The organism is Shimia sediminis, from assembly GCF_003990645.1.
GTDB classification, from domain to species: Bacteria; Pseudomonadota; Alphaproteobacteria; order Rhodobacterales; family Rhodobacteraceae; genus Shimia; species Shimia sediminis.
Map to the genome: position 1 here is coordinate 1 of NZ_RYZK01000009.1, position 112,905 is coordinate 112,905.

112 protein-coding genes (1 of these 112 only partly in view) are annotated in these 112,905 nt (G+C 59.0%); 50 read left to right on the plus strand and 62 right to left on the minus strand.

The features are described 5' to 3' along the window. Positions 1–103: 103 nt before the first annotated feature. Entirely contained in the window at positions 104–1,099 is a 996-nt protein-coding gene (locus tag EK369_RS16405; RefSeq protein ID WP_127115355.1) for an HpcH/HpaI aldolase/citrate lyase family protein, read from the plus strand. Positions 1,100–1,162: 63 nt separating this feature from the next. Here the strand turns inward: EK369_RS16405 and EK369_RS16410 are convergent, their stop codons facing one another. The 8 genes from EK369_RS16410 to EK369_RS16445 all read right to left on the minus strand — a co-directional run bounded on the left by EK369_RS16410 (position 1,163) and on the right by EK369_RS16445 (position 8,999). Continuing rightward, on the minus strand, positions 1,163–2,572 hold the full coding sequence (locus EK369_RS16410) for a Do family serine endopeptidase (protein WP_127115493.1): 1,410 nt from the start codon (positions 2,570–2,572) through the stop codon (positions 1,163–1,165). Positions 2,573–2,773: 201 nt separating this feature from the next. Then, entirely contained in the window at positions 2,774–3,526 is a 753-nt protein-coding gene (locus EK369_RS16415) for a sulfotransferase-like domain-containing protein (protein WP_127115356.1), read from the minus strand. Positions 3,527–3,570: 44 nt separating this feature from the next. Continuing rightward, positions 3,571–3,768, minus strand: coding sequence for a DUF2065 domain-containing protein (locus EK369_RS16420; protein WP_206198106.1), 198 nt, complete (start codon positions 3,766–3,768; stop codon positions 3,571–3,573). Next, complete coding sequence (hflC, locus tag EK369_RS16425) at positions 3,765–4,637, minus strand: protease modulator HflC (protein ID WP_127115357.1); 873 nt, start codon at positions 4,635–4,637, stop codon at positions 3,765–3,767. Before hflC ends, EK369_RS16420 begins: the two co-directional genes overlap by 4 nt. Then, entirely contained in the window at positions 4,634–5,788 is a 1,155-nt protein-coding gene (gene hflK / locus EK369_RS16430; RefSeq protein WP_127115358.1) for an FtsH protease activity modulator HflK, read from the minus strand. Before hflK ends, hflC begins: the two co-directional genes overlap by 4 nt. Before the next feature lie 67 nt (positions 5,789–5,855). Next, positions 5,856–7,211, minus strand: a complete 1,356-nt coding sequence (gor, locus tag EK369_RS16435) for a glutathione-disulfide reductase (protein WP_127115359.1) — start codon at positions 7,209–7,211, stop codon at positions 5,856–5,858. 9 nt (positions 7,212–7,220) lie between these two features. Then, complete coding sequence (rpiA, locus tag EK369_RS16440) at positions 7,221–8,009, minus strand: ribose-5-phosphate isomerase RpiA (protein WP_127115360.1); 789 nt, start codon at positions 8,007–8,009, stop codon at positions 7,221–7,223. A gap of 429 nt (positions 8,010–8,438) precedes the next feature. Beyond that, the gene (locus tag EK369_RS16445) at positions 8,439–8,999 is read right to left on the minus strand and encodes a hypothetical protein (protein WP_127115361.1); all 561 of its coding nucleotides are present in this window, start codon (positions 8,997–8,999) and stop codon (positions 8,439–8,441) included. Positions 9,000–9,132: 133 nt separating this feature from the next. Here EK369_RS16445 and EK369_RS16450 point away from each other — a divergent pair, with 133 nt between their 5' ends. Both EK369_RS16450 and EK369_RS16455 read left to right on the plus strand, forming a co-directional pair. Further along, a complete protein-coding gene (locus EK369_RS16450; RefSeq protein WP_127115362.1) occupies positions 9,133–9,837 on the plus strand; it encodes a glutathione S-transferase family protein in 705 nt (234 codons plus the stop codon). Between the two features lie 2 nt (positions 9,838–9,839). Beyond that, on the plus strand, positions 9,840–11,213 hold the full coding sequence (locus EK369_RS16455; RefSeq protein WP_127115363.1) for an L-serine ammonia-lyase: 1,374 nt from the start codon (positions 9,840–9,842) through the stop codon (positions 11,211–11,213). A gap of 15 nt (positions 11,214–11,228) precedes the next feature. On the opposite strand, the gene EK369_RS16460 is transcribed toward EK369_RS16455, so the two are convergent. After that, complete coding sequence (locus EK369_RS16460; protein WP_235871455.1) at positions 11,229–12,035, minus strand: lytic transglycosylase domain-containing protein; 807 nt, start codon at positions 12,033–12,035, stop codon at positions 11,229–11,231. 338 nt (positions 12,036–12,373) lie between these two features. Here EK369_RS16460 and EK369_RS16465 point away from each other — a divergent pair, with 338 nt between their 5' ends. The 16 genes from EK369_RS16465 (at position 12,374) to EK369_RS16540 (ending at position 26,805) form a co-directional block, all read left to right on the plus strand. Continuing rightward, positions 12,374–12,565 carry a hypothetical protein gene (locus EK369_RS16465; protein ID WP_127115364.1) on the plus strand — a complete coding sequence of 64 codons (192 nt, stop codon included), beginning with the start codon at positions 12,374–12,376 and terminating at the stop codon, positions 12,563–12,565. A gap of 274 nt (positions 12,566–12,839) precedes the next feature. Then, positions 12,840–13,031 (plus strand): hypothetical protein, encoded by a 192-nt coding sequence (locus tag EK369_RS16470; RefSeq protein WP_127115364.1) that lies wholly within the window; start codon positions 12,840–12,842, stop codon positions 13,029–13,031. Between the two features lie 139 nt (positions 13,032–13,170). Next, positions 13,171–13,365, plus strand: coding sequence for a pilus assembly protein (locus EK369_RS16475; protein WP_235871456.1), 195 nt, complete (start codon positions 13,171–13,173; stop codon positions 13,363–13,365). A gap of 188 nt (positions 13,366–13,553) precedes the next feature. Next, positions 13,554–14,420: a Flp pilus assembly protein CpaB gene (gene cpaB / locus EK369_RS16480; protein ID WP_127115365.1), complete on the plus strand. Its 867-nt coding sequence runs from the start codon at positions 13,554–13,556 to the stop codon at positions 14,418–14,420. Between the two features lie 193 nt (positions 14,421–14,613). Further along, the gene (locus tag EK369_RS16485; RefSeq protein ID WP_127115366.1) at positions 14,614–16,020 is read left to right on the plus strand and encodes a type II and III secretion system protein family protein; all 1,407 of its coding nucleotides are present in this window, start codon (positions 14,614–14,616) and stop codon (positions 16,018–16,020) included. Positions 16,021–16,035: 15 nt separating this feature from the next. Continuing rightward, positions 16,036–16,674, plus strand: a complete 639-nt coding sequence (locus tag EK369_RS16490) for an OmpA family protein (protein ID WP_127115367.1) — start codon at positions 16,036–16,038, stop codon at positions 16,672–16,674. Between the two features lie 344 nt (positions 16,675–17,018). Further along, a complete protein-coding gene (locus EK369_RS16495; RefSeq protein ID WP_127115368.1) occupies positions 17,019–18,296 on the plus strand; it encodes a CpaE/TadZ family protein in 1,278 nt (425 codons plus the stop codon). A 16-nt stretch (positions 18,297–18,312) separates the two neighbouring features. After that, positions 18,313–19,764, plus strand: coding sequence for a TadA family conjugal transfer-associated ATPase (locus tag EK369_RS16500; RefSeq protein WP_127115369.1), 1,452 nt, complete (start codon positions 18,313–18,315; stop codon positions 19,762–19,764). A 5-nt stretch (positions 19,765–19,769) separates the two neighbouring features. Further along, positions 19,770–20,738, plus strand: coding sequence for a type II secretion system F family protein (locus EK369_RS16505; protein ID WP_127115370.1), 969 nt, complete (start codon positions 19,770–19,772; stop codon positions 20,736–20,738). 19 nt (positions 20,739–20,757) lie between these two features. Continuing rightward, on the plus strand, positions 20,758–21,711 hold the full coding sequence (locus tag EK369_RS16510; RefSeq protein ID WP_127115371.1) for a type II secretion system F family protein: 954 nt from the start codon (positions 20,758–20,760) through the stop codon (positions 21,709–21,711). A 10-nt stretch (positions 21,712–21,721) separates the two neighbouring features. Then, a complete protein-coding gene (locus tag EK369_RS16515) occupies positions 21,722–22,285 on the plus strand; it encodes a tetratricopeptide repeat protein (protein WP_235871457.1) in 564 nt (187 codons plus the stop codon). Between the two features lie 31 nt (positions 22,286–22,316). Then, positions 22,317–23,165: a tetratricopeptide repeat protein gene (locus EK369_RS16520; protein ID WP_127115372.1), complete on the plus strand. Its 849-nt coding sequence runs from the start codon at positions 22,317–22,319 to the stop codon at positions 23,163–23,165. Between the two features lie 11 nt (positions 23,166–23,176). Next, positions 23,177–23,710, plus strand: a complete 534-nt coding sequence (locus EK369_RS16525) for an A24 family peptidase (protein WP_127115373.1) — start codon at positions 23,177–23,179, stop codon at positions 23,708–23,710. A 103-nt stretch (positions 23,711–23,813) separates the two neighbouring features. Then, on the plus strand, positions 23,814–25,121 hold the full coding sequence (locus tag EK369_RS16530) for a DUF8689 domain-containing protein (RefSeq protein WP_127115374.1): 1,308 nt from the start codon (positions 23,814–23,816) through the stop codon (positions 25,119–25,121). A 96-nt stretch (positions 25,122–25,217) separates the two neighbouring features. Beyond that, positions 25,218–26,033, plus strand: a complete 816-nt coding sequence (locus EK369_RS16535) for an NAD(P)-dependent oxidoreductase (protein WP_127115375.1) — start codon at positions 25,218–25,220, stop codon at positions 26,031–26,033. Positions 26,034–26,109: 76 nt separating this feature from the next. Continuing rightward, positions 26,110–26,805, plus strand: coding sequence for a CDP-alcohol phosphatidyltransferase family protein (locus EK369_RS16540; RefSeq protein WP_127115376.1), 696 nt, complete (start codon positions 26,110–26,112; stop codon positions 26,803–26,805). A gap of 51 nt (positions 26,806–26,856) precedes the next feature. Here EK369_RS16540 and EK369_RS16545 read toward each other — a convergent pair whose 3' ends face one another. Both EK369_RS16545 and ileS read right to left on the minus strand, forming a co-directional pair. Next, entirely contained in the window at positions 26,857–27,309 is a 453-nt protein-coding gene (locus EK369_RS16545) for a methylated-DNA--[protein]-cysteine S-methyltransferase (protein WP_127115377.1), read from the minus strand. A gap of 119 nt (positions 27,310–27,428) precedes the next feature. Then, positions 27,429–30,362 carry an isoleucine--tRNA ligase gene (ileS, locus tag EK369_RS16550; RefSeq protein ID WP_127115378.1) on the minus strand — a complete coding sequence of 978 codons (2,934 nt, stop codon included), beginning with the start codon at positions 30,360–30,362 and terminating at the stop codon, positions 27,429–27,431. Between the two features lie 296 nt (positions 30,363–30,658). Here ileS and EK369_RS16555 point away from each other — a divergent pair, with 296 nt between their 5' ends. Continuing rightward, the gene (locus EK369_RS16555) at positions 30,659–31,066 is read left to right on the plus strand and encodes a group III truncated hemoglobin (protein WP_127115379.1); all 408 of its coding nucleotides are present in this window, start codon (positions 30,659–30,661) and stop codon (positions 31,064–31,066) included. A gap of 38 nt (positions 31,067–31,104) precedes the next feature. Here EK369_RS16555 and EK369_RS16560 read toward each other — a convergent pair whose 3' ends face one another. The 3 genes from EK369_RS16560 to EK369_RS16570 are packed head-to-tail and all read right to left on the minus strand — an operon-like array spanning position 31,105 to position 33,961. Then, positions 31,105–32,097 carry a YcjF family protein gene (locus tag EK369_RS16560; protein WP_127115380.1) on the minus strand — a complete coding sequence of 331 codons (993 nt, stop codon included), beginning with the start codon at positions 32,095–32,097 and terminating at the stop codon, positions 31,105–31,107. Continuing rightward, positions 32,094–32,549, minus strand: a complete 456-nt coding sequence (locus tag EK369_RS16565; protein ID WP_127115381.1) for a GNAT family N-acetyltransferase — start codon at positions 32,547–32,549, stop codon at positions 32,094–32,096. The genes EK369_RS16560 and EK369_RS16565 overlap by 4 nt, the downstream gene beginning before the upstream one ends. After that, positions 32,546–33,961, minus strand: coding sequence for a YcjX family GTP-binding protein (locus tag EK369_RS16570; protein WP_127115382.1), 1,416 nt, complete (start codon positions 33,959–33,961; stop codon positions 32,546–32,548). The genes EK369_RS16565 and EK369_RS16570 overlap by 4 nt, the downstream gene beginning before the upstream one ends. A 112-nt stretch (positions 33,962–34,073) precedes the next feature. On the opposite strand from EK369_RS16570, the gene truA reads away from it, so the two are divergent. Together truA and EK369_RS16580 are read left to right on the plus strand one after the other, a co-directional pair. Next, positions 34,074–34,841, plus strand: coding sequence for a tRNA pseudouridine(38-40) synthase TruA (gene truA, locus EK369_RS16575; RefSeq protein ID WP_127115383.1), 768 nt, complete (start codon positions 34,074–34,076; stop codon positions 34,839–34,841). Positions 34,842–35,021: 180 nt separating this feature from the next. Continuing rightward, entirely contained in the window at positions 35,022–36,143 is a 1,122-nt protein-coding gene (locus tag EK369_RS16580) for a beta-ketoacyl-ACP synthase III (RefSeq protein ID WP_127115384.1), read from the plus strand. Between the two features lie 407 nt (positions 36,144–36,550). On the opposite strand, the gene EK369_RS16585 is transcribed toward EK369_RS16580, so the two are convergent. After that, on the minus strand, positions 36,551–37,444 hold the full coding sequence (locus EK369_RS16585; protein ID WP_127115385.1) for a helix-turn-helix transcriptional regulator: 894 nt from the start codon (positions 37,442–37,444) through the stop codon (positions 36,551–36,553). Between the two features lie 2 nt (positions 37,445–37,446). Further along, positions 37,447–37,908: a hypothetical protein gene (locus EK369_RS16590; protein WP_127115498.1), complete on the minus strand. Its 462-nt coding sequence runs from the start codon at positions 37,906–37,908 to the stop codon at positions 37,447–37,449. A gap of 372 nt (positions 37,909–38,280) precedes the next feature. On the opposite strand from EK369_RS16590, the gene EK369_RS16595 reads away from it, so the two are divergent. After that, on the plus strand, positions 38,281–38,862 hold the full coding sequence (locus tag EK369_RS16595; protein ID WP_127115386.1) for a thymidine kinase: 582 nt from the start codon (positions 38,281–38,283) through the stop codon (positions 38,860–38,862). Here the strand turns inward: EK369_RS16595 and EK369_RS16600 are convergent. The 8 genes from EK369_RS16600 to EK369_RS16635 all read right to left on the minus strand — a co-directional run bounded on the left by EK369_RS16600 (position 38,859) and on the right by EK369_RS16635 (position 46,433). Continuing rightward, the gene (locus EK369_RS16600; RefSeq protein WP_127115387.1) at positions 38,859–39,815 is read right to left on the minus strand and encodes a 2-hydroxyacid dehydrogenase; all 957 of its coding nucleotides are present in this window, start codon (positions 39,813–39,815) and stop codon (positions 38,859–38,861) included. The genes EK369_RS16595 and EK369_RS16600 overlap by 4 nt on opposite strands. Further along, positions 39,812–40,153 carry a tRNA-binding protein gene (locus tag EK369_RS16605; RefSeq protein WP_127115388.1) on the minus strand — a complete coding sequence of 114 codons (342 nt, stop codon included), beginning with the start codon at positions 40,151–40,153 and terminating at the stop codon, positions 39,812–39,814. Before EK369_RS16605 ends, EK369_RS16600 begins: the two co-directional genes overlap by 4 nt. Next, on the minus strand, positions 40,146–40,958 hold the full coding sequence (proC, locus tag EK369_RS16610) for a pyrroline-5-carboxylate reductase (protein ID WP_127115389.1): 813 nt from the start codon (positions 40,956–40,958) through the stop codon (positions 40,146–40,148). The genes EK369_RS16605 and proC overlap by 8 nt, the downstream gene beginning before the upstream one ends. Before the next feature lie 32 nt (positions 40,959–40,990). Further along, positions 40,991–41,491, minus strand: coding sequence for a type III secretion system chaperone family protein (locus tag EK369_RS16615; protein ID WP_127115390.1), 501 nt, complete (start codon positions 41,489–41,491; stop codon positions 40,991–40,993). Positions 41,492–41,737: 246 nt separating this feature from the next. Further along, a complete protein-coding gene (locus EK369_RS16620; protein WP_127115391.1) occupies positions 41,738–42,961 on the minus strand; it encodes an efflux RND transporter periplasmic adaptor subunit in 1,224 nt (407 codons plus the stop codon). A 5-nt stretch (positions 42,962–42,966) separates the two neighbouring features. After that, positions 42,967–45,330: an ABC transporter permease gene (locus tag EK369_RS16625; RefSeq protein ID WP_127115392.1), complete on the minus strand. Its 2,364-nt coding sequence runs from the start codon at positions 45,328–45,330 to the stop codon at positions 42,967–42,969. Positions 45,331–45,334: 4 nt separating this feature from the next. Beyond that, positions 45,335–46,051, minus strand: a complete 717-nt coding sequence (locus tag EK369_RS16630; RefSeq protein WP_127115393.1) for an ABC transporter ATP-binding protein — start codon at positions 46,049–46,051, stop codon at positions 45,335–45,337. A 142-nt stretch (positions 46,052–46,193) separates the two neighbouring features. After that, complete coding sequence (locus EK369_RS16635) at positions 46,194–46,433, minus strand: accessory factor UbiK family protein (RefSeq protein WP_127115394.1); 240 nt, start codon at positions 46,431–46,433, stop codon at positions 46,194–46,196. Positions 46,434–46,528: 95 nt separating this feature from the next. Here EK369_RS16635 and lgt point away from each other — a divergent pair, with 95 nt between their 5' ends. From lgt to EK369_RS21840, 4 genes are all read left to right on the plus strand, one after another. After that, positions 46,529–47,413, plus strand: a complete 885-nt coding sequence (gene lgt / locus EK369_RS16640; protein ID WP_127115499.1) for a prolipoprotein diacylglyceryl transferase — start codon at positions 46,529–46,531, stop codon at positions 47,411–47,413. Beyond that, entirely contained in the window at positions 47,406–48,467 is a 1,062-nt protein-coding gene (locus tag EK369_RS16645; protein ID WP_235871458.1) for a class I SAM-dependent methyltransferase, read from the plus strand. The genes lgt and EK369_RS16645 overlap by 8 nt, the downstream gene beginning before the upstream one ends. Beyond that, a complete protein-coding gene (pgeF, locus tag EK369_RS16650) occupies positions 48,464–49,222 on the plus strand; it encodes a peptidoglycan editing factor PgeF (RefSeq protein ID WP_127115395.1) in 759 nt (252 codons plus the stop codon). The genes EK369_RS16645 and pgeF overlap by 4 nt, the downstream gene beginning before the upstream one ends. Before the next feature lie 146 nt (positions 49,223–49,368). Then, complete coding sequence (locus tag EK369_RS21840) at positions 49,369–49,509, plus strand: hypothetical protein (RefSeq protein ID WP_164727025.1); 141 nt, start codon at positions 49,369–49,371, stop codon at positions 49,507–49,509. Positions 49,510–49,591: 82 nt separating this feature from the next. Here EK369_RS21840 and EK369_RS16655 read toward each other — a convergent pair whose 3' ends face one another. Continuing rightward, a complete protein-coding gene (locus EK369_RS16655; protein ID WP_127115396.1) occupies positions 49,592–50,092 on the minus strand; it encodes an Lrp/AsnC family transcriptional regulator in 501 nt (166 codons plus the stop codon). 326 nt (positions 50,093–50,418) lie between these two features. Between EK369_RS16655 and trxB the strand changes: the two genes are divergently transcribed. The 3 genes from trxB to EK369_RS16670 all read left to right on the plus strand — a co-directional run bounded on the left by trxB (position 50,419) and on the right by EK369_RS16670 (position 55,367). Further along, positions 50,419–51,360, plus strand: a complete 942-nt coding sequence (gene trxB / locus EK369_RS16660; protein WP_127115397.1) for a thioredoxin-disulfide reductase — start codon at positions 50,419–50,421, stop codon at positions 51,358–51,360. 133 nt (positions 51,361–51,493) lie between these two features. Beyond that, a complete protein-coding gene (locus tag EK369_RS16665; RefSeq protein ID WP_127115398.1) occupies positions 51,494–53,167 on the plus strand; it encodes an adenylate/guanylate cyclase domain-containing protein in 1,674 nt (557 codons plus the stop codon). Between the two features lie 124 nt (positions 53,168–53,291). Further along, a complete protein-coding gene (locus EK369_RS16670; protein ID WP_127115399.1) occupies positions 53,292–55,367 on the plus strand; it encodes a bifunctional sulfate adenylyltransferase/adenylylsulfate kinase in 2,076 nt (691 codons plus the stop codon). A gap of 82 nt (positions 55,368–55,449) precedes the next feature. Here EK369_RS16670 and EK369_RS16675 read toward each other — a convergent pair whose 3' ends face one another. After that, the gene (locus EK369_RS16675) at positions 55,450–55,677 is read right to left on the minus strand and encodes a DUF1150 family protein (protein ID WP_127115400.1); all 228 of its coding nucleotides are present in this window, start codon (positions 55,675–55,677) and stop codon (positions 55,450–55,452) included. Between the two features lie 3 nt (positions 55,678–55,680). Next, positions 55,681–56,094 (minus strand): Hsp20 family protein, encoded by a 414-nt coding sequence (locus EK369_RS16680; protein ID WP_127115401.1) that lies wholly within the window; start codon positions 56,092–56,094, stop codon positions 55,681–55,683. A 158-nt stretch (positions 56,095–56,252) separates the two neighbouring features. On the opposite strand from EK369_RS16680, the gene EK369_RS16685 reads away from it, so the two are divergent. From EK369_RS16685 to EK369_RS16695, 3 genes are all read left to right on the plus strand, one after another. Next, positions 56,253–56,477, plus strand: coding sequence for a YdcH family protein (locus tag EK369_RS16685; RefSeq protein WP_127115501.1), 225 nt, complete (start codon positions 56,253–56,255; stop codon positions 56,475–56,477). Positions 56,478–56,574: 97 nt separating this feature from the next. Then, positions 56,575–57,063, plus strand: a complete 489-nt coding sequence (gene purE, locus EK369_RS16690) for a 5-(carboxyamino)imidazole ribonucleotide mutase (protein ID WP_127115402.1) — start codon at positions 56,575–56,577, stop codon at positions 57,061–57,063. Continuing rightward, complete coding sequence (locus EK369_RS16695) at positions 57,056–58,132, plus strand: 5-(carboxyamino)imidazole ribonucleotide synthase (RefSeq protein ID WP_127115403.1); 1,077 nt, start codon at positions 57,056–57,058, stop codon at positions 58,130–58,132. The genes purE and EK369_RS16695 overlap by 8 nt, the downstream gene beginning before the upstream one ends. Before the next feature lie 246 nt (positions 58,133–58,378). Here the strand turns inward: EK369_RS16695 and EK369_RS16700 are convergent, their stop codons facing one another. The 8 genes from EK369_RS16700 to EK369_RS16735 all read right to left on the minus strand — a co-directional run bounded on the left by EK369_RS16700 (position 58,379) and on the right by EK369_RS16735 (position 65,311). Continuing rightward, the gene (locus EK369_RS16700) at positions 58,379–59,515 is read right to left on the minus strand and encodes an alpha-D-ribose 1-methylphosphonate 5-triphosphate diphosphatase (RefSeq protein WP_127115404.1); all 1,137 of its coding nucleotides are present in this window, start codon (positions 59,513–59,515) and stop codon (positions 58,379–58,381) included. After that, the gene (locus EK369_RS16705; protein WP_127115405.1) at positions 59,512–60,231 is read right to left on the minus strand and encodes an esterase/lipase family protein; all 720 of its coding nucleotides are present in this window, start codon (positions 60,229–60,231) and stop codon (positions 59,512–59,514) included. Before EK369_RS16705 ends, EK369_RS16700 begins: the two co-directional genes overlap by 4 nt. Positions 60,232–60,293: 62 nt before the next feature. Further along, on the minus strand, positions 60,294–60,659 hold the full coding sequence (locus EK369_RS16710) for a hypothetical protein (RefSeq protein ID WP_127115406.1): 366 nt from the start codon (positions 60,657–60,659) through the stop codon (positions 60,294–60,296). Between the two features lie 107 nt (positions 60,660–60,766). Next, complete coding sequence (locus EK369_RS16715; RefSeq protein ID WP_127115407.1) at positions 60,767–61,597, minus strand: DMT family transporter; 831 nt, start codon at positions 61,595–61,597, stop codon at positions 60,767–60,769. Between the two features lie 112 nt (positions 61,598–61,709). Continuing rightward, entirely contained in the window at positions 61,710–63,350 is a 1,641-nt protein-coding gene (gene groL, locus EK369_RS16720; protein ID WP_127115408.1) for a chaperonin GroEL, read from the minus strand. Between the two features lie 75 nt (positions 63,351–63,425). Further along, positions 63,426–63,713 (minus strand): co-chaperone GroES, encoded by a 288-nt coding sequence (locus EK369_RS16725; protein WP_127115409.1) that lies wholly within the window; start codon positions 63,711–63,713, stop codon positions 63,426–63,428. A 148-nt stretch (positions 63,714–63,861) separates the two neighbouring features. Beyond that, positions 63,862–64,635: a potassium channel family protein gene (locus EK369_RS16730; protein WP_127115410.1), complete on the minus strand. Its 774-nt coding sequence runs from the start codon at positions 64,633–64,635 to the stop codon at positions 63,862–63,864. A 13-nt stretch (positions 64,636–64,648) separates the two neighbouring features. Beyond that, positions 64,649–65,311, minus strand: a complete 663-nt coding sequence (locus EK369_RS16735) for a DUF2161 domain-containing phosphodiesterase (protein WP_127115411.1) — start codon at positions 65,309–65,311, stop codon at positions 64,649–64,651. A gap of 129 nt (positions 65,312–65,440) precedes the next feature. On the opposite strand from EK369_RS16735, the gene EK369_RS16740 reads away from it, so the two are divergent. Then, positions 65,441–66,415 (plus strand): TraB/GumN family protein, encoded by a 975-nt coding sequence (locus EK369_RS16740; RefSeq protein ID WP_164727026.1) that lies wholly within the window; start codon positions 65,441–65,443, stop codon positions 66,413–66,415. Positions 66,416–66,561: 146 nt separating this feature from the next. Beyond that, entirely contained in the window at positions 66,562–67,482 is a 921-nt protein-coding gene (locus tag EK369_RS16745) for a manganese-dependent inorganic pyrophosphatase (protein ID WP_127115413.1), read from the plus strand. A 75-nt stretch (positions 67,483–67,557) separates the two neighbouring features. On the opposite strand, the gene EK369_RS22320 is transcribed toward EK369_RS16745, so the two are convergent. From EK369_RS22320 to EK369_RS16765, 4 genes are all read right to left on the minus strand, one after another. Then, complete coding sequence (locus EK369_RS22320; RefSeq protein ID WP_127115414.1) at positions 67,558–68,358, minus strand: calcium-binding protein; 801 nt, start codon at positions 68,356–68,358, stop codon at positions 67,558–67,560. A gap of 130 nt (positions 68,359–68,488) precedes the next feature. Then, positions 68,489–69,121, minus strand: a complete 633-nt coding sequence (locus EK369_RS16755) for a helix-turn-helix domain-containing protein (protein WP_127115415.1) — start codon at positions 69,119–69,121, stop codon at positions 68,489–68,491. Between the two features lie 125 nt (positions 69,122–69,246). Beyond that, positions 69,247–70,146 carry an alpha/beta hydrolase family protein gene (locus EK369_RS16760; protein WP_127115416.1) on the minus strand — a complete coding sequence of 300 codons (900 nt, stop codon included), beginning with the start codon at positions 70,144–70,146 and terminating at the stop codon, positions 69,247–69,249. After that, on the minus strand, positions 70,143–70,589 hold the full coding sequence (locus EK369_RS16765) for a MarR family winged helix-turn-helix transcriptional regulator (RefSeq protein WP_127115417.1): 447 nt from the start codon (positions 70,587–70,589) through the stop codon (positions 70,143–70,145). Before EK369_RS16765 ends, EK369_RS16760 begins: the two co-directional genes overlap by 4 nt. 252 nt (positions 70,590–70,841) lie before the next feature. Between EK369_RS16765 and EK369_RS16770 the strand changes: the two genes are divergently transcribed. From EK369_RS16770 to EK369_RS16790, 5 genes are all read left to right on the plus strand, one after another. Further along, positions 70,842–71,717, plus strand: coding sequence for a TIGR01459 family HAD-type hydrolase (locus EK369_RS16770; RefSeq protein WP_127115418.1), 876 nt, complete (start codon positions 70,842–70,844; stop codon positions 71,715–71,717). Positions 71,718–71,819: 102 nt separating this feature from the next. Beyond that, the gene (locus EK369_RS16775) at positions 71,820–72,263 is read left to right on the plus strand and encodes a MaoC family dehydratase (protein WP_127115419.1); all 444 of its coding nucleotides are present in this window, start codon (positions 71,820–71,822) and stop codon (positions 72,261–72,263) included. Between the two features lie 324 nt (positions 72,264–72,587). Next, positions 72,588–73,520 carry a bifunctional riboflavin kinase/FAD synthetase gene (locus tag EK369_RS16780; protein WP_127115420.1) on the plus strand — a complete coding sequence of 311 codons (933 nt, stop codon included), beginning with the start codon at positions 72,588–72,590 and terminating at the stop codon, positions 73,518–73,520. Beyond that, positions 73,517–73,993 carry a YcgN family cysteine cluster protein gene (locus tag EK369_RS16785; protein WP_127115421.1) on the plus strand — a complete coding sequence of 159 codons (477 nt, stop codon included), beginning with the start codon at positions 73,517–73,519 and terminating at the stop codon, positions 73,991–73,993. The genes EK369_RS16780 and EK369_RS16785 overlap by 4 nt, the downstream gene beginning before the upstream one ends. Next, positions 73,993–75,039, plus strand: coding sequence for a threonine aldolase family protein (locus EK369_RS16790; protein ID WP_127115422.1), 1,047 nt, complete (start codon positions 73,993–73,995; stop codon positions 75,037–75,039). The genes EK369_RS16785 and EK369_RS16790 overlap by 1 nt, the downstream gene beginning before the upstream one ends. A 73-nt stretch (positions 75,040–75,112) precedes the next feature. Here the strand turns inward: EK369_RS16790 and EK369_RS16795 are convergent, their stop codons facing one another. Further along, a complete protein-coding gene (locus EK369_RS16795) occupies positions 75,113–75,892 on the minus strand; it encodes an alpha/beta fold hydrolase (protein WP_164727027.1) in 780 nt (259 codons plus the stop codon). A gap of 19 nt (positions 75,893–75,911) precedes the next feature. After that, positions 75,912–76,511 (minus strand): 2-hydroxychromene-2-carboxylate isomerase, encoded by a 600-nt coding sequence (locus EK369_RS16800; RefSeq protein WP_127115424.1) that lies wholly within the window; start codon positions 76,509–76,511, stop codon positions 75,912–75,914. Positions 76,512–76,626: 115 nt separating this feature from the next. Between EK369_RS16800 and EK369_RS16805 the strand changes: the two genes are divergently transcribed. Then, on the plus strand, positions 76,627–77,646 hold the full coding sequence (locus EK369_RS16805) for a ribose-phosphate pyrophosphokinase (RefSeq protein ID WP_127115425.1): 1,020 nt from the start codon (positions 76,627–76,629) through the stop codon (positions 77,644–77,646). A 53-nt stretch (positions 77,647–77,699) separates the two neighbouring features. Here EK369_RS16805 and EK369_RS16810 read toward each other — a convergent pair whose 3' ends face one another. The 7 genes from EK369_RS16810 to EK369_RS16840 all read right to left on the minus strand — a co-directional run bounded on the left by EK369_RS16810 (position 77,700) and on the right by EK369_RS16840 (position 84,135). Further along, positions 77,700–78,050 carry an H-type lectin domain-containing protein gene (locus tag EK369_RS16810; RefSeq protein ID WP_127115426.1) on the minus strand — a complete coding sequence of 117 codons (351 nt, stop codon included), beginning with the start codon at positions 78,048–78,050 and terminating at the stop codon, positions 77,700–77,702. A 161-nt stretch (positions 78,051–78,211) separates the two neighbouring features. After that, a complete protein-coding gene (locus EK369_RS16815) occupies positions 78,212–78,610 on the minus strand; it encodes a F0F1 ATP synthase subunit epsilon (protein WP_127115427.1) in 399 nt (132 codons plus the stop codon). A gap of 11 nt (positions 78,611–78,621) precedes the next feature. Then, entirely contained in the window at positions 78,622–80,046 is a 1,425-nt protein-coding gene (gene atpD, locus EK369_RS16820) for a F0F1 ATP synthase subunit beta (protein WP_127115428.1), read from the minus strand. Between the two features lie 16 nt (positions 80,047–80,062). Then, positions 80,063–80,938 (minus strand): F0F1 ATP synthase subunit gamma, encoded by an 876-nt coding sequence (locus EK369_RS16825; protein ID WP_127115429.1) that lies wholly within the window; start codon positions 80,936–80,938, stop codon positions 80,063–80,065. Positions 80,939–80,950: 12 nt separating this feature from the next. Next, positions 80,951–82,489, minus strand: a complete 1,539-nt coding sequence (gene atpA / locus EK369_RS16830) for a F0F1 ATP synthase subunit alpha (RefSeq protein ID WP_127115430.1) — start codon at positions 82,487–82,489, stop codon at positions 80,951–80,953. Further along, positions 82,489–83,049: a F0F1 ATP synthase subunit delta gene (locus EK369_RS16835; protein ID WP_127115431.1), complete on the minus strand. Its 561-nt coding sequence runs from the start codon at positions 83,047–83,049 to the stop codon at positions 82,489–82,491. Before EK369_RS16835 ends, atpA begins: the two co-directional genes overlap by 1 nt. A 345-nt stretch (positions 83,050–83,394) precedes the next feature. Beyond that, positions 83,395–84,135, minus strand: a complete 741-nt coding sequence (locus EK369_RS16840) for a class I SAM-dependent methyltransferase (protein ID WP_127115432.1) — start codon at positions 84,133–84,135, stop codon at positions 83,395–83,397. A 61-nt stretch (positions 84,136–84,196) separates the two neighbouring features. Between EK369_RS16840 and gloB the strand changes: the two genes are divergently transcribed. From gloB to EK369_RS16860, 4 genes are all read left to right on the plus strand, one after another. Beyond that, complete coding sequence (gene gloB / locus EK369_RS16845; RefSeq protein WP_127115433.1) at positions 84,197–84,964, plus strand: hydroxyacylglutathione hydrolase; 768 nt, start codon at positions 84,197–84,199, stop codon at positions 84,962–84,964. 166 nt (positions 84,965–85,130) lie between these two features. Then, on the plus strand, positions 85,131–87,452 hold the full coding sequence (clpA, locus tag EK369_RS16850; RefSeq protein ID WP_127115434.1) for an ATP-dependent Clp protease ATP-binding subunit ClpA: 2,322 nt from the start codon (positions 85,131–85,133) through the stop codon (positions 87,450–87,452). Beyond that, a complete protein-coding gene (locus EK369_RS16855; protein ID WP_127115435.1) occupies positions 87,452–88,423 on the plus strand; it encodes a M23 family metallopeptidase in 972 nt (323 codons plus the stop codon). The genes clpA and EK369_RS16855 overlap by 1 nt, the downstream gene beginning before the upstream one ends. A gap of 58 nt (positions 88,424–88,481) precedes the next feature. Further along, a complete protein-coding gene (locus EK369_RS16860) occupies positions 88,482–89,885 on the plus strand; it encodes an FAD-binding oxidoreductase (protein WP_235871459.1) in 1,404 nt (467 codons plus the stop codon). Here the strand turns inward: EK369_RS16860 and EK369_RS16865 are convergent. The 3 genes from EK369_RS16865 to EK369_RS16875 all read right to left on the minus strand — a co-directional run bounded on the left by EK369_RS16865 (position 89,882) and on the right by EK369_RS16875 (position 94,066). Next, positions 89,882–92,131 carry a peptidoglycan -binding protein gene (locus tag EK369_RS16865; RefSeq protein WP_127115436.1) on the minus strand — a complete coding sequence of 750 codons (2,250 nt, stop codon included), beginning with the start codon at positions 92,129–92,131 and terminating at the stop codon, positions 89,882–89,884. The two genes, EK369_RS16860 and EK369_RS16865, sit on opposite strands and share 4 nt — an antisense overlap. Before the next feature lie 3 nt (positions 92,132–92,134). Continuing rightward, positions 92,135–93,343, minus strand: a complete 1,209-nt coding sequence (locus tag EK369_RS16870; protein WP_127115437.1) for a biopolymer transporter ExbB — start codon at positions 93,341–93,343, stop codon at positions 92,135–92,137. A gap of 192 nt (positions 93,344–93,535) precedes the next feature. Then, positions 93,536–94,066: a gamma-glutamylcyclotransferase gene (locus tag EK369_RS16875; protein WP_127115438.1), complete on the minus strand. Its 531-nt coding sequence runs from the start codon at positions 94,064–94,066 to the stop codon at positions 93,536–93,538. Between the two features lie 66 nt (positions 94,067–94,132). Between EK369_RS16875 and EK369_RS16880 the strand changes: the two genes are divergently transcribed. After that, on the plus strand, positions 94,133–95,125 hold the full coding sequence (locus EK369_RS16880; protein ID WP_164727028.1) for a DUF2125 domain-containing protein: 993 nt from the start codon (positions 94,133–94,135) through the stop codon (positions 95,123–95,125). Here the strand turns inward: EK369_RS16880 and EK369_RS16885 are convergent. From EK369_RS16885 to hisC, 3 genes are read right to left on the minus strand one after another with little or no spacing between them, the layout of a single operon-like run. Continuing rightward, complete coding sequence (locus tag EK369_RS16885) at positions 95,122–95,937, minus strand: extensin-like domain-containing protein (RefSeq protein WP_127115440.1); 816 nt, start codon at positions 95,935–95,937, stop codon at positions 95,122–95,124. The genes EK369_RS16880 and EK369_RS16885 overlap by 4 nt on opposite strands. Positions 95,938–95,975: 38 nt before the next feature. Beyond that, positions 95,976–96,902: a prephenate/arogenate dehydrogenase family protein gene (locus EK369_RS16890; RefSeq protein ID WP_127115441.1), complete on the minus strand. Its 927-nt coding sequence runs from the start codon at positions 96,900–96,902 to the stop codon at positions 95,976–95,978. Continuing rightward, a complete protein-coding gene (gene hisC / locus EK369_RS16895; RefSeq protein WP_127115442.1) occupies positions 96,899–97,984 on the minus strand; it encodes a histidinol-phosphate transaminase in 1,086 nt (361 codons plus the stop codon). Before hisC ends, EK369_RS16890 begins: the two co-directional genes overlap by 4 nt. A gap of 218 nt (positions 97,985–98,202) precedes the next feature. Between hisC and EK369_RS16900 the strand changes: the two genes are divergently transcribed. After that, positions 98,203–98,958 (plus strand): L,D-transpeptidase, encoded by a 756-nt coding sequence (locus EK369_RS16900; protein WP_127115443.1) that lies wholly within the window; start codon positions 98,203–98,205, stop codon positions 98,956–98,958. A gap of 63 nt (positions 98,959–99,021) precedes the next feature. Here EK369_RS16900 and rpsD read toward each other — a convergent pair whose 3' ends face one another. Next, entirely contained in the window at positions 99,022–99,642 is a 621-nt protein-coding gene (rpsD, locus tag EK369_RS16905; protein WP_127115444.1) for a 30S ribosomal protein S4, read from the minus strand. Between the two features lie 246 nt (positions 99,643–99,888). On the opposite strand from rpsD, the gene EK369_RS16910 reads away from it, so the two are divergent. Next, a complete protein-coding gene (locus EK369_RS16910; protein ID WP_127115445.1) occupies positions 99,889–101,391 on the plus strand; it encodes a hypothetical protein in 1,503 nt (500 codons plus the stop codon). A 170-nt stretch (positions 101,392–101,561) separates the two neighbouring features. Here EK369_RS16910 and EK369_RS16915 read toward each other — a convergent pair whose 3' ends face one another. Together EK369_RS16915 and EK369_RS16920 are read right to left on the minus strand one after the other, a co-directional pair. Beyond that, the gene (locus EK369_RS16915) at positions 101,562–102,623 is read right to left on the minus strand and encodes a Hint domain-containing protein (RefSeq protein WP_127115446.1); all 1,062 of its coding nucleotides are present in this window, start codon (positions 102,621–102,623) and stop codon (positions 101,562–101,564) included. A gap of 179 nt (positions 102,624–102,802) precedes the next feature. Further along, positions 102,803–103,750 (minus strand): ABC transporter transmembrane domain-containing protein, encoded by a 948-nt coding sequence (locus EK369_RS16920; protein ID WP_127115447.1) that lies wholly within the window; start codon positions 103,748–103,750, stop codon positions 102,803–102,805. 157 nt (positions 103,751–103,907) lie between these two features. Here EK369_RS16920 and EK369_RS16925 point away from each other — a divergent pair, with 157 nt between their 5' ends. Continuing rightward, on the plus strand, positions 103,908–104,738 hold the full coding sequence (locus tag EK369_RS16925; protein ID WP_127115448.1) for a universal stress protein: 831 nt from the start codon (positions 103,908–103,910) through the stop codon (positions 104,736–104,738). 44 nt (positions 104,739–104,782) lie between these two features. Here EK369_RS16925 and tsaA read toward each other — a convergent pair whose 3' ends face one another. Continuing rightward, the gene (gene tsaA / locus EK369_RS16930; protein ID WP_127115449.1) at positions 104,783–105,283 is read right to left on the minus strand and encodes a tRNA (N6-threonylcarbamoyladenosine(37)-N6)-methyltransferase TrmO; all 501 of its coding nucleotides are present in this window, start codon (positions 105,281–105,283) and stop codon (positions 104,783–104,785) included. A gap of 249 nt (positions 105,284–105,532) precedes the next feature. On the opposite strand from tsaA, the gene EK369_RS16935 reads away from it, so the two are divergent. Then, the gene (locus EK369_RS16935) at positions 105,533–107,449 is read left to right on the plus strand and encodes a multiheme c-type cytochrome (RefSeq protein ID WP_164727029.1); all 1,917 of its coding nucleotides are present in this window, start codon (positions 105,533–105,535) and stop codon (positions 107,447–107,449) included. 3 nt (positions 107,450–107,452) lie between these two features. On the opposite strand, the gene EK369_RS16940 is transcribed toward EK369_RS16935, so the two are convergent. The 4 genes from EK369_RS16940 to EK369_RS16955 all read right to left on the minus strand — a co-directional run. Further along, on the minus strand, positions 107,453–108,325 hold the full coding sequence (locus tag EK369_RS16940) for a dimethyl sulfoxide reductase anchor subunit family protein (RefSeq protein ID WP_127115451.1): 873 nt from the start codon (positions 108,323–108,325) through the stop codon (positions 107,453–107,455). Next, the gene (locus EK369_RS16945; protein WP_127115452.1) at positions 108,325–109,059 is read right to left on the minus strand and encodes a 4Fe-4S dicluster domain-containing protein; all 735 of its coding nucleotides are present in this window, start codon (positions 109,057–109,059) and stop codon (positions 108,325–108,327) included. The genes EK369_RS16940 and EK369_RS16945 overlap by 1 nt, the downstream gene beginning before the upstream one ends. After that, complete coding sequence (locus tag EK369_RS16950) at positions 109,059–111,932, minus strand: molybdopterin oxidoreductase family protein (RefSeq protein WP_127115453.1); 2,874 nt, start codon at positions 111,930–111,932, stop codon at positions 109,059–109,061. Before EK369_RS16950 ends, EK369_RS16945 begins: the two co-directional genes overlap by 1 nt. Positions 111,933–112,258: 326 nt before the next feature. Then, positions 112,259–112,905, minus strand: the 3' portion of a protein-coding gene (locus tag EK369_RS16955; RefSeq protein ID WP_127115454.1) for an IclR family transcriptional regulator. It continues 160 nt past the right edge of the window; 647 of the gene's 807 nt are visible here — the last part of the coding sequence; its start codon lies beyond the right edge, outside the window; its stop codon occupies positions 112,259–112,261.

Below are 112,905 nucleotides of genomic sequence, written 5' to 3' on the forward strand. Positions count from 1 at the left end.
GACGGCAACGCAGAGGTCGAAGCCGCCGTCCGCACCAAAGTCGCAGCCCTCTGCGCCAAATTCCCAATGTACCCAAACCTGTAAATCCAAGAGGAAAACCCCCATGAGCTTTCATGCCATTGAACAGGCGCCCGCGCGCCTGAACCGTAGCGAATTGGCTGTTCCTGGCAGCCAGCCCGGAATGTTCGAAAAGGCCGCGCAATCCGATGTAGACGTGATCTTCCTTGATCTCGAAGACGCGGTCGCGCCGGACGAAAAGGAACAGGCCCGCAAGAACATCATCGAGGCCCTGAACGACATCGACTGGGGCACCAAGACAATGTCGGTGCGTATCAACGGTCTCGACACCCACTACATGTATCGCGACGTGGTGGACGTGGTGGAACAGGCGGGCCAACGGCTCGACCTGATTATGATCCCAAAGGTGGGCACCGCGGCGGATGTTTATGCCATCGACATGATGGTCACCCAGATCGAGGACGCCAAAGGTTTGAAAAAGCGGATTGGCTTTGAGCACATCATTGAAACCGCGCTCGGTATGCAGAACGTCTCGGACATCGCCGCCGCCTCGAAACGCAACGAAAGCCTGCACTTTGGTGTCGCAGACTACGCTGCTTCAACCCGCGCACGTACGACAATCATCGGCGGTGTGAACCCCGACTACTCGGTGCTGACGGATCCTGATGGTGAGAACAATCGGCAGACCCATTGGGGCGACATGTGGCACTATGCACTGGCCCGTATGGTCGTTGCGGCCCGCGCCAACGGCCTGCGCCCAATCGACGGCCCGTTCGGCGATTTCCAAGACGCCGACGGCTACCGCGCGGCGGCAAAACGCGCGGCTGTTCTGGGCTGCGAGGGCAAATGGGCCATCCACCCAAGCCAGGTTGCTCTGGCCAACGAGGTCATGTCACCCAGTGATGCAGAAGTGACCAAGGCTCAGCGCATCCTTGCCGCAATGGCCGAAGCCGAAGCCGCAGGCAAAGGTGCGGTATCACTCGACGGCCGTCTGATCGACTATGCCTCGATCCGTCAAGCCGAGGTGCTGGTTGAAAAAGCACGCCAGATTGCGGGCGAAAGACCAGCGCTGGTCGCGTAACCCCTCCCAAAAAAAGAAGGGCGCCACAGGGCGCCCTTTTCGTGTGCGAGATGTGTTCCAAAATCACTCTTCGATGTTAAGCGCAACAAAGCGTGGCTCTCCGCCGCTGCGAACCAAAAGCAACAACGACTTGCGGCCCGCCTCGCGAGAGTCTGCAATGCGCTCTTCCAGGTCCGCCACTGACGACAGCTTTTTCTGGCCTGCTTCGGTCAGAATATCCCCAGCCCGCAAACCTTTTTCATAGGCCTTGGACGCCTCATCAACACCGACCACCACAAGTCCCATGGTTCCTTCGTCGACGCCCAACTCACTGCGCATGTCATCTGTCAGCGGCGTCAGGGTCAGACCCATGATATCTTTTTCTTCTGGCTCATCCGGTTGACCGGCAACCGCCGGGATAGGTGTGTTTTCAGCGGTTTCACGACGGCCCAGGGTGACTTTCAGCGTCTGTGTCTTGCCATCTCGCAGGACCACAACGCGAACGGCCTTGCCGACCGGAGCATTGCCCACCTGTTTCACCAACCCACGAACATCCGCGACATCCTTGCCATCGAAGGTGATGATCACATCTCCTGCCAGCATACCTGCTTCTTTTGCAGGCCCCTCAGGGACATCAGTGATCATGGCCCCGGCTGCCACGTCCAATCCATCAATCGCCTCGACCATATCTTCCGAGACATTCTGGATGCGCACACCCAACCAGCCGCGCCGGGTTTCGCCGAACTCCTTCAATTGGTCAACTACCTTGGTCACAACATTTGACGCCATCGAGAACCCAATGCCAATCGACCCACCATTGGGGGACAGTATGGCAGTGTTCACGCCGACCACTTCGCCATCAAGGTTAAAGAGCGGTCCGCCCGAGTTGCCGCGGTTGATGGCCGCATCGGTCTGGATGTAATCGTCATACGAACCCGAAAGTGCCCGGCCGCGCGCTGACACGATGCCCGCCGACACAGAAAATCCCTGGCCTAATGGGTTACCCATGGCAATGACCCAGTCGCCCACGCGGGCAGTGTCACTATCACCAAAGGTGACAAACGTCAGCGGTTCATCAGTCTCGACCTTTAGAAGGGCAATGTCAGTGTTCGGGTCTTTGCCAACAACCGTTGCACGCAGTTCTTCGCCTGAGTAAAACTCGATCAGGATTTCGTCCGCGCCGTCAATGACGTGGTTGTTTGTGACGACATAGCCGTCTTCCGAAATCACGAAACCTGAGCCAAGCGCAGAGGTGCGGCGGGGAGCATTGTCATTCCCATCTCGGTCCTGAAATTCGCGGAAGAAGTCTTCAAATGGCGAGCCTTCGGGAACGATACCTTGGGGCCCGGTGCGACCTGCGACCGTGGTCGACGTGGTGATGTTGACCACCGCAGGGCTGATCTGCTCGGCCAGATCGGCAAAGCTTTCGGGTCGCGCTTGGGCGGCGATGGACTGCGCCAGGATCAACGCAGCACCAAGCGCTGTGATCCACATCAGTTTGAACTGCGCCAAGCTCGGGCGCGGGAGTGCGACTGTCTGAGTTTCCACTCTTAAATCTCCTGTTTTTTGCTACCTGCCGGCCAGCCTCACGCGCATTGGCGGCCAGCTTGGCGTCAAAATGGATGTAGGTCCCATCATGTGCAACTCACCGCCCATCGCAAGGGCACAATTTGATGTGAGGGGATCGTGAGAACTTTAACAAAGCGCAAATGCGGCGAGCTGGTCATAAAAACTCTGATGATGTTCCAACTCATCCCTCATGCGAGGATTGGCAGATGCGGCTTCGTCAAACTTTAGCTTTTGCCGTTCCAGATCGGCGCTTGTGATCGGTCTGATGCCTTGTGACTCAACGACTTGGCCATGCCAACCGCCCACCTGTTCCCAGTCTTTGGGCATCTCGGTGCTCCAATCAAAAGCCTCGTCTCGATATGGCAGGCCAACGGCCTTCCAAAATGTGGACATCGTGCCTTTGGGGTCGCGACGCACCTCTTCAGATCGGATCACAACTGGGTGATGCCCTGCCTCGCGCAGCCCTTTGAAATGCAGCCATTGTGCCTCAATGCCAATCTCGTCGCGCGTTACGTTCGGGTCCAGCTTGAAGTAACTGAGAATCGCCGCCTGTGGATCTCGGATCAGGAAGGCATGAATCAGACGGTCACTGAATGACGTATCTTCGAGAACATGCGGCATAACATAGTAGCTCATGTCCTTGAAAAAGACCGGAGCCTTATCCGCACGTCTCAGCAGCATATCCCGTATGCCTGCGTAGTCCTGCGGATGGGTCGGGTCGACGTCAAAGTGCGGCATCTCGCGCACCTTTCGATGTACATAGTAATCATACATGAAGGGTTCATGGGCGCAGTCGAGATCACCGCGCTCGCGCATGACACGTTCCATCGCAGTCGACATTGAGCGTGGATGAGACCACAGAGCGATAATTTTGTTCATGCGGCCAGCTAAATTCCGGCGCACTCATGCGTCAAGTACGAAGATCACGCGCCCAGAGATTTTCCCAGCCAGACCAGAACCAGGCCAAGCGCCAGTGCCGCCAACCCCAGCGACCGGCGTTGCCCCTCGGGCAACTCTTTGAGAACCACAAGCAGTTGCTCCACAAGCGAAGGGGCCAGTGCATAGACCAGCCCCTCAATCACCAGCACAAGGCCGATCGCCAGCAGCGCAACCCCGATCATTGATCGGGATTGGCTGATTTCAGGTAGTTAAAGAATTCGCTGTCCGGCGACATGACCATCGACGAATTACCCTCGAGCAGAGCTTTGCGATAGGCCTCAAGCGAGCGGTAGAACTCAAAGAACTCCTGATCCGCGCCATAGGCGGCCGCAAAGATGCCGTTACGTTTCGCATCCGCTTCACCGCGAATGATCTCAGACTGACGGTTGGCGTCTGAAACCAGTTCAACCACGGTCCGATCCGCCTGAGCCTGAATACGCAGCGCAGCTTCCTTACCACGTGCGATCTCGTCCGCGGCTTCCCGCTCACGTTCCGCCCGCATCCGGGCAAAGGTCGCTTCGAGGTTGGCTTGTGGCAGGTCGGTACGTTTCAAACGCACGTCAATAACCTCGAGACCCAGTGACCGGGCTTCGGTGATTGCAGCGTTGCGAATGCGCAGCATCAATGTAGCACGATCCGAGGACAGGATGTCATTAGAAGACACCTTACCCAGCACTTCCCGCGTCTGAGACCGCAGGATGTTGTCAAGACGCTGTTCGGCCAGTTGAATGCCGCCAGCACCAACCGCTTGGCGGAACTGAACCACGTCCGTGATCCGATAGCGTGCAAAGGCGTCAACGATCAGGCGACGGTCATCCGATGGCGTGATCTCAAGCGGGCCAACCTCGCGGCTGAGAATCCGGTCATCATAGGTGACAACCTCTTGGATCATAGGCACCTTGAAATAAAGGCCCGGCTCTTCCTTGACCGAAACTACTTTACCAAATTGCAGAACCAGCGCTTTTTCACGCTCATCCACAATAAACAGCGACGACAGCGCCCCGATCACGACGAGAACAAGGACGGGCAACAAATATGTGGTCTTCCTCATTGATCCGCTCCTTTCTTCTTACCGAGTTCATTGAGCGGCAGGTACGGCACGACACCGCTGCCCCCTTGTTGTTCGTCAATAATAACCTTGTCGACACGGCCCAGAACCTCTTCCATGGTTTCCAGGTAGAGACGTTTGCGGGTCACATCAGGGGCCTTGCTGTATTCTTCCAGAACAGCCGTGAAACGGCTGGCTTCACCTTCCGCCTCGTTCACAACCTGAGCACGGTAGGCTTCGGCCTGTTCGAGAACTTGCGCCGAGTCACCACGCGCACCGGCGAGAACCCTGTTGGCATAAGCGTCAGCCTGTTTCTGCAGTCGATCACGCTCTTGCGATGCGGATTGCACTTCGCGGAAGCTGTCTTTTACAGGCTCGGGCGGATCGGCACCGTCAAAGTTCACCCGGATGACATTCACACCAGCATCATAGCTGTCGAGCGTCGACTGAATCAGTTCAAGCAGACGATCAGCGATCACGTCACGATCCCGGTTAAGGATCGGTGCCAGTTCCGACTGAGCAATAATCTCGCGCATGGCCGATTCCGACACGGCACGGATGGTTTCCTGAGGATCACGCAAGTTGAACAAATACTGCGCCGGATCATTGATGTTCCAGACTACTTGGAAATCAATGTCGACGATATTTTCGTCTCCGGTCAGCATCAGGCCATCACCGGACCGACCTGACGACGGAATCTCTTCGGTCTGTTCGCGGGTCACCGGTATGATCTCGGCAGTGACCAGCGGCCACGGCGCAAAGTTCAGACCCGGCTCGCCTGTTGCCATGTACTCACCAAGGAACAACTCAACTGACAATTCTTCGGGCTTGACCGAATAGAAACTCTGGAGCGCCCAGAACCCAGCAGCCGCAAGCACGCCAATGGCAACCGTGCCCTTGCCGATGCCGCCGCCTGAAGGACGACGACCGCCTCCCTGGTTGCCACCGCCGGAACCACCACGACCGCCCATAAGGACGCGCAGCTGATCCTGACCTTTCTTCATCAACTCATCGATATCGGGAATCTGTGGGCCGTCATTGCCGGGTCCACGGCCACCGCCATTGTTGCCGCCGCCTCCGCCGTTGTTGCCACGGTTTCCACCGCCGCCCTGATTTCCGCCGCCGCCCCAGGGGCCGCCACTATTACCTGCCATTAAAGGTCCATCCCTTTTTCATCTCGTCTTGGGCCTGTATCTTAAACTGTGCGGGCACAGAAGAAAATCAAGCTGTTCGTGTTGGTGTTTTCATCGTCACGATCTCTTCGGACATGGTCGGGTGCACCGCCACGGTCCTGTCAAAATCTTCTTTGGTTGCGCCCATCTTGACCGCAATACCGGCCAGCTGGATCATCTCGCCTGCGCCCGGGGCCACGATATGGCAACCCAGAACCTTACGGGTTTTTTGGCTGACCACGAGTTTCATCAAAACCCGCTCAGAGCGCCCTGCAAAGGATTGCTGCATCGGCTTGAAGCTAGTTGCATAAATCTCGATGGGTTCCTGCTCGCGCGCGTCTTCTTCTGAAAGCCCCACGGTGCCCATTTCTGGCTGTGTGAAAATGGCGGTTGGGATCAACTCGTGATCCGGCTTGGTCGGGTTGCCATTGAACACGGTTTCAACAAACGCCATGCCTTCACGGATCGCCACAGGCGTCAGGTTCACGCGGTCGGTCACATCGCCCACGGCATAAACCGACGGCACTGCTGTCTGGCTATAGTCATCCACGATGACCTCGCCTTTGCGGCCAATCTCAACGCCGATTTCTTCCAGACCCATGTTCTCGGTGTTTGGTGCCCGCCCGGTGGCAAACATCACGTGATCAAAGACACGCTCATCGCCATTGGTTGCCTTGACCCAAATCTTGTCACCCTCTTTGCGCATCTCAAGGACATTGGTCCCAAGGTGCAGGTCAATACCCCTCTGACACATTTCCTCGCTGACTAGCCCCCGTGCTTCGTCGTCAAAGCCACGCAGGATCTGCGCGCCGCGATAGTACTGAGTCACCTTGACGCCAAGGCCATTCAGAATGCCCGCGAACTCGGAGGCTATGTATCCGCCGCCTACAATCAGGATCGACTCGGGCAGTTTTTCCAAATGGAAGATGTCGTTCGAGGTGATGCCGTGTTCGTCTCCGGGGATGCCGGGCATGACAGGACGACCGCCCATGGCCAGCAAAATGTGCTTCGCCGTCATACGCGTACCATCAGCCAGTTCCACAGTATGGGCATCGGCCAGCTTGGCGCGCTGGTCAAAGGTCTCAACGCCATTGTTCTTCAGAATGCCACGATAGACATTCTCAAGCCGGTCCAGCTCGGCATCTAGCTTGCCGCGGAAGGCGCCCCAGTCAAAGGCACTGGGCTGAATGTCCCAGCCATAAGCCTGTGCATCCTCGACCATGCCAGAGTATTCGCTGGCAAAAACCATCAGCTTTTTCGGCACACAGCCGCGGATCACACAAGTGCCGCCGTAACGGTCCTCTTCTGCCAGTGCCACCTTGGCCCCGCCCTGCGCTGCGACCCGCGCAGCCCTGACGCCACCGGAGCCACCACCGATGACAAACAAATCATAGTCGAACGTCATGTTTCGCCCTTAATCCACCAAATCCGCAAAGAGATTGTCCGACTCTGCAAAGTCAAGAAGGCTCTCTTCGATGGTGCCAGCATTGATGTCGCGCACTTCCACCCGCCCGTCACCGTAACCAACAATCACCGCGTCACAGATATCGATGAATAGTCCGTTTTCAACCACCCCTGGCATCTGATTGAGCACCATTGCCATTTGGCGTGCGTCTCCAATTCGATTGAGATGCAAATCTAGGATGTGGTTGCCCTCATCCGTCATGTAGGGGCTCTCGCCATTCATTCGCAGGGTAGAGGTGCGGCCCAACACATCCATGCTGACCAGTGTCTCTTCGATGAGGGCTTGGGTCGTCTGCCATCCAAAAGGGATGACCTCGACAGGCAAGGGAAATGTTCCAAGCGTTTCCACTTCTTTTCCCACATCCGCGATAACCACCATCTGATCGCTTGCGGTGGCCACGATCTTTTCCTGTAGTAGCGCACCGCCACCGCCTTTGATGAGGTTCAGTTCTCCATCAAATTCGTCGGCACCGTCTATGGTCACGTCCAGCCACCGCGCCTGATCCAGGCTGATGACTTCAATACCTACTTCACTGGCAAGTTGCGCAGTACGGGTTGAGGTCGGTACGCCCTTGATGCGCAAACCCTCCTCGCGCACCATTTCGCCGAGGCATCGCACCAGCCACGCCGCAGTCGAACCAGTTCCCAGACCAACCCGCATTCCGTCTTCGACATAATCGGTGGCCTTCTTGGCGGCGACAAATTTGGCCTTGTCGATGGGCGACAATTCTCCGGTCATGCGGCGACTCCCTTGCTTTGTTGTCAAAGGTTATAGGCAAGTTGCGGGCGCGCGACCACGGGGAAATCGCGAAAAGTGGGCCTAGAAGGCTCCCTTGGGTGCGCTCTTACATTTGAAAGCCCTTGCCATGGGATCAATACGGCCCTGCCATTTTACTTTGGTCCTTGTCACGGATGGCAGGCAGGGACCAGCAATCTCGCACCTGCGCACCGGTTCGCCGAAACCTCTTATGCGACGATCTCGACAATTCGCCGTTCCCGTTTGAAACGACATTGCCCCTTCTCGACAGCACCCAACGCGCCTAAAACCCAACTGCAAAGAACGATACTTTGCATGGATCCAACAGGGATTGCTCTGCCGATGTTCACGCCAACGGTGCTCCGGCTCAATCCGGAGCACCGTATGTGCCTGCGGTCTTGCCCCTGACCCTCAGGCCCCCTCGCGAAACTCCTCGATTAACTCATGCGCCTCATCCAAAGTGACCCAGCCATCGTTATTCGCATCCAGCAACATCAACCGCCGTAGGTCAGCAGCTTTGTCTTCACTCAGCTTTGTCAATGCGTAGGCATCGGACAGGGCGCGTTGTTCGGCCACCGTCACGATCCCGTTTCCGTCCAGATCCGATTCGCGATGGATCAAAACCAGCCGCGCCCGCATTGAAGATGAATAGGTGGGCAGCAGGGTGCCAATCTCGGCTCTACTGACCTCTCCGTCATTGTTGAGGTCCGCCACCAATAACCTCCGTCCCGCCGTAGCCCGATACTTGGCGCGCTGGATGGCGATCATTGTTTCGATCCCCTTTTCATCGATCGCCCCATCACGCCCATATCCAAGGATCACCGTAGCAGTTTGCTCCAGATAGCTTTCCGGTTTGTCCCGCAACGCATCAAAAAACGCGTCGACAAGCGCTTCTTCTATGGTTTGCGACTTGGCCACCGAGACCCAAAGCGCAACTACGACCAACACCATTCCACGCGCTGCAAAAGACATCTTACTCTCCTGACTTTGCGGACAACCTAGCCATACATGCCTAATGAGAGGTTAAGCGCCCACGGGCGCGTTTCCGATAGGAAACGTCGCTTTGGAACAGACATTAGGCACATTCTCCGCATATCTTTTCCCAATGAACAAAACACTGCGCCTGCACTATGCTCCGGACAATGCCTCGCTGATCGTGCGACTGGCATTGGAAGAGTTGCGCTTGCCTTACGAAACTGTTCTGGTCGATCGATCAAGTAACGCACAAAACAGTGCTGAATACTTGGCGATCAACCCCGCAGGATTGATCCCGGCACTTGAGACACCATCGGGACCATTGTTTGAGACTGCGGCAATTCTTCTATGGCTCAGCGAAACCTATGGTGGGCTGGCCCCTGCCCCGGGCACTTCGGCGCGCGGAGACTTCCTGAAGTGGTTGTTTTACCTCTCCAACACGGCCCACATGAACCTGCGCCTGAATTTTTATCCCGAAAAATACGTTGGGGATGATCCGGAGAAACAAGCCACACTGCGCAGTCATGCCCGTGCCAACTTGAACCGCAGCTATGATCTTTTGAACGATCTGGCCATCAACGAACCCGGTTGGTTTAACGGCGCGCAAGTCTCGGTCATTGACCTCTATGTATGCGCCATGCTGCGCTGGTCAGCGCTATATCCCGCGAATGATACCAACTGGTTTGATCTGTCCAACTGGCCCGCTTTGCAAAGCCTGACCAAACGGATCGAGTCCAGACCCAGCGTCGGAACCCTGTGTAGCGCTGAAGGCATGGCTCCGCACCCGTTTTCGAACCCTGATTACCCCAACCCCCCCGAAGGAGTGGCCCTCTAACAATGTTCCTCTCGGTTTTCGATATGTTCAAAGTGGGCGTCGGCCCGTCTTCGTCCCATACAATGGGCCCCATGGTGGCAGCCGCACGGTTCTTGGAACTGATGCGAGCTTCGCCTTTTGAGTTCCATGGCCTACGGGCATCCCTGCACGGCTCACTTGCCTTTACCGGTGTGGGACATGCCACCGACAGGGCAACGATTCTGGGTCTCGCCGGTTTTCTTCCGGACACCTATGATGCGGAAAAGGCAGAAGCCGCGCTGGCCGAAATCCGAACGACCGGCACAGTACACCCCGAAGGCTTGCCAGTCCTGTCTTTTGAACCTCGCGAAGACCTGCGCTTTGATTTTGGCCCCAACCTGCCGGGCCACTCGAATGGCATGGTCCTGATGGCCACCGATGCCCAAGGCGACGTGATCCTGCAAGAAACCTACTATTCGATCGGTGGCGGCTTTGTCATGACCGAGGCCGAATTGGCAGAGGGCAAGGACACAAATGGCGGCGCGCCCGTTCCTTACCCGTTCCACACAGCGGCAGAGATGCTACAAATGGCCGAGACTTCGGGCAAATCCATCGCCGAGATGAAAAAGGCCAATGAAATTGCACGAGGATGCCCCGAAAGCTTTGCCAAGGGAGCGGCGCGGCTGTGGGAAGTGATGAATGACTGCATCGAACGCGGATTGACCACGGAAGGCATCCTGCCCGGGGGTCTAGGCGTCAAGCGCCGCGCAAAAGGTATCCGCGACTCACTCTTGGCAGAGCGCGGCATGAACCTGACTGCGCCACATACAATCAACGATTGGATGAGCGCTTACGCCATGGCGGTGAACGAGGAAAACGCTGCTGGAGGACAGGTTGTGACTGCCCCGACCAACGGGGCCGCAGGCGTGATGCCCGCTGTGATACGTTATTGGCTGGATCACGTTCCCGGCGCAACTTCGGCGCGCATTGATGAGTTCTTGCTGACCGCCGCCGCAGTTGGTGGATTGATAAAGTACAACGCTTCGATCTCAGGTGCCGAAGCTGGGTGCCAAGCCGAAGTAGGCAGCGCCAGTGCTATGGCGGCCGCAGGCCTGTGCGCCGTGATGGGGGGGACCCCTGCGCAGGTTGAAAACGCCGCCGAGATCGCTCTGGAACACCATCTCGGCATGACCTGTGACCCCGTCAAAGGGCTGGTGCAGATACCATGCATTGAACGCAATGGGCTTGGCGCGATCAAAGCCGTCAGCGCCGCGTCTCTTGCATTGCGCGGGGACGGACAGCATTTCGTGCCTTTGGACTCGGTGATTGAGACCATGCGCCAGACCGGACAAGACATGCACGAGAAGTATAAAGAGACATCGCTCGGAGGTCTCGCCGTGAACATCCCAAACTGCTAAGTTGGTGCTATTCCGTTAGTTAAGTGCAAAAACACAACCATCCGAGATCAGCTCGGGAGGTGTACGACAGAGTGCGCGCGCCACAGAATATGCAGACAGCACCTTGGGCACGTAATCTCGCGTCTCACGAAACTCAGGTACGCCACCAGCTTTGCGCACCGCATTCTCGCCCGCATTGTAGCTGGCCAGAACAAGGATGGGGTCCTGCGCAAAGCTCTGCATCAACAGGTTCAAGAACTCGACACCGCCCAGAATGTTTTGTGCGCTGTCGAATGGATCCTCGACGCCAAAGCGTTCCGCAGTCACCGGCATCAGCTGCATTAGCCCCTGCGCACCGGCCGGGCTCGTGACATCCGCCTGCCCACCCGATTCGACGGCGATCATCGCCAGCACCAGGGCGGGTGAGACGTCTTTGCCCACGGTTGCCATCAGGATCTCGGCATTGTGCGTGTTGGCAATGCGCATGAGGTCGTCAAGTCTGGGTTGTTTCACACCCTTCCCTTCTGGTGGTGTAGAAAGGTGCAGCAATGCCTGCTGCAGACGCCCGGGACCAGTTTCTGCCATTTCCGGCGATATCCTGTCCCAGAACCAATCATAGGTTCCAACATCCGCACCCGGTTGGGTTGCACTCGGCCTTGCACTGGGTTCAACGGGCGTGTCCTGGCGGGTGATCTGGACGTCGATCTTGGGGCGCTGACCTTTTGGAGGTGCCTTGACGCGCTTGGCGCTGAACTCGGGGAAAGGCGCTGGAGAGTCGGCTGCAGTTATCGACGCACCGAGCAAACTCAGCCCGAAAATCGCCATTCCCAACAGGTTTCTCATACTGCGCCTCATTTGTTTTGCGCAAATCCTCTCAGAAAACCGATGTTTTAACCAGCTTTGGTTAACAAATCCGGCCCTTTCTGTGGCAAAGACCTAGTAGGCGGCTCTTGGTTAACCAAACTGGAAGGTTTTTAGTCAATATTTTCAGCGCCTTAAAAAGAACCCCTTAGCAATCTTTAATCGCTGCAAAATGGGACCAATCGCGCCCCAATCCTGCCCGAATCCCCGGCGATATTACCTCCATACCAAGTCGGACACGGGCATTGAGAGAGACAGCCCACTATATGCCCGGCCGGGTTGAGACTGAAATCAAACTGATCCTTTGGAGGGACAAAACCATGATCAAGTTCATCAAAAACTTCCGCAAAGACGAAGCTGGCGCCGTAACCGTTGACTGGGTCGTTCTGACCGCAGCCGTTGTTGGTCTGGCCGTTGCTGCTTACACAGCAATCGAAACCAACACCAACGCACTGGCTTCGGGTATCGCAACCCAGATCTCGGGTGAAACCACATCGCTGGCCACCAAGTAATAGCGCAAGCTTTTACCTAAAGAGACCGCGTCGCTTGTCGGCGCGGTCTTTTTCTTTGTGCTGATCACATCCAGGCGCGGTCAGCTGAAAGAATTCTCCCCGCAAAAGCCTGCAAAATTCACTCAAATTGATCGAATTGCGCCCCAATCCTGCCCGAATCCCCGGCGATATTACCCTCATACCAAGTCGGACACGGGCATTGAGAGAGACAGCCCACTATATGCCCGGCCGGGTTGAGACTGAAATCAAACTGATCCTTTGGAGGGACAAAACCATGATCAAGTTCATCAAAAACTTCCGCAAAGACGAAGCTGGCGCCGTAACCGTTGACTGGGTCGTTCTGACCGCAGCCGTTGTTGGTCTGGCCGTTGCTGCTTACACAGCAATCGAAACCAACACCAACGCACTGGCTTCGGGTATCGCAACCCAGATCTCGGGTGAAACCACATCGCTGGCCACCAAGTAATAGCGCTCGCGCTTAAGACATTGAGGGTCGCGCCGGCACGCGGCGTGACCCTTGCTCAGTCAGATTTCCTTAATGGTTGATGCGTAACTTGGTTCACGGGGGCCCCGGCAATAAAGCCATGAAATGGGGTAGAGGTGTCATGATGCAAGAAAACAAGATCAATACCTTCCTGGATAGGTTTCGCAACAATGATCGCGGCGCCGTCACTGTAGATTGGGTTGTCATCACGGCGGGTGTGCTTGCCCTGCTGCTCTCGATTATGGCCTTGGTCGGTTCCGAAGCCGAAACACTTGCAACCGAGACCGGTACATTCATCCGGGAACGCGGCGAATAACCATCGTAACATCTGATCGAACACCCGCCTCCGAGCGGGTTTTCCTTTTTTTGGAACCCAGTTGAAACGCCCCTAAAGCTTCGCCGGGGTTCCCTGATTTTGCCACAATCCCATGGCAATCTGACGTTAGAAAAAAAGCGCCGACGACCGCCAATGGGGCTGTCGTGGACTATCGAGAGGTAACCGCCATGCGTGTAATTTTTGCTTTGGTGCTCCTGGTCGGGCTGGGCTTGGCAGGCGTGGCCGTCTACATGGCACAGAACTATATTCAAGGGTATCAGAACGCGCTGGCCCAAGAACGTGCAAGCCGTGCTCCGGAGATTGAAACTGTTGAGGTGTTCATTACCACCCGCGCTCTTGCTTATGGGGAAGAACTCTCCAAAGAAGACGTGGTTTTGGTGAAGTACCCTGCAGAAGCTCTTCCCGAAGGCGTGTTTCAAAAAACCGAAGACCTTTTCCCTGAACACGAAGATCGCCCGCGCCACGTATTGCGCGCCATGGAGGCCAAAGAGGCCTTGATGGTGGTTAAGGTCACGAAACCCGGTGAAGAGGCTGGGCTGACCACTCGTTTGAAACGTGGCATGCGTGCCTATGCCATCAAGGTCGATGTTGCCTCGGGCGTGTCGGGCTTCCTGCGCCCAGGGGATCGCGTCGACATCTACTGGACAGGCCGCGTCAAAGGCCAGGGTGCCGAGCTTGGCAATGACGATGTCACCAAGCTGATCGAGGCGGGTGTGGACCTGATCGCCATCGACCAGACCGCCAATCAGGACGTGGAAGAAGGACAGGTGGCGCGAACCGTGACCGTCGCAGCAACACCTCAACAAGTCGCTGCATTGGCCCAGGCTCAATCGACCGGCACCCTGTCGCTCTCGCTTGTCGGGGCCACGGATGACACTGTGGCCAGCGCTATCGAGGTGGATCAGCGCAGTCTGCTGGGCATTGAACGCGAAGATGTGGCTGTGGAAATTGAGGAAGAGCAAGAAGAAGTTTGCACCATTCGCACCCGCAAAGGCGCCGATGTGGTCCTCATTCCAATCCCCTGTACAAACTGACACCGTTTTTTTGGATTTGCAGGGCGCCGCAACTGCCGGCGCCCTTTGCCGCATGTAGGGCTGTTGCCCGGACCCCACATCAGAGTCACCCCAGAAGTCATTGATTCTTGCAATGAAAGCCGTTTTCGCGCACAGTGCAAAAAAGAATGGGCGAAAGATCCATATCTGAGGCGTGATCAAAAAGGCAGGTCACATGACATATCGTAAGTTTCTAGGCGCGGCCCTTCTGGGTCTGTCCCTTGGTGTATTTCCGGCAATTTCGTCTGTTTCGCAGGCGGAAACCCTTCGCGTCGTGCGCAGCGGGGCGTCCTCTGTTCTCGGGGTTCCAATGAACCGCGCGGTGGTGGTCGAAAGCGACGTGCCCTTTGCGGAATTGTCTATCGCCAACCCCACCATTGCTGACATCTCATCGCTTTCTGATCGCACCATTTACGTTCTAGGCAAGGCTCCGGGCGCGACAACGCTGACGCTACTAGATGCGGCTGGCCGCCTGATCACCAATGTCGAAGTGCGCGTGGCACCCGACATCAGCGAGTTCAAAGAACGCTTGCGCCAAATCCTGCCGAACGAAAAGATCGAAGTGCGCACTGCCAACGACGGCATTGTACTGTCCGGCACTGTTTCGGGTGCGCAACAATTGCAGCGCGCCCTGGATCTCGCCGAGCGCTACGCGCCGGAACGTGTTTCAAACCTGATGACTGTCGGCGGAATCCAACAGGTCATGCTGAAAGTGCGCTTTGCCGAAATGCAGCGCTCGGTCTCCAAAGCATTGAGTTCCTCGTTTGCAGCGACGGCCAGCAACGGTTTCGGTGAGACGAACACGCTAATCGGTTCACTTGCAACGATCGCCAATGGGGACACTGTTCCCTATCGCGAAGGAACATTGGGAGCCCTAGGGTTCACTTTTGACATCGGGTCTCTCGAAGTCAGCATGCTCTTGGAAGCCCTTGAACAAAAGGGCGTTGTCCGCACGCTTGCGGAACCCAACCTGACTGCGTTGTCCGGCCAAGAGGCCAAGTTCCTTGCCGGTGGCGAATACCCGATCCCGGTCAGCCAGGACAACGGCGCGGTCACCATCGAATTCAAACCATTCGGTGTGCAGTTGAACTTTATTCCCAGGGTCGTGGCTGATGACATCATCAATCTAGAGATTGAAGCCGCAGTCTCGGCCATCGACAATACAAACGCCTATGAAGATGGCACATTCACGATTGCCGCCTTCACAAAGCGCGAAACGCAGACCACCGTCGAGCTGCGTGATGGGGAAAGCTTCGCAGTCGCGGGTCTTCTGCAAGACGACTTTCAGGACCAGGTTGGCCAAATTCCGTGGCTGGGCGACGTTCCGGTGCTAGGCGCCTTGTTCCGCAGCTCGGAATACCAGCGTGACCAATCCGAACTGGTCATTATCGTAACCGCCCACCTTGTGACACCAACACGTGGCGAGGCATTGGCCCTGCCCACAGACCGGGTAAAGCCACCTAGTGAAAAAGACCTGTTCCTTTACGGCCAGATCGCCAAAGACAAACGCACCCCCACCGGTGCTGTCGGCGAAGTGGCCAAGCAGGACTTTGGTGGCTCTTACGGCTACGTGATGGACTAAGCGATGCGAGGAACCATGAAAAAGATTATCGCAACCGCCTCGCTGATCGCCCTATCAGGGTGCAATTGGGACAACTATCCAGAAGCTGGCGGCACGCTTGACCGTGGCAACTTTGGGTATGCAACAATCAACAACCAGCAAATTCAATCGGGCGAGAAAGACTATGTTGTCGGCCTCGCCAATCGATTTGCAACTGAAGTAAACTCAACGATCAATTTCGCTTTTGACAGCGCGCAACTGGACGATCAGGCCCGCGCGATTTTGCGTCAGCAAGCCGACTGGATTCGCCAGTTTCCGGAAGTGCGTTTCAAGGTTTATGGCCACACAGACTCTGTTGGCTCGGCCAACTACAACCACAGCCTCGGCAAACGCCGAGCAAATGCGGTTGTGCGCTATTTGACGTCGCAAGGCATAAGCCGCAACCGGCTTGAGGCCGTCGTTTCTCTGGGTAAAACCCAGCCTTTGGTTGTCACGCAAGGTCGCGAACGCAAGAACCGCCGTACTGTGACAGAGGTAACAGGCTTTGTGCAACGTCACCCGACCATTCTGGACGGGAAGTATGCGCAAGTCATCTACCGCGACTATATTGCCAGCGCACAGGCCCCAACCGTCCTTTCGGGCCTGAGCGGGCAAGAATTTGGTTCGGCACAATAAGGAATTCGCAGAGTAACAAACTGCTAATCTCAAACAGCCGGGCCTATCCAGGGCACGGCTGTTTTTGTTTGCATTCAGGTCGCTTGCAAGTAGACCCACAACCCTAAGATGCAACGCGCCAAATTCACGCGCCTCCTCTGCCATGATCGTCGCAGAATTCCGCACAATTTCGGCTTTTTGGCCCAAATGTTGCCCTAGTTCCCGGCGAAATTCAGTCCAAAGGCACAAGTGCGTCTGATTTGAGTCGGGCGCGGGTTCTTTGGATACCGATAAGGTTCGCGAGTATGTGCGACCCGCGTTGGGACAGGATCCAAGGAACCATACAATAAGGACCTGAGGCTGAAATGACGAGTGACGCACCCTTTGAAGATGACCAAAGCCCGATCCTGGCATGCACTGTATGCCGGGACGTTCAGAACTTTGAACTTCTGATCGTCGACATGGAAGAAGCCCTGGGTGAACAATGGGGGGACCTCGGTTTCTCCGATGCGTTGATGTTTTTCGAACAGCCCGATGCCAAGAGCCTAGAATTTGTTGCTCTTGCCATTGACGATTATGATGAAGACAACCTTGCGCAATTGATGGAAGTGATTGAGGCTGCCAAGTCGCGCGGCATCCGCACCATCCTCATTGCCGAAGATGTCACGCCCGCATCACTTCACAAACTCCTGCGCCATGGCGCGGATGAATTCATTCCTTACCCACTTCCCAAAGGCGAGTTGCACGGTGTTATCGAACGCCTGCGCCGCCCTCCCGTGGTCGAAGCCCCTGCCCCTGCACCAGCGTCCGTCGCTGAAGAACAACCCGCGTCTCAGTCCGTTTCCCTGAAGAGCGGTGGCAGCTCTCGCGAAGGCGTCGTTCTGGCCGTGCATGGACTGGCTGGAGGCACTGGCGCAACCACTCTGGCCGTAAACCTCGGTTGGGAACTGGCCAACGTGCGCAAAGACAACCCACCAACTGTATGCCTGTTGGATTTGGATCTGCAGTTTGGCTCTGTCTCGACCTTTCTGGATTTGCAGCGCCGCGAGGCCGTATTTGAGCTTTTGTCAGACACGGAAGGTATGGACAGCGAAAGCTTTGGGCAGGCGCTGATGCAATTTGAAGACAAGATGTGTGTTTTGACTGCGCCGCCCGACATGATCCCCCTGGACCTGATCCAGCCAGAAGACATCGAACGCATTTTGGAAACCGCGCGTCGCCACTATGACTATGTGATCGTCGATATGCCCAAGACATTGGTGCAGTGGTCCGAAACAGTGCTGAACGCAGCGCACGTCTATTTCGCGACGCTGGAAATCGACATGCGCTCGGCCCAGAACGCGATGCGCCTCAAACGCGCGCTTCAGGCCGAAGATTTGCCGTTTGAAAAAATCCGCTATGTGCTGAATCGCGCACCAAAATTCACTGATCTTGCCGGCAAAAGCCGGGTCAAGCGCTTGGGAGAAAGCCTGGGCATCTCCATCGACGTGCTACTGCCGGACGGTGGCCGCCAGGTCATGCAAGGGTCTGACCATGGTCAACCACTGGCCAGCTCGGCACCCAAGAATCCGCTGCGTAAAGAAATCGTGAAACTGGCCGAGAGCCTGAATGATCTGGATCAATCCGATCCACAAGCCGCGTAAAAACAAGGGGTAGAAGATGTTTTCACGCTACAAAAAACCAACGGACGCAAAACCGGTTGCAGCTCAGAACGCCGCAGCGGAGCTCGCCCCAGAAAAAACACCTGCGGCCAAGGCCCCTGCCCCGCAGCCAAAAGTTGCACGTCGCCCAATGCAAAATGCGTCGGCCAAAGCGAATCCGGTGGACAAGGAACGCAAACGCAAAGAACGCCTTGGCGAGATCAAACTGGAACTACACCGCGAGTTGCTGGACAACCTGAACCTCGCAGCACTGGAATCGGCTTCTGAGAACGATCTGCGTAACGAAATCAGCGCCATTGCCGCCGAGGTTTTGCAGGACCGGGCCATCGTTCTGAACCGGGAAGAACGCTCGACTCTGAACCAGGAACTTTATGATGAGGTTACCGGGCTTGGCCCGCTGGAACCCTTGCTCAAGGATGAAACCGTCAGTGATATCCTGATTAACGGTCCGCAGCAGATCTTTATCGAACGCAACGGTAAGCTGACTCTCTCGGACATCACGTTCAAGGATGAAAAGCACCTGATGCGGATCATCGACAAGATTGTCTCGGCCGTAGGACGTCGCGTTGATGAATCTAACCCCTACGTCGACGCCCGTCTTCAGGATGGTTCGCGTTTCAACGCCATGGTGCCACCGATCGCGGTAGACGGTTCTCTGGTGTCGATCCGGAAATTCAAAAAGGACAAACTCGGCATCGACGAGTTGGTCAACTTCGGGGCTTTCTCGGAACAGATGGCTGCCTATCTGCAAGCTGCCGTCGCGACACGTCTGAACGTGATCGTGTCAGGTGGTACAGGGTCCGGTAAAACCACAACCCTTAACGCGCTCTCGTCCTTTATCGACAATGCGGAACGTATCCTGACAATCGAGGACACCGCCGAACTCCAGCTGCAACAGACACACGTCGGCCGCATGGAATCGCGCCCTCCTAACGTCGAAGGCAAAGGCGAGGTTTCCCCCCGCGACTGTCTGAAAAACGCCCTGCGGATGCGCCCCGACCGCATCATCGTGGGCGAAACACGCGGTGAAGAGGTGATCGACATGCTGCAGGCGATGAACACCGGCCACGACGGCTCGATGACCACGATCCACGCCAACAACGCGCGCGATGGCATTGCACGTCTGGAAAACATGATCGCAATGGCCGGAATCGAAATGCCGCTTAAGGCCGTGCGTTCCCAGATCTCCTCGGCTGTGAACCTGATTGTGCAGGCTTCACGCCTTCAGGACGGCTCGCGCCGGATGACTTCGATCACCGAGATCACAGGCATGGAGGGCGACGTGATCTCGATGCAGGAAATCTTCCGCTTTCAGCGCACCGGGCTCACGCCCGACAATAAAATCATCGGCCACTTCACGGCCTCAGGTGTACGCAGCCATTTTTCCGAGCGTTTTCGCCTCTGGGGATATGACTTGCCAGCCGAAATCTATGAACCAACCGCGGGGTAACGACAATGCCATTTAGCCCGGAACTCTTGATCTACGGTATGATCTTCATCGGCGTCGTTGTGCTGGTTGAAGGCGTTTACCTTACGGTCTTTGGCCGCTCGATCAGCCTTAACAACCGCGTCAATCGCCGCCTTGAAATGCTCGACAAGGGCGCCCGACGTGACGAGGTGCTGGAACAGCTCCGCAAGGAAATGCAGCAGCACGCCAAGGTGCGTTCGATCCCCCTTTACTCGTTGCTGTCTGCAAAAGCCCAAAAAGCCGCAATTGCCTTTACGCCCAAACAGCTGATGATGCTGATGGTTGCGGTTTCTGTTGTAGCCTTTATCGCCCTGACCATCGGGACTTCAACCGGTCCCGCGATGAACGCAGCCATCTCAGTTATTGCCGGTATTGGCGGTGTTTACTTCTGGGTCAGCTCCAAGGCGGGCAAACGCATGTCCCAGATCGAAGAGCAACTGCCTGACGCCATTGAGCTCATGGTGCGCTCTTTGCGTGTAGGCCACCCTTTCACTTCGGCGATCCAAATCGTCGCCAAGGAAATCGACGACCCGCTCGCGACCGAGTTCGGCGTGATCGCCGACGAAAGCGCGTATGGCCGCGATGTCGGAGAAGCGCTGAAAGAAATGGCTGAACGGCTGGATATGCAGGACCTGCGCTTCCTGGCCGTGGCCGTGACCATCCAGCAACAATCCGGTGGCAACCTGGCTGAGATTCTCGCGGGTTTGTCCAAAGTGATCCGCGCCCGTTTTCGCCTGTTCCGCCGGGTAAAAGCCATCACGGCCGAGGCCAAATGGTCGGGCAAGTTTTTGTCGGGTTTCCCAGTGGCCTGTCTGATCTTCATCAACCTCAGCGACCCACACTACTATGACGAAGCGATGAAGCACCACTTGTTCATCCCCGCTTGCATCGCTGTGGGTCTATTCCTGGCAGCCAACCTGTTCGTCATGCGCATGCTGACCGACATCAAAGTGTAACGCGAAAGGAGTCCGACCCATGGAGTTTCTGACTAACACCCTCGGCCCCTTTGGCCCCATCATCATTGTTGGCGCGCTTGGCGTGCTGATGATCCTTGCAATCATCCCGCTCATGCTAAAGCAACGCGACGACCCGCTGGAAAAGCTGAAACGCAACGAAGCCGGTGATGGCAGTAAGAAGCAGGATCGCAAGGAAAAGCTGCGACGCGCTTCTGCCAATGAAAAACTAGCCAAGTACAAAACCTTCCTTGAACCGCAGAACGAAGAAGAACTCGCCGGCATCAAACTAAAACTGATGCAAGCTGGTTATCAGTCACGCGATGCTGTGCGGGCCTTTCACCTGGCACAGATGCTTCTGGGTGTTGTCGGCCTGATTGGCGGTGTCAGCTACTTCATGTTGACCAAAGCGGGTACAGGAGCTTCGACGCAAGACACACTGATGAGCATCCTTGGCCCCGGTGCCGTGGGATACTTCTTGCCAAAGTACTGGATCACCCGCCGTGTCGAAAGCCGGAAAGAAGAAATTACCCAAGGCTTCCCCGACTCGCTCGACATGCTCTTGGTTTGTGTCGAAGCAGGTCAGTCATTGGATCAATCCATCGTCAGGGTGGCCCGCGAACTGCGCGCATCGTTTCCTTCGCTGGCCGATGAATTCGAGATCGTTTCTTATGAAATGAAGGCCGGGAAAGACAAAGCCGCCGTTCTGGGCGACATGGGCGAACGGTGCGGCGTACAGGACGTGGCCTCATTCGTGACAGTTCTGATCCAGTCGACCACTTTTGGGACGTCGATTGCAGAAGCCTTGCGGGTCTACGCCGGAGAAATGCGGGACAAACGCGTGATGCGCGCGGAAGAGGCTGCAAACAAGTTGCCAACCAAGATGACGCTTGCCACTATGATGCTGACCGTTCCGCCGCTCCTCATCATCCTTGTGGGGCCGTCGGTCATCAACATTACGCAGCTCGGGCAGTAAGAGACACAACATGCGATCTGCCAAGACCCTGGCATTAATGGGTCTGACCCTAACAACCTTGGCCGCCTGTGACACGGGCGGCTTTGGTGCGTCCAAAGACAGCCCCTATGCCCCCACCGGAACCTCCAAGAACGAGGCTGTAGATGGACTCGAGGTTGGCGACCGCCTCATGGCCGCAGGGCAGTATGAACTTGCACTCGACGCCTATACCCGCGCTGCTGTTGAACAAGGATTGACAGCTGACGTTCTGACTTCGGTTGGCTGGGCCAACATCGCGCTTGGGCGCCTTGGCCAGGCAGAAAAGCATCTCCAAGCCTCCCTCGAGCTTGATGAAAACCGGGCGGATACTTGGAACAACCTTGGCGTTTTGCTCATGGAGCGAAATGAATTCTCCCAAGCAGTGCAGTATTTTCAAAAGGCCTATGCACTGGATAATGGCGAAAGTGACTCAATTCGCGATAATTTGCGCTTAGCGCTCGCAAAAATGGAAAATCCGTCTTATGATGACGAACAATCAGAATACAAATTGGTGCGGCGAGGTGGCGGAGACTACCTGATCCGAACAACACCATAAGAAGGCAAGAGCAGTAAAAGGACGCACGAATATGCGCCACCCCCTTCTTGTAACCCTGTTAGTAACAGGTGTGACCGTTCTCGCGGGATGTGAGAATACGGACGGAGAATCCGTTGAGCGCGCGTTGCAGGACGTGAATGCGATCGACGAAACCAACCTGTCAGACGTGATGTTGACTGTCGCCGACCCCAACGAAGCGGTGTCCTACTTTCAGCGTACACTCAAAGACAACCCTGACCGCATTGACATTCAACGTGGGCTAGCGGTTTCTCTGGTGCGTGCCCGGCGCTACACCGAGGGTGTGCCCGCCTGGAAAAAGGTCACCAAACACAAAGAGTCCACCTCGGTGGACCGAGTCGATTTAGCTGACGCCCAGATCCGCGCGGGTCAATGGGAAGAGGCCGAAGCCACTCTCGATTCCATCCCGCCCACGCATGAGACCTTCAAGCGCTACCGGCTCGAGGCGATGATTGCCGATTCCAACAAAGAGTGGAACAAGGCCGATAGCTACTACGAGACGGCCATCGGCCTGACTACCCGGCCGGCTGGCGTCATGAACAACTGGGGTTACTCCAAACTGACCCGCGGCGATTATGCCGAGGCCGAACGTCTGTTTGGCGAAGCCATTCGTCACGACTCATCGCTTTTCACCGCAAAGAACAACATGGTTCTCGCCCGCGGCGCCCAGCGCAAATACACGCTTCCTGTCCTGCCGATGGACCAGACCGAGCGCGCGCAGCTTTTGCACACGCTGGCCCTTTCGGCGATCAAACAGGGCGACACCGAAACCGGTAAAACCCTGCTGCGCGAAGCGATTGAAACCCACCCCCAACATTTCGAAGCTGCGGTGCGCTCGCTCCGCGCGTTGGAAAACGGCTGAGTTCGCAACAGATGCACATCCCAGCAACGACGGCACTGTGGTTCCTGATCCCGGTTCTGCCAATCTGCCTTTATGTCTTTTTCGCCGACATGAAGTTCAAAAAGATCAGCAACAAGACCGTTTGGGTGCTGTTCATTTCGTTCATCCTATTCGGCCTCGCGCTGTTGCCGTTTGAAACCTTCCTCTGGCGATTTGCCAACTACGCCGTGGTCTTTGCCGTCGGTTTTGCCATGTGGATGCTGCGTCAGGTTGGGGGCGGAGACGTCAAACTGGCCGCAGTCATGGCACTCTTTGTGGATGCCCGGGACAGCGCAACGATACTCTGGATACTCTTTGCCGCCATTCTGGCTGCAACCGCCTCGACACTTATCGCACGCCATACGCCAATCCGCCGCATGGCGCCGGACTGGGCCGCCTGGCGCATGAAGAACCCCGATGATCCGAATTCCGTTGGCGGCGGCACCCAGATGACCCTGCCCATGGGTACGGGTCTTGGGCTGGCGCTTTGCGGCTATCTGATCCTCGGAATCCTTACCGGGGCCTGAATATTGCCACTTTTCTGGTGTTGATTTGGGGCAAATGCCCCAGGAGACCTATGTCCTTCGTAATCGGGGATTCTTGAAGCGAGAAAAGCCCGAGGTCGCGCCGATGAATATGCAAACCAGTAACGTGATGGCCCCCCCGGCCCCCAAACGCCTGGAAGACATGCAACTGCCCGTCGTGATGATGCGCGACATTCTGTTGAAAACAATGTTCCGCAAGAATGTCGACATGGTCTCGGACGTAGCCAAGGCCGTCTGCCTGCCCACCGCAGTAACACAACAGCTGATCGACATGTCACGCGAACAGCGCTTTCTCGAGGCGACCGGAACGCTTAACGCCAACAGTGGTAACGAAATGGGCTATCAGCTGACAGATGCTGGCAAGGCGCGTGCACTGGACGCACTGGCGCAATCCGAGTACTTCGGCCCCATGCCCGTGCCGCTGGATGTCTACCGCGAGCAGATCAAACGCCAGTCGATCCGCAACATCCAGATCACACGTCAGCAACTGACCGCGGCCATGGGTCACCTGATCCTGCCGGACAGCCTGCTGGATCACCTCGGCCCTGCAGTCGGATCAGGCCGCTCAATCCTGATGTACGGCCCTCCGGGCAATGGTAAATCCTCGATCTCCAATGGCATTCGTGACGCCATGGGGGACAAGATCTATGTCCCTCGCGCCATCGAATACGCCGGACAGGTCATCACCGTCTATGACCCCATCGTGCACTCCAAAGCTGAAGGAGACGAACAGGATCCCAACGCACTGCGCCGCGTTGCCCGCTTTGACACGCGCTATGTGAAATGCGACCGGCCCACCGTGATCACCGGGGGGGAATTGTCGCTCAACATGTTGGACCTGGTCTACAATCCTACCGCACGCACCTATCAGGCGCCGCTGCAACTCAAGTCCACCGGCGGCATCTTTATCGTCGATGACCTTGGCCGCCAGGAAGAACCGCCGCAGGCCCTCGTCAACCGCTGGATTGTACCGCTGGAAGAAAACAAAGATATCCTCGCCCTACAGTCGGGAGAGAAATTCGAGGTCCCCTTTGACACGCTGGTGATTTTCTCGACCAACTTCCACCCGAACGAGATCTTTGACCAGGCCGCCCTGCGCCGGATCTTCTACAAGATCAAGATTGACGGGCCGAGCCAGGAAAACTTCCTAAAAATCTTTGCGCTGGTCGCCAAGAAAAAGAAGATGCCACTGGATGAAGCTGCTCTGATCCATCTTTTGAAAAAGAAGTATCCGACCATCGACAATGTCTACGCCAACTACCAGCCGGTGTTCTTGATTGATCAGATGATCTCAATCTGCGAGTTCGAAGGCATCCCCTACCAGATGTCCCCCGAACTCATCGACCGCGCCTGGGCCAACATGTTCGTGAAAGACGAACACATTGTGAAATGAGTACGTAGGTCGGACAAACTTGTCCGACCTACCACCAGCCCTTTCAACTTCATGCAGCCAGCTCTAGACTTTGCCACAAGCAAATGGAGCACGCGCATGGAACTGACCGGAATCGGCGTCGCAGGCTGTGGCCGAATGGGTGAACCCATGCTCGCAGCATTGCTTCGCGCCGGTTTTTTAGCCTTTGGGTTTGACGTGCGTCCTTATAAGGAATTCGAGCTTGTTAAAGGCAACATGCTTGGTCCTCAGGAGTTTTCGCAAAACCTACGCACTCTGATCTCAGTCGTTCGCGACATTCCACAAACCGAAGACGTTTTGTTTGGTGCACAGGGCTTTATTTACTCCCCCAACCTGCAAACCGTAATCCTCTCCTCCACCCTCTCGCCGCGCTACGTGCGCGACCTTCGCAATCGCGTCCCGGACCACATCACTCTGATCGACGCCCCTATGTCCGGTGCCGCCATCGCCGCGGAAGAGGCCCGCCTCTCTTTCATGCTGGGAGGCACCGACGACATCCTGAATACTCATCAACCCCTCTTCGACGCCATGGGCACACATTTTCATCGCATGGGCGGCTATGGCGCGGGGATGCAGGCCAAAGTGCTTAACAACCTCCTTGCCGCGTCGCACACGGCAATGACAAGGCTGGTGCTGGATTGGGCAGATCAGGCCGGGTTGGACGAGGGCAAGCTCCTTGATCTCATCCACACGTCCTCAGGGCAGAACTGGCTCGCGTCCGGCTTTGACGAGATTGAGTTTTCCCGCGACGGCTGGGAGGAGGACAACACCATTGGCATCCTGACCAAGGACGTCGCAAGTGCACTGGACGCGGCCCCCGCCAGAGCGGACACAACCCTGCCCGTAACAGTTCAGGCTGCAATTCGCGCGCTGACCACTCGGCAGCGAAAGTAAAAAAAGTTTCGACCTAGAACAGACCTGCATTTTGAGCCCCGTTGCACCCCGCGTCATTTTCCGGCATGACACCAACATGACATCACAAACCCGCGCGCTTGCTGTTCACCTCTTTACCGCCACCGGTGCGGTCTTTGCCATGCTGTCGATGTTGGCGGCCGTTGAAGGTAAGTGGAGCCTGATGTTCCTCTGGCTTGTGGTCGCGTTTTTTGTCGACGGGCTGGATGGTCCGATGGCACGGAAGTATCACGTCAAGAAATACGCGCCCGAGTTTGACGGTGTGCTTCTGGACCTCATCATCGACTACCTGACTTATGTCTTCATTCCGGCCTTTGCCCTGTTCAAATCCGGATTGATGGATGGATGGACCGGATGGTTCGCGATCATTGTCATCACCTTTGCAAGCTCCATGTATTTTGCAGATACCCGAATGAAAACAAAGGATAATTCTTTTTCGGGATTTCCTGGATGCTGGAACATGGTGGTTCTGGTCATCTTCGCGCTTGAGCCGAATTTCTGGGTCAACTTCGTGATCGTTGCAGCCTTGGCCGTGGCGATGTTCCTGCCCCTGAAGTTTATCCACCCGGTCCGCACCGAGCGGTGGCGCTGGCTGTCGCTGCCCATGGCGCTGGCCTGGACTTTTTTTGCAGGTTGGGCCGCCTGGGTAGACTTTCACCCTGAAAGCTGGGCGCATTGGGGGCTGGTCGTGACCTCCGTTTACCTGTTGTTCGCAGGCGTACTGCAGCAGATGATTCCGGCGAAAAACGCCTAAAAACCCACGTCAGTATCGCGTCGGTGTAACGTCGGTATTACGTCGGTGCTGTCACAGTAAGAACCCGCCGGCTCCTTCCAGACGGAGTAAAGCCACCTTGGTCTCCACCCCGCCTGCCCCGGAAAACCCGGTGAGTCCCTTGGCCCCCATGACCCGGTGGCATGGGATGATAATCGGGATCGGATTGCCCCCACAGGCCCCGCCAACGGCCTGAGCCGGCACCCCAAGATCCTTGGCAATCTCGCCATAGGTACGGGTATAGCCAAAGGGAATGGCAGACATCGCGTCACACACAGCCTGTTGAAATTCAGAACCGTCAACGCGCAGGGGCAAATCAAACGCCTTGCGTTCACCAGCAAAGTAGTCTTGCAACTGCCTGACGGCGTCCTGCAACAGCGGCGTGTCATCCATGCGCCCCTGCCCCCAGTTCACAGCCGTGATTGCGCCGTCAACTTCGGTGACACGCAACTTACCTACCGGGCTATCCATCGTTCGTTCAAACATGTCCCCACCCTGCGCCACAATAAAACGCCCCGCAAGCGGGACGCTGTCTTTTGCGCAACATTCGGATCGCGGGGCCGGTTTGCCGCGCCTCCCCGCGGGGGGCGGCAAACCGATTTCCCTTAGGCCAAGGCCTCGTCACACCGGCCGCAAACCGCCTCGTGTGTGTGGCGGCCCACGTCGGGCAGGATCTTCCAGCAGCGCTGGCACTTTTCACCTTCGGCCTTTTCAAACACCACGCCCACACCTTCGGTCTCCGGCAGGCGGAAAGCCTCGGCTGGCATCGGGTCATTTGACAGCACGATGTCCGAAGTGATGCAGACGTCCTCGAACGCCACCGACCGCAGCGCAGCCAGCGTGTCCTCGTCCCGCACATGCACCACAGGGGCCGCCTCAAGCGAGGCACCGATCACCTTGTCCGTCCGCTGGATTTCCAACGCAGCGGTGACCACCCGGCGGGCTTCGCGCACCTTGGCCCATTTCGCGGCCAGCGGTTCGTCCAGCCAATCGGCAGGTGTATCCGGAATGTCGGTCAGGTGGATCGAGCTGTCATCGCCCGGGAACCGTTCCAGCCAGACCTCTTCCATGGTGAACACCAGCACCGGTGCCAGCCACGTGGTCAGACGGTGGTACAGGATGTCCAGCACGGTGCGTGCGGCACGGCGGCGCGGCGTGTCCCCGTCGCAATAGAGCGCGTCCTTGCGGATATCAAAGTAGAAGGCCGAGAGGTCCACGGTGGCGAAATTGAACACCGCCGAGAACACGCCCGAGAAGTCATAGGCCGCATAGCCTGTGCGCACCTTGTGATCCAGCTCGGCCAGGCGATGCAGAACCCAGCGTTCCAACTCGGGCATCTCCGCAGGATCAACGCGATCTGCCTCGGAGAACCCATCGAGCGAGCCCAGCATGAACCGCATGGTGTTGCGCAGACGGCGATAGCTGTCCGCCACCCCTTTCAGGATCTCCGGGCCGATCCGCTGGTCGTTGGTATAGTCGGTCTGGGCCACCCAGAGACGCAGAATGTCTGCGCCATATTGTTGAACAACCTTCTCGGGCACGATGGTGTTGCCAAGCGATTTGGACATCTTGTTGCCCTTCTCGTCCAGCGTGAACCCGTGTGTCAAAACCCCATGATACGGTGCGCGCCCCTTGGTGCCGCAGGCCTGCAACATCGACGAATGGAACCACCCACGGTGCTGGTCGGTGCCTTCAAGGTAAAGGTCGGCCAGACCATCGTCCGAGCCATCCTCGCGGTCGCGCAGCACAAAGGCGTGAGTCGAGCCAGAGTCAAACCAGACATCAAGGATGTCAAAGACTTGCTCGTAGTCGTCCGCGTTGTAGTCATTACCAAGGAAGCGTTCCTTGGCCCCTTCTGCATACCAGACATCCGCGCCTTCGGCCTCAAAAGCTTCGGCAATCCGTGCGTTCACGGCCTCGTCGCGCAGCAAGAAATCTTCGTCTGTCGGCAGCGCATCTTTCTTGGTGAAACAGGTGAGCGGCACACCCCATGCGCGCTGGCGCGACAGAACCCAGTCGGGGCGCGCCTCGATCATGGAATACAGGCGATTGCGCCCGGTCTTTGGCGTCCATTCCACCAGCTTGTCGATCGAGGTCAGGGCGCGTTCACGGATCGTGGTTCCGTATTCGTCCTGACCGTCCTCGACGTCCTTGTCAACGGCGGCAAACCACTGCGGCGTGTTGCGGAAGATCACCGGCGCTTTGGAGCGCCAGGAGTGCGGATAGCTGTGCGTGACCCGCCCCCGCGCGATCAGGGCGCCGACCCCGGCCAGCGTGTTGATCACGGCAGTGTTGGCACCACCTTCTTTGCCTTTGGGCGTGATGATGACCTCACCGCCAAACAGCGGCAGCGACGCACGGAACGAGCCGTCCTCGATCACGTTATGGGTCATTTGCAACCCGTGTTTCACGCCAAGGATAAAGTCGTCGGCACCATGGCTTGGCGCGGTGTGCACAAAGCCGGTCCCGGCCTCATCCGTCACGTGATCACCCGGCAGCATGGGCACGTCATAGTCCCATTCGCCCGCGCCACCTTCGACGCCGCGCAGCGGGTGGCCACAGATTACCAGGTCCAGCTGTTCGGCACTCACGTCGCGCTTGCGGACAAACTCTTCGACCTTGGCCGATTTCATCACGTCTTCGGCCAGATTGTCGGCCAGAAGGTAATGATCGCCCTTTTGCGCCCAATTGCCCTCAGGTGCCGCTGTTACCTTGTAAAGACCATAGGACAGCTCCGGATTGAACGCGATGGCGCGGTTCGACGGGATCGTCCACGGCGTGGTCGTCCAGATCACCACGTTCACACCCATCAGGCCCGAGCGTGCGCCAGTTGGCTCCACAGCACGCACAACCGGGAATTTTACCCAGATCGTATGGCTCTTGTGGTCGTGATACTCGATCTCGGCCTCGGCCAGCGCGGTCTTTTCAACCGGCGACCACATCACGGGTTTCGAACCCTGATAGAGCGTGCCGTTCATCAGGAATTTCATGAATTCTTCGGCAATCACGCGCTCGGCGTGGAAGTTCATCGTCAGGTAGGGGTTCGACCATTTGCCAGTCACCCCAAGACGTTTGAACTCGTCACGCTGGATATCGATCCAACCCTCGGCGAACTTGCGGCACTCCTGACGGAAGTCGATGACCGGAACCTCGTCCTTGTCCTTGCCCTTGGCGCGGTACTGTTCCTCGATCTTCCATTCAATCGGCAGACCGTGACAGTCCCAGCCGGGGATGTAGCGCGCATCCTTGCCCATCATCTGCTGGCTGCGCACAACCATGTCCTTGAGGATTTTGTTCAGCGCGTGACCGATGTGCAAATGCCCGTTGGCATAAGGGGGGCCATCATGCAGCGTAAAGCTCTCGCGGGCCGTGCCCGAGGCCTTGGCATCCTCGGCCTTCTGGCGCAGCGTGTCATAGATGCTGATGTTCGACCAACGCTCCAGCCATTGTGGTTCGCGTTTGGGAAGACCTGCGCGCATGGGAAAATCGGTTTTCGGCAGGTTCAGCGTGGATTTGTAGTCAGGGGTTTCGGCGCACATCTCTTGGCGTCCTCGTCATAGATCGGATCAAGTTCTGGGTGGGTCGGCGCGGTGTTCCATACGCCTTGTCCCGGCGGCTCGAAATTGTCAGAGCGCCGGGCTGATAATTCGAATAATGATCGCGAATATCCGTGTCATATGACGCCTTATAGGCCTGCAAGCATGGGCCGTAAAGCGGTGAATGAGCCGTATAAACAGGGGTGCACTTTTGTCACCCCTTCACCTGCGGTGTTGCCCTTGCAGACAGATCACCGCCGTGCTTCCTTGCGCGCACTGCCATCAAACTGGATGCACCCATGACCGCCCTGCCCCCCCGCTTTGACATCGCCCGTGACGACATCGCCCGCGTGGTCGCCGCCTTTTATGAACAAATCCGCCAGCACCCCGGTCTCGGTCCGGTCTTTGCCATCCACGTCACCGATTGGCCCGCGCATGAGGAGAAGATCACCCGCTTTTGGGCCAATGCCATTCTTTTCGAGCGCGCCTACGACGGCAATCCGGCACAAATCCACAAACAGTCACAAAGTGTCCGCCCCGGCATGTTCGAACCCTGGCTGGCCCTGTTCGACATGACCCTGAAACGGGAACTCCGCCCAGATCAGGCCGCCGCGTGGTCAGCGCTGGCCCACACCATCGGGCGCAGCCTGCGGGCCTCGGTGGTTGAGCGCAATCAGGGCCCCGGAGGGGTGCCGATCCTGCGGTAAACCGTAGCAAGCCCAAAGCTGCCCCCGCCGTCGCGCTATCACCCTTTGCTGAACAGCCCCGTCAACGCCCGCTTGACGAGCCCAGAGACCGAGGGACGTTTGACGGCGTTGAACGGCAATGGGCGGCAAACCTCAATCGCGGCAACGCCGACCCGCGCAGTCAGGGCGCCATTGACCAGCCCTTCGCCAAACCGGCGGCTGATCTTGGCCAAGGCACCGCCCCCTGCCAAGGTACCGATCAGGTCGTCCCCTGCAGCAACCGCACCCGTTGCAACCAAATGCGTCATCACGGCGCGCGTCAAACGCCAGCTGCCCAGGGTGCCAGAGCGCCCGCCGTATACTTCGGCCACACGGCGGATCATTCGGATATTTGCCGTCAGCGCCGTCACCACATCGGCCAGCGCAAGCGGCACCAGCGCGGTCACGGCTGCGACCTGCCGCGCGGCGGCTTCTACTTCGCGGGTCGCGGCGGCATCCAGTGGAACCAGCACTTCCCGTTCGGCCAGTCCTAACAGGGCATCAGCATCCATCATCTCGCCCTGCCGCTCTTTCAGGCGCTCGCGCCCCCAGGCGGTGTCTGCACGTCCGCCATAAAGCCGTTGCAACTGATCCAGAACCCGACGTGCTTCGTTCAGATCACCCGACGCCAGCGCCGCATCCGCACCGGCGCGCAGGGCATCAACCCGACGCAGCCGCGCAAATCCGGCCAGTTCCCGCAGGATCATCACCAGCGAAACCAACAGGAAAACCGCCACCAAAGCCGTTACCGCTGCTCCCAACAGGGGCGACCGCGCCACCAACCCGGTCACAAAGTCCCAGGCTGCAATCGAGATCACTGTCGTCAGGATCAGCCCCAAGAGCCCCCAGAACCACCGCGCCAGACGCGACGAGGGCCGCGCGGCAAGTTGCGCCGCCATCTGCATCGCCTGCCCTTCGGGCAAGGCCTCGGGCAGGTCAGGCACTGGCGGAGCTTGGGCCACATCCGGGGCGTCCTGCGTCTCAAGGTCAATCAGAACAGGGCCATTGCTCATGTTATGTCCTCTTGTGGCCGGGTTCGACGAAACAGGATGTCCGCCAATCCCTCTGCATTGTCTTCGCCATTTGTGGTTTTTATGGTGGTAAACCCTTCACGTTCATAAAAGCGCTGCCCGCCTCGGTTCATCTGAAAGCACCATAAGTCAAGGGTTTCCCCTGACCTTTGTGCCGCGTTCAACAGGGTTGCCCCCACTCCGCGGCCTCGGGCATCGGCTTGCAGATAAAGCGCCACGATGGTCTGCCCTCCCTGCGCAAGAAAACCGATTACTTTGCCCTGTTCCTCAGCCACAATCATGGCCTCACCTGCGATCAGACCAGCGCAAAAAGCCATGGTTTCCCCACGTGTATGCAGAACCGGCATCCACGGTGTCGCCTCGATCCAGTCCTGCAGAATCGTGCCCGTGGCCCCGATGTCACTTGCCACAGCTAACCGCACCTCACACGTCATAACTTGTCTCCGATCAGGAACTCAGCTGCCTTGTCCATCCGGATATGCGGCGGGCCTTCACCGGGTTTCAGGGTCAGGTGAGCCGGCGCAAAGCGCATCACCTGGTAATCCCCATCCAGCCACTTGTCGCTGCCCTCACGCGCCGGAGTCAGCAGGTGGTTTGGATCCTCTGGCAAATCCCCGGGATAGAACGCCGCCTGTTTGCCCGTGTCGAGCAACTGACCGCGCACACAGTCCAGTGGCTTGCCCTCGTGCGACAGTGTGGCTTCTGTGGTGGCTCTGACCGAGGCCAGCGCCAAGGACTGCGTTCCCGCCCCTGCAAAACGCGCCCGGTCAGCCGCATCGCGGGTCAGGGCCTGCATGATCGCACTCAGCCGTGGATGCTGTGTATGGTGCAGGTGATCTGCCTTGGTGGCCGCAAACAAAACCTTTTCAACCCGCTTACCGCGCAGAAGCTGCGACAGGAACCCGTTGGACCCAGGGCGAAAGGCCGTCAGCGTATCCGCCATGGCCAGCCGCAGGTCTTCGACCGCCTGTGGTCCGGTGTGGATCGCATCCAGCGCGTCAACCAGAACCACCTGCCGGTCAATGCGCGAAAAATGATCACGAAAAAACGGCTTTACGACCTTTGATTTATAGGCCTCGAACCGGCGCTCCATCTCGCGGTGCAGGCTGCCCCTTTTGGACGGCTCCGCCCATGGGATTGGAGCAAAAGTCAGCACAGGCGACCCTTCAAGTTCACCCGGCAGCAAAAAACGGCCCGGCGTGCAGCGGTAATACCCTTCTGAACGCGCAACAGTGAGGTAACGCGCAAAGCATTTTGCAAGATCCTGCGCCAGCGCTTCGTCATGTTTGGCCGTGGGATCCACAGCGCGAAGGCGCTCCATGACCCCTTGGGCGCTGGCGCGGCTATTGAGCCAACTCAACGTGCCATCAGACCACTCGTTGAAACTCTTGTTCAACAGGCCGAGGTCCAACAGCCATTCACCGGGATAGTCCACGATATCCAGATGCACGGTGCGCGGCCCCTGCAGCCCCGACAAGAGGCCCGCCGGGCGCACCTTGAGCGACAGGCGCAACTCGCTCACAGCGCGCGTGCTGTCAGGCCAGGATGGGGTCCGGGACGTCAGTGCCGCGAGGTGGGTTTCATAGTCGAACCGGGGTACTGTGTCGTCCGGTTGCGGTTGTAGATAGGCTGCGGCGATGCGCCCTTCGGCCTGCGCCGTCAGCCCCGACATCCGCCCCCGATCCAGAAGGTTTGCGACCAAAGAGGTGATGAACACCGTCTTGCCGGACCGCGCCAACCCGGTGACACCCAGCCGGATCACCGGCTCGAACAGGGCTTCCGAGACCGAGTCACTCATGGATTCGACGCCGCGCGTCACGCTGTCTGCCAATGTGGAAAGGACCAATCCGGACTCCTGTTGCTGCCCTGCTCCAACCTAGGCAGCACTAAGGCGCATTGCTAGGGGGGAGCTTACCCCAAGGCTTCCCCTCGCTGCGCGAATCCGCTACCCAGCGCCCATGCCCAGAATTGCGCTGAAAGTCGAATACCACGGGAAACCCTTTGCCGGGTGGCAAAGGCAGGCGGATCAGCCGTCTGTTCAGGGTGCCATCGAAGATGCGCTGGCGAAACTTGAGCCGCGCCAACACACGATTGCCGCCGCCGGACGCACAGACGCAGGTGTACATGGGCTGGCGCAGGTGGCCCACTGCGATATGGACAAAGACTGGGCGCCGTTCCGCCTCTCAGAAGCGCTGAACCACCATCTGAAGCCGCTGCCCGTGGCCATTGTCGATGCGGCGCGGGTCGATGACGACTGGCACGCGCGCTTTTCTGCGGTTGAACGACGCTACCTCTTCCGCATCCTGATGCGCCGCGCCCCGGCCACCCATCTCGACGGCCTTGTCTGGCGGGTGAACCAGCCGCTGGATGCCCAAGCTATGCAGGCGGGCGCAGATCACCTGATCGGCCATCACGACTTCACCACGTTTCGCAGCTCGATCTGCCAGTCGGCCAGCCCGGTCAAAACCCTGGACGAGCTGCGTGTGGAAGAGGTCGACACATTCTGGGGTCCGGAAATCCATTTCCACGTGCGCGCGCGCTCCTTCCTGCACAATCAGGTGCGCAGCTTTGTCGGCACATTGGAACGTGTCGGCGCCGGCGCATGGTCCCCCGAGGATGTCAGAACCGCGCTCGAAGCCAAGTCCCGCGCCGCCTGCGGACCAGTCTGTCCCCCCCAGGGCCTCTACCTCGCCGGGGTCGGTTACCCGGATAATCCTTTCACCTGATCCTATCTCTTCTTTTGGCCAAAAGTATCCCGGGGTGAATTGGCCGCAGGCCAAGAGGGGCTGGCCCCTTTCCAGGGTTAGCTTTGCTGCGCCACGCCACCCCGCATTCCCTTAGGGCAACTCTTGACCCCTTAACGTGAAATGGTGCTTTCTATGACGCACCCAAACACGAGGTCCGCCATGTTCAAGCCCGTCATCACCGGCACCGGAGTCTTTACCCCCGATCAGGTCATCACCAACGAAGAACTGGTCACGGCCTTCAACGCCTATGCGGACCAGGAGAACGCCAAACATGCCGAGGCAATTGCCGCAGGCGAGATGGCCGCACTTGAACATTCCTCAACCGATTTCATCTACAAGGCCTCAGGCATCGAACAGCGATATGTGATCGACAAGTCCGGGGTTTTGGATCCCGAGGTCATGCATCCGCTCTTCCCAGAGCGTGACGACGAAGCGCCTTCGTTGATGGCGGAAATGGCCGTGGACGCCTGCACCAAGGCGCTGGCCCAGGCTGGCGTGACAGCGGATGAGATCGACCTCGTGATCTGCGCTGCCTCGAACCTCGAGCGGGCCTATCCGGCCGTGGCCATCGAAATTCAACAGGCGCTTGGCGCGGGCGGCTTTGCCTTTGACATGAATGTGGCCTGCTCCTCGGCCACCTTTGGCATTCAGGCCGCGGCCGACATGGTGCGCTCTGGCTCGGTGCAAAAAGCCATCGTCGTGAACCCCGAGATCTGCTCGGCGCATCTGGAATGGCGCGACCGCGATTGCCACTTCATCTTTGGTGACGTTGCCACCGCCACCGTGATCGAACGCGAAGAAGACGCCAAAGGCGACCACTTCGAAATCCTCTCGACCCGTTGCGCCACGCAATTTTCCAACAATATCCGCAACAACAATGGTTTCCTGCGCCGCTCACGGCCCTATGGCATGGAAGACCGGCGCGACATGCAGTTCATGCAAAACGGGCGCAAGGTCTTCAAAGAGGTGCTGCCGATGGTGTCGAGCCACATCCTGGGGCACATGGCTGACAACGGTGTTACCAGCACGGATCTAAAGCGTATCTGGCTGCATCAGGCAAATAAGACCATGAATGATTTCATCGGCAAGAAAGTACTGGGCCGCACACCGGAAGCCGGAGAACAACCCAATATTCTCCAGGACTATGCCAACACGTCATCCGCAGGCTCGATCATTGCCTTTTCTCAGAATTCACAGGATCTCCAGCCCGGCGATCATGGGCTGATCTGTAGCTTTGGGGCCGGGTATTCGGTGGGCTCGATCCTTGTTCGAAAACACTGACGCCAAATTCCGGGGCGTGGACTGATTCCAAGACATAGGCCATATTCTTCACAAATTAACTGACATAAATAACAGTCAAACCAATCTTTCCTGCAAGAATTAACAGTATAAAAACCAGCCGACCTGTGGATTTCCTTACCTTACAGACGCCGGGCTTTGCGGTACCCTGATTTTGGGAGTTTGGTGCAATTCCAGCCGTTTCCCCAGATGGCTGCACCGATGAATTGACGGCAATTGGCGTTCTGTTCGCTTCTGCATCGTGCCTTGGTACGGTGACCGGGTGTGAGTGGCCCGGATTTCCGTGAGACTTTTCATGACCAAGGGTGCCCCTTTGTGGGCACCCTATTTCTTTGGTGACCCATGGTGTTCCACACCAAATGCCGTTTCAGGCACGTCGCAACAATGCTTTAGCTTCTTGTGCGCACCCGAATGCCGCCCTTACCGCTTGCCCCTTTTTGAGGAAGCCCCATTTCGACACGCACCGTGTGGCTTTCGCCCGTTGTGCCTTCCAGAGGATCAGGCAAAATACCCATGCTCATCGCCAGCGCAGCAAGCTCGGCGCGATTGGACAGGCCGGTCTTTTTCAGAATGTTGTTCATGCGCTGGCGTACGGCAGAAACGGTGATCCCCAACTCTTCGGCAATTACCTTGTCCTGCATGCCGCCGCCAATCATCTGCAGAAGCTCGCGTTGCTTGTCGGTGATGCGGTTGCGTTCCGAGAACTCCGCAGCAAAGTGTGTCATGTAACGCTGATGACCGGACAACGCCGCCACATTCAGGGTCCAGCCGTGCATGCGGATGATGTGCTCCATCTCGCGGCGCGAATGGTCGCCGGAAAAGGTGATGAGCGCAGCCTGTGGCGGGGCGTGCAACCGCAAGGGCACGGAAAATCCGGCCCGTATGCCGCGACGGCCCGCCTCGCGCAGGACTTCGTAACGGGCCTGGGGGATGTGGCGATATTCCTCAACGAACTCGACCCCAACCGCGATGGGCGTCAGGTGATGCATGGCGTGGCTGCGGAAATAGGACCAGCGCGCGAGGTCCGGATCGCGGTTTACAGCATTGAGCCAGCTTGAGTCGTATGAGGTCAGAACGAACTGGGTTTTCTTCCAGTTGGCGTAATTGCTCGACGCAATCATGTCGACATATGGCAGGTTCAGCTGCCGACCAAGCTCGACGATCAACCGCCACACATCCGAAGAGTGGCCGGTGTTTTCCAAGTCCAACAGAAAGTCGCGCAGAGTGTCGGGGGTGTGGTTCTCGGCCTCGACCGGCGGGCGACGATCTGCGGGCGCCCCCATACTTAGGTGGTTTCCTCTTCGAGATGCAGCTTCATCTCGATCAACACATGCTGAAGAGCGGCCGTTTCTTTCAACATGCGCTTGGCTTCGTTCACGGTGATGACGCCATCCTCGATGGATTGGTTGTATTCGGCCATCAGCATCGCAAAACGCTGGCTCAGCGCGATCATTTCTTTGTTGACGCCACCTTCGCGATTGGACTGATTGCGGCGGCTCTCATTATAAGACAGGCTAATGCCTTTCAACTCGGCCAGAGCCGACGTCACATGTGGATAGGACGAAGCTTCTTCCAGCGCGGCGACGGCGTCGATGGGCATGAAACGGTCGGCATGTTCTTCGTTGTGGGAATAGTATCGCCCCAGCGTTGCCTTGGACTTGCCGGTCAATTCGCAAGCCGCCTCAATCCCTACATCTTTGACCAAGGCCTCAGAATGCTTTTTCAGATAAGAACCTACGCTGGCCACACTCATGTCCCCCAAAACACAGAATCCCCTGGAAGAGGGGAAATCACACAGTCGTTTCCCCTTAAAGGGTTAGGAGGTTTTTGTCATTTGTAAAGTGTTCGCGAAATGTCGCGGACGATCGGATGTCCGCTCTCTCGGACTAGGGCATTCGCATGGGGTCGCCTACCAACGTGGCATTTTTCGGTCATGGGGCGCGCTGCCGGTTTTGTGAGTGTTTTGCTTTCCACCATCCCCATGAGGCACTGTCTCGGGAAAGCAGGGTGTGAGTTACGGCAGGTCCGGGGAAGTCGTGTTCTGGATTTCCCCGGCCCCGTGCCCGAGGCATGCGAAACCGGCTTGCATCCATGGTCTGAGCCGTCTTATCACCCGGCCATGGCCAAGCTTTACTTTCACTACTCCACCATGAATGCCGGCAAGTCGACCGTGCTGTTGCAGGCGTCGCACAACTACCGTGAACGCGGCATGGACACCTATCTGCTGACCGCGCGTTTCGACAATCGCGCAGGCGAAGGTCGGATTGCCTCACGGATCGGGATTGGCGAACACGCGGATACGTTTGACGACTGCGACGACCTCTTTCAAAAAATCGAAGCCCGGCAGGCCCGGGGCGATTTTGCCTGCGTCTTCATCGACGAAGCACAGTTCCTGAGCGAAGAGCAGGTCTGGCAACTGGCACGCGCCGTGGACGATCTGCGGGTGCCGGTGATGTGCTACGGCCTGCGCGTCGATTTTCAGGGCAAACTGTTTCCCGGCTCAGCCGCACTTCTGGCGCTGGCAGACGAAATGCGCGAGGTGCGCACCATTTGTCATTGCGGAAAAAAGGCCACCATGGTTGTCCGGCAGGGCCAAGACGGTCACGCCCTGCGTGAGGGCGCGCAGGTGCATATCGGCGGCAACGAGACCTATGTATCCCTCTGCCGCCGCCATTGGCGCGAGGCCATGGGAGGCCCCTAGTTCACCCGATTGGGCAGGTCGTGGCCTGCGCGATGCGCCTTAAGGTTTTCAACCGCCATCAGCCCCATGTTCACCCGTACTTCCAGCGCTGCGGTGCCGAGATGCGGCAACAGCGTCACGTTGTCGAGGGCGCGCAAAGCTTTGGGCACGTCCGGTTCGAACTCGTAGACATCCAGCCCCGCACCGCCAATCTCGCCACTTTGCAATGCCGCGATCAGGGCGGTTTCATCTACCACATCCCCGCGTGAGATATTGATGAAATGAGCATGAGACTGCATTGAACGGAAAACCTCCGCATTGATGAGGTGCCGTGTTGCACCGCCCCCCGGAACGGCGGCAACAAGAACATCAACCCGGCTGGCCAACTCCCCAAGCGTTTCAGCGCGTGTTGCATTGAAGCCCAACGTCTTGGCCGAGCGATTGAAATAGACAACCGACATACCAAAACCAAAGTGGCAGCGACGGGCGATGGCTTCGCCGATACGCCCCATGCCGACGATGCCAACTGTCTTGCCAGAAAGATGCATGCCCAGCATCTGTGTCGGATGCCAGCCGTCCCATTGACCGGCCCGCACCAGCCGTTCGCCCTCACCGGCGCGGCGCGCGCTCATCAGCATCAGCGTCATGGCAGTATCTGCCGTTGCATCCGTGACTGCGCCGGGCGTGTTGCTGACAACGATCCCGACCTCAGCCGCCGCCTCTGCATCGATATGATTGTAACCCACGCCAAAATTCGCCAGCACCTTGCAGCGCGGGTTCGGCACGGCCTCAAAGACCTCGCGGCTGAAGTTATCCCTCAGGGTCGGCAATACCGCATCATAGTCGCTGAGCGCGGCGTGCAGTTCGCTCTCATCCAAAGGAGCAGTCGAAGACCGCACCGTGACATCATAAAGACCGGTCAGTTCGGACACGACCTCCTCGGGCAGAGGCCGCGTAATCAGCAGTGTTTTCAATGCATACGCCCCCCGGCTGGTACTTTCATGTCAGGGCCGATCAGAACGATCTCTCCATTCTCATCGGGCAGCCCCAGAACCAGAATCTCGGACATGAACTTGCCGATCTGGCGGGCGGGAAAGTTGACCACCGCCATGACCTGTTTGCCAATCAGCTGCTCGGGGTCGTAATGCCTTGTGATCTGGGCCGAGCTTTTGCGCTCTCCCAGCTCGTCACCAAAGTCGACCCACAGCTTGATCGCGGGTTTGCGGGCTTCGGGATAAGGTTCTGCCCGCGTGACGATGCCGACACGGATGTCAACCTTGAGGAAATCATCAAAGGAAATCTCGTCAGCCATTGGCCAGCTCCCGTGAGCGGTCCGCCGCCGCAGCAACGGTTTTCCGCATCAGGTCGGGCAGCCCCGTGACCTCGTCCATCAGAACCTCAAGCCCCGCCTGCGTGGTGCCATTCGGGCTGGTGACATTGATGCGCAACTGCGACGGGGTGTCATCCGCCTCTTCCGCCAGGGCCCCTGCCCCGGCCACCGTGGCCTTGGCCAGAGCCATGGCAAGCTCCGGGGCCAGGCCCTGCGCCTCACCCGCCGCTGCCAGGGTTTCGATCATGTGGAACACATAGGCTGGCCCGGACCCGGACACGCCAGTTACCGCGTCCATTTGATCTTCGCTTTCCAGACGCACGACTTGCCCGACTACGGACAGCAGCGCCTCGGCCAGATCAAGATGCGCCGCGCCCTTGGAGTTACCGATGATCGCGGTGATGCCCTTGCCCACGGCGGCCGGTGTGTTTGGCATGGCGCGAATAACCGGAGTGTCGCCGCCCAGAACCGCTTCGTAATGCGAGATGCCGATGCCCGCGGCGACTGACAGGAAAATCGTATCGCCATTGCCCATCGGTTGAAGCACCGGCAATGCCTCGGCCATGATCTGAGGTTTCACGGCGACCAGCACGATGGCCGGACTCTCTGGCAGCTCCGCATTCACGTGTACGCCTGAACCTTTGACCCAGTCACTCGGAAACGGGTCCTGCACCCAGACCGAAGTGGCTGGCAGACCCTGCGCCAGCCAGCCCTGCAACATGGCAGAGCCCATTTTCCCGCAGCCCAGCAAAACCAGCCCGCGCGCGGCAATAACATCCATCGACATGAAGTCCCCCTGATTGTCCTCGGGGGAAAGGTTTACGCCCGACCGTAGGCCTCTGCAATGGCGACCTGCATGGCGCCGTCAACGCTGCGGTCTCCCCAGACAGCCAGCTGGAACGCCGGATAGAACCTCTCGGCGCTCATCACCGCCGCCTGGATCATGGTGTCGATCTGGTCGGGGCTCGCGACCTGGCCCCCCGCCAGAACCAGACCATAGCGGTAGATCATCAGCTTTTGCGGTTTCCAGAAGGTGAAGGCGCCCGCCCAGCATTGGTCGTTAACGGCGTTCAGCACCTCGTGCAGCTGAGGCAGCTTCTCTTCCGGTGGCTCCATTTCGAACGAACACACCAGCCGAAGGGTTTCGTCATACGCCGACCAGGCCAGCGTGATCGAATAGGTGCGCCACTGACCTTCGACCGCCATGGCGATCTGGTCATCTGCAATACGGTCAAAGCTCCAATCGTGGTATTCGGCAATATGCTCGACGATGTCGATCGGATGCGCGTCTTCTTCCAGATATGTCTCTGACAGTGCCATGGCCCCACCTCTTTTCTGCTCTTGCGCCGGGGAAATGGCAGCGCCCCTAGCGCTTGGTGCCTGCTCTAGGGAAAGCGTACTTTTGCGCCTTCCTTACCAGATATGGTGGTATGTAAGCGGCGGTCTGTAAAGCAAAATATTTGTGGATAACGCAATAAGTTGTGGATAGTTCTGAGCGACGCACAAGAGTTTGTCACATTCCTGTGTCGTGAAATCCCGAGAATTCTTGCGCTGCGAGCCTTACGTCTACTGCCCCGTACGCGGCGCAACCTTGGCCCCAGCCATCAACCCCGCCGACGGATAGAGCACGACGGTTTCCCCAGACTCGAGGCCGGTCAGAACCTGCGCGTCGATACCATTGTTCTCACCTATCTCAACAACCCGAAGTGCCGTCACATCATCTTGAACGACAAAGACGGCCCAATTGCCATTGTCCCGAAACAGGGCGCTCGATGGGGCGATCACGGTTTCGGCGACCTCCCAAACGACAATACGGGTTTCCACACGAAATCCATGACCCAGCGACGCGCGGCTCTCGGGCGGGTCCGTGAACTGAATCACCGCATTGACGCGCTGCTCTTCCACGCCCAGCGCCGAGTATTTCGTGAACCCCCATGGGTCAATACGTTCGACTTCACCGTTCAAATCTCCGCTGCCACCCCAGTTGGTGATCAGTACCCGGTCTCCGGTGTTCACCTTGACAGCATCCGTCGAGAGAAGCTCCACAACCACCTCCAGGTCTGTATCGGTATCTCCCACCTCCAGCACCGGAGCACCGGCGGGCAGAATGGTTTCACTTTGCTGGATCACCTGCAAAACCACGCCGGTAATCGGTGACGGCAGGTCAATGGCTTCGGTCGCGACAGCGGCGCGGTTCTGGCCCGCGGTGTCAAAGCTGATCAGGTTCGCTCGGGCATTGTTCAGGTCCGCAATGCGCATTGAGATCGCCGCCCGGGCGGTATCTACAACGGCGTCTGAGGCCCGCATCTTGCTGACAGCGCGGTCCAATGTCGCCTGAGAGACGTTCTCTTGCTGAAAAAGCGTACGCGCCCGGTTGAGATCGGTGCGCGCAAGATCACGGTCGGCCATGGCCTTGTTCAGGTCAGCCTCGGCCACACGCAAAGCCGCCTCGGACGCCGCAATCGCCGCCTTGGCCTGTTCGCGGGTCCGGATATCCAGCGCTGCCGGGTTGGTTGGCAACATGCGGGCCACGATTGTCTCGCCCTTGGTCACCTGATCTCCCGGTTGCAGGTCAACCCGCAGCAAATGCCCGGCGATGGGCGTGGAGACCACGTAAGGATCACGCACCCGCGTGCGCGCCTCTTCATCCACGGTCTGCATCATGGTCCCGCGTCGCACTTCGCCCATGTCCACAAGCACCGGCTGCGGCCAAAAGGCGGCAGCAAGCCCTGCAGCAACTAGCGCGGCGGCCCCTAGGGTCAGGATTCTGCGAGACTGTTTCTTGGCCATGACCTTTACTCTCTTGTCTTCAGGGTCGCCACGAGGTCGACCTTGTCAATATCACGTTTCACCAGCCAGCCGGAAAGAACCGAGGCCGCAATGACGGCAGCTCCGGCCATGCCATAAGCCTCGGGCCGAAAGGTGGTGGGAATTTGGTAGATGTCGGTGCTGAAGCCAGCGGCAATCAGGAAAAACAGATAGTATCCAATCAGCACGCCCAGCGGGATGGCCAGCAAAACCACAATTGCCAACTCACCCAGCAACACGAACGCTGTTTCCCCCCTGGTGAACCCAATCACCCGAAGGCTGGCGAGATCACGCGATTGCTCGCCAAATGCGATGCGGGCCGCGTTGTAGACAATCCCAAAGGTGATAATCGCGGCAATCGCCACCATGACATAGCGCATCGAGCCCGCGCCGCTGTCCATCAGTGTCTCAATGGCCGCACGCGCATCCTCGCGGCGGGTGACGCCCGCCACCGAAGGCATCTCTTTGAGCGCGGCATAGAGGGCGGGAAGTTGATCGCTGTCGACCCTGAGATAGGCGGCAGAGACACGGCCCCACTCAGCCATATCGCGATTGAGGCTGTCCATGCGCATGAAAGCCGGCGAGCCCAGCAGCGTTTCCGCAATCGACGCCACGGGCACTTCCAGCACAGGGCGCTTGCCTTCAAGCACCTCCACCACCAGCGTATCGCCGGGCGCAATTTGCAGGATATCTGCCAGTGGCTTGGCCAGAACGACACCGTTCTCCGGCAGCACGATATCGGACATGTCCTTGTTCACAGCGCGGTTGAGCTGCGCCTGATCAACCAGCCCCGTAACGGCGCCGCGATAAGTATGCAGACCATTTCGCAAAACCGCGCTGACGCCCCGCGTGGGTTCGACCTCGATCACACCGGGCAAATGCGCAAGATCAAAGGCCGTCTTGGCTGGCATTGGTTCAAAAAAGCTCACCGATACATCCGAGCGGTCGATGACGCCAAATGTCAGATCCAGAGTTTCGTCAAACCCCGACAAGACCGACATCTGCGCAGACGACAACCCCATGCCGACAGCGATCCCGATAACGGACCCAAAAATGCGCCCCGGATTGCGGAAAATCCGTCGCAGGACCATGCGGCTGGGTTGGTCGAGCCAGTTTTTCAGGCGCTCATTGATGGCCCCTGAGCGTGAGAAATCCATCGGCGCTGGCGGCCGCATGGCGACTGCAGGCGTCAGCCGGAACACCCGGCTCAGCACAACAAGGCTACCGGCCGAAGCCGCCAGAACCGAAACACTGACCCCCATCATCAAGCTGGATGCGTCCACACGAAACACGAGAAACGGAAAATGATAGAACTTTTGATAGACAAGCGCCATGTAGCGCCCTGCCCAGATCCCCAACACACTGCCCAACAATGCGCCAAGGATCGCGATCACCAGAACCATCTTGAAATAGTGCCAGGAAACCTCCCAGTCGGTGTAGCCAAACGCCTTGATCAGACCAATCTGTTCGCGTTCAGACTGCACCAGACGGGTGATGACGATGTAGAGCAGAAAGGCCGCAACAGCCATGAAGATCGGCGGCACCACCACCGCAGTCGCGCGCAGACCTTCGATTTCCTCTGAAATAAAGCGGTCCGACATGTGGTCCGCGCGTTCATAAGACCCGAGTGACCCATAACGGTCTAAAAGCGCATCCACAGCCGCCATCACGGGCTCGACCCGCGCGCCACGCTCCAGCGCAATCAGCGCCTCGTTAAAGGCCCCTTCCACGTCATAAGCCGCGGCCAGCGCCTCTTCGTTCATCCACAACACTGCAAATCGTGCACTGTCAGGCACGAATTCACCGGGGGCCGTGGTGAACAGGTACTCGGGCGCCATGGCAAAGCCGACAATACGAAACGACCGGCGCGCGCCGTACATCGTGGCGGTCAACTCATCGCCTAACCGCAGCCCGTGCGCGTCGGCAAAGCTCTGCAACACGATCACCTCTTCGGTGCGGGTCGGCGACAGCATGCGCCCTTCTGACAAGTAGATGGCATTCAACTTTGGCACGCGGTGCGCAGGCAATGAGACGGCGCTGGCCCGCACCGGCAAAGCCTGACCCGCCATGTCGATCAACGCGCCCCCCTGGACCCGGCCCTCGACTGCTGCCACGCCGGGGATCTCCGCAATCCTGTCGAGCATGCTCAGAGGCGCACGCGTTACCGGCGCGAAGACGTCGGCCAGCCGATACCGCTCGTAATAAGCGGCGCGCGTTTCAACCAGAGATGACAGCATCCCCGCCATCATCACCAGCAGCATCACGCCCACGGCCACCACAAGCGCGATCGCCCCGGCCTGACCCTTGATCCGCCAAAGGTCGCGCAGCAGCTTGTGGTTCAACGCGCTCATGTTCTCACCATTCAATCTCGTCGGGGCTGAGGCGCGTCTCGTTGGTCTCGACGCTGCGGATCGCTCCGTCCGCAAAGTGAATCACCCGGTGGGCCATGGCGGCGGTCGCGGCAGCGTGGGTGACAATCATCACCGTGGCGCCCAGCTTGGCGTTGACGTCGTTCAGCACATGCAGCACCGCGCGGCCTGTCTTGGAATCCAACGCCCCCGTGGGTTCATCGCAAAACAGAACTGTCGGATTCTTGGCAATGGCGCGGGCAATCGCAACCCGCTGCTGCTCGCCCCCGGACATCTGCGCGGGAAAGTGATCCATGCGCTCGCCAAGACCCACAAGCCGCAGCGCCTCGTCCACATCCATGGGATCGTCGGCGATCTCGGTTACCAGCTCGACATTTTCGCGCGCCGTCAGCGAGGGCATGAGGTTGTAGAACTGAAACACAAACCCCACGTGGTCGCGCCGATACCGGGTGAGGTCGCGGTCCGACATGGTGCTGAGGCTCTGTTCTTCAAACAGTGCCTCGCCGTCTGTAGCCCGATCCAACCCTCCGATGATGTTCAAAAGCGTGGATTTGCCCGACCCGGAAGGGCCCAAAAGCACGACAATCTCACCTTTAGGGATATCCAGATCCACGCCGCGCAGGGCATGCACTGCCGCCTCGCCCTCGCCATAGACCTTGGTCAGCCCATGTACGGAAAAAATGTTGGAAATGTCCTTGGCCACAAATTAGTCCGCCTGCCCCTGAAACCCGGGAAGCTCGCACGCCGATCAGACGGTTGAGAGGCTCCTGCCCCTCGCGCCATCAGGCGCTCACCCCGGGAAATATCCGGAATTTGGGAAAGGGCGCATCCGGCGCCCCATCCGCCTATTTGTTTTCTAGCGCCTCTATTCGGGCCTTGAGTGCTTCGTTCTCTTCGCGTGCCTTTTGCGCCATCGCGCGCACCGCGTCGAATTCTTCGCGTGTCACGAAATCGCGGTCCGCCAGCCAGCGGTCCATCATCGATTTCAGGGCATTGTCGGCTTCATCCTTCGCACCCTGCGCCACGCCCATGGCGTTGGTCATCAGTTGCGAAATGTCATCCATGATCTTGTTGCGGGTCTGCATGTTCCGTCTCCGGCCTCTGTTTGCCCTCTATATGGGGTGCAATTGGCACCGGCACAATGGTTGACTTCGCCGCGCCTCCATGGCCAACAGAGGCCATGCTTGCGATGATCCCCTTCCCCGAGATTTCACCCGAGATTTTCTCGATCTCCCTCTTTGGTTTCGACTTTGCCCTGCGCTGGTACGCGCTGGCCTATATCGTCGGTATCGTGATCGGCTGGCGGATCGTGGTCGCCGCCCTGAAACAGCCGCGCCTCTGGGCCGCCCCCGGCGCACCGATGAATGCCAAACAGGCCGAAGACCTGCTGACCTGGCTGATTGTGGGTGTGATTCTCGGCGGGCGTCTGGGCTATGTGCTGTTTTACCAATTCAGCGACTACCTCGCGCGCCCCGCAGACATTCTGAAAATCTGGCAGGGCGGCATGTCCTTTCACGGCGGCATGCTGGGCTTCATCTTTGCAGCCTGGATTTTCACAGGCCGCCAGACCATCCCCCGCCTCACCACCTCGGACGTTCTTGTCCTCGGCGTCTGGCCCGGCCTCCTCTTGGGCCGCATCGCCAACTTCATCAACGCCGAGCTTTGGGGCCGTCCCACCGACCTGCCCTGGGGCGTCGCCTTTCCCGGCTACGGCGCACAAGACTGCGGCCAGGCCGTCGCCGAGATTTGCGCCCGCCACCCCTCGCAGCTCTACGAAGCCCTGCTCGAAGGCGTTGTTCTTGGGACGGTGCTCATCTGGGCCGCATGGAAACACGGCGCTCTGAAACGCCCCGGCCTGACCTCTGGCATCTTCTTTGCCGGCTATGGCCTTGCGCGTTTCCTTGTCGAGTTTGCCCGCCAGCCCGACGCGCAATTCATCAGCGAGGGAAACCCACTGGGTCTCGCCCTGCATGTGGGCGGCTATGGGCTGACCATGGGCCAACTCCTGTCGCTGCCCATGATCCTACTCGGCGCCTGGCTGATCGCGAGGGCGCGGCGTGTCTGACCTCAAGACGCAACTGATCGAGCGCATCACAACCCAAGGCCCGCTGACCCTGGCCGACTACATGGCCGAGTGCCTGTTGCACCCCGAGTTCGGTTATTACGCCACCCGTGATCCTCTCGGCGCTTCGGGGGACTTTACCACCGCGCCGGAAATCTCGCAGATGTTCGGCGAAATGCTGGGCCTCTCGCTGGCACAAAGCTGGCTGGATCAGGGCGCGCCGACAGCGTTTGTCCTGGCCGAGGCCGGACCGGGGCGCGGTACACTCATGGCGGACATTCTGCGCGTGACCCGTGCTGTGCCCGGGTTTGCTGAGGCGGCACAGATCCATCTGATCGAGGCCTCGCCTACCTTGCGCGACAAGCAACGGGCCCTTCTGGGGACCGATGCCACATGGCACGACGAGGTCGACAGCCTGCCCAAGGACCTGCCACTGTTCTTCGTAGCGAATGAATTCTTTGATGCCCTGCCGATCCGCCAGCTGCAGCGTGATGGCACCGGCTGGCGCGAACGCCTTGTCGGACTGAGCAACGGTCAGCTGGCACCGGGTTTGGGGGACATGCTGGATGGATCAGCACTGGCACACCGTCTGGATGACACCAAGGATGGCGATCTTGTCGAAATCTGCCCTGCGGTAGAGGCCATTGCCACAGCCATAGGTCAGCGAATCGAACAGAATGGCGGCGCAGCCCTGATCGTCGATTACGGCGACTGGCGCTCACTGGGAGACACGCTTCAGGCTCTGAAGGCGCATAAATTCGTCGACCCCTTCGAGGCCCCCGGCACCGCCGATCTGACCGCACATGTGGATTTCGAAGCCATCGCCAAGGTCTCTCCCTGTGGTCATAGCCGCCTGACGCCACAGGGGGTTTTCCTCGAACGGCTCGGCATCACTGCCCGCGCCCAAGGGTTGGCCCAGCGGATGGAAGGCGACAAGCTCGACGCACACATCGCCGCGCATCGCCGCTTGACGCACCCGGATGAAATGGGAAACCTGTTCAAAGTGATGGCGCTTTTCCCCACCCACGGCGCCCCCCCACCCGGATGTGAAACATGACGCTCGAAATCCTGACATCGGACTCGCTCTCGCCATTTCGCCACGGCTTTTTCACCCGCAAGGGCGGCGCATCGTCGGGTGTGTTCCGTGGCCTGAACTGCGGCACCGGCTCGTCTGACCAGAGCGAGATTGTCGAGATCAACCGCCGTCGCGTAGCCGAGGCAATGGACGCGCCGGTCGAGCAACTGGTGACCGTCTATCAGGTGCACTCACCGGATGTGTTGGTGGTTGAGGAACCGATGACGGGCGACAAACCCAAGGCCGATGCAATGGTGACCAATACGCCCGGTCTCGTGCTTGGTATCCTGACCGCTGATTGTCAGCCGGTTCTGTTTGCCGACCCCCGCGCGGGTGTCGTCGGCGCAGCCCATGCAGGATGGCGCGGTGCGTTGGACGGTGTGCTTGAGGCGACCCTTGAAGCGATGGAAGGCCTGGGCGCAAAACGATCCAACATTTCCGCCGTCATCGGGCCTTCGATCAGCCAGAAGGCCTATGAAGTCGGCCCCGAATTCTATGACACGTTCCTGAGCGAAGACATGGGCAACAGCCAGTTTTTTGCGGGCGGAGACGCGGATCGCATGATGTTCGACCTGCCGTCCTATGGGCTATATCGCCTGCGCAATGCGGGCGTCGGCGATGCCGAGTGGATTCGCCACTGCACCTACTCCGACCCGGACAGGTTTTATTCCTACCGGCGCACCACCCACGCAAGAGAGGCCGACTACGGCCGCCTGATCTCGACCATTCGACTTTGATGGGAATTGCCCCAAAATCATCCGCGTATTTTCCTGAAATCTGACCTTTCCTGCCGTATCTCCGCCCCAATTCGGGACGACATTGGTTTCAAGGCAAGAAAACAGAGTGTTCCGCAATCAGGGACACGCAGTCAGGAGAACCCGAAATGTCGAGCAACAAGCGTTTCATTCAATCGATTACCAAAACCGCCGCGGCAGACGCCCCTGCGATGCCCTGGGCCCGTGGCAAGCGCCGCGCCGCCTTTATCGCCAAGCGCAATGCCGGCGAGCAAGACAAAGCTGCCTGAAGTCAGGCTTTCACCTGTAAAACAACAGGGCCGCGCGGGATGTCCCGGCGCGGCCCTGTTGTTTTTTGCGGATAGGAACCGCTCAGGCCTCGCGGCTCAGGCGTTCCTCGAGAATATCAAACGGCACACCCGGCTCGTCCTTGGCACCGCGAATGACCAGAGAGGTCTTCACGCTGGCCACATTGTCCGCTTTGGTCAGCTCTTCGGTCAGAAAAGTCTGGAAGGTCGACAGATCGGGGGCGACACATTTGAGGATAAAGTCCACTTCACCGTTCAGCATGTGACACTCGCGCACCAGCGACCAGTTGCGGCACCGTTCTTCAAAGACCGACAGATCCGCTTCGGCCTGGCTGACCAGCCCCACCATGGCAAACACCTGCACCTCAAAGCCCAGCTCGCGGGCGTCAACGTCGGCGTGATAGCCACGAATGAACCCGGCTTCTTCCAATGTCCGCACCCGGCGCAGGCAGGGCGGTGCGGAAATCCCGACCCTCTTGGCCAACTCAACATTGGTCATGCGGCCATCGGCCTGAAGTTCTGCGAGAATCTTGCGATCGATCGGGTCAAGCCGCGTACCGGGCATGGGGACTCTTTCCTAAAGCGTTTCTACTCATTGTTTCGACACGACAATCAGGCGAAACGCGTGGAACCCATTGATGTCGTGCGCGTTTTGAAGTCAACTTGTACCCCAAGCTTTTCGAAACGCCTTACTGGAATTTGCGGTTCTTATAACACCACCCGTCGCGCGCGCAATAATATTTCGTGTTAGCGCAAGATCATTTTGCGACAATTACACCTCTTGTCCAAAATGCAACCCTGCGATGTTGTGAGCGACGCGGGGTTTTCCCCACGGCGCGGGATGGCTATATCCCCTAGCTGACACACTCATGCAAGACGAAAGGCGCCGACATGGCCGACACCAAACACACCAAGGTTCTGATCATCGGCTCAGGCCCTGCAGGCTACACCGCAGGCGTCTATGCCAGCCGCGCCATGCTGGAACCGATCCTGGTGCAGGGCATTGAACCGGGCGGCCAGCTGACCACCACCACCGAGGTTGAAAACTACCCCGGCTTCACCGAAGTACAGGGCCCTGACCTGATGGTGAAAATGCAGGAACACGCCGCTGCCATGGGCTGCGAAATCATCGGCGACATCATCACCAACCTCGACATGTCCGAACGCCCCTTTAAGGCCACCGGCGACAGCGGCACGATCTATACCGCCGATGCCGTGATCCTCGCCACCGGCGCCCGCGCCAAATGGCTGGGGCTGGAGAGTGAAGAGAAATTCAAGGGCTTCGGCGTTTCCGCCTGTGCCACCTGCGACGGCTTCTTCTATCGCGGACAGGAAATCGTGGTCATCGGTGGCGGCAACACCGCTGTAGAAGAGGCCCTGTTCCTGACGAATTTTGCCTCCAAGGTCACACTGATCCACCGCCGCGACGAGCTGCGCGCCGAAAAGATCCTTCAGGACCGCCTGATGAAGAACGAAAAGATCGAGCCCCTCTGGTTCCACACGCTGGAAGAAGTTGTCGGCGACGACAACCCGCTGGGTGTGACCGGGGTCAAGGTCCGGAACGTCAAGACCGATGAAGTCAGCGAAATCCCCTGCGCTGGCGTCTTTGTCGCCATCGGCCACTCGCCCGCAAACGAATTGGTCAAGGACACGCTGGAAATGCACAACGGCGGTTATGTTCAGGTCAAACCCGGCAGCACCGAAACCTCGGTCCCCGGCGTCTTTGCGGCAGGCGACCTGACCGACCACGTCTATCGCCAGGCAGTGACCTCGGCAGGCATGGGGTGCATGGCCGCACTCGACGCCGAACGCTTCCTGGCCGGGCAGGACTAAGTCCTCGGCCTGAGGTGGCAAGGCCCTTGCAAGGGCCTTGGCCGCTCTTCTGTGTCAGGTTGCACATATCCTGCGCCTTGACCCCAACGCGCCAGTTGCGCACTCTGCCCAAAAGGTATGGGAAGCGGTAAAGATGGCGAACAGGCTCTGGCAAGGCAACTGGCGAACCAAGGCACGGATCGTCTCGGGTTTGATGCTGTTCGCTTATGTGTTTTTCCACCTGCTCAGCGTGGGAATGGGTCTGTTTTCTCTCGAGCTGATGGAGGCCTCCCAAGATCTGTTCGGGGCCATTCCCAGCAGCCGCCCCGGTGGCATAGTACTCTATGCGGCCCTGCTGACGCATCTGGGTCTGGCGCTCTATCGTCTGGCGCGCCGCCGCACTTTGCGAATGCCTTGGAACGAAGGGCTTCAGATTTTGCTGGGCCTGAGCATTCCTTTCCTTTTGATGGTGCATTTTGTGCACACCAACGTCGCCCGTATGCAGTTCGGCGTCGAAACCGAGATGGGCTATCTTACCGGGTTGATCTGGAACACCAAAAGCGCCTGGCAACAAGCGGTCTTGCTGTTGGTGGTCTGGATACACGGGTGCATCGGCCTGCATTTCTGGCTGCGCGTCAGTCCCCGGTGGCAAAGTCTCTTGCCCGTAGCACTGCCGGTCGCGACCTTGTTGCCAGCCTTTGCTCTGGCGGGGTTCATGGTGCAAGGACGGGCGCAGTCCGAAAGGCTACTGCGGTCCGAGGAAAGCGCCAGCCTCATGGCGCAGTACAACTTCCCGTCCGCTGAAACCTTTGCCGCCCTCAGAGAGGTGACCGATACTGGCCTGATGATCGCCGCCGGAGTGCTCTTGCTGACCCTGTCGGTTTTTTGGGGCCGCAAACTGTCCAGCAACCGCCACTCTTTGCGTATCCGCTACGTGGATGGACCGGAAATTCACGGGCAGCGCGGCATGACCCTGCTCGAAATGTCGCGCGCATCCGGTGTGCCGCATATGGCGCTATGCGGCGGTCGGGGACGCTGCACCACCTGCCGCGTTGTGGTCGAGGAAGGCGCCGACCTGCTGCATCCCCCCAGCACCGAGGAAGAGGCCAGCCTGCGCGCCGCCAACGCCCCGCCCAATGCGCGCCTCGCCTGTCAGATCCGCCCGACGGACCCGGCCACCGTACTGCGCGTGTTCCGCCCCGACGGGCAGCGTGCGCGGGCGCATGAGAGCCTTGGTCAGGAACGGCGACTGGCCATCCTGTTTCTCGACATGCGCAGCTTTACTGCGCGCACCACCGGGCAACTGCCCTATGACGTGGTCTTCCTTCTGAACCGTTTCTTCGACGCCATCGTGCCTTCGATCACCGGGGCGGGCGGTACCGTTGACAAATACCTTGGCGATGGGCTTCTGGCGTTGTTCGAACTCGACAATGAAGAACTGTCTGCCCGCGCCGCACTGCGGGCTGCAGCGGGTATCAGCTCGGCTCTCGAGACCTTTAACAAGACGCTTGCAATGGAAAAGGCCGAACCGGTCCGCATCGGCATGGGTCTGCACCTCGGAGAGCTGGTGCTGGGCGAAATTGGCGCTGCCGAAAACGCACCCCGCACCATCATTGGCGACACGGTCAACGCCGCAAGCCGTCTTGAGGGCGAAACCAAGGGGCTTGGCGTCGAGCTTTTGGCCTCAGAGGCCCTGCTTAAGGCCGCAGGTATCGACGTAGACACCCTGGAGCTTGTCACACTCACCCTTCGCGGTGTGGCCCATCCTGTCCGTGCGCTGGCGATGGAACGAGCCAGCCGTGTTCCGGAGCTGATGCAGCCGTCGTGATGAAACCCTGCGTTGCAACCATGCAACGCGTGCAAAAACCTGCCAGTTGCAGAAATTAGGGCTTCCAAAAACCGCTCGGCTGTGAAATGTGTTCACGCGTGAACATACTTTGAGTCTTTTCCCAATGTCGCACCCCGTGACAAAATCTGATCCCCAAGAGGAAGACCTGCTCTTTCGCCTCCTGCGCCAGCTCGATACGGCGCCGGGTGCGTCCCAGCGCGCCACGGCCTCGGCTTTGGGGATTTCGCTGGGGCGTCTGAACGCGCTCTTGCGCACGACGGCGGACATCGGGCTGATCTCGATCAGCGAACGTGACGGCCCTGACAAGCGCCAGCGCTTTGCCTATACGCTGACCGCTCGCGGCGCGGCGGAAAAGTCCCGGCTCACAGATCAATTTCTCGCTCGCAAGCTCGCGGAATACAACGCGTTGCATGCGGAACTTACTGGAACTGCAAGCGGGCTTGCCCCCGTCAAACACAGGACCCACCCAATGCAAAACAACCTTGCTCCCATCCCCGAGCTGTATGTCTCTTACGAGAGCGCCCAGAAGCTCAAAGTCGAAGCCGCAGACCTTGTCAGCCATGACCTGACACCGCGTCAGATCTGTGACCTGGAACTATTGATGAACGGCGGCTTCAACCCGCTCAAAGGCTTTCTGACCGAAGAAGACTATGATGGCGTTGTGGAAAACATGCGCCTCGCCGACGGCTCGCTCTGGCCGATGCCGATCACGCTGGACGTGGGTGAAGACTTTGCCGCCTCGCTCGAACTGGGTCAGGACATTGCGCTCCGCGACCAAGAGGGCGTGATCCTCGCCACCATGACCGTCACCGACCGCTGGGAGCCCAACAAGGCGCGCGAAGCCGAAAAGGTTTTTGGCGCGGACGACGACGCCCACCCCGCCGTCAACTACCTGCACAACCACGCGGGCAAAATCTATCTGGGTGGCCCTGTTGTCGGCATCCAACAGCCCGTGCACTACGATTTCCGCGCACGTCGCGACACCCCGAACGAGTTGCGCGCCTATTTCCGCAAGCTGGGCTGGCGCAAGGTTGTGGCCTTCCAGACCCGCAACCCGCTGCACCGCGCACACCAGGAACTGACCTTCCGCGCCGCGAAAGAAGCCCAAGCCAACCTGCTGATCCACCCGGTTGTCGGCATGACCAAACCGGGCGACGTCGATCACTTTACCCGCGTGCGCTGCTACGAGGCGGTTCTGGACAAATACCCGGCGTCGACCACGTCGATGTCGCTCCTGAACCTCGCCATGCGCATGGCTGGCCCACGCGAAGCGGTCTGGCACGGCCTGATCCGCAAAAACCACGGCTGCACCCACTTTATCGTTGGCCGCGACCACGCCGGCCCCGGCAAGAACTCGGCCGGTGAAGACTTCTACGGCCCCTACGACGCGCAGGACCTGTTCCGCGAGCATCAGGACGAAATCGGCATCGAAATGGTCGACTTCAAACACATGGTCTGGGTTCAGGAACGCGCCCAATACGAGCCGATGGACGAGATCAAGGACAAGGATGACGTCACCATCCTGAACATCTCGGGCACCGAACTGCGCCGCCGTCTGGCCGAAGGTCTGGAAATTCCCGAGTGGTTCTCGTTCCCCGAGGTGGTGACAGAACTGCGCAAAACCAAACCGCCGCGTTCGAAACAGGGCTTTACCGTGTTTTTCACCGGTTTCTCGGGCTCGGGCAAATCTACCATCGCCAACGCACTGATGGTCAAGCTGATGGAAATGGGCGGTCGCCCTGTGACCCTTCTGGACGGCGACATTGTGCGGAAAAACCTGTCGAGCGAGCTGGGCTTTTCGAAAGAGCACCGCGACCTTAACATCCGCCGCATCGGTTATGTGGCCTCCGAGATCACCAAGAACGGCGGGATCGCCATCTGTGCGCCCATCGCGCCTTATGCCACCACCCGCCGCGCCGTGCGCGAAGACATCGAACAATTCGGTGCCTTTATCGAAGTGCACGTTGCCACTTCGATCGAGGAATGCGAGCGCCGCGACCGCAAAGGTCTCTACAAACTGGCGCGCGAAGGCAAGATCAAGGAATTCACCGGCATCTCGGACCCCTATGATGTGCCTGCCGATCCTGAACTCAGCGTTGAGACAGAAAACGTCGACGTCGACAACTGCGCCCATCAGGTCATCCTCAAGCTGGAAAGCATGGGCCTGATCGCAGGGTAATCCAGCGACACCTTGATAGAACTGACAAAGGCCGCCTTTCCGGGCGGCCTTTTCTCATTCCAACATCCAACCGGCACTCTGTTCAGTGCACGGGCACCGGCGCATAATCATGTTCCCGCGCCAGTGAAAAGGCCAGTTTCCGCTCTTTCACAAGCGCCAGCCGCTCGCCATCCGCAGTATGAACCGCATAGAGCACATCCGTGTCTGCCACCTGCTCCTGCACATCCTGCGGCAGGTCGGCCACAGCCACTTGGCGCACGTAAACGATGCGGTTTTCGGTCGTCTCGGCAAAATCATATGTCTCGTGCATGGCTTACCCTTTCTTGATCTGGATGGTTTGCACCACGGTTTCGGGACGTGACCGGGTCAGGTCGACATGCAGCAGGCCGTTCTCCATGGCCGCCTCGCCCACCTCGACCCCGTCGGCCAGCACGAAAGAGCGCTGGAACTGCCGCGCGGCAATACCCCGATGCAGAAACACGCGATCCGCGCTGTCATCCTGCTGACGCCCCCGGATCACCAGTTGGCGGTCCTCGACGGTGATCGACAGATCTTCCTCGCGGAAACCGGCCACGGCCAGCGTGATCCGATAAGACAAATCCGACGTCTGTTCGATATTGAAAGGCGGATAGCCCTCGTTGCCCGTTTTCGCGGTGCGTTCCAAAAGGCGTTCCAACTGCTCAAAGCCGAGCATATGCGGGTATGACCCCAAAGTGTGTTTTGTCATCGACACGTCCTTGACTTAAGCGACAGTCCATTTCTCAGGCCCCGTTCTGGCGACCCTTCCCTAGGAATATGGGTGCCAATTTGACCAAGCGCAAGGGCTTTGCAGACACTCTGAGTCAGGCTATTCTTGACCAACGAGTCGACAAGGAAAACAAACTCATGAATGCCCCACACGACCTGTCGATGAAGACGGATGACGTCTTGCGGGTAGAACTCGAAGTTTTCAAACAGGAACACCGCGATCTCGACGATGCGATCACCGCTCTGGTCGAACGCGGCACCGGCGATCAGCTGACCATCCAGCGCCTGAAAAAGCAAAAGCTCCGGCTCAAGGATCTGATCGCCCTGATCGAAGACCGCCTGACCCCGGATATCATCGCCTGAGAACCGGGCCATCCCCTTGCAAATTAGGCCACAGCGCCGCATTGCGGAAAATGCGCAATGCTCTATAAACCGGGCTTCATATCTGGCAGAGGCGAATATGACGGACATCAAGGTTGGCATCATCATGGGCAGTCAGTCTGACTGGCCCACCATGAAACTGGCAGCGGATATTCTGGACGAGCTGGGCATTGCCTACGAATCCAAGATCGTTTCGGCCCACCGTACGCCCGACCGCCTTTGGACCTATGGCAAAGAGGCCGCTGGCCGAGGTCTGCAGGTCATCATCGCGGGCGCTGGCGGCGCGGCGCACCTGCCCGGCATGATGGCCTCAAAAACCCGCGTGCCGGTGATCGGCGTGCCGGTCCAGACCCGCGCGCTCTCGGGTGTGGACAGCCTCTATTCCATCGTACAGATGCCCAAAGGCTTCCCCGTCGCCACCATGGCCATCGGCGCCGCGGGGGCCTCGAATGCAGGCCTGATGGCCGCAGGCATTCTGGCTCTGCAGGACACAGCCCTTGCCGACAAACTGGACGCCTGGCGCGACGCGCTCTCGGCCTCGATCCCGGATGAGCCCCAAGATGACTGATCCCCTCCTGCCCGGCGCCACAATCGGCATTCTCGGCGGCGGCCAGCTTGGTCGCATGCTCTCGGTCGCGGCGTCCCGCCTCGGCTACCAGACCCACATCTTCGAGCCCGGCGCCAACCCGCCCGCAGGTCAGGTTGCCCACAAGGTCACCACCGCCCCTTACGAGGATGAAGCCGCGCTCAAAGCTTTTGCCGCCGAAGTCGATGTCATCACCTACGAGTTCGAGAATATCCCGACCTCGGCCCTCGACGTCCTCGAAGCCCACCGCCCGATCCGCCCGGGTCGCGAGGCGCTGCGCGTCAGCCAGGACCGTCTGGTCGAGAAAGAATTCCTGCAACGGCTCGGCCTCAAAACCGCCCCCTTCGCTGACATCACCTCGCGCGATGACCTGGCAACGGCCCTTGAAGCCTTTGGCACCGCCGCGATCCTGAAAACCCGCCGCTTCGGCTATGACGGCAAGGGCCAGGCCCGCCTGAAATCCGCTGACGACATCGACTCCGCCCTCTCCGACATGGCCGATGCCCCGGCGATCCTCGAAGGCTTCGTCGATTTCACCCACGAGGTCTCGGTCATTGCCGCGCGCGGGTTGACCGGCGAGGTCGCCTGTTTCGATCCCGGCGAGAATGTGCATCGCGATGGCATCCTGCGCACCACCACCGTGCCCGCCACGCTGACGGCAGGCCAGCGTATGGACGCCGTCCTGCTCGCGGCGCGCATCCTGAACGAACTCGATTACGTTGGCGTCATGGGCGTCGAACTCTTCGTCACCCGTCAGGGCCTGATCGTGAACGAGATCGCCCCGCGCGTGCACAACTCGGGCCACTGGACCCAAAATGGCTGTGCCGTCGACCAGTTCGAACAACACATCCGCGCCGTCGCGGGCCTGCCTCTGGGGGATGGCCAGCGCCACAATGATGTTGTGATGGAGAACCTGATCGGCGACGACGTGAACCAGATCCCGCAGATCCTGCGCGAAGGCAACAACGCCCTGCACATGTACGGCAAGACCGAGGTCAAAGAAGGCCGCAAGATGGGCCACGTGAACCGCATCCAGCCCAAAGCCAGCTGAGAATCCTCGCCGCGGATTTTATCGCGGCAAACGCTTGCCCCGTAGGTCGGACAATCTTGTCCGACCTACCGCACGCCTCATTTACGTGCCCCGCGTCGGTCCCAAACACCGACGCAATACCGACGTTATACCGACGCAATACAGACCCGCGTTTTGGCCATTAACCACAGGCAAGACAGGCCGATTCGCCGGGATATCCTGCTGAAACGCAGTCCGCCTTCTTCAGATGTCGTTAAGACCCTCTGGTCACGCCGCCAGAAACCGCGCCGCGACCTCGCCCGCCATGAAACTGACGCGGCCCTCAACGATCGTCGCCCCCACGCGGCCCGTGTTCGGGTCCAGCACCACTAGGTCCGCGCGGCGCCCCGGTGCGATCATCCCGCGATCCTCCAACCCCAGCACCGCCGCTGGCCCTGAGGACACCAGCGCCCAGCCCTCTTCCAGGGTCACAATCCCCTCAGCCACCAGCCGCCAGACGGCCTGTATCAACGCCGGATAGTGATAGTCCGAGGCCAGCGCATCACACAGCCCTTCGGCCACCAGATCCCGCGCGCTGACATTGCCCTTGTGCGAGTTGCCCCGCACCACATTCGGCGCGCCCAGAACGATCAAATCGCCCCCCTTGCGCGCCGCTTCTGCGGCCGCGCGGGTCTCGGGAAACTCACACACCCGCGCACCTCTTGCGCGCCATTCAGCCCGATCCTCGGGCGTATTGTCGTCATGGCTGCCCAGCAAAACACCGTTTTCCATCAATCGCTTAGCCAATCCTGCAACCGCCTCGGGAACCTCGTCCCCGCGCGCGTGCATCGCCTGCAGCATCGCCAGATGCGCTTCGGGGCTACGCCCGCTTTTCAACGCCTGGCCCGTCAGGCGTGGAGGACGCTTGCCCTTGGCCAAGGCGTCATGCGGCAAGTGGTCGTTGAACACCACGAACTGCGCCCCGCTCCTTGCCACCAAGGCCTCGAACCGTGCAAAATCATCCAGCAGATGCGTCTCCAGGCGCAGCTGCAGCCGCATATCGGTCAACAGATCGCTCCGGGCGTCGGCCAAAGCGGTACAAAAGCGCTCGGCAAAGGCACGCCCGCGCATGCCACCTTCCCAGCTGAAGAACTGCGCCAGCATCGCGGTCGAGATCCCATTCGCCGCCAGCTCTGCATCCACCGAGGCCAGTCCAACGCCAAGATCACGCATCGCCCCCCGACGCGGCGCGATGTGACGCTCAAACCCGTCACCGTGCAGGTCGATCATGCCCGGCAGCACCAAAAACCCCGCGAGGTTCACCTCACGCCTCTCGATGCCCTCGACAATCTTGCCGACTGCAATCGACAGCTCGCTTTCAGTCAGGCCAGTCGGCGTCAGCACCTCGGCCCCCACCAACCTCATCTTGTGTCTTCTCCCAGCGGTACAATGTCGGAAAAACTCATGTCCCCGTGGAACTTACCGTTTTTCAGAAAGTACATCGCCTCGGCGATCAAATGCAGATTGTTCATCATGAACGTATGGGTCACCGGCAGAACCAGGTGATCCGCCATGCCCTCGACCTTGGTCGACTCGACTGACACCTTGCCATCATCCGCCCCGTCGATCAGGGCCGAATAAAACGGATTGAGCGAGCGGTTTCCGGCGATCACCCCCAGCTCAAAATCGACCTTGGGCAAATGCGCCGGCAATCCATCCGTGCCAAGTTGCGCCCCCGCCGGCCCATTGACCCATTCAAAGGCCTCGATTTCGCTGAGCACATCAACCAGCTCACTGCCTTTGTTGGGAGGCCCCAACATCACCACGCGCCCCATATTCTCTGGGCGGTCAGTCCCGAGCCAAAGGCGCAATAGGATGCCGCCCATGGAATGGGTGATGAAATGCACTGTCCGGTCGCCGCAGGCTTCAACCGCCTCGGGCAGAGTCGGGGTGATCAGGTTTTCTACAGATTTCTTGGTCGAGTCATATCCCGGCCGAATGACCAGATATCCTTCGCGCTCAAGCGCTGTTTCCATGACAACAAACGAGTTTTCCGTGCGCGCCAACCCGTGCAGCAACACAACACAGTCTGCCATCGCAGTTGCAGGCAGAAACACCAGAAGAAAAGCCAAATACCGCATGGGTGGCACATAGGCGGAACGGGCACCGATTGAAAGAGGTCACCGCGCCGCGTCACACATCCCTAGTCGTTCAGCACGATCACGCCGGTTTCACCACCATTACATATGTAACAACAATCGCTGCAAGAGTGGTTTCTGTCCGGCCCGACGCCCCAATAGCTTTTTCGTGTGCCCTTTGGCCAGGCGCCGTAGCAGATTTTTTCGCCATAGTTGCAACTCAGTGAATAGTCATGGACACGGCTGTCATCAAGCACATAGGCCTGATCGCTGCCTGGCCATTCCCAACTGCGGTCATCGCTGTAAAACACAAGATGCACGATGTACGGGTACTCACTTTGGACCGAGAACAGCAGCGATTCCGCCCTTACCTGCGGTATCGGCAACAATGTCAAAACGGCGACAATCCCCAGAATCCTTTTCAAAATCATGACCCCTCCCAAGCGTTCTGATTGTTTCCTTTCATCAGCTTAGCCGCGAATCGCAGATTCTCAAAATTGTCGGAGCGGGGCGATGCTGACAAGATTGTAGCGGCGCGTCAGGCCTGCCGTAATGACAGGATAACACCCAGAATGACCAAAGCCGCAGCCAGGGCAAAGCGCAAGGTCAGAACCTCTCCCAGCAACACCATACCGCCGCCCAGCGCAATGAGTGGCACGGTCAGTTGCGCCACCGCCGCGCGGCTGGCCCCCAGTTCGGGCAGGATGCGATACCACAGCGCATAGCCCAACCCAGAAGTGACAGTGCCAGAGATCACGGCCCAGACCACTCCCATGGGCATTACCGAGACCGTACCGGCAGCCACCCAGATCACCAAGGCCACCGGCGCGGCCAAGACAAAGTTCATCGCCGTCGCCTGCAAAGGGTCCCGCGCGCCGCGCCCAAGGAGTGAATAGATGCCCCACCCCACACCTGCCGCAATCATTGACAATGTCGGAAGGGCAGCAAAGTTTTGCGTACCTCCCGGTGCCAGCAACCATCCCAGCCCCGCCAGGGCCAAGGCCGCACCGATCCAACGCATCGGAGGAAGAGTATCCCGCGAGACCAAGGCCCCTGCGAACATGGTAACCTGCACCACGGCAAAGAGGATCAGCGCGCCAAAACCAGGATCGAGCGTGTCATAGGCCAGTGAAAACCCGAAAATATAGGCGAGCAGTGCCGACACACCCCAAAGGCGGCCACGTCCTTCCAGGGCAAAACCACGCCCCTGCACAATCACCAGCCCCGCCAGCATCAACGCCCCGCTTGCCAATCGGATGGCGCCAAACAGCATGACATCCATTTCGCCCGTCTCCAATGCGAGCCGGTTCAGCACAGAATTAGCGGCAAAGGCGATCATGGTGAGGGTGGTCAGGAGAAAAAGGCGCATGAACCTTCTTACCCCTCAGAGCCACGATTGCGCGACTCACAAAATTGGCATCCCTTAAAGAAAAAGGGCCGCCCAAAGGCGACCCTTAAATCATCCGGTTTGGATGGCGTGATTACATCATGCCGCCCATGCCGCCCATGTCGGGCATGCCGCCACCTGCTGCGCCGCCTTCCGACGGTTTGTCAGCAACCATGGCTTCGGTGGTGATCAAGAGACCTGCAACCGAGGCTGCGTCTTCCAGAGCGGTGCGAACCACTTTGGCTGGATCGATCACACCAAACGAGAACATGTCGCCATACTCTTCGGTCTGAGCGTTGAAGCCAAAGCTTGCATCGTCGCTTTCGCGAACCTTGCCGGCCACAACTGCACCGTCAACACCGGCGTTCTCAGCGATCTGACGCAGAGGCGCTTCGATGGCTTTGCGCACGATGACGATACCCGCGGTCTGGTCAGAGTTTGCACCCTCCAGGCCTTCCAGGGCTTTACCGGCCTGTACCAGAGCAACACCACCACCAACGATGACGCCTTCCTGAACAGCAGCGCGGGTCGCGTTCAGAGCATCGTCAACACGGTCTTTGCGCTCTTTCACTTCGACTTCGGTCATGCCGCCGACGCGGATCACAGCAACACCGCCTGCCAGTTTGGCAACGCGCTCTTGCAGCTTTTCACGGTCGTAGTCGCTGGTGGTTTCTTCGATCTGGGTGCGGATCTGGGCAACGCGTGCTTCGATCTCGGCTTTTTCGCCTGCACCGTCAACGATGGTGGTTTCGTCTTTGGTGATCTCGATCTTCTTGGCGGTGCCCAGCATGTCCATGGTGACATTCTCGAGCTTCATGCCCAGATCTTCCGAGATAACCTGACCGCCGGTCAGGATCGCGATGTCCTGCAGCATGGCTTTGCGGCGATCGCCGAAACCAGGTGCTTTGACAGCTGCGATTTTCAGGCCGCCGCGCAGTTTGTTGACAACCAGAGTTGCCAGCGCTTCGCCTTCAACGTCTTCTGCAATGATCAAGAGCGGCTTTTGCGACTGGATCACCTGCTCGAGCAGCGGAACCATCGGCTGAAGCGACGACAGTTTCTTTTCGTGCAGCAGGATCAGGCAGTCGTCGAGGTCTGCAATCATCTTGTCAGCGTTGGTCACGAAGTAAGGCGACAGGTAGCCGCGGTCGAACTGCATGCCTTCAACAACATCGGTCTCGGTTTCCAGACCTTTGTTTTCTTCAACGGTGATGACGCCTTCGTTGCCAACTTTTTGCATCGCGTCTGCGATCTGCTGGCCGATTTCGGCTTCGCCGTTGGCCGAGATGGTGCCGACTTGTGCAACTTCGTCGCTGTCTTTGACTTCGCGTGCCGAAGCAACGATGCCTTCAACCACTTTCGAGGTCGCCAGGTCGATGCCGCGCTTGAGGTCCATCGGGTTCAGGCCAGCAGCAACCTGCTTCAGACCTTCGCGAACGATGGCTTGCGCCAGAACGGTTGCGGTGGTGGTGCCGTCGCCGGCTTCGTCATTGGTGCGCGATGCAACTTCTTTGACCATCTGCGCGCCCATGTTTTCGAACTTGTCTTCCAGTTCGATCTCTTTGGCAACCGATACACCGTCTTTGGTGATGCGGGGGGCGCCAAACGACTTGTCCAGGACCACGTTGCGGCCTTTGGGGCCCAGGGTCACTTTGACGGCGTCAGCCAGAATGTTTACGCCACGCAGCATTGCATTGCGGGCATCGGTGTCGAACTTTACGTCCTTAGCAGCCATTGTGCTTTACCTCTTTAGGATATGTTTTGAAATCATGTGGTGGGCGGGTGCCCCGCCCTCGGTCAGCCCGGTGGCTTAGCCGATGATGCCCATGATGTCGGATTCTTTCATGATCAGCAGCTCTTCACCGTCGATGGTGATTTCGGTGCCCGACCATTTGCCAAACAGGACCTTGTCGCCTGCTTTGACGTCCAGCGCGATGCGGTCGCCATCGTCGTCACGCAGACCTGCGCCAACCGAGACGATCTCGCCTTCGGCAGGTTTTTCTTTTGCGCTATCGGGGATGATCAGGCCGCCTGCGGTTTTTTCGTCGCTTTCGGTACGACGAACCACAACGCGGTCATGCAGAGGTGTAAATGCCATTGTCTAGGTTTCCCTAACTTTCAAGTTGTCTCCCTGACTCCTCAGCGGAGTCGTTAGCACTCCCAATCGGCGAGTGCTAACAGCGCATAGCTAGGGGGTGCAATTCCCCGAGTCAACCTGATCGCAGGAAAAAATCGCAAGAGGCGGGTCAGCTTGCGCCTTCGGTCTTGATATGCACCACGGCACCGCAGTGTTTGCAGTGCACTGCGTCGCTGTCATGGCGGGTCAGACCGCAATGGTTGCAGGTTTGGTTCACCTTGCTCGGCATGACAATCACCCGCGCCAGATGCAGGAACAGCGACACGCCGATCACCATGATCCCTATCGCCATCAACTTGCCGCCCACCGTGGTCGGAGTGATGTCTCCGTACCCCGTCGTGGTAAAGGTCGTGACTGTAAAATACAGCGCATCCACATAGGCCGAGACACCGTGCCGGTCCGTGACAAAAAACGTGAACACAGCCGAGGCCGTGGTGAACACAAAGACCACCAGGTTCAGACCAGCAACGACGGCATCCTCACGCAGGCGAAAGAACCGGCTGGACCCGCGCAGGTCCTGCAACAGGTAGAAGGAATGCGCCAGACGCATGCCCCTCAAAATACGCAGGAACGCCAGATCCACCGTCAGCAACGGGTTCAGCACCAAAGTGGCCAGCACGATGATGTCGGCCCAGACATAAACACGGGACAAATGCTCCTTCTTGCTGGGGGCAATCCACAGTCGCGCAACAAAATCAAAAAAGATGATGATGGCCAGAATGCCGTTGATGATCTGCCTCAGCTCAGTCTTGGGAAAAGGCGTCACGGCAATGAAATAGATCATCGTCGCAAGATCAAAGGCGAACATGAAATAGCGGAACAGCACGGAACTGCGATCCGGCCCGGTGTAAAGCCTGTCGATGGATGTTTTGAACGTCGACATCTGCTCTTCCTCCTCAGGCCTCACCTTGCCCGGCGGCCATGCGCCCAGCATCACTCAACCCATAGACCCCGGTCGAAACCTTCTGAAACCACCCCAGATGATCCACGCGCATCATGCGTGTCGCCTGCTCAACCTCGGTTGCCTTAGCCACCTCTGCCCCCTTGCAGGGGCCGTTCTCGAGCAGGAACACCGCACAGCGCAGCATTTCCTGCTTATAGGCTGTGGTCACCGCCCCTCGCGTTCCGCCAAGGTTCGGGTCGCCGTCGCGGCGGTCAAACTCTTTCAGCAATGCGCCCTTGCGCGGACGAGATTTGCGCGGGCGAAATTCGACCGGATCGCAATGGGCCTGCACGTGCCCGTCTTCCAGCCGCACTGACAAGACCCCCACGCCCAGCCGCTTGCACAGCCCGATGTTGCCCTTGAACGTGCGCCACCCTGTCCGCCCCGACCAGCGCGGCACCGCGACATAGACCCAGTCGGTCACGCTCTGCCGCGCCACTGCCTGCTGTAAGAGGGTCAGCGAAAACCCGGTCTTCAACTCGACAATCACCGGATCTTCATCGTCGCGGCGCGCCATCACATCTGCCGCGCCGACCTCGGCCTTGACGTCAAAGCCCCTGGCCTCGAGCCAGTCCTTGACCGGCGGATAGAGATCAGTTTCACGTAGTTTGCCCATGTCCCTGCATACCCCGTCCCGCACGCCCTGTGAATCCCCGCTTGCACCCGAACGGCCCGCATGCCACCCAAGACCCTAACAAAAGGGAGCAACACTATGTGGCGCAGTCTGTTTTTTTGCCTTGGTCTGATGTGTGCAACGACCCCGCAAGCCGAATGCTCCGGCCCCTCAGACTTTGATGCGCTATCGCCCGAAATCCAGACCCAGCTGCGTGCCCAAAGCGAGCAAGCACCAAATGCCTCAGGCTTGTTGTGGCAGGTCGAAAAGAATGGCCACCGTTCGTACATCATCGGCACCCTGCACCTGCCGGTGCCCCGTCTGGACGCAATCACCGCGCGGGTCGCGACGCTGATGCAGGACACGGATCAGTTGCTGCTGGAACTCACCCTTGCGGACGAAGCCGCCTTTCAGACCGCCCTCACCTCGGACCCGTCGTTGTTTCTGATTACCGAAGGCCCCAGCCTGATCGACCGTCTGGGTGAAGAGGCGTGGAACGACGTCGCCACCATCCTGAAATCCAGAGGCATACCAAGCTTCACCGCCGCGCGTTATCAACCATGGTTTCTCGGCCTCACGCTTGCCATCCCGCCCTGCGTCACTCAGGCCTTGCAGAACGGTGAACTTGGTCTGGATCGTCAACTCGAACAGATTGCCATGTCCGAACAATTGCCAACGGCTTCCTTGGACACCGTTGATGGCCTTCTTGCGCTGTTCTCATCCGATCCCCTCGAAACCCAAGTCACCCAGATGAAAGACGCGATCAGCGCGGGCATTCTTGGGGAGAGTTCCGGACCCGCCACCATCATTGATCTCTATTTCAAGGAAGAGACCCAACTGATCTGGACGTACGAGGAATGGAAGGCATTGCAAACAGCCGAAGAGAACGGCGGGGGCGCCGAGGTAATCGCCAGCCAACTCAGAGACGTTGAACAGGGGTTGGTGATCGACCGCAATACAGCGTGGATGCAGACCCTCGTCGAATCTTTATCCAATGGCCCAACCACTGTCGCTGTCGGAGCTTTGCACCTGCCCGGCAAAGAGGGGCTTTTGGCGCAACTCAAAGCTCGGGGTTTCAGCGTGATGCGCGTATCGCTCGACCCGTAAGCGTGCAAAAATGCTGCATTGCAGCAACACAGTCACCTGAACGGGATGACTCGGGGTCGCAGCCCCCTGGGCGGGGCGTGACAAGCCCCCACCTTGCGCCTATAAGGCGCGCAAATCCGCGACATTCGACCAAGGAAACCTGATTCATGACAACCCTCGTTTTTGGCCACAAATCCCCCGACACAGACTCGACCGGCTCGCCGCTGATCTGGGCCTGGTACCTCAATGAAATCAAAGGCGTTGACGCCAAGCCTGTTCTGCTGGGCCAGCCCAACACCGAAGCGGCCTTCATGCTGAACCGCTGGGGCTTTGAAATGCTCGACATCATCGAGGACGTGGCTGACGATCAGGCTTGCGTTGTTGTCGACACCAACAACCCGGCTGAGCTGCCCGCGAACATCAACGGTGCAGACGTTCAGGCCATCATCGACCACCACAAGCTGGTTGGCGGCCTGGAAACCAAAGGCCCGATCGACATCACCATTCGCCCGCTCGCCTGCACCGCCACCATCATGTATGACCTGATGGGTGATGACGCCGCCAAGATGCCGGAAAACATCAAGGGCGCGGCCCTGACCTGTATCCTGTCCGATACCCTGGAATTCCGCTCGCCGACCACCACCGACCGCGACCGCGAAGTGGTTGCCGCACTGGCCGCCGATCTGGGCGTCAATGTCACCGAATACGCTGCGGAAATGTTCGCCGCCAAATCGGACGTGTCCGAGTTTTCGGACGCCGAACTGATCCGCATGGATTCGAAAGAATACGAAGTTGACGGCACCAAGTTCCGGGTTTCGGTTCTGGAGACCACCGCACCGGAGATCCCGCTGAACCGCAAGGACAGCCTGATGGAGACCTTCAAGACTGTCGCCGCCGAGGATGGCGTGGACGAAGTCCTGCTGTTCGTGGTCGACATCCTGAAAGAAGAGGCCACTCTGCTGGTCCCCAACGATCTGGTCAAAGGCGTGGCCGAGAAAAGCTTTGGCGCCACGGTTTCGGGCGACGCAGTTGTCCTGCCCGGCATCATGTCGCGCAAGAAACAGATCATCCCGAACCTCAAGGTCTGATCGACCTTTCCACGCGGTAACTTCAAAGGGCGCCCCGAAATCGAGGCGCCCTTTTTCGACTCCCGTGAGTGGTGGTTATCCCAGAGCCGAGTAGGGGTCTTCAACGCCGTAAAAGACGCCGGCATCGACGGTGATGTCATCGGCCGTGAGCTGGTGGTTGTGAACAATGACCTGCCCAACGTCATCACCGTCATGCGCGCCGCCATTGCCGCCTTGGTTGCTGACGAAATTCAGGATTGTGTCAATGTCGCCATCCCGATCCACATCGGCATATTCGATCGAGCCCAGCTGCACCGTGTGACCCGCGAACACCAGTGTATCCTCATCAGGATTGTAATCGGTCACATGCTTCCTGCCGATCGATTCAACCCAATGATCGTGCACATTGTCATTCTCACCAGCAACACCGTTCATTGAGTAATCAACGTCCCCATTGGCATCGCGGTGCTTGTCGAGGATTTCGTCCTTGGCGTCGATCAGCCAGCGGAATTCGAAAGTGTCCGCGCCGGATCCACCGCTGAGATAGTCGGTGTCTGCCACGGGCTCTCCCGCATTTACTGATCCGTTTGCGTCCTGTGCGGGAACGGGCTCACCCGCCCATGAGAACGCCAGCAACAGGTCATCCCCTGCGCCGCCATACAGCATGTCCTTGCCTGCGCCGCCTTCCAGAACGTCATTGCCAGAACCACCGAACAACCGGTCGTTGCCCTCACCACCATAAAGGTGATCATTGCCGCTGCCGCCAACCAGCTTGTCCCGGCCAGCGCCACCGCTCAGCAGGTCATCCCCACCCTGCCCTTTCAGTACGTCATCGCCTGCGCCCCCAAAGAAGCTGTCAGCGTTGATGGTTCCGTTCCTGAATATACCTGCGACCATGATTTCGATCCTCTTGTGATTGCTTGAAATCAAAGTCGTAGCGGCAAAGCCCGCCCCGTCGAAGGCCGCACGATATGCCGAATTATGCCAGAGCTTGCCGCGTGCTTGCCCTATCGCCGCGCTGATCCGCTCAGGACATACTAAGCGAGTCTTGTGGCTCCTGAGACATCATAAACACCTTCGCCTCCGCCGGAGACGGGTTCATGACGTCGTGCTCATAGGCGCTGAATATGCCGATTTCGCCCGAGGCAAGTTCCTTGGGCAACAGGGTTGCGGTGACCGTACCGCCCAAGGACACGCGCCCCGCATTCACTGCCGGAGCATGTACCAAAGTGGCAAAGGGCACTTTACCTTCAAAGAAACCACTTTCTTCAAGGCTTTTCAGCGTGATCGCCATCAGGCCCTTGTTCTCGACGATCTCGTCCGCGTGAAGCCCGATGAGATCATCATGCTTCGAGGATTTGGCCAACTCTTCATGAAACCGCGGTGACGATGCGCGCAGGTATCCCTCGCGATCCCACAGGGCGACCACGGACTTGCCCTGATCCAGGGCCAGCCGCATCAGCGCATCCGTGCTGTTTGCATTCTTTAGACCGACTTCTTCAAGGATGCGTTGGCGGGCATGCGGACCCGGCACACGGCGCCCTGCCTCCCAACGGCTCACTGTGGATTGCGTGACGCAGAAATCCTGTGCCATTGCCTCTTGTTTAAGACCAAGACGCTCGCGGTAAAGTTTGCAAAGATGTGCCCAATCCAATTTCATATCGTGTCTCCCTAAGTCGTGGCGAGCCACCGTGAAATCAGCCCTTTGTGCAGCGACTGAAATCCGTTGCTTTCCAATAAATATATGGGGATTGCAGGGTGCGAAATTAAGTCATTCGCCTCCGATTACGCCATTTTACGCGGCGTTATTTCAACGCGATCTTGCGGCATGCGGTCTTCCGCCAACCACGCCCAAATTTCCTGCCAAATGGCCTCTCGTCCCCGCAAGAACGCAGCAGAGTGTCCGATACTGCGCAGGCCATAGTCCGACGGGCGCCGATACACGATACTGGCGGGGGCAGAGGGCAGCCAGCTCAGCACATCGCGCGAGGCACGATCGGTCGCCACATTGTCATCGCTGAACACCCACGAACAGACCGGAGTTGTCACCTTGTCAAATTGGTGCGGCCAGCGCCCTTCTTCCAACTCGGGCAATAGATAGCTGCGCCGCGAGCTCCACCGCCGCCAGGCGCGAAAGACCTTAGGCGGCAATGGTTCCCATTTCAGCCCCAGCGGTTTGAAGTATCCCCAGCGTTTCAACGAGAAACTGCCCATGATCCACCAGAAATACAGTTCCAGCGGCCAGTATCTCGGTTTGTGCAACCCCCAATATCCGCTGCCAACACAGACAAAGGCATTGCGGGCAATTTGATCGTGATTGGGCATGAACCCGACGAACTGCCCGCCAACACTATGTCCGATATGCGTGAGTGGCAGCCCCGGTGCAGCATCAGCCAGAACGTTCAACGCTGCGGCCATGTCATACCGGCCCCAATCGGGGTACTCGATACCCGAGGCCCCGAGATTGTCCGAGCCTGAGTCTCCGATCCCACGGTAGTCATAGGTCAGGACGATGGCCCCCTGCTCGGCCAACCACGCTGCGATATGTCGATAGAACCGCCTTGGAAAGCCGGTCCCGGCCGAGATCAGAATCGCCACCCTGGGGGCCTGACCACGATAAAGATCACCGGTGAGCGTCCATCCATCTGCAGCTTCGAACGTGATCTGTTCCACTGTGCTGGTCATGTCGCGCCCTCCTCGACGATTTCTTCGGCATACTCGGCCACATGGGTCAGAAACCGGGCAATGACCTTTTGTTCCGCCGCATCAAACGGCGCTAGCAGGGTTGCGTTCCATCCGCTGACCATAGGCCGACTTTTGGCCACCAAGGCACGCGCGTCTCCCGCCAGAAAGAGCCGCACAATGCGCCCGTCGCCCTCGCCAGAGCCACGCCTCACCAGACCGCGCTCCTCCATCCGGTCGATCAACCCACTGAGCGAGGATTTCCCAAGCGACAGCGCATCGGCCACTTCACCAAGAGTCAGCCCCTCTTGGCGCTCTAACAGGAACAACACGCCCTGCTGGGTCATCGACAGGCCCGCATCCCGTCGAGATCGTCGATCCACGGCCCGGATCAGCGCCGTATGCGCCTTGTGAACGAGAAAGAAGACCTTGGGAGGGCGTGTCATGATATTTCGTATCCGAACTTGTTCATCTATTTCGTATACGAACAAACTCACGCCGATCAATGCATTGCCGAGATGACGTTGCTGCCCCCATTCTCGGACGCCTCGCGGCCCCAGGCCCGCCTGCCGCGTGTTGCACCGACGTAATACCGACGTGATACCGACGCGATGCAGATCACCGTTTTCGCTGGATTAGCCGGCCTGCCTTTGCCATACCTCGCAGGGCAGCGCCCCCGGCCTACAGGACACCTGACCATGACCCAGATCATCACTGCCCTCTCCGAGATTTCAGACCGCTATGACGCTTTGTTTGTTGACCTTTGGGGATGCGTACACAACGGGGTAAATGCCTTTCCCGAAGCCGTCGCGGCCCTCAAGGCCTACCGCCAGCGCGGCGGTATCGTGGTCCTTGTCACCAACTCGCCCAAACCCCGCGCCGGGGTCGCCGTGCAACTGGAAACCTTCGGCGTCCCCCAAGACGCCTACGACACTATCGCCACCTCGGGCGACTCGGCCCGCGCTGCGATGTACACCGGCGCCGTGGGTGAAAACGTATATTTCATGGGGGAATGGCGTCGCGACGAAGGGTTCTTTGAGCCGCTCGAAGTGATCGACACCCCCGTCACAATCACACGCGTCCCCTTGCAAGAGGCTGAGGGCATCGTCTGCTGTGGCCCCTTTGATCCGATGGCCAACCCTGACGTGAACCGCGCTGATTTCCTATATGCCAAGACAAAAGGCATGAAGCTCTTGTGCGCCAATCCCGACATCGTCGTCGACCGTGGCGAAACCCGCGAGTGGTGCGCTGGCGCGCTGGCCAAGCTCTATACCGAAATGGGCGGCGAGAGCCTCTATTTTGGCAAGCCCCATCCTCCGATTTACGATCTGGCGCGTCGCCGGCTGGCGGCTCTGGGCACCGATATCCCCGACAGCGCGATTCTCGCCATCGGCGACGGCGTGCTGACCGACATCGCAGGCGCCATGGGAGAGGATATTGATTCCCTCTTCATTTCCGGCGGTCTGGCCGCATCAGAAACAAAAACTGGCCACAGCCCAGACCCTGACGCGCTAAATATTTATCTTTCAAAAGAAAATTCCGCCCCAACCTTTACGATTGGCCAGTTGCGCTGACAAATTAGGGCTTGATTTTCTGCAGCTGCAAAGTAATAAAGTTGCCGATTGCCCAGCCAGGGTATCGTAAAATTACTCACGCACTGCACGCCGGAGGGTGGAATGTTGGATAATATGCCGCGCGGAACGATCTGCATCGAAGACATCGAGATGGGCATGTCGCGCTATCTGCGCAAGGTCGTGACCGATGACGATATCCGCATGTTCGCTGAGGTCTCGACCGACCATAACCCGGTGCACATGGACGACGATTACGCCAATGACACCATTTTTCAGGGCCGTATCGCCCACGGAATGCTGACCGCTGGATTGATCTCGGCGGTGATCGGCGAGCAGCTGCCCGGCCACGGCACAGTCTACATGGGTCAGACGCTAAAGTTCCTCGCCCCGGTACGCCCCGGCGACATGGTTTATGCCGAGGTCAAGGTGGTGGACATCGACCACGCCAAGCGCCGCGTGAAACTCGACTGTCACTGCGCCGTGGACGGCAAAAAGGTCCTGATTGGCGAAGCCACCGTGTTGGCGCCTTCGCGCAAATTCGACTGATCCAGTACACAGGATGAGGAAATTTGTCAGCCCGGATTTTCCGGGGCTGTTCATTCGCCTGCGAAAGTTTGGGTGGTCTGACGCGCACCGCTACGACCTGGTGTTATCTGACAAGGGAATTCCAGCCGCCAGTTTAGAATTTGCGATATCCCCGCCAAGAGAGTGGTTTGCACCGCTCACCAGGTCGGTCCTTTCGAAACATGGCGCGGGATCAATAGCATTTCCTCGCTTACATCAAATGAAAACCCGCAAGCTTACCGCCGGGTGTACATTGGGGCAAGCCAGTGCTTGATCCTACCGCTTGGGAAGGCTAACCCTTCGTGCATGCGGATCATTCGAGATTATCAGTTCGTGAACAAAAAGGACCGGGGCGCTACAGCGGCGATCGGCAATTTCGATGGCGTGCACCTGGGCCACCAGTCCGTTATCGACCTCGCCCGCGAAGGCGGCAACGGTGCCCCTTTGGGCATTGTCACCTTTGAACCGCATCCCCGCGAGTTCTTTGCCCCCGACGCCCCGCCCTTTCGTCTCACCAGTTCCGAGACCCGTGCCCACCGATTGGAAAAACTGGGTGTCGAGCGGCTATATGAACTGCCTTTCAATGCCACGCTGTCTTCTCTGACGCCCGAGGAATTTGCCCGCGATGTCATCCACGAGGGTCTCGGCTTGTCCCATGTCGTCGTTGGCGCGGACTTTTGTTTCGGCAAAGGTCGCTCCGGCAACGCCGAAGATCTCAAACGTTTTGGGGAAAAGATGGGCTTTGCCGTCACCATCGCCCCGCTCATCAAAGGCGGCGAGATTCAGGTGTCGTCCACAGCCATACGCAATGCACTGACCGATGGCCAACCGCGTGATGCAGCTGCAATGCTTGGCCATTGGCACCGCATCGATGGCCCTGTGATCGGGGGCGATCAACGTGGCCGCGATCTGGGGTTTCCCACTGCAAACATGTCCATCGACGGGCTGCATCCCCCCAAATTCGGTGTTTACGCAGTGCTGGTCGACGTGCTCGAAGGCCCGTATCAGGGCAGCTACAAGGGGGCGGCCTCGGTCGGGGTGCGCCCGATGTTTGGCGTGAACAAGGCCAACATCGAAACCTTCCTCTTTGACTTTTCCGGCGACCTCTATGGCACACGCCTCTCTATCGCATTGGTGGAATTTCTGCGCCCAGAATGGAAGTTCGACGGCCTCGAGGCGCTGATCGCTCAGATCGACGCCGACTGCGCCCAGTGCCGCGAGATCCTGGACGGCCTATGAGCAGGCGCGATCCCATTGAGCGCGAGGGGTTCGCGCGCCAATTCTGGGAAAAGAAGCCCCTGACCAAGCTGAACCCACGCGAGTGGGAGGCACTGTGTGACGGGTGCGGCAAATGTTGCCTCAACAAGCTCGAGGATGCCGATACCGGTGAAGTTGCCCTGACCCGTGTCGCCTGCCGCCTTCTGGACGATGACACCTGCCGCTGCACGCAATACGACATCCGTCACCAGTTCGTGCCGGAGTGTATCGTGCTGAAGCCGTCAAACATCGACGACCACGCCTATTGGATGCCGCAAACCTGCGCCTACCGGCTGCTATGGGAAGGCAAGCCGCTGTTTGACTGGCACCCTCTGATCTCCGGCACCCCGGACAGCGTGCACGCCGCCGGCGTCTCGGTGCAGGACATGACCGTGTCTGAATTTGAAACCCCCGAAGACGAGTGGGAAGACCACATAATTGAGGAGCCTATCTGATGTTCTTTGCTTCCGACAATTCCGGACCGGCCCACCCCGCTATTCTTGAGGCGCTGGCCAAGGCCAACACTGGCTATGCCATGCCCTACGGCGCCGATTCGATCATGGACGAGGTCCGCGCCCAGATCCGCGAAGTCTTTGAAGCACCCGAGGCTGCTGTCTACCTCGTCGCCACCGGCACTGCCGCCAATTCTCTGGCGCTCGCCACTTATTGCCAACCTTTCGAAACGGTCTTCTGCTCGCCCGTCGCGCATATCCACGAAGACGAGTGCAACGCGCCCGAGTTTTTCTCGGGCGGTGCCAAGCTGACCCTTGTCGGCGACAGTGACAAGATGATCCCTGAGGCCTTGCGCGCCTCCATCGAAGCCGAGGAAACCCGCGGTGTGCACGGCCCCCAACGCGGGCCAGTGTCGATCACGCAGGTCACCGAACGCGGCTCGGTCTATACCCTGGACGAGTTGAAAGCGCTGACCGCTGTGGCCAAAGACCACGACCTGCCCGTGCATCTCGACGGCGCACGTTTTGCCAATGCCCTGATGGCGCTTGGCTGCACCCCGGCCGAGATGACATGGAAAGCGGGCGTTGATGTGGTCAGCTTTGGTGGCACCAAAAACGGCTGTGTTGGCGTCGAGGCCGTGATCCTTTTCGACCCCCAAAAAGCTTGGGAATTCGAACTGCGCCGCAAACGCGGCGCGCATCTGTTTTCCAAGCACCGCTATCTCTCGGTCCAAATGCAGGCTTATCTGACCGACGATCTCTGGCGCCAAAGTGCAGCGCGCGCGAATGCCAACTGCACCCGCCTCGCAGATGGATTGCGCGCCATCGACGACGCGTCATTCATGTTTGAACCCCAGGCCAACATCATTTTCTGCAGCTTCCCGCGCGCCGCGCACCAACGCCTGCACGACGCAGGCGCGCTTTACTACATCTGGTCCGGCGATCTTGAAGGCGACGACCCGAACGAGCAGCTACAAGCGCGACTTGTCTGCGACTGGAACATCAGCGACCCAGAGATCGACAAATTCCTCGCCCTCGTGCGCGGATAGCCCCAGGCTTTATCTTTTTGAACATTTCGGGGGATGCGTTGCCCCGCCGGGCAACGACGGGGGGGCAGCGCCCCTACCCTGCCTCAGCCAGCGTGGCCGCGATTTCACGTGCCACCTGTGGCGCATGGGTGATCGGCCCCATATGCGCCTGCCCCGCAAAGGTCACCCGCCGCGCACCCGGAATGCGCGCCGCAATACCGTCCTGCACCACCTTCATCAGCGGCGGCGAGTCCGCGCCATCCATCAGAACAACCGGCACCTTGATCTGACCCAGCCGGGGAATAATCCCACTGATGTCGTCCTCGATCCCCGGGGCGCTGGCGGTGATAAACCCAATCCGCCGCATCGACCCCTCGCGTAAATCCTGCGGCAGGTCGGCCCATTTGCGCCCGTCACCCCAGACCCGCATAAAGGTCCGCGCCGCGCTTTCAGGATCACCGTTCTGAACCAGCGTCATCACTTCTGACATCAGCGCCCGGTTCCACGCCGCGTGCTCCGGGCCGTCCTCTCGGGCAATCGCCATCAGAACCGGTTCGAACAGTGACAGGCTCCGCACCATTTCAGGACGCTCCAATGCCAGCCGCAGGCAAACTACACCGCCGAAACTATGGCCGATCAGGTCCACTGGCTCGGTCAGATGCGGCAGCATCGCCTCAACGGTTGCGTCCAACAGGTCGCCTGCACCGCTCCAATCCGGGCTGTCTCCGTGGCTGGGCAGATCAAAAGCGCGAATCTTGAGGTCGTCGCGCAGACAGGTAGCCACCGGCCTCCAGGCGCCGGAATGGGCCAACGAACAATGCAGGGCAATCGCCTTGCGCTGTCCAAGCCCAAGGTCCCGGTAAAAAAGGCTCAAAGACGCTTGATCCTCCATCTCAGAGCTTGCCCCCCAGAACCATGTCGAGGTCTTCCAGCTTGTCCTGTCCCCAGAACCGCTGGCCGTCATCAGTGATGTAGAAAGGTGAACCAAAAACCCCGGCAGACACGGCATCCTCCAGGTTTCCGGCATAGGTCTCAGCCCCACTCAACAACCCGCTATCAGCCAGTGACGGATCGAACCCAGCTTCCTCAAGGCAAGCCTTGATGACATCATCCTGCGCGATGTCCCTTTCCTCGACAAAAACTGCGCGCAGCAGGCCAAAGACCAATGCGCCCACGTCGCCTCCACCGGCATTCTGGGCGGCGATCACGGCGTATGAGGCTGGCGCCTGATTGGTCGGCCAATGGGCGGGCTGAAGGTTAAACTCCAACCCTAGCTTGCGGGCCTGACGCGGCAGATCCATGGTGCGGTACTCTTGCCGCGAGATGTGGCGTTCTTTCGGTGACACTCCACCAGTCCGGGCAAACAGTGCCAGAATATCCAGCGGCTTATAGGTGATTGTCGCGCCGTGTTTTCTGGCGATCTCTTCCAGACGCGTTCCTGCGAGATAGGCGAAGGGTGAAATCACCGTAAAATAGTAGTTAATATGTGCCATTTAGTCTCTCCTCGCGCTGGCATCACTTTGCCAGACCGTAGGGGCATGTTAAGCGGTGTGCAACGTCACGAATCTGTCATCTGCCACTCATCGACAGCACCCTGGGGACCAGACCATGCCGACCATCCAAGAACCCAAACTGATCACGGGCACCGCCAACAAGCCGCTTGCCAAAGCCATCGCTCGCCGCATGTCCATGCACCGCGGCGCAGCGCTTGGCCTCGTCGAGGCGCGGGTCGAACGCTTCAACGATCAGGAAATTTTTGTCGAGGTCTACGAAAACGTCCGCGGCGAGGATATGTATATCATCCAGCCCACGTCGAACCCGGCAAACGATAATCTGATGGAGTTGTTGGTGATGGCCGATGCGCTGCGTCGCTCCTCGGCTTCGCGCGTCACCGCAGTGATCCCGTACTTCGGCTACGCGCGCCAGGACAGACGCACCAAGGCCCGCACGCCGATTACCGCCAAATTGGTTGCCAATATGCTGGTTGGCGCAGGCATTGAAAGGGTCCTGACCATGGACCTCCACGCAGCTCAGATTCAGGGGTTCTTCGACATTCCCGTCGACAACCTCTATGCCTCTCCGATCTTCGCCCTGGACATCCTGCACCACTTTAAGGGCGATGATCTGAAAGACGTTATGGTGGTCTCTCCGGACGTTGGCGGCGTGGCCCGCGCGCGCGAACTGGCCAAGCGGATCAACGCTCCTCTCTCAATCGTGGACAAACGCCGCGAAAAGCCGGGCGAGATTGCTGAAATGACCGTCATCGGCAACGTCGAAGGCAAAAAATGTATCATTGTTGACGACATCTGCGACACGGCAGGCACCCTTTGCAAAGCCGCCGAGGTCCTGATGGAGCACGGCGCGACCGAAGTGCATTCCTACATCACCCACGGCGTACTGTCTGGCCCCGCTGTCGGGCGCATCACAAATTCGGTCATGAAGTCGCTGGTCATCACCGACTCGATTGAACCGACCGAGGCCGTTCTGGCCGCCGACAACATCCGCATCGTGCCCACCGCACCGATGTTTGCTCAGGCTATCCAGAACATCTGGAACGGTACTTCGGTGTCGTCCTTGTTTGAAACGGAAACCCTCGAGCCGGCCTACGAGGGTCAGTTTAACGTCTGAGTTGACCCAGCCCCGAAAAGCACAAAGGCGCCCTCAGCGGCGCCTTTTTTGTCTCAATCGATCAACCAGTCGTCTTCGTAGAGCAACTCGCCAATGGCCAACCAGGCCACTCTGACGCGCGCAACGCGCGTATCCCCCCAGGTGCGAAAGACAACATCACACCCCTTTCGCCCGATCTCTTCAGCTGTGACTTCGGCCCGGTGATGCGGACCGCTGTCCATATCGGACAGTGCCATGCTGACATGCACCGTTGGAGGTGCCTTGAATTCTTGCGAAAACTGTACTTTCTTGCGGCGTTCCCGTGGGCCTGTCCCGGTCCACATTTCGCCACCATCCTCAAAATCCGAGAACAGGGGCACATCGCCCTGATCCACGCCAATGAGATGATTTCGTAGTCGTTTCATTCGGTCTTCCAGTCGTGGTTCCGAAATAGCGAAACCCTACTATTGGTTGCAATCGAAAACTGCTGGAAGAACGTGATTCAGCCAAAATGAGACGGCTTTTTTGTAAATGGGGCCCCGCCAATTCCTCGGCGAGGCCCAAATTCATGCGTATCAGACCAGACTTAGACGTTCAACGCAGCGCGCAGAGCTTCCAAATCCGCCAGTGTCTTGTCAGCGGCGTCCTTGGCTTCCGGTGTCGCGTTCGACGCGGCATCCGACGCCTGAGCAATCAGCGCATCCATGTCGGCGGCTGTGACTTCAGCCACAGGCATTGCCTTTTCCGCCAGAACCGAAGTGCCCTCAGCCGAAATCTCAGCGAAGCCACCGGTTACGGCGTATTGCGACGACCCGTCAGGGCCATCAACCGTCAGGACACCGGGGCGCAGAGTGGTGATGGTCGGAGCATGATCCGGCATTGCGGTCATGTCGCCATCGGCGCCTGGGATCTGCACCGATGTCGCCGCGAACGAAGCCAGGCTTCGTTCGGGGCTGACAAGGTCAAATTGCATCGTGTTTGCCATATCGGGCCTCCTTAGGCCGCTTCAGCGGCCATCTTTTCGGCTTTGGCGATCACTTCGTCGATGCCGCCAACCATGTAGAAGGCTGCCTCGGGCAGGTGATCGTATTCGCCAGCCACAACGGCTTTGAACGACGCGATGGTATCTTCCAGCGGAACCTGAACACCGTCCGAGCCGGTGAACACTTTCGCAACGTCGAACGGCTGCGACAGGAAACGCTCGATCTTACGCGCACGGGCCACGGCCAGTTTGTCTTCTTCCGACAGTTCGTCCATGCCGAGAATGGCGATGATGTCTTGCAGCGACTTGTAGCGTTGCAGGATTTGCTGAACGTCAGACGCCACTTTGTAGTGCTCTTCGCCGATGATCAGCGGATCCAGCAGACGCGAGGTCGAGCCCAGCGGGTCCACAGCAGGGTAGATACCCTTTTCCGAGATCGCACGGTCCAGAACGGTGGTTGCGTCAAGGTGAGCAAACGACGTTGCAGGTGCCGGGTCGGTAAGGTCATCCGCGGGAACGTAAACGGCTTGCACCGAGGTAATCGAACCGGATTTGGTCGATGTAATACGTTCCTGCATTGCACCCATGTCGGTTGCCAGTGTTGGCTGGTAACCCACGGCCGAAGGAATACGACCCAGAAGCGCCGAAACTTCCGAACCCGCTTGGGTAAAGCGGAAGATGTTGTCGACAAAGAACAGAACGTCAGCACCGGTTTCGTCACGGAACTGTTCCGCCAGGGTCAGACCCGACAGAGCAACCCGCATACGGGCACCGGGAGGCTCGTTCATCTGGCCGTAAACCAGCGCAATTTTCGATTCGGTCAGGTTCTCAGGAACGATAACGCCGGATTCGATCATCTCGTGGTAAAGGTCGTTACCTTCACGGGTCCGTTCGCCTACACCCGCGAACACGGACACACCCGAGTGCACTTTTGCGATGTTGTTGATGAGTTCCATGATGAGAACGGTTTTGCCAACGCCCGCACCGCCGAACAGACCAATTTTACCACCCTTGGTGTAGGGGGCCAGAAGGTCGATCACCTTGATGCCGGTGGTCAGAATTTCCGTTGCGGTCGACTGCTCTTCAAAAGCAGGTGCATCGCCGTGGATTGGGCGGCTGCCGGTCGCATCAACCGGGCCTTTTTCGTCAACCGGGTCGCCGGTGACGTTCAGGATGCGGCCCAGGGTGCCTGTGCCAACGGGAACCGCGATGGGTTCGCCGGTGTCTTCGACGCTCTGGCCACGAACCAGACCTTCGGTCGCGTCCATCGCGATGGTACGAACAGTGTTTTCGCCAAGGTGCTGGGCAACTTCCAGAACCAGTTTCTTGCCGTTGTTGTCAGTGGTCAGCGCGTTGAGGATTTCCGGAAGGGCGTCCTCGAACTGCACGTCCACAACGGCGCCAATGACCGCGGTCACTTTGCCTTTTGCGTTTGCCATGTTTTGTCTCCGGTTCTTAGAGCGCTTCCGCGCCCGAGATAATTTCAATAAGCTCGTTGGTGATCACAGCCTGACGCGAGCGGTTGAACTGAATAGTCAGTTTGTCGATCATTTCGCCAGCATTGCGGGTTGCGTTGTCCATAGCGGACATCCGCGAGCCCTGCTCCGAGGCGCCATTTTCCAGCAGCGCTGCAAAGATCTGTGTGGCCACACCGCGCGGCAGAAGGTCAGCCAGGATGGCCTCTTCGCTGGGCTCGTAGTCATACAGAGTGCTTTCGCCTTCACCTTCGGTCTCTTCAAACGAGGCCGGGATGATTTGCTGAGCTGTGGGAACCTGCGTCACGACGTTGACGAACTTCGAGTAGAAGATCGTGCAAACGTCGAACTCTTCACCGTCGAACCGCGCCAGCAGATCGCGCGCAATATCTTGCGCGTTTTCGTAACCAACCCGTTTCACTTCGGTCAGGTCCACGTGGCCAATGAAGTGATCACCAAGCTCACGCTTGATGCTGTCGCGGCCTTTTTTGCCAACGGTAATGATTTTCACCGTTTTGCCTTTTGCAATCAGTTCCTGCGCCCGCGCACGGCCAAGCTTGGCAATGTTCGAGTTGAAACCGCCACACAGACCGCGTTCCGCCGTCATGATGACCAACAGATGAACGTCATCCTTGCCCGTGCCGCTCAGCAGCTTGGGCGCAGAGGCCGACCCACCAACAGAAGCAGCCAGCCCACCCATCACGGCATTGAACCGCTCAGTGTAGGGACGTGACTGCTCTGCAGCTTCCTGCGCGCGGCGAAGTTTCGCCGCGGCAACCATTTGCATGGCTTTAGTGATCTTCCGAGTGTTCTTCACACTCTCGATCCTGTTTTTTAGGTCCTTGAGATTTGGCATCTGTCAGGCCCCTTACGCGAAATCAGCGGCGTATTCGTCGAGTGCTGCTTTCACTTTATCTGCGGCGTCGCCTTTGATCTTGGGATCTTCGTCGGTGATCCACTGCAGAAGGTCAGCATGCTTGCCGCGCAGGTGCTGCAGCAGGCCTTGCTCGAAACGACCCACATCAGATACTTCGATCTTGTCGAGGTAGCCGTTCACACCTGCGAAGATGACGCAGACGATTTCCGAGTTGGTCAGCGGCGAGTACTGCGCCTGCTTCATCAGTTCGGTTAGACGTGCACCACGGTTCAGCAGCTGCTGGGTTGCAGCGTCGAGGTCGGAGCCAAACTGAGCGAAGGCGGCCATCTCACGATACTGAGCCAGCGACAGTTTCACCGGACCAGCAACCGACGACATGGCCGAAGTTTGCGCCGACGAACCAACGCGCGACACCGACAGACCGGTGTTCACAGCAGGGCGGATACCTTGGTAGAACAGTTCGGTTTCCAGGAAGATCTGGCCGTCGGTGATCGAAATCACGTTGGTCGGAATAAACGCCGAAACGTCACCACCTTGGGTTTCAATCACGGGCAGCGCGGTCAGCGAGCCTGCACCAAAGTCTTCGTTCAGCTTGGCCGAACGCTCCAGAAGGCGCGAGTGAAGATAGAAAACGTCACCAGGATAGGCTTCACGTCCGGGCGGACGACGCAGCAGCAGCGACATCTGACGATAGGACACAGCCTGCTTGGAAAGGTCATCATAGATGATCAGAGCGTGGCGGCCGTTGTCGCGGAAGAACTCGGCCATCGCGGTCGCGGCATAGGGTGCCAGGAACTGCATCGGCGCGGGGTCCGAAGCGGTTGCAGCAACAACGATCGAGTATTCAATCGCGCCGGACTCTTCCAGTTTCTTAACCAGCTGAGCAACAGTCGAACGCTTTTGACCGATCGCAACGTACACACAGTACAGTTTCTTGCTTTCGTCGTCGCCAGCGGCTTCGTTATAGGATTTCTGGTTCAGGATCGCGTCCAGAGCAACGGCGGTCTTGCCGGTCTGACGGTCACCAATGATCAGCTCGCGCTGGCCACGGCCAATCGGGATCATCGCGTCAACCGATTTCAGGCCGGTTGCCATCGGCTCGTGAACCGACTTACGCGGGATAATGCCCGGCGCTTTCACGTCTGCAATGCCACGCTCGGTCGAGTCGATCGGACCTTTTCCGTCGATCGGGTTACCCAGACCGTCGACAACGCGACCCAACAGGCCATTGCCGACCGGAACGTCCACGATCGAGTTGGTACGCTTGACGATATCGCCTTCTTTGATGTCACGGTCCGACCCGAAGATAACAACACCAACGTTGTCATTCTCAAGGTTCAGCGCCATGCCCTGAATCCCACCTGGGAATTCAACCATCTCACCGGCTTGAACATTGTCCAGGCCGTAGACACGCGCAATGCCGTCACCGACGGAAAGCACACGACCGACTTCGGCCACCTCGGCCTCCTGGCCAAAGTTTTTGATCTGGTCCTTAAGGATCGCAGAGATTTCGGCTGCTTGGATACCCATTATCCGACCTCTTTCATTGCATTCTGGAGGGAAGAGAGCTTGGAAGCGATCGAGGTGTCGATCATCTTCGAGCCCACTTTAACGACAAGACCGCCAATGAGGGATTCATCGACGGCCGCATTGATTTTGACATCTTTACCGACACGCGCGGCCAGAGTCTTGGAGAGCTTTTCGCTTTGCGTCTTGGTCAGGGCTTTTGCGGAAACCACCTCGGCGGTGACCTCACCCTTTTCTTCGGCAAGCATTGCACGCAGCTGTTCCACCAGCTGCGGCAGCACGAACAGACGACGTTTCTCGGCCATCAGGCCCAGAACATTCTTCAGCATCTGCTGAAGACCCATCTTGTCTGCAATTTGCGCAATGGCCTTGCCCTGATCTTCCCGGCTGATCACCGGCGAAGAAATCAGGTCGCGCAGTTCTGCGCTTTCAGCCAAAGCGGTGCTGAGGTCGTCCAGACCACTTTCCAAATCGGCAAGTGTCTTGGACTCTTTCGCGATCTGAAAGACCGCAGTGGCATAGCGTTGCGCAATGCCAGAGGAGATCGAAGCTGGTTCGGACACGTCCACCCTTCCGCTTTCTGGCCCCAGTCACAGCATACAATTGTATGCAATACCCAGGGACGTTTCATCGCCCCGTTGGTTCGGGGCAGTAAAATCCGTCGCGGGTGTAGCAGAGGCTTGGCTACCTAGCAACATGGTTTGAAATATTCTGTGAGAGGCGAAAACCCCTTATTTCTAATGCTTTGGCGCAGGTGCGACCGTTTGCCTGCGACAGGACGTGAAAAAAGTGCCTCTAGAATCCCGCTTTTTCGCGATTCCCGGACTAAAACCACGTCACTCCGTTAGCGGAAACGTAGATTTTCACATCGCCGCGCGCCGCACCACGATGACCAATTTCACGAAAATCTAGACTGGCGCCGCGTCAGGCTTCGGCGCCAAAACCCCTAACGGCTTTTTCACCGCTTCCCGCAGCCCCGGCCCACTCGGCGCGTGTACGCGTTTACTGGCCTCAACAATCAACACACTGCCCGCCAACACTGGCGATACCGTTTTGCCCAGGCTTTCCCACATGGTGCCGGTCTTGCGCCAGAAACGTTTCTGCGAGGGGGGTTGATAGAGTGTCGTACGGTGGCGTTCCGGCATGAAACCATGCTGGCGCAACTGGGCCTCTAACTGTCCGGTTGTATAGGGGCGGCCATAGCCGAACGGTGTCTTGTCGCTGCGGGTCCACATACCCGCTCGATGCGGTACGATGAACAACGCACGCCCCCCGGGCCCGAGGGCGCGATAAGCCTCGTTCAACAGGTCCGACGGCCGCTCGCAGGTTTCAAGCCCATGCATCATCACCAGCCGGTCCAGCCTGCCCGTTTCGATCGGCCAGAGCGTCTCTTCACACAGCACCGAAACATTTGCCATACCAGCAGGCCAGGGCATCACACCCTGCGGTGCTGGCATCAACCCGAAAACGCGGCGCGCATCTGCCAGATAGGGCCGCAAAAGCGGCACGGCAAAGCCAAAGCCTGCCACCGTCAGCCCCTTGGCTTCGGGCCACAGCTCCAGCACTTCTTCGCGCACGGCCTTTTGCGCCGCACGCCCCAGCGTGCTGCGATAGTAGAAATTCCGCAGATCCTGCACATCAAGATGCATTGCAACCGCCCGTCTGATCGGCAAAGCTGAACCCAACATAACAATCACAAAGCGAAAATCCATGCCCCTCGACATCGTCACCCTGCCCTGTCTGTCCGATAACTACGCCTTCCTGATCCATGATACTGCCAGCGGCGAGACCGCAGTTGTCGATGTGCCCGAGTCCGGAGTGATCTCCGAGGCGCTGCGCACGCGCGGCTGGACCCTCAGCCACGTGTTCCTGACACACCACCATTGGGATCACGTGGACGGGCTCGCCGCCCTTTTGCAAGCACACCCGGCCAAGGTCATTGGCGCCGCAGCGGATGCCCATCGCCTGCCATCCCTCGATCTGGCTGTGACCGAGGGTGACAGCTTCCAACTTGGGGGGGAGGCTGTACAGGTCTTGGACGTTTCCGGCCACACAGTGGGGCACATCGCGTTTTACCTGCCCGAGACTGGCGCCGTCTTTACCGCGGACAGCCTGATGGCGATGGGGTGTGGCCGCCTGTTCGAGGGCGACCCGGACATGATGTGGGTGTCACTCTCGAAGCTCGCAGCCTTGCCGCCCGATACCATCGTCTACTCCGGCCATGAGTATACCGCCGCCAACGCCCGCTTTGCCGTAACCGTTGATCCTGCCAATCCAGCCCTGACCGCCAGGATCGAGGCCATCACAGAAGCCCGCGCCAAAGGCCAGCCCACCGTACCCTCGACCCTGGCAGAGGAATTGGCCACCAACCCATTCCTACGCGCCACCGCGCCCGAAGTTCAGCGCCATCTGGGCATGGAGGGCGCCGACCCGGCACGCGTTTTTGCAGAGATTCGCCACCGCAAAGACAATTTCTGAGCGAGTTCTGGGGCGTGAAATCCGGGCAATTCCTGTTTTTGTGAAGGGAAATATGCAGAAAGTCCTTGAAGACCGGGCCAGATAGACCAAACTTTAAACCTATGAGGCCATGGTTGTTTGGGGTCTCGCATCCCTGCAACCCAGAACCAAGAGGAGCACCAGAGCAGTGCCTTCATTCTCGACGACGCTTGAACAGGCAATCCACGCGGCGCTGGCGCAGGCCAACGAACGCCGTCATGAGTTTGCAACCCTAGAACATCTTCTTCTCGCCCTTTTGGACGAACCCGACGCCGTGCGCGTCATGCAGGCCTGCAGCGTCGACCTCGACGAATTGCGCAGCACGCTCTTGGAATTCATCAACGATGATCTTTCCAACCTCGTGACGGATATCGAAGGTTCAGAAGCCGTGCCAACGGCCGCCTTTCAACGGGTGATCCAGCGGGCAGCCATTCATGTGCAGTCCTCGGGACGGACCGAAGTGACTGGCGCAAACGTGTTGGTCGCCATCTTTGCCGAGCGCGAATCCAACGCTGCCTATTTCCTGCAAGAACAGGACATGACCCGTTATGACGCCGTGAACTTCATCGCCCATGGCGTTGCCAAGGACCCGGCCTTTGGTGAAAGCCGCCCTGTCTCGGGTGCTGAGGGAGATGAAGATCACACCATCGACTCGCCCGAGGCTGAGAACAAGGAAAGCGCGCTTGCCAAGTATTGCGTTGATCTGAACGCCAAGGCCGCCAAGGGCGACATCGATCCGCTGATCGGCCGCGATTCCGAAGTTGAACGCTGCATTCAGGTGCTGTGCCGCCGTCGCAAGAACAACCCCCTGCTAGTGGGTGATCCCGGTGTCGGCAAAACCGCCATCGCCGAGGGGCTCGCGCACCAGATCGTCAAGGGTCAAACACCCGAGGTTTTGGCCAACACCACGATCTTTTCGCTCGACATGGGCGCACTGCTTGCGGGCACCCGCTATCGCGGCGACTTTGAGGAACGGCTGAAGGCCGTCGTAACCGAGCTGGAAGAACACCCCGATGGGGTGCTGTTCATCGACGAAATCCACACGGTAATCGGTGCCGGCGCCACCTCGGGTGGGGCCATGGATGCCTCCAACCTTCTGAAGCCCGCGCTTCAGGGCGGCAAATTGCGCACCATGGGCTCGACCACTTATAAAGAGTTCCGTCAGCACTTTGAAAAAGATCGCGCGCTCTCGCGGCGCTTTCAAAAGATCGACGTCAACGAACCGTCGGTCGAAGACACCATCAAAATCCTGCGCGGTCTCAAGCCTTACTTTGAAGAGCATCACAGCGTGAAATTCACCGCCGATGCGATCAAGACCGCCGTGGAACTTTCCGCGCGCTACATGAATGACCGCAAACTGCCCGACAAGGCGATCGATGTGATCGACGAGGCAGGTGCGGCGCAGCATCTCGTGGCGGCCTCTAAGCGCCGCAAGACCATCGGCGTGAAAGAGATCGAGGCCGTTGTGGCCAAGATCGCCCGCATCCCGCCCAAGAACGTGTCGAAAAACGATGCCGAGGTCCTGAAAGACCTCGAACGGTCTCTGAAACGCGTGGTCTTCGGACAGGACAACGCCATCGAAGCGCTCTCGTCGGCCATCAAACTGGCCCGCGCGGGCCTGCGCGAACCTGAAAAGCCCATCGGCAACTACCTCTTCGCCGGTCCAACCGGTGTGGGTAAGACCGAGGTCGCCAAACAACTGGCGGATACGCTGGGCGTGGAACTCCTGCGCTTTGACATGTCGGAGTATATGGAGAAGCACGCGGTCTCGCGTCTGATCGGCGCGCCTCCGGGTTATGTCGGATTTGATCAGGGTGGCCAGCTGACCGACGGCGTTGACCAGCACCCGCACTGCGTCCTTCTGCTCGATGAGATGGAAAAGGCGCACCCGGATGTCTACAACATCCTTCTACAGGTGATGGACCACGGCACGTTGACCGATCACAACGGGCGCACGGTCGATTTCCGCAACGTGATCCTGATCATGACCTCGAACGCGGGTGCGACCGAACAAGCCAAGGCCGCCATCGGCTTTGGGAGGGATCGGCGCGAGGGCGAAGACACCGCCGCCATCGAACGCACCTTTACGCCGGAATTCCGCAACCGTCTGGATGCTGTGATCTCTTTTGCACCACTGCCCAAAGACGTCATCATGCGCGTGGTGGAAAAATTCGTTCTGCAACTCGAAGCGCAGCTCATGGACCGCAACGTAACCATCGAACTGACGCCCAAAGCGGCGGAATGGCTTGGTAACAAAGGCTACGACGACAAGATGGGCGCGCGCCCTCTGGCCCGCGTGATTCAGGAGCATATCAAAAAGCCGCTCGCCGAAGAGCTGTTGTTCGGTACGCTTGCCAAAGGTGGCGTCGTGAAGGTCGCGGTCAAGAACGGCGAACTAAAGCTGGAGCTCAGTGGACCTGACAAACCACGGATTGAAGGCAATAAACCACCGCTACTGACCGCAGAGTAATGCTGGCCCGCGCGGCTCTGACAGTTTTAGCGCTCGCGGCCTCTCCGGTCGCGGGCGCACCTGTTTTGGAACAGCCCATCGACTGCGTTCTGGGCGAAACCTGTTACGTCCAGAACTATGTTGATGCTGACCCCTCATCGGGGTGGAGCGACTTTGCCTGTGGGCGGCTGTCCTACGATGGGCACAAGGGCACTGATTTCGCCCTGCCCACCACAGCCGCCATGCAGGATGGCGTCGATGTACTGGCCGCTGCAGCAGGCCGTGTCGTGGGCACACGTGATGGCATGCAGGATGCGCTTGTTACCAAGGACCGGCTGGCCGCAGTCAAGGGCAAGGAATGCGGTAATGGCGTCGCCATTGATCATGGCGCGGGGTGGGTCACTCAGTATTGCCACATGAAGCGCGGCAGTATTTCGGTGGTCAAAGGCGAAATCGTTGATGCTGGCACGCCCTTGGGCCAGGTCGGCCTGAGCGGCAAGACCGAGTTTCCCCACCTCCACATGTCACTGCGCCACAAGGGCAAGGTGGTCGATCCCTTTGCTCCCGGCGACCCGGACGCCACTTGCGCCTCACTGCGCGAAGATGCGCTATGGGCGACAAACCCCGGCTACGTGCCGGGCGGGATTGTGCGCCTGGGCTATGACATAGGGGTGCCAGACTACGCTGACATCAAATCAGGCGTTGCCGGAACGGACACCCTGCCCCCTGACGCGCCCGCCATAGTGCTCTTTTCGCTGGGGTTCGGCAGCCGCACAGGGGATCAACTGGAGATCACCATCACCGGCCCCAACGGCTTTTCCTTCACCAATCAGGTGACGCTCAAGAAACCTCAGGCGCTTTACTTCCGGGCTGCGGGCAAGAAGCGCCCTGCCGCGGGCTGGCCAACCGGCAACTATCTGGGCACCGTGACCCTGACCCGCAATGGACAGGTCTACGCCCGGGACAAGTTGACCCTCACGATCCGCGAATAGCTTGACGCCTTACGCGCGCTTGGAGAAGGTCAACTGACCGCAAATCAGGAGGCCGCAGTTGGACGCCTTTATCACCGCATTAACCGCCGTCGTCGGTCCACGTTACATCCTGTCCGGCGACGCACCGCGCGATAGTTACGACCACGGCTGGTTGCCGCAGTACCACGGGCGGTCCCATGCGGTCGTCCGCCCCGGCTCCACTGATGAGGTCGCCGGCGTCCTCGCGCTTGCCAATGACCACACTGTTCCGATCATCCCCATGGGTGGCAACACCGGCCTGACCGGGGCAACTTTCCCAGACCCGCAAACCCCTGCGGTGATCCTGTCACTGGACCGCATGGACAAGATCCTTGAAATCAAGCCCGAGGCCCAGGTGATGCGGGTTCAGGCCGGGGCCATCCTCGACACCGTCCGCGCCGCTGCGGACGAACATAACCTGACCTTTCCTTTGGTTTTTGGCGCCCGTGGCAGCTGCCGCATCGGCGGCAACCTCGCCACCAATGCCGGTGGCTCGAACGTCCTGCGATATGGCAACGCGCGCGATCTTTGCCTTGGTTTGACCGTGGTTCTCGCCGATGGGCGCGTCATGGATCTGAACAGCGAATTGCGCAAGGACAACACAGGCTACGACCTGAAACACCTGTTCATCGGCTCAGAAGGGACGCTTGGGGTCATTACTGAGGCCATCCTGCGCCTTGCGCCCAAACCGCGAGACTTTGCCACGGCCATGATCGCGATGGATGACATCGATGCCGCATTGTCGCTTCTCAATCGCCTCAACCGTGCCAGCGGAGGCGCGGTCGAAGCCTTTGAACTGATGCCGCAGAATTACTGTGCCCTCCTGCCACGCGCCCTGCCTGCGCTTCGACCGGTCTTTACCCCGGTGCCCGCGTTCACCATTCTGGTCGAACTGGCCATGACCCGCGAAAATGACGACCTCCTGTCACTCCTCGAAGAGGAACTGGCGCAGGCCATCGAACAGGAACAGGTCAGCGACGCAGTGATCGCCCAGAATGAATCCCAACGCGCCGAGATGTGGCAACGCCGCGAGTCGACCTTTGAGGTCGCCGACCTGCGCGGTGCGACCTTGGACACGGACATTGCTCTGCCTCTCGACAAAGTTGCCGAGTTTCTGCAGCGCGCCGAGCACGACACCCGACACATCTCTCCCCAGGTTGAACCGATCTATGTTGCACACCTTGGCGACGGCAACGTGCACTACTCTCTCTGGAACCCGCCAGAAATGTCGAAGGACCGCGAGGCGCTTGTCGAAGCCATCGAGGACCTGGTGGCAGACCTTGGAGGCAGTTTCAGCGCCGAGCATGGCATCGGACTGATGAAACGCAGCACCATGGCCCGCCGCAAAGACCCGATCGCACTCGAAGTCATGCATGGGCTCAAGCGCCAACTCGACCCCAAGGGCATCATGAATCCGGGCAAGCTCCTGCCCGATGCACCCTAACGCTCTGTCAGCTTGATCTCGATACGTCGATTCTTGGCCCGCGCTTCGGGTGTGTCGGCGGGATCCAGCGGTTGAAACTCGCCAAATCCGTTGGCCGATAGCCGCTTTGACGGAATACCCAGATCATCCGCCATAAAGCGCACCACAGACAGCGCCCTGCCCTGGCTCAACTCCCAGTTATCACCGTACTTTCCAGCGCTGAAAAATGGCTGGTTGTCCGTGTGTCCGTCAACCCGGATGATCCAGTCAATGCCATCCGGGATGTCACTGGAAACGCGTGAAAGGATTGCGGCCACCTTGGCGATTTCGCCCTTGCCTTCTTCCGACAAATCCGCGCTGCCGATGTCAAACAACACCTCGGATGAAAACACAAATCGGTCGCCCACGACACGCACGCCTTCCTGTCCAGCCAGCACGTCGCGCAACCTGCCAAAGAACTCTGAGCGGAACTTCTGCAGGTCCTTGGCCTCAGCCTCCAACCGTTTGCGTTCTGCCTCTTCCAGCTCTCGCCGCTTACGCTCTTCGGCCGCCGCACGGGCCAGCGCCGTGTTCAGATCCGACCCCAGCGACTGCAACTGAACCTGTGATGCCGCGTCTCGCTGCTTGGCATCATCCAGCAGCGCCTGCAGCCCGGACAACTGCGACCGCAAAGCGGCCACTTGCTGATTGAGCAGCGCAATCTCACGCTGGCTCTCGGCCGAGCGCGTCTCTTCTGCGGCCAATGCCTGATTGGCAGCGGCGAGCAACGCCTCGCGCTCTTCGGCAGCGGTCAGAGTCTCTGCTGCAGACTGCTCCGCCGCCAGTTTCGCCGCCAGTGCTTCCGCCAGCCGCTTTTGAATATCGTCCTCATTGCCAATCTGCGCCTCAGCCGCAATCCGGGCCGCAATGGCTGCCGCCAATTGCTGTTCAGCTGTTTTCAGATCGACCTGCAGCTGACCTGCATCGGCGGCGTCCTCTTGCGCGCGCTCCAGGGCAATCTGCAACGCCCGCAACTCGGCCAGCTTTTGCGCCAGTTCATCGCGTTTGCGGTTCAACTCATCTTCTTTCAGCGCAAGATCGCCCTCGATCCCCTGCAACCGAACCTGCGCCGCATCCAGTTCGTTCTGTGTGACCGAAAGCGCAAAGCGCGCATCTTCCAGCTCAGTCGTGGCACCCTCTGACGACGCTCTTGCCGCCGCTTCTGCCGCGCGCGAGTCCTGCAGCGCACCTTCTGTCGTGGCGAGCGCCGCGCGAACGTCTTCAAGTTCCGCCTCTGCCGCCGCCAGCGCGGTTTGAGTCGCCACCTGATCCTGGGCCAGCGCCGTGCTTTTCGTCCGCTGCGCCTCGAGCGCCAGCAGTGTCTGCGCCAGATCCGTTTGCGCCGCCTCGCCAGCCAAAAGGGCCGCGGCGAGTTTCTCGGTCAGGTCCTTCCGCGCCGCGTCGGCCGCGGCCAGCATGGTCAACGTTTCCTCTGCCTTGCGTCGTTGTTCTTCCAACGCCAGCGACATCGCAGTCAACTCGGCGTCGGCAGTCTGCAACCGTTCACGCAGAGCTTCTGCCGCCGCCGCCTCAGCCAGCCGGGCTTTTTCTTCCTCACTCAGGCTCGCCTCCAGATCGGCCACACGAGTACTCAAGGCGCTATTGGCGGCTGCGCGCTCGGCCTGTTCACGGTTGAGGTCGGCGATCATCGCTTCAAGTGCCTCGCGCCGCGCCGCTGCCAACCGCGCGGCCTCGGTCTTTGCGTCTATCTCAGATCGTGCCGTGGCCAAGGCCAGGTTCAAGGCGTCCTGCTCGCCTAGCAACTGGTCCCGCAGCCCCTCCAGATCGGCGATTGTCCCCAGTGCCGTGTCCTTCTCGGCCAGCAAGGCCGCCACCTGCGCTTCGAAACTGGTGATCCGCGTTTGCGCGTCGGCCAACTCGCTCTCGCGCGTGGTTAGGTTCGCCGTCAGCGTCGCAATCAACTGTGATTGCCGCTCGGCCTCGGCGCGTTCATCGGCCAGGGTCGCGCGCAAGCCCCCCACCTGTGTCTCAAGGTTTGTCGTACGGTCCCGCTCCAGCCCCAGCGCCTGCGCCAGCGCCGCCACTTCCAGTGACAGCGCGTCCAGTTCCGTTTCCTGTCCCGTGATGGTCTCGCGCAAGACAAACTGTACCACCATGAAAATGGTCAGCACGAACATCAGCACCAGGAGCAGACCGGTCATCGCATCGACAAACCCGGGCCAGATCGAGGCTTGGAACCGTTGTCCTGTGCGCCGGGAAAGGGCCATGGATCAGCCCTCGCCTCCGCTGTCCTGCGCTTTACCGCCCGCTTTGCGCGGGTTGCGGGTTGCTTGTTTCAGCGCCCGGGCCAAGGCCGAAAGGTCGGTACGGATCTCGGCCATGCTCTCCTGACGTCCGGCGGAAATCTCTTCCAGAATGCGTAGCATCTGCACGTCGATCGACCGCAACCGCATTCGGCTCTCGGCATCAATGCCGTGTTCACCTTCACCGCGCAACTCCAGCGCGTGGATCAAACGTTCCTGACCTTCTGCAACTCGCAACAAAGCCTGCGTCGCCGGTGCCTGTGCCTCCATGCGATCGGTCATCGCCTCAAGCGCATCCGCCAGTCGGCTCAGTTTGGTATCCAGCTCCGAGCTGCGCGCATCACCTTGGGTGAACATCGACTGCAGGCCTTCCATCTGCTGGGTCATATGATCCAGCACATTGGCAATCGCAGAATGTTCGATGCCACCCTCACCTTCGCCAGTCGAGAAGCTGACGCGTGTGATGGTGCTCAGCCACTCTTCCAACTCGCGGTAAAACCGGTTCTGGCCGTGGCCCGCAAAAAGCTCCAGCAGCCCAACGATCAGTGATCCGGCCAGCCCCAACAACGACGAGGCAAAGGCAACGCCCATGCCACCCAGCTGGCTTTCCAACCCGCTCATCAGTCGCGAGAACACCTCTACGCCACCTTCGCCCTCTTGAGGGGCAAGGCTGCGGATGGTGTCGACCACCGCTGGCACGGTTGTGGCCAGCCCGTAGAATGTTCCTAAAAGGCCCAGGAAAATCAACATGTTGACGAGGTATCGGGTGATCTCCCGGGTTTCCTCGATCCGGGTCGCCACCGAGTCCAGAATGGACTGGGTTGAGGATGTACCGATCTGCGTTCGTGCACCCCGTTTGCGCAACAAGGCTGCCAAAGGCGCCAACAGTGACGGCGCATTGGCCGTTTCGCCACCTTCGCGCTCAGCTGCAAAGTTCTCGATCCAGCGCACCGAGTTGATCAGCGAAAACACCTGCCCGAAACAGGCCAGAACACCGATCACAAAGACCATGCCGATAAAGCCGTTCAGATAGGGGTTCGCCTCAAAAACCGGCATGACGCGCGGCAGGGCAACGTAGCCCAATAGACCGGTCAGCGCCAAAACGATCAACATCAAGATGATCTGGCGGACGGGATGAGAGAAATGCGGCTCGACTTCTCGGTCCGGCTGCTCCATCGGGACAGCTCCTGACACATTGTTTTTATCTGGCGTTACCCTAATGGCTCCGCTGCCACGTGCCAAGAACTTATCCCAAGGAACTCTCGGCCAGAACCGACACAAACCCCGATCTGGACACCGCAACAGAAATTTCTAGAAATTTCTGCACAACGGAAAATCTTCTAGAAGATTTTCCGGCACCTGTTGCCGCTATTTTGCCGTCAGTTCGCGCACTCGTACCGACAGCCAGTCCAGATCAGAATCCTCGATGCCCAGCTCAAAAAGATGGCTGGCCGTATTGTGCAGATAATCCGTGTTCGGCCCTCTACCGCCAACCGCGGTCGAAATGATCTGCGCCTGTTCTTCCAGGTCCAGGTGGCAATACTGCACGTGATGCGGATCGATCACATAGGTCACGGCTTCCACCTGCCGACCATCGCGCAGATCGACATGCAACATGCGCTCCAGATATGCGGAAGAGATCAACTCGCGCGCGCGCAACTCTTCCAGCGTCTTGGCTTCATGGCCTTCCTCAACCAACAGCGCCAATCCCTGACAATGCGCGCCATTATCCGCATCCAGCGCCAGCACCAGCCCCGGTTTCTCTTCGGTGCCGCGATGGTGGATCGAGCGCATGCAGAAACTGCGATGCCAGCCCGGCAACGTGGCAATCACCTTTTCGCGGTAGGGAAAGCCCGGATTCCACAAAAGCGATCCGTAACCGAATACCCACATCGTCATGTCTCTGGTCCTTCAGGTTTTGCGCGTTTAAACACCAATCACTGTCTGTGGAAAAGGGCCTGTTTGATGAAACGCCTCGTGATCGTTGTCCTGATAGCTGCACTTGGCTGGTCGGCCTATTGGTTCATTGGTGCAACCGGTGTCAAAACCGGGTTTGTCGCCTGGTTCGACCAGCGTCAGACCGAAGGTTGGCAGGCCGAAGCCAGCGATGTCTCTGTCAGCGGCTATCCCAACCGCTTTGATACCACCTTCACCAACATCGCGCTGGCCGATCCGGACACGGGCGTGGCCTGGACCGCCCCGTTCTTTCAGCTCTTTGCGCTCAGCTACCGCCCCAACCACGTAATCGCCATCTGGCCCGAGAACCAGCAGCTTGCCTTTCCGGATCAGAAACTGTCCATCTCCAGCACCGACACCAAGGCTTCCCTGGTGTTGGGCGCGGCGACCAGCCTGCCGCTTGAGCGCAGCAATTTTGCCACCCAGGACCTGACCATAACTTCCACCGCCGACTGGCAACTCTCGGCAGACAGCCTGCAACTAGCCCTGCACCGGCAAGACGATCCAAACACCTACCGCTTTGCCCTGACCACCACGGGGTTTGCGCCGCCCGTGTCTTATCGCCTGCCCTCGGGCCAAGCGATGCCCCGCACTCTGCAAACTGTCGAGGCCGATATCTTCGCCGGCTTTGACCGCCCCTTCGACCGCGCATCGCTGGAAGACGCCCGTCCCCAACCCACCTGGGTCGAGGTTAAACTGGCCGAGATCGCCTGGGGCGACCTCAGGCTGCAGGCTTCCGGAAGGGTCACCGTGGACAATACCGGCTACCCCACGGGCGAGATCACCCTGCGCGCCACCAACTGGCGCGACATCATCGAGATTGCGCGGCAGTCCGATCAGATCGGCCAGGGCGTGCTGGATGCTGTCGAACAGGGGTTGGAACTGCTTTCAGGCCTGTCCGGCAATCCAAAAACGTTGGATATCCCGCTGAACTTCAAGAACGGCACCACACGACTTGGGCCCGTCGCCATCGCCCCGGCACCACGGCTGACATTGCGTTAACGGCAATAGGGCCCGCCACGGTGCTTGGCCACGTCAAAGTGGAAATGGTCCTTGTGGTAACGGTCGCTGTTCGGCCCCAACACCGTGCCGAACGGCCCGCAGGCCTTGCTGTGCATCTTTTTTAGAATGCGACCCTTTTTACCCTTACCCCAGTCGTTCAGGACGCTGATCGTATCGCCGTTCTTCAACTCGAACCCCGAGATGTCGATCGCGCGCCCCTTGCCGTGTTCGGAAATCTTCGCGCCGGGCCGGTTGTTGCGAGTGCGGCAGGAATAGCCCGCTGCCACCTTCAGCTCGACCACCCCACGTCCATAGCGACCGACGGCGCTGTCCATGCCACCTTCGACCCATTTCTTCAGCGCGCGCGCGGTGTCACACTCCATCACCGCAGGTTGGCTGAGAGTTACACCCGACACTGAATAAAGCTTGACCGCGCCCCTGCGAATCCCGCATCCGTTCAGTTTTCCGGGCACGTTGCCAACTTCGGTGCCTTGCAGCTTCCGATCCTTGCACACCTTGCCAACCCGTGTGGCCGAGGCCTTGCGGCGGGTTTGCTTGACGTCGGGCTCTGTATCCCGCGCCGGGGTTGCCGATGGCGCTGGCGCGGGTCGAGCCACTGGCTGGCCCGCCGCCTCGGCCGCTGCAACGGCGCTGGCCGCGTTGGCCCGAGAAGAGGAGGATCGCGCCAGGTTACCCGGTCGCACCTTGGGCCGGAGAGACCGCTCAGGCGCTGAACTGGGCAGTGCGGGTGGAAAAACATCTTCGCGTGCCACCGGACGCAGCGACCGGTCGGGGGCATTGGCCTGGGCCATCCCGGCCAGTATCAAAAGGGCTATGAGACCCCGCCGGATCACGGCTTCTTCGCGCCACGCCCAAAATCGGGCGCGTCCGTGTCCTGTCCGGCTTCGATGATCCCGCGCCGGATGTCTCGCGTGCGGGTGAAATAGTCAAACAGCTGGTCGCCATCCCCGGTGCGAATGGCACGTTGCAGGGCGAACAACTCTTCGGTGAAGCGCCCCAGTATCTCCAGCGTCGCGTCCTTGTTGTTCAGAAACACGTCGCGCCACATGGTCGGATCCGAGGCCGCAATCCGTGTAAAGTCCCGGAAACCGGCGGCGGAATACTTGATGACTTCGCTGTCTGTCACCCGCCGCAGGTCGTCCGCGACGCCAACCATGGTATAGGCAATCAAGTGCGGCGCATGGCTGGTGACGGCAAGCACCAGATCATGGTGATCAGCATCCATCTCATCGGTGTTGGCGCCCATGCCCTGCCACAGGGTTTCCAAGCGGCGCACCGCGTCATGATCCGTGGTCTCATCTGCGGGCACAATGATGCACCAGCGATTGTCATACAGTTCGGCAAACCCCGATTCAGGTCCGGAATGTTCGGTCCCTGCCAACGGGTGGGCCGGAACAAAATGCACATCATCCGGCAAATGCGGTGCCACCGCACGGATCACCGACCGCTTGACCGAGCCCACATCGCTGATCGTAGCGCCCGGTTTCAGAACCGGTGCGATCTCTTTCGCAACGCCGCCCATTGCCCCAACCGGTACGCAAAGAACCACAAGATCCGCACCCTCTGCCGCCTCGGATGCGCTGTCGCACACCCGGTCGCACAGGCCGATTTCACGGGCCTTGTCCCGTGTCGCCTGCGAGCGGGCATAGCCTGTCACTTCTCCAGCCAATCCACCGCGCTTCATCGCCCAGAACATGGATGAGGCAATCAGCCCCAACCCGATCAGGGCCACGCGGTCATAGATCGGCTGACTCATTTGGCACCTGCCTTGAACTGTCCGACCGCATGGGCCACCCGACGACAACCGGCCTCGTCGCCCACTGTGATGCGCAGACAGTTGGGCAGCCCATAGCCTGCCACCCGACGCACGATCACCCCTTGCGATTTCATGTAGTCGTCACAGGCCTCGGCTTCTTCCTGATCGGCAAATCGCGCCAGAATAAAGTTGGCACAGGACGTGTCCGACGGCACGCCATGCTCCATCAAGGCTTCGGCCAACCAGGCACGCCAGCGGGCGTTGTCTTCGCGACATTTCTGGACAAACGCCTGATCGCGGATCGCTGCCTCGGCCACCGTCAACTGCACCGCTGACAGGTTAAACGGCTGGCGCACCCGGTTCAGCACATCAATGATATCCTGCGGGGCATAGCCCCAGCCAATGCGCAAACCGCCCAAGCCGTAAATCTTGGAAAACGTGCGCGTCATGATCACATTGTCGCGGGCATTGACCAAAGCCGCGCCACCATCAAAGCCCTCAACAAACTCGGCATAGGCCCCGTCCTGCACCAGCACGCATCCTTCGGGCAGGCCTGCGGCCAGTCGCGCCATCTCGTTGCTGCCAACCATGGTGCCGGTCGGGTTGGCCGGGTTGGCGATGAAAACAATGCGGGTCTTGTCCGTGCAAGCCGCCAGAATGGCATCCACATCCACCACACGCTCGCGCTCGGCCACCTTGACCGGGGTTGCACCTGCAGCGTGGGCCAGGATCGGGTACATCGAGAACCCATGTTCGGTATAGATCACCTCATCGCCCGGTCCGGCATAACACTGGGCAATGAACTGCAGAATCTCGTCCGAGCCCACACCACAAATGATCTGCGCCGGATCGAGGTCATGCACCTCGCCGATCAGCGCCCTCAGGTCCGCATGGTCCGTGTTGGGATACCGATGCAGGTTCAGCCCCGATTTGCCGTGTGCAGTCTTGGCCGCATCCGAACACCCATAGGGGTTCTCGTTCGACGATAGCTTCACAACATCCGAGACACCTTCGACGGTGGACTTGCCACCGACGTACAATTCGATCTCCATGATGCCGGGTTGTGGCGAAATACGGGACATATTCAAATAAACTCCTGCTTCGCTCCAGCTTCTAGCCTTGGCGCGAAGGGTTTGAAAGATGATTGATGCGATGACCTGCAAATTGCGCCTTTGCGGTCACGCATTCGCTGTGGTTTTTCACGCGGCCCATCAAACGTGCCGAGTCATCTTGCGATGTAGAGGCTCTTGCCTCTAACCTCTCTCCATAAACACAAAAGAAAACCCTGGGACTTTCGCCAATGAATTTTGCAGCCATCAAGACCACTCTCCTCTGTATGTGCCTCGTGGCACTCGGCGCCTGCGCCAGCGCCCCACCGGAAACCCCCAGCGATTACGCCTCCGTGGTGGATGGAGACATTACCCTGCCCGAGGTCCCGGCGCAGTTTCTCGAAGCGCCCAACCGCCGTGAAACCGTGGACTATACCGGCACAGAAAGCCCCGGCACCATCGTGGTCGATCCCTATGCCAAGTTCCTCTATTACGTAGAAGAAGACGGTCGCGCGACGCGCTATCCCGTTGCCGTTGGTCGCGAAGGCCGGGGCTTCAAGGGCAGCGCCACGATCCGCCGGGTCGAGGAATGGCCGGGCTGGACACCCACCGCCAACATGCTGCGCACCGAACCCGAGGTCTATGGCCCCTTCGCCCGCGGCATTCCCGGCGGTGTCGCCAGCCCGCTTGGCGCGCGCGCGCTCTATCTCTATCGCGGCAGCCGCGACACACGTTACCGCATCCACGGCACCAATGATATGGAGTCCATCGGCAACGCCAGTTCCGCAGGATGCATCCGCATGTTCAATCAGGACGTGATCCACCTCGCCGAGCGCGCTGAGCTGGGCACCGATGTCGTTGTGCGCACCTATGATGAATCGGTCGAAATCGAAGGTATGGAGATGGCCAATCGCGGCTTCGACATTCCTCCCAAGATCGTTGACCCCGAAGTGATCTATGCCGCCGTTGAGGCCGAAGAAGCCCGCCGCGCAGCGGCTGAGGAGTAAAGACAAAAGAAAACCCGCTGCGTTTCGGCAGCGGGTTTTCCAAATTCGGTGTGGCGAAGAACCTTAGTTCTTCGCGTAGAATTCGACCACGAGGTTCGGTTCCATGACAACCGGGTACGGCACGTCCGACAGGCCGGGGGTGCGCACGAAGGTGGCGGTCATTTTCGAGTGGTCGACGTCCATGTAATCAGGAACATCACGCTCGGGCAGTTGAACGGCTTCCAGAACAACGGCCAGTTGCTTGGACTTGTCACGCACTTCGATGACGTCGCCTTCTTTGACGCGGTAGGAAGGGATGTTGACCTTCTTGCCGTTCACTTTGACGTGGCCGTGGTTCACGAACTGACGCGCTGCGAAAACGGTGGCAACGAACTTGGCGCGGTACACAACCGCGTCCAGGCGACGCTCCAGCAGACCGATCAGGTTTTCACCGGTGTCGCCTTTGACACGCTCGGCTTCGGCATAGATGCGGCGGAACATTTTCTCGGTCATGTCGCCGTAGTAGCCTTTCAGCTTCTGCTTGGCGCGCAGCTGCAGACCAAAGTCCGAAATCTTGCCCTTGCGGCGCTGACCGTGCTGGCCGGGGCCGTATTCACGACGGTTGACGGGGGATTTGGGGCGGCCCCAAATGTTTTCGCCCATGCGGCGATCAATTTTGTACTTGGCAGTCGTGCGTTTGGTCACGGCTGTTCTCCTTCGTTCAGGTTTCGAAGGGCGTTGTCCTCTTGCCGGAATTGGCCGACATGACAGGCATCCTCTTGCGAGGGCCACCAACACCAATGAAGCCGCGCGTATATACGAGTCGCAGGGGGAGTCAAGGCACCTTTGCCGTGCTGCGCAGCATCCCGGTCGACAAAAGGCCGAAATCCTTGCCCGAACGTCCCCCCGCCCCTAACATCCCTGAATTACTGACAACACCGGATTATTGACGTGATACGCATTTTTCTTGCCCTTTTGTTCCTCTCCGGCCCCGCCATGGCCGCGACGCTGGAGCGTACAGACAACCCCAACTGCACCGCTCGTTTCTCTGGCCCCATCAAACCCGGTGACTTTGAAAAGGTCGCCGCAGCCGCAGCGCAAATTCTCAAACCCGACCCCGACGACCCCGAAGGCAACACCTATTTCATGCGGGTCTGCCTCGACAGTCCCGGCGGCAGCCTGCTGGAAGCAACCGAGATCGCCGCGCATTTCTCCGAGAAAGGATACGGCACCGTCATCGACAATGGCGACAGCTGCTATTCCGCCTGCGCCGTGATCTTCATGTTCGGCAGCCAGTATTTTACCGGCCGCACCGTGAACTTCAACCGCCGCCTGCATGTCAATGGCATCCTCGGCTTCCACCGTCCCGATTTCCGCCTCCCCGAAGGCGGCTCTTATTCCTCGGCTGACGTGGAACAGGCCTTTGACATCGCCATTCTCGCCACGCACGAGTTCATCCGCCTCGGCAACCGCCGCATCGAAGGCGAACGCAACGTCTACTTTGCTGCCGACCTGATCGAGCTGATGTTCTCGCGCGAGGGCAACGACTTCTTCTATGTCGACACCGTGGACAAGGCAGGTCGTTGGAGCATTGACGTCTTCGGCTATGCCCAACCCCGCGCGATCAGCGCCCGCGATGCCATTGTCGCCTGCCACAACATGTCCAACTGGACCTATCGTCTGTCTCCGGAACCTGTTGAGCTTCGGCGCAGCCAGATGGACACGATGATGCGCGACGTCAGCCGGGTGGTGCACCGATGGGACGATCCCGCGATCTCATATGACGACAACCCGCCCCAGAGCTACTATGTCCGCACCGGCCCGGTCTATCACAAGGACTGGCTCTTGAAGCAGGCTGATCGCACCTGCCTTATCCAGCCCTATTTCCTTGACGGTGAACTTTCCCTGACCGGCTGTGGCGGCAACAACGATGCCGGGACCCAGGCCCCGAACCTCAATCGCTGTGACGTCGAGGACGGAGACCTGATGCGTCCCATCTCTGCCTTGGCGGTCTTTCCCTCGCATCTGCCACTCTCTGGCCTGTCGCAATGGGCTGCAACCATGACCGAAGAAGCCACCACAATTGACGCAATGGATCACGGCGGACCTCAGAGCTGGTGCACGCGGGCCCAAGGGTACACAACGCGTGTGGTCAACGTCTCGGAATATGTGAACATCCGTCAGGACCCGGGCTTTAACGCTCCTGTGGTGGCTCAGGCTGGCAAACACCTCGTGATGACCTTTGGCAGCGGTGACCCGATGTTTGTCGGCGACCGGGCCACGCAAAACCGCTGCATTCAGGCCTGCAATACGCTGCACTCAGCCGGGGTACGTGATGACACGGTCACCGGCCCTGTGGCGCAATGCATGAGTGATAATGCCATCTGGTTTGATGTGGTTCTGCCAAACGGGATTCGCGGGTGGATCAGCGGAAAATACACCGATCAACTTTGAAACCGGCGTCAAAACCCAACGGCAGCGGTGTGGGCACCGACGCAATACCGACGTTATACCGACGTAATACCGAATGCGGTTTGACCTTTAAAAACAGGTGTTTCCTACGCAAAACGCCCCGGTTGTCCTGAACCGGGGCGTCCGCAGTGTTAACCTTTTCCAAGGAGTCTTTAGGCCGCGTCATACATCAGGATTGCCGCCTCGCTGGCGCTGAGATTGCGACGCGCATAGGCGCCATAGCTGTTCAGGTCATATTCCAGCTCTGGCAACATCCGAAGCAACCTTTTGCGATCATGCGGTTCCAGCGTGGAAAGCGCAGCGTTGGCGGGATGATAGCTCTCGGTTTCCACCCCGTTGGCCCAGACGATCTGGTGGCGCGGCAACATCAGGTGGATATAGGTCACTTCGCGCATTGCGTAGTCCACCGACACGTTGGCGCCGTCCACCAGGTCTCTCGCCGAGACCAACACTTCCGGCGTGTTGAAAAGCGCGCGCGCCGCCGCTCCTTTCACCAACATGCGATGCTCGGGCGACACCACCAGATCCTGATCCGGTTGCTCAATACCCAGTGCACCATGGCGAATGCGGATCGGGCGCAGCGCGGGCATGGCAAACAGTCTTGCACCACTCATCCGCCGACTGCCGACCCAGCAAATCTCTTCCGCACCATTGTCCTTGGTCTGGATGCGATCTCCCTCGCGCAATTCTTCCACGCGGCGCGGCCCATAAGGTGTTGAAATCATGGTGCCCGGCGTGAAACAGATCACACCGCCAGTGGCCGGCCCCATCGGGTTGGTGTCAATCGCATCCATGTTGTGATGCACCACCCACAGCTCGGTGTTCTTGGGCGGCATCTCATCAAGGAACATCAAGAGCGGCTTGCCCCCGTTCACTTCGATCACCGTCACCGTGTAACTCTGCGCACCGTTGGTCACCACAAAACCGCCCTCCAGGAGCGGTTCGTCGATCTCGATGTCTTCCAGTTTTCTGGATGTGTCTACCGCTGCCCCAACCAGTCGGCGCACCATGCGCGCCGCCCGCTTGCGGATGTTTGCCTCACCCTCTGCCTGATCCAGACGCAATAGCTCTGCCGGGCCGTCCACACGGGCGGCATCCCCATGCCATGACCACACCGCGCCTGTTTCCAGCGCTTGTAAGGGTGCGGACCCAACACTATCCAACTCTGTCTGTGACCAGGAGATGACAAACGTGCCACGAAAGCCCGTCTTCATTGCCTGATAACCTGCCTTTATTTTTTTATTGCCGCCAGACTAGCAGAGGTGATTCGTCCTGAAAAGAGTCCGTTAACTTTTTTCTGCTAGCGTGTTGGAAAGCCACATATCCGCAACATAACCAATAAGTTGCAGAACAGAGTTCATCCGGCGTGTATTGTGGATATTTGCGATCAGACTCAGTCTGACCGCGACCGCAACTTGTCCAGAACCGCCCTGCGCTCCTTTTCTGGAAAGGCATCGCGCAACAGCTCATACTTGACCCGCGTCGCACTGACCTGGCGGTAAAAGGCGATCAGAAATGCGGTCGGCGCCTGCAATCGGCCCAACCCCATAACCGCGGCCACGACAGTGCCCACATCGGTTGCCCCCCGGATGACCATCGCACTGCCCAGCATCAGAACCGCAACCGTCCCCGCCCCGTTCAGCGCACTCAGCAAAAACTTGGTGGAAAGCTTCCAGTGAAACACCCGGCGGCGGGTCTCGTAGATGTCGTCGAATTCCTCAAGGATCCTGTGCTCCAGCTCTGCCGCTTCACCGCTGGTGACGTGCCCTGTCGCGCGCCGCAAGATCTTGACCCGATCCGACACCAGCGCATTCACCCGTGATTGCGTATACAGCACCAGAACCACCTGGGGCAGGATGATCAGCAACGCGATCAACCCCAGCTTTGGTTGGGTAGAGGCGATAAATCCAATCACACTGATCAGGGTTCCCAGCTGCACCACCGGCTCGGAAAAGGCGCTGCCGACAAACTTGCCCAGCTCTTCAGCTTCCGCCGTGATCATGGCCACCGTTTGCCCGGTGGCTTCGGTCTGTGCGCCCGTCGCCGTGTAGACGCCAAAAATGTAACGCCGCAAAAATCGGATGATGTCTTCACCCAGAATATTGGCCCGAAACCCCATCAGCCATTTCAGCGCCAGCGAGACCAGGATCACCGCCATCATCCCACCGCACAGCCACACCAGATGGTCTTTGCTGGCCGAGCCGTCGGTCAAACCATTGACGATCTCTTTTTGAAACGACAGGGGCGCCGCGGCCAGCCCGGCAACGACGATGGACAACAGGATCAGAACGACCTGACGGCCTGCGCTCACGCGCCAAATGGCAAGGTAGAATTGCAGCATGACAGTTCCGTTAATACTGCCCCGATTGTGGTGCTAAGGCGCCGTGGCTTCAACCCGCAACCTGTGACCAAATTTCCGCCTCGGACATCTTTAATTTCCGACAGAAAGACCCAGATTTCTAGAGACGCAACAAGACTTTTCAACACTGGAGCTTCATATGGACACGATTATTGTCGCAACTGACCTTTCTGACCGATCCGACCGCGCCGTTGACCGCGCCCTCCACCTGGCGGAAGCCAGCGGTGCTACCTGTCACGTGGTTTCGGTGGTGGACGACGCGCTGCCTGTCGAGTTGTCGAAGCAGCTTTCAACCGGGGTAGAGGAACACATCCAATCGGCCCTGGAAACGCAGAAAAGCTCGGTCAAAGTCGAGGTGACCATCCTGCGCGGTGACGTGGCAGAGATGCTGATCCGCTTTGCCCGCTTGCAAGACGCCGACCTCATCGTTCTGGGCCTGCACCGCCGGCGCACTTTCCTTGACTCGTTACGCGAGACGACGATGACCCGCATCGTCGCCGCCAGCCCGACTCCGGTGCTTTTGGTGAAGAACGATGTCTCGGAGAGCTACGCCAAGGCTCTGGTGCCTGTGAGCTTTTCTCCGTCCTGTGCCGGCGCTTTCAAAAGTGCCGCCAAGACCGCACCTGGCGCCAAGATCACCGGCTTTCACGCCCTGCATATTCCCTTCCGCGGCCTGACTGGCGGCGAAGACTCGGACATGGCGCGCGCCGTCATGGCCGAGGCTGAACAAGCACGCGAAAACTGGATGAAGGAGCAGGGACTCAGTAGCGACGTCACCCCACCCGAAATCATCCCCGGTGCTGTCCGGATTGTCTTTGACCAGAAGATCCGCGAAGAAAAACCGGATCTGTTGGCTGTCGGCGCGCATACACGGTCGGGGCTGGCCATCCAGAAGCTTGGCGGTTTTGCCGCAGAACTGGTGCGCGACCCCCCGGTTGACCTTTTGGTCTCTCCTCCACCTCGCGGATAAACATCTGGCAAGCAAGGTCTTTTCCGGCCGAACTCTCTCTTACTTCACCTCTGATCTGCCGCTACTGCAGGCGGCAGATCAACGGTTTCGATCCATGGCTTGATGTCAATCAAAGGCGTCCCGTCAAAACAGTCGATTGCGTCAATCCCGACCACACCCGCCTCCAGATCCAGTTCCGTGATACGTACCGCTGACATGGCCAGCGGATTGGGGCGCACCGGAGAACGCAGAGCAAATGTACCGCGCGTGCCCTCAACGTGGTGCGGTGCCTGGCGGATCAAATCGCGCCGGGCTTGGGCCATCCAATAGATCAAGATGATGCCCTGCCCGACCTCCAGCCCCTGCAATCCCGGCACGAACTCTGGTGCAATTTCCAGCCTTGCACTCTGCCCGCTTTCACGCGCCGCACGCACGTTTTTGGGACAGTTCCCCAGACTCCACGGCGTCCGCACCCGGCCAATGAAATGCACTGAGGCATCCGCTCGGTCCGCAGGGTCAAACCCCAGTTCCATCTCGCCTTTGCGGGTTGCAAACCGGTCTGTCATTCACTTTTCCTCCTGACGTACTGCCACATCAAGCGGCGCGGATGTCACTTTGTCAAAGGCCGCTGAAGGCATTCGGTCCATCCGCCGCAGGTCACGCCCACGCGAGTGGTGCACAGATTGCAGGGCATTTCACATGGTGCAATTTCCAGAATGCAGTCCAACATCCCGCGCATTTTGAATTTTTCTATGGTGACCAATGGCTTGTGCGGGCTAGATAGTGGCAGTGACATTTTAGGCGGACCCAACCGAATGCTCCTTTTGCGTAGTTTTCTCATCGTGACATTGTTCCTTTCGGCCGCAGCCACTCTTGCTGAGCCGGAATATGTGGGAACCGACGCTTGCATCGACTGCCATCAGGAAGAAGCCGAAGCCTGGCAAGGCTCGCACCACGACCTTGCCTGGACCGACCCCAAGGCCGACACCGTTCTTGGGGACTTTTCCGGGACCACGTTCACGCTGAACGGGATCACCTCGCGGTTTACCACCGAAGGTGAAACCTTTGTAATCGAGAGCGATGGGCCCGATGGTGCGATGACCCGCTATCCGGTGGCCGGGGTCATTGGCGTTGCCCCGCTACAGCAGTATGCCCTGGAAACCGAAGAGGGGCGCCTGCAAAGCTTTGATGTGCCGTGGGACACGGTCCAAGGCGAATGGTTCCACATGTATCCCGATCAGGGTTTGCTGGCTGGGGACGCCTTGCATTGGACTGGTCCTTACAAGACATGGAACGCCCGGTGCGCCGAATGTCATGCGACCGATTACCAGCGCAATTACGACCCGGAAACCCGCAGCTACACCAGTACGCAAGCCGAGATCGGGGTGGGTTGCGAGGCCTGTCACGGTCCGGGCTCTGCCCATATTGCCTGGGCGAGCGACGCCCCGTGGCAACCTGCAGGTCTGAATGACCAGGGTCTGTCGGTCGACTATGCCGAGGGCAATGGAGAGGGTCTGATCCAACAATGTGCCAGCTGCCATTCGCGCCGCGAGCCCCTGCTTGGCGGCTCACCGGCTCCGGGCACGCCGTTCCACGATGCCTACCGCCTGTCGAACCTGCGCCCTGGCCTTTATCACCCGGACGGTCAAATTCTGGACGAGGTGTACGTCTATGGTTCTTTCCTGCAATCCAAGATGTACGCCCAGGGGGTCACGTGTAAAAACTGCCATGATGTCCATTCTGCGGATCTGAAAACTGAGGGCAATGCCACCTGTACTCAGTGCCATTCCGAGGCAGGAAACGGCGATTTCCCGACCTTGAAGCTGGCGGTTTATGACGACCCATCCCACCACTTTCACTCACAGGGCAGCGAGGCCGCTGAGTGCAAGAGCTGCCATATGATCGAACGCGTCTACATGGGCATCGACGGGCGGCACGACCACTCATTCCGGGTGCCGCGCCCGGATCTGACGGTCTCAACCGGCAGCCCCAACGCCTGCAATGATTGCCACAAGGATCGCAGCCCCCAATGGGCAGACCGGCAGGTCAAGCGCTGGTATCCGCAGTCATCCCACCGTGGTCCGCATTTTGCGGAAACCTTTGCTGCCGTGGCCCGAGGGTCTGCAGACATGGGGGCCGATCTGCGGGATTTGGCGGTCTATGAAGATTTGCCAGCCATCGTGCGCGCCACCGCTTTGGAGATGCTGCAAGGCTACGCAACACCCCGGCTGGCCGATGAGCTTGCGCACCTGTTGCGTCATGACAATCCACTGATCCGTGCCAATGCTGCGGCCCTGCAATCCAGCGCACGGCCCGAAACCGCCGTGCGTCGGCTCGCGCCGCTTCTTTCCGACGACATGCGGGCTGTGCGCATCGCCACTGCGCGTGAGATGCTGAACCTTCCGTCAAATCTGCTGCCCGAGGGGAACCGCGTGGCCTTTGGACAGGCGATGCAGGACTATCAGACAGCATTGCAGACCAAACTCGACTTCCCGGAAACCCATATGCAGCTGGGCGGGATTGCGCTCGTCACGCGTAACTTCGACGGGGCATTGGCTGCATTTTCCGAAGCAGCCCTGCTTGATCCGCAAATGGTGCAGGCCTGGACGATGGTGGTGCGCCTGAACGCCGCTTTGGGTAAGCCGGACGCAGCAAAGGCCTCACTTTCAGAGGCCCTTGCCGCCAATCCCGGCGATCAGATGTTGTTGTTGCTCAGGGCGCAATTGCCCTGAGGCTCACCGCCCGTAGTAGAGCGAGACGACGTGCTTGGCCTCGGCAAAGAACAGCCAGCGGCCCGCCGTGACGCCCGCGATATGGGACAAAACAGCGATCAGTGCGATTGCATGAGAAAACGGCAGAACCGTTAGGCACAGAACCGGCAGGATCACTCCAAGCCCCAGCGCAATCGCGCGCAGCTTGGCACTGTGCTTGCGGGCAACCTGATAGGCCATTTCCTTGAGCAAATAGTTCTGTCCCGAATGCGGTGGCTCCAGTTGCCGCACGGTGCCTATTGACCCCAGACCCGTTGCGCTTTCCAGCGACGCACCGGATTGGTCAAATCGTTCGTCGCCCTGACGCCATGCCAAAACCAGCACAAGCCCCAGAACAGCCAGCAGGATGGCTGCTGTGGTCATCTGCCCGGCCAACAAGGCTCCGCCCGCCAGCGCGTGGGCCAGAAACAGGACCGGCGTAAGCCGCATGTTCCAGCGCGGTACCGTGGTTAGCTGCGCATAGATCATCGATGTCGTGAACACAGTCCCAAGGCTCAACAACGCGCCGATCCAGCCCAAGAGCGCCAGATCAACCCCTAAAAAGATGCGACCAATGGCATAAGGCGCCATGACCAACAGCGCGGCGACTGATGCCACACCTTCGCGGCTCAACCAGCTTGTGCGCCACTGGCTGAATGCCTTGATCGCGTTCGCCTTGTTGCCAAGGTGAAACGTAGCCGCCAACAGGCCGCCAACCGCCAGAGCATAGGCCAGCGCAAAGAACACGAAAGCTACGCCACCGGTCACATCCGGCATGCCAAACCCAAGGAACGCCAACAGACCAAAGCCCAATCCGCTGAGCGTGGTGAACAGAATTACAGAAGGTGCAGGATGCATCAGAGCGCCTCCAGAGCTTTATCGAGCCATTTCAGGAAACCCTTGGGCTCTTCGGATGTCGGCGCCAGCGCCATATCGGCCAACAACGTGTCTTTCTCACGGGGCGGCAGGTATTTGTTCACCGGCTTGGTGCCCATTTCCGGCATCAGGTCGACCCCACCGCGCTCGGCCACCAGTTGCGACACGGCGCTGTCCGGGTCCCCCAGATCGCCAAAGTGGCGCGCGCCTGCCGGACAGGTCCGCACACAAGCCGGCTCGCGGTCTTCTTCGGGCAGGTTTTCGTTGTAGATGCGGTCCACGCAGAGCGTGCATTTCTTCATGATGCCCGCCAACTGGTCCAACTCGCGCGCGCCATAGGGGCACGCCCAGGCACACAGACCGCAGCCCATGCAGTCATTCTCATTCACCAGCACGATGCCGTCCTCGCCCCGCTTGTAACTCGCGCCTGTCGGGCAGACGGTCACACAAGGCGCGTCGTCACAATGCAGACAGGATTTCGGGAAATGCACGGTCTGGGCGCAGCCCGAGGCGGGTGTCACCTCGTAAGAATGCACGCGGTTAAGGAATGTGCCCTCGGGCTCGGCCCCATAGGCATCCATGTCCGACAGCGGCTCGCCATAGTTCGAAGTGTTCCATTCTTTGCAGTTCACCACGCAGGCGTGGCAGCCCACACAGGTGTCCAGATCAATCACAAGGCCAAGCTTTTTTTCGGTGGTTTCTGGCAGTGCGGTCATCAGAACTCCTCCCCATAGGCGATGTCCTGCGGGCCACGACCCACCGGGGATTTGGCCGCTTTGTGGGCGGGTTCTGATGGCCCGCCCGGGGGCGCTTTTTCGATCCTGACACGCAGGTCGAACCAAGCGGCCTGACCGGTCACCGGGTCCGAGTTGGCCCAGCGTTGGCCATCGCCTTTTTCCGGCAACAACTCGTTTATCAGGTGGTTCAACAGGAACCCCTTGGTGGCTTCGGGCGCGTCCTCGGACAGCCCCCAGGCCCCGCGCTTCTTCCCAATGGCGTTCCATGTCCAGACCGTGTCGGGGTTCAGCGCATCCATACGTGCCACCGGCACTTTGATTTTGCCGTGCACCGAGGTGACATAGGCCCAGTCGCCCTCTTCAAAGTCTTGGCTCTCCCAAATTTTGCCGGGGATGTAGAGCCGGTTCACGTTGGTGATCTGGCGCAGCCACGCATTTTGCGAGCCCCACGAGTGATACATGTGCATCGGACGCTGTGTGAGCGCATGGATCGGGTATTCACTGTGATCCACAGCAGCGTCTTCAAAGGGCTGATACCACTCGGGCAGCGGGGTAAAGGCCGCCTTGATCCGCTCGCGCATGTTCTCGGGTGGTTGGCGATCCCCGATGCCTTCGGCCGCCCGCTGCATCTTGCGCATCGGTTCAAGGTAGAGGTTGAACACATAAGGTTGCGGCTTGTCGAAAAGGCCGATGCTGACGGCCCAGTCCTGATAACCCGCGTTCCACGGTTTGTAGAACTGTGCCGTCTCCGGCACGTGTTCGACCCAGAACCCACCGTTCTCGATGTAGCGATCCAGCTGTTCGGGGTTGACCTCGCCCCGTCCCACGCTTTTGCCATCCTTGCCACGGAAACCCGACAGCGGGCCAACTCCGGGGCGGCGTTCGTGGTTGACGATGTAGTCAGCGTAGTCGGCATACTTCTGGCTGCCATCTTCATTGACCCAACCGGGCAGACCCAGACGAGCGCCGAGATCACAGAGTGCGGATTGGAAACCTTTGACATTGCGATCCGGCTCGACCACCGGCCAGCGGATGGCATCTGCCGCAGCATCAGCCTCGCAGATCGGGCGATCCAGTAGAGAGATACAGTCGTGCCGCTCGAGATAGGTTGTGTCCGGCAGGATCAAGTCGGCATAGCTGACCATCTCGGACGAATAGGCATCGGAATAGATAATATGCGGGATCACATAGTCGCCGTTGTCGTCCTTGTCGGTGAGCATACGCATCACCTCGGAAGTGTTCATCGACGAGTTCCACGCCATGTTCGCCATGTAAAGGAACAAGGTATCGATCTTGTAGGGATCGCCTGCGTGCGCATTCGAGATCACCATGTGCATCAATCCGTGCACCGAGAACGGATTTTCCCAGCTGAAGGCCTTGTCGATCCGTTTCGGTGTGCCGTCATCGTCGATCAGCAGGTCCTCGGGGCCCATCGGATATCCCAAGTGCGGTCCGGGAATCGGCTGGCCCGGCTCGTCAATGCAATGCGGTTTGGGGTGCGCCTCGGGGGGCTTGGGGTACGGTGGCTTAAAGCGGAAACCGCCAGGCACCTCTACGCTGCCCAACAAGATCTGCAGGATATGAAGTGCACGGCAGGTCTGAAACCCGTTCGAATGCGCCGAAATCCCACGCATCGCGTGAAAGCTGACGGGACGTCCGATCATCTTGTCGTGCTTTTCGCCCTTCCAGTCGGTCCATGGTTGGTCGAGCACGATCTCTTCTTCAAACGCCACACGGGCCAGTTCCGCTGCCACCGCCCGGATTTTCTCGGGAGTAAGGCCACAGCGTACGGCCACCGTTTCGGGTGCAAATTCGTCGGCCATGTATTTCTCGGCCAAAAGCTGAAGGGCCGGTCGATAGGTTTGCCCACCTTGGCGCAGGTGGCCTGCCAGATCCGGTATCACGCCCGGCATGTCATAGGCCACAGGTTTACCGGTTGCCCGATCGAGAACCAGCGCCTTGTCATCTTCGCCCCGCAGGAACAGGCCAAAATCTTCGGCCCCCTCATCTGAGGATACAAGGAAACCAGCGTTGGTGTACCTGTAAAGATAATTCAGATCGATTTTGCCCGCGCGCAACAATTCATGAATGACCGACAGGATGAACAACCCGTCCGTGCCCGGCGTGATACCGATCCATTCATCTGCCACTGCATTGTAGCCTGAACGGATCGGGTTCACCCCGATGATTTTGCCACCATTGGCTTTCATACGGCCAATGCCAGCTTTGATCGGGTTGGAATCATGGTCTTCGGCAACGCCAAAAATCATGAACAGCTTGGTGCGGTCCCAATCGGGCTGCCCGAATTCCCAGAACGCGCCGCCCATCGTGTAGATGCCCGCCGCCGCCATATTGACCGAGCAGAACCCGCCATGCGCCGCATAGTTTGGCGTGCCATAGGATTGCGCCCAAAGGCTGGTGAAACTTTGCGACTGGTCGCGGCCTGTGAAAAACGCAAGCTTTTCAGGAGTTTCGGCGCGCAATGGCCCCATCCACCCCACGGCGATGTCATAGGCCTCGTCCCAGCTGATCTCTTCAAACTCTCCAGAGCCGCGCGGACCAACGCGCTTCATAGGCGCCTTCAGGCGCGCGGGCGAATAGTGCTGCATGATCCCGGCAGAGCCCTTGGCACACAAAACGCCCTTGTTGACAGGGTGATCTCGGTTGCCCTCGATGTATTTGACCTTGCCGTCCTGGAGATGCACGTTGATCCCACAGCGGCAGGCACACATGTAACAGGTGGTTTGACGCACCTCATCCGAGACTTTCGGTGAGGGCCGCGCCTCGATTTTTCCAAGCTTTGTCACGCCTTGGTATCCTCCCTGCCAGATCGTATCGGTGTAGCCTTTCATAGTCCGCGTTCATAAGTCCAGAATTCCTTGCTGTACCAACCCAGATAAACGCCTTCCCGCTTCAACTCACTGGTCGGGAACTAATTTCCAACACATGACCACCATGCTCATGGAGGGAGCCATGTAGTGACGCAGCTGCCTGAGCCGTGCCTCACCTGATCTCTTGGGGTGAGCTACAATTGGGCAGCCGTTTGCTTTGGCAAACCTGGCTTCCACGTTCCAAATCAAGATACGATCAATCGCAACTCTGTGGTGTCACGGGTTTGATCTGACCAAGGCAAGCATGCCTACGGCAAGAAAATCGGCAACCAGTGACGCAAAACACATCAAAGAAGTGTTGAACTTGGGCTTTTCGCGATTGTCCCTTTTTTCCCGCCGGAGCGAAGCTTTTGAACCGCTTCGACAAGCGCCGGGCCAATCCGCACCCGCATATCATGTTCATCAATAACGCTTGCAGCCGAACCAGCCAGAAACGCGACAGGGGCGTCCATCCCAACAGGCCAAAATGGAACGGCAACCGCAGTGATGTTTTGAGAATAGCGCGCCTCGCCCGAAACACAGGTGAATCCGGATTTTCTGACCTCGTCCATAGCGTGCTCACGCGCCAAAATGATCTCACTGGCTTGGCTGTCTTTCATCAACTTAGTGAAAATGGCCAAGCCCTCAGGATGCAATCCAGCGAGATATGCCCTCCCAGAGGAAGAGGACAGAACCGGCATGCGATACCCGACCTCCATCCAGTCGCGCCCTATGTCATCTGGTGTCCAGGTCTTGGACATCAACATTTGCACCGAGTCTTGAATGGCAATTCCAATCAGCGCACCTGTTCTGTTGGCCAACGCCTGCATGTGGGGCGTCGCCTCGTCGATGAACGTGAATGACGCACCGGCAATCTGACCCAAAGCCAGGGCAGCCGGGCCCAGACGGTACTTGTCATTCCGCTTGCCTTGCGTGAGGTAACCGTCCGCGCACA

Excerpts from the sequence above, each read along its gene's own strand:
- EK369_RS16405 (WP_127115355.1), top strand. The coding sequence starts at position 104 with ATGAGCTTTCATGCCATTGAACAGGCGCCCGCGCGCCTGAACCGTAGC.
- EK369_RS16410 (WP_127115493.1), bottom strand. The coding sequence starts at position 2,572 with ATGTGGATCACAGCGCTTGGTGCTGCGTTGATCCTGGCGCAGTCCATC.
- EK369_RS16415 (WP_127115356.1), bottom strand. The coding sequence starts at position 3,526 with ATGAACAAAATTATCGCTCTGTGGTCTCATCCACGCTCAATGTCGACT.
- EK369_RS16420 (WP_206198106.1), bottom strand. The coding sequence starts at position 3,768 with ATGATCGGGGTTGCGCTGCTGGCGATCGGCCTTGTGCTGGTGATTGAG.
- hflC (WP_127115357.1), bottom strand. The coding sequence starts at position 4,637 with ATGAGGAAGACCACATATTTGTTGCCCGTCCTTGTTCTCGTCGTGATC.
- hflK (WP_127115358.1), bottom strand. The coding sequence starts at position 5,788 with ATGGCAGGTAATAGTGGCGGCCCCTGGGGCGGCGGCGGAAATCAGGGC.
- gor (WP_127115359.1), bottom strand. The coding sequence starts at position 7,211 with ATGACGTTCGACTATGATTTGTTTGTCATCGGTGGTGGCTCCGGTGGC.
- rpiA (WP_127115360.1), bottom strand. The coding sequence starts at position 8,009 with ATGACCGGAGAATTGTCGCCCATCGACAAGGCCAAATTTGTCGCCGCC.
- EK369_RS16445 (WP_127115361.1), bottom strand. The coding sequence starts at position 8,999 with ATGTCTTTTGCAGCGCGTGGAATGGTGTTGGTCGTAGTTGCGCTTTGG.
- EK369_RS16450 (WP_127115362.1), top strand. The coding sequence starts at position 9,133 with ATGAACAAAACACTGCGCCTGCACTATGCTCCGGACAATGCCTCGCTG.
- EK369_RS16455 (WP_127115363.1), top strand. The coding sequence starts at position 9,840 with ATGTTCCTCTCGGTTTTCGATATGTTCAAAGTGGGCGTCGGCCCGTCT.
- EK369_RS16460 (WP_235871455.1), bottom strand. The coding sequence starts at position 12,035 with ATGAGAAACCTGTTGGGAATGGCGATTTTCGGGCTGAGTTTGCTCGGT.
- EK369_RS16465 (WP_127115364.1), top strand. The coding sequence starts at position 12,374 with ATGATCAAGTTCATCAAAAACTTCCGCAAAGACGAAGCTGGCGCCGTA.
- EK369_RS16470 (WP_127115364.1), top strand. The coding sequence starts at position 12,840 with ATGATCAAGTTCATCAAAAACTTCCGCAAAGACGAAGCTGGCGCCGTA.
- EK369_RS16475 (WP_235871456.1), top strand. The coding sequence starts at position 13,171 with ATGATGCAAGAAAACAAGATCAATACCTTCCTGGATAGGTTTCGCAAC.
- cpaB (WP_127115365.1), top strand. The coding sequence starts at position 13,554 with ATGCGTGTAATTTTTGCTTTGGTGCTCCTGGTCGGGCTGGGCTTGGCA.
- EK369_RS16485 (WP_127115366.1), top strand. The coding sequence starts at position 14,614 with ATGACATATCGTAAGTTTCTAGGCGCGGCCCTTCTGGGTCTGTCCCTT.
- EK369_RS16490 (WP_127115367.1), top strand. The coding sequence starts at position 16,036 with ATGAAAAAGATTATCGCAACCGCCTCGCTGATCGCCCTATCAGGGTGC.
- EK369_RS16495 (WP_127115368.1), top strand. The coding sequence starts at position 17,019 with ATGACGAGTGACGCACCCTTTGAAGATGACCAAAGCCCGATCCTGGCA.
- EK369_RS16500 (WP_127115369.1), top strand. The coding sequence starts at position 18,313 with ATGTTTTCACGCTACAAAAAACCAACGGACGCAAAACCGGTTGCAGCT.
- EK369_RS16505 (WP_127115370.1), top strand. The coding sequence starts at position 19,770 with ATGCCATTTAGCCCGGAACTCTTGATCTACGGTATGATCTTCATCGGC.
- EK369_RS16510 (WP_127115371.1), top strand. The coding sequence starts at position 20,758 with ATGGAGTTTCTGACTAACACCCTCGGCCCCTTTGGCCCCATCATCATT.
- EK369_RS16515 (WP_235871457.1), top strand. The coding sequence starts at position 21,722 with ATGCGATCTGCCAAGACCCTGGCATTAATGGGTCTGACCCTAACAACC.
- EK369_RS16520 (WP_127115372.1), top strand. The coding sequence starts at position 22,317 with ATGCGCCACCCCCTTCTTGTAACCCTGTTAGTAACAGGTGTGACCGTT.
- EK369_RS16525 (WP_127115373.1), top strand. The coding sequence starts at position 23,177 with ATGCACATCCCAGCAACGACGGCACTGTGGTTCCTGATCCCGGTTCTG.
- EK369_RS16530 (WP_127115374.1), top strand. The coding sequence starts at position 23,814 with ATGAATATGCAAACCAGTAACGTGATGGCCCCCCCGGCCCCCAAACGC.
- EK369_RS16535 (WP_127115375.1), top strand. The coding sequence starts at position 25,218 with ATGGAACTGACCGGAATCGGCGTCGCAGGCTGTGGCCGAATGGGTGAA.
- EK369_RS16540 (WP_127115376.1), top strand. The coding sequence starts at position 26,110 with ATGACATCACAAACCCGCGCGCTTGCTGTTCACCTCTTTACCGCCACC.
- EK369_RS16545 (WP_127115377.1), bottom strand. The coding sequence starts at position 27,309 with ATGTTTGAACGAACGATGGATAGCCCGGTAGGTAAGTTGCGTGTCACC.
- ileS (WP_127115378.1), bottom strand. The coding sequence starts at position 30,362 with ATGTGCGCCGAAACCCCTGACTACAAATCCACGCTGAACCTGCCGAAA.
- EK369_RS16555 (WP_127115379.1), top strand. The coding sequence starts at position 30,659 with ATGACCGCCCTGCCCCCCCGCTTTGACATCGCCCGTGACGACATCGCC.
- EK369_RS16560 (WP_127115380.1), bottom strand. The coding sequence starts at position 32,097 with ATGAGCAATGGCCCTGTTCTGATTGACCTTGAGACGCAGGACGCCCCG.
- EK369_RS16565 (WP_127115381.1), bottom strand. The coding sequence starts at position 32,549 with ATGACGTGTGAGGTGCGGTTAGCTGTGGCAAGTGACATCGGGGCCACG.
- truA (WP_127115383.1), top strand. The coding sequence starts at position 34,074 with ATGCCCAGAATTGCGCTGAAAGTCGAATACCACGGGAAACCCTTTGCC.
- EK369_RS16580 (WP_127115384.1), top strand. The coding sequence starts at position 35,022 with ATGTTCAAGCCCGTCATCACCGGCACCGGAGTCTTTACCCCCGATCAG.
- EK369_RS16585 (WP_127115385.1), bottom strand. The coding sequence starts at position 37,444 with ATGGGGGCGCCCGCAGATCGTCGCCCGCCGGTCGAGGCCGAGAACCAC.
- EK369_RS16595 (WP_127115386.1), top strand. The coding sequence starts at position 38,281 with ATGGCCAAGCTTTACTTTCACTACTCCACCATGAATGCCGGCAAGTCG.
- EK369_RS16605 (WP_127115388.1), bottom strand. The coding sequence starts at position 40,153 with ATGGCTGACGAGATTTCCTTTGATGATTTCCTCAAGGTTGACATCCGT.
- proC (WP_127115389.1), bottom strand. The coding sequence starts at position 40,958 with ATGTCGATGGATGTTATTGCCGCGCGCGGGCTGGTTTTGCTGGGCTGC.
- EK369_RS16615 (WP_127115390.1), bottom strand. The coding sequence starts at position 41,491 with ATGGCACTGTCAGAGACATATCTGGAAGAAGACGCGCATCCGATCGAC.
- EK369_RS16620 (WP_127115391.1), bottom strand. The coding sequence starts at position 42,961 with ATGGCCAAGAAACAGTCTCGCAGAATCCTGACCCTAGGGGCCGCCGCG.
- EK369_RS16625 (WP_127115392.1), bottom strand. The coding sequence starts at position 45,330 with ATGAGCGCGTTGAACCACAAGCTGCTGCGCGACCTTTGGCGGATCAAG.
- EK369_RS16635 (WP_127115394.1), bottom strand. The coding sequence starts at position 46,433 with ATGCAGACCCGCAACAAGATCATGGATGACATTTCGCAACTGATGACC.
- lgt (WP_127115499.1), top strand. The coding sequence starts at position 46,529 with ATGCTTGCGATGATCCCCTTCCCCGAGATTTCACCCGAGATTTTCTCG.
- pgeF (WP_127115395.1), top strand. The coding sequence starts at position 48,464 with ATGACGCTCGAAATCCTGACATCGGACTCGCTCTCGCCATTTCGCCAC.
- EK369_RS21840 (WP_164727025.1), top strand. The coding sequence starts at position 49,369 with ATGTCGAGCAACAAGCGTTTCATTCAATCGATTACCAAAACCGCCGCG.
- EK369_RS16655 (WP_127115396.1), bottom strand. The coding sequence starts at position 50,092 with ATGCCCGGTACGCGGCTTGACCCGATCGATCGCAAGATTCTCGCAGAA.
- trxB (WP_127115397.1), top strand. The coding sequence starts at position 50,419 with ATGGCCGACACCAAACACACCAAGGTTCTGATCATCGGCTCAGGCCCT.
- EK369_RS16665 (WP_127115398.1), top strand. The coding sequence starts at position 51,494 with ATGGCGAACAGGCTCTGGCAAGGCAACTGGCGAACCAAGGCACGGATC.
- EK369_RS16670 (WP_127115399.1), top strand. The coding sequence starts at position 53,292 with ATGTCGCACCCCGTGACAAAATCTGATCCCCAAGAGGAAGACCTGCTC.
- EK369_RS16675 (WP_127115400.1), bottom strand. The coding sequence starts at position 55,677 with ATGCACGAGACATATGATTTTGCCGAGACGACCGAAAACCGCATCGTT.
- EK369_RS16680 (WP_127115401.1), bottom strand. The coding sequence starts at position 56,094 with ATGACAAAACACACTTTGGGGTCATACCCGCATATGCTCGGCTTTGAG.
- EK369_RS16685 (WP_127115501.1), top strand. The coding sequence starts at position 56,253 with ATGAATGCCCCACACGACCTGTCGATGAAGACGGATGACGTCTTGCGG.
- purE (WP_127115402.1), top strand. The coding sequence starts at position 56,575 with ATGACGGACATCAAGGTTGGCATCATCATGGGCAGTCAGTCTGACTGG.
- EK369_RS16695 (WP_127115403.1), top strand. The coding sequence starts at position 57,056 with ATGACTGATCCCCTCCTGCCCGGCGCCACAATCGGCATTCTCGGCGGC.
- EK369_RS16700 (WP_127115404.1), bottom strand. The coding sequence starts at position 59,515 with ATGAGGTTGGTGGGGGCCGAGGTGCTGACGCCGACTGGCCTGACTGAA.
- EK369_RS16705 (WP_127115405.1), bottom strand. The coding sequence starts at position 60,231 with ATGCGGTATTTGGCTTTTCTTCTGGTGTTTCTGCCTGCAACTGCGATG.
- EK369_RS16710 (WP_127115406.1), bottom strand. The coding sequence starts at position 60,659 with ATGATTTTGAAAAGGATTCTGGGGATTGTCGCCGTTTTGACATTGTTG.
- EK369_RS16715 (WP_127115407.1), bottom strand. The coding sequence starts at position 61,597 with ATGCGCCTTTTTCTCCTGACCACCCTCACCATGATCGCCTTTGCCGCT.
- groL (WP_127115408.1), bottom strand. The coding sequence starts at position 63,350 with ATGGCTGCTAAGGACGTAAAGTTCGACACCGATGCCCGCAATGCAATG.
- EK369_RS16725 (WP_127115409.1), bottom strand. The coding sequence starts at position 63,713 with ATGGCATTTACACCTCTGCATGACCGCGTTGTGGTTCGTCGTACCGAA.
- EK369_RS16730 (WP_127115410.1), bottom strand. The coding sequence starts at position 64,635 with ATGTCGACGTTCAAAACATCCATCGACAGGCTTTACACCGGGCCGGAT.
- EK369_RS16735 (WP_127115411.1), bottom strand. The coding sequence starts at position 65,311 with ATGGGCAAACTACGTGAAACTGATCTCTATCCGCCGGTCAAGGACTGG.
- EK369_RS16740 (WP_164727026.1), top strand. The coding sequence starts at position 65,441 with ATGTGTGCAACGACCCCGCAAGCCGAATGCTCCGGCCCCTCAGACTTT.
- EK369_RS16745 (WP_127115413.1), top strand. The coding sequence starts at position 66,562 with ATGACAACCCTCGTTTTTGGCCACAAATCCCCCGACACAGACTCGACC.
- EK369_RS22320 (WP_127115414.1), bottom strand. The coding sequence starts at position 68,358 with ATGGTCGCAGGTATATTCAGGAACGGAACCATCAACGCTGACAGCTTC.
- EK369_RS16755 (WP_127115415.1), bottom strand. The coding sequence starts at position 69,121 with ATGAAATTGGATTGGGCACATCTTTGCAAACTTTACCGCGAGCGTCTT.
- EK369_RS16760 (WP_127115416.1), bottom strand. The coding sequence starts at position 70,146 with ATGACCAGCACAGTGGAACAGATCACGTTCGAAGCTGCAGATGGATGG.
- EK369_RS16765 (WP_127115417.1), bottom strand. The coding sequence starts at position 70,589 with ATGACACGCCCTCCCAAGGTCTTCTTTCTCGTTCACAAGGCGCATACG.
- EK369_RS16770 (WP_127115418.1), top strand. The coding sequence starts at position 70,842 with ATGACCCAGATCATCACTGCCCTCTCCGAGATTTCAGACCGCTATGAC.
- EK369_RS16775 (WP_127115419.1), top strand. The coding sequence starts at position 71,820 with ATGTTGGATAATATGCCGCGCGGAACGATCTGCATCGAAGACATCGAG.
- EK369_RS16780 (WP_127115420.1), top strand. The coding sequence starts at position 72,588 with ATGCGGATCATTCGAGATTATCAGTTCGTGAACAAAAAGGACCGGGGC.
- EK369_RS16785 (WP_127115421.1), top strand. The coding sequence starts at position 73,517 with ATGAGCAGGCGCGATCCCATTGAGCGCGAGGGGTTCGCGCGCCAATTC.
- EK369_RS16790 (WP_127115422.1), top strand. The coding sequence starts at position 73,993 with ATGTTCTTTGCTTCCGACAATTCCGGACCGGCCCACCCCGCTATTCTT.
- EK369_RS16800 (WP_127115424.1), bottom strand. The coding sequence starts at position 76,511 with ATGGCACATATTAACTACTATTTTACGGTGATTTCACCCTTCGCCTAT.
- EK369_RS16805 (WP_127115425.1), top strand. The coding sequence starts at position 76,627 with ATGCCGACCATCCAAGAACCCAAACTGATCACGGGCACCGCCAACAAG.
- EK369_RS16810 (WP_127115426.1), bottom strand. The coding sequence starts at position 78,050 with ATGAAACGACTACGAAATCATCTCATTGGCGTGGATCAGGGCGATGTG.
- EK369_RS16815 (WP_127115427.1), bottom strand. The coding sequence starts at position 78,610 with ATGGCAAACACGATGCAATTTGACCTTGTCAGCCCCGAACGAAGCCTG.
- atpD (WP_127115428.1), bottom strand. The coding sequence starts at position 80,046 with ATGGCAAACGCAAAAGGCAAAGTGACCGCGGTCATTGGCGCCGTTGTG.
- EK369_RS16825 (WP_127115429.1), bottom strand. The coding sequence starts at position 80,938 with ATGCCAAATCTCAAGGACCTAAAAAACAGGATCGAGAGTGTGAAGAAC.
- atpA (WP_127115430.1), bottom strand. The coding sequence starts at position 82,489 with ATGGGTATCCAAGCAGCCGAAATCTCTGCGATCCTTAAGGACCAGATC.
- EK369_RS16840 (WP_127115432.1), bottom strand. The coding sequence starts at position 84,135 with ATGCATCTTGATGTGCAGGATCTGCGGAATTTCTACTATCGCAGCACG.
- gloB (WP_127115433.1), top strand. The coding sequence starts at position 84,197 with ATGCCCCTCGACATCGTCACCCTGCCCTGTCTGTCCGATAACTACGCC.
- EK369_RS16855 (WP_127115435.1), top strand. The coding sequence starts at position 87,452 with ATGCTGGCCCGCGCGGCTCTGACAGTTTTAGCGCTCGCGGCCTCTCCG.
- EK369_RS16865 (WP_127115436.1), bottom strand. The coding sequence starts at position 92,131 with ATGGCCCTTTCCCGGCGCACAGGACAACGGTTCCAAGCCTCGATCTGG.
- EK369_RS16870 (WP_127115437.1), bottom strand. The coding sequence starts at position 93,343 with ATGGAGCAGCCGGACCGAGAAGTCGAGCCGCATTTCTCTCATCCCGTC.
- EK369_RS16875 (WP_127115438.1), bottom strand. The coding sequence starts at position 94,066 with ATGACGATGTGGGTATTCGGTTACGGATCGCTTTTGTGGAATCCGGGC.
- EK369_RS16880 (WP_164727028.1), top strand. The coding sequence starts at position 94,133 with ATGAAACGCCTCGTGATCGTTGTCCTGATAGCTGCACTTGGCTGGTCG.
- EK369_RS16885 (WP_127115440.1), bottom strand. The coding sequence starts at position 95,937 with ATGGCCCAGGCCAATGCCCCCGACCGGTCGCTGCGTCCGGTGGCACGC.
- EK369_RS16890 (WP_127115441.1), bottom strand. The coding sequence starts at position 96,902 with ATGAGTCAGCCGATCTATGACCGCGTGGCCCTGATCGGGTTGGGGCTG.
- hisC (WP_127115442.1), bottom strand. The coding sequence starts at position 97,984 with ATGTCCCGTATTTCGCCACAACCCGGCATCATGGAGATCGAATTGTAC.
- EK369_RS16900 (WP_127115443.1), top strand. The coding sequence starts at position 98,203 with ATGAATTTTGCAGCCATCAAGACCACTCTCCTCTGTATGTGCCTCGTG.
- EK369_RS16915 (WP_127115446.1), bottom strand. The coding sequence starts at position 102,623 with ATGAAGACGGGCTTTCGTGGCACGTTTGTCATCTCCTGGTCACAGACA.
- EK369_RS16920 (WP_127115447.1), bottom strand. The coding sequence starts at position 103,750 with ATGCTGCAATTCTACCTTGCCATTTGGCGCGTGAGCGCAGGCCGTCAG.
- EK369_RS16925 (WP_127115448.1), top strand. The coding sequence starts at position 103,908 with ATGGACACGATTATTGTCGCAACTGACCTTTCTGACCGATCCGACCGC.
- tsaA (WP_127115449.1), bottom strand. The coding sequence starts at position 105,283 with ATGACAGACCGGTTTGCAACCCGCAAAGGCGAGATGGAACTGGGGTTT.
- EK369_RS16935 (WP_164727029.1), top strand. The coding sequence starts at position 105,533 with ATGCTCCTTTTGCGTAGTTTTCTCATCGTGACATTGTTCCTTTCGGCC.
- EK369_RS16940 (WP_127115451.1), bottom strand. The coding sequence starts at position 108,325 with ATGCATCCTGCACCTTCTGTAATTCTGTTCACCACGCTCAGCGGATTG.
- EK369_RS16945 (WP_127115452.1), bottom strand. The coding sequence starts at position 109,059 with ATGACCGCACTGCCAGAAACCACCGAAAAAAAGCTTGGCCTTGTGATT.
- EK369_RS16950 (WP_127115453.1), bottom strand. The coding sequence starts at position 111,932 with ATGAAAGGCTACACCGATACGATCTGGCAGGGAGGATACCAAGGCGTG.